The sequence below is a fragment of the Facklamia sp. P12932 genome, from assembly GCF_050409545.1.
Taxonomy (GTDB): domain Bacteria; phylum Bacillota; class Bacilli; order Lactobacillales; family Aerococcaceae; genus Facklamia.
The window spans coordinates 1-115,343 of sequence record NZ_JBNUPG010000003.1 but is presented as its reverse complement, the minus strand read 5'-3'; the positions used below and the strand labels follow the sequence as shown (position 1 = coordinate 115,343).

General features: G+C 38.4%; 100 protein-coding genes, 2 pseudogenes and 2 riboswitches (1 of these 104 running past the window's edge). Of the genes and pseudogenes, 14 read left to right on the top strand and 88 right to left on the bottom strand.

The genetic code is table 11. The annotated features are described in order from the left end of the window. From der to ACQV2P_RS01995, 41 genes are all read right to left on the bottom strand, one after another. Window positions 1-1,282 carry the 5' portion of a ribosome biogenesis GTPase Der gene (gene der, locus ACQV2P_RS02195; RefSeq protein ID WP_428873711.1) on the bottom strand. 32 nt of this gene lie to the left of the window's left edge, so 1,282 of the gene's 1,314 nt are visible here — the first part of the coding sequence; it begins with the start codon at window positions 1,280-1,282; the stop codon falls past the left edge of the window. A 98-nt stretch (window positions 1,283-1,380) separates the two neighbouring features. Further along, complete coding sequence (gene rpsA / locus ACQV2P_RS02190) at window positions 1,381-2,661, bottom strand: 30S ribosomal protein S1 (RefSeq protein ID WP_428874828.1); 1,281 nt, start codon at window positions 2,659-2,661, stop codon at window positions 1,381-1,383. A gap of 351 nt (window positions 2,662-3,012) precedes the next feature. Continuing rightward, window positions 3,013-3,678, bottom strand: coding sequence for a (d)CMP kinase (gene cmk / locus ACQV2P_RS02185; RefSeq protein WP_428873712.1), 666 nt, complete (start codon window positions 3,676-3,678; stop codon window positions 3,013-3,015). A 61-nt stretch (window positions 3,679-3,739) separates the two neighbouring features. Continuing rightward, window positions 3,740-4,342: a LysM peptidoglycan-binding domain-containing protein gene (locus ACQV2P_RS02180; protein ID WP_428894568.1), complete on the bottom strand. Its 603-nt coding sequence runs from the start codon at window positions 4,340-4,342 to the stop codon at window positions 3,740-3,742. 148 nt (window positions 4,343-4,490) lie between these two features. Continuing rightward, on the bottom strand, window positions 4,491-5,120 hold the full coding sequence (locus tag ACQV2P_RS02175) for an ECF transporter S component (protein ID WP_428874790.1): 630 nt from the start codon (window positions 5,118-5,120) through the stop codon (window positions 4,491-4,493). Window positions 5,121-5,224: 104 nt separating this feature from the next. Further along, window positions 5,225-5,346: riboswitch (FMN riboswitch) on the bottom strand. Window positions 5,347-5,393: 47 nt separating this feature from the next. Next, on the bottom strand, window positions 5,394-6,119 hold the full coding sequence (locus ACQV2P_RS02170) for a pseudouridine synthase (RefSeq protein ID WP_428894567.1): 726 nt from the start codon (window positions 6,117-6,119) through the stop codon (window positions 5,394-5,396). Between the two features lie 9 nt (window positions 6,120-6,128). Continuing rightward, entirely contained in the window at window positions 6,129-6,710 is a 582-nt protein-coding gene (scpB, locus tag ACQV2P_RS02165) for an SMC-Scp complex subunit ScpB (RefSeq protein WP_428873717.1), read from the bottom strand. Continuing rightward, window positions 6,703-7,467: a segregation and condensation protein A gene (locus ACQV2P_RS02160; protein ID WP_428881868.1), complete on the bottom strand. Its 765-nt coding sequence runs from the start codon at window positions 7,465-7,467 to the stop codon at window positions 6,703-6,705. The genes scpB and ACQV2P_RS02160 overlap by 8 nt, the downstream gene beginning before the upstream one ends. Next, window positions 7,467-7,898, bottom strand: coding sequence for a hypothetical protein (locus ACQV2P_RS02155; RefSeq protein WP_428873719.1), 432 nt, complete (start codon window positions 7,896-7,898; stop codon window positions 7,467-7,469). The genes ACQV2P_RS02160 and ACQV2P_RS02155 overlap by 1 nt, the downstream gene beginning before the upstream one ends. Window positions 7,899-7,984: 86 nt before the next feature. After that, the gene (locus ACQV2P_RS02150) at window positions 7,985-8,782 is read right to left on the bottom strand and encodes a purine-nucleoside phosphorylase (RefSeq protein ID WP_428874794.1); all 798 of its coding nucleotides are present in this window, start codon (window positions 8,780-8,782) and stop codon (window positions 7,985-7,987) included. 9 nt (window positions 8,783-8,791) lie between these two features. Further along, a complete protein-coding gene (gene deoB, locus ACQV2P_RS02145; RefSeq protein ID WP_428894566.1) occupies window positions 8,792-9,958 on the bottom strand; it encodes a phosphopentomutase in 1,167 nt (388 codons plus the stop codon). Window positions 9,959-9,980: 22 nt separating this feature from the next. Then, window positions 9,981-10,901 carry a site-specific tyrosine recombinase XerD gene (xerD, locus tag ACQV2P_RS02140; RefSeq protein ID WP_428873723.1) on the bottom strand — a complete coding sequence of 307 codons (921 nt, stop codon included), beginning with the start codon at window positions 10,899-10,901 and terminating at the stop codon, window positions 9,981-9,983. After that, a complete protein-coding gene (locus ACQV2P_RS02135; protein WP_428894565.1) occupies window positions 10,894-11,766 on the bottom strand; it encodes a CvfB family protein in 873 nt (290 codons plus the stop codon). Before ACQV2P_RS02135 ends, xerD begins: the two co-directional genes overlap by 8 nt. A 239-nt stretch (window positions 11,767-12,005) precedes the next feature. Next, entirely contained in the window at window positions 12,006-13,763 is a 1,758-nt protein-coding gene (gene pyk / locus ACQV2P_RS02130) for a pyruvate kinase (RefSeq protein WP_428881875.1), read from the bottom strand. A gap of 18 nt (window positions 13,764-13,781) precedes the next feature. Next, on the bottom strand, window positions 13,782-14,753 hold the full coding sequence (locus ACQV2P_RS02125) for an ATP-dependent 6-phosphofructokinase (protein WP_428873726.1): 972 nt from the start codon (window positions 14,751-14,753) through the stop codon (window positions 13,782-13,784). A gap of 91 nt (window positions 14,754-14,844) precedes the next feature. Continuing rightward, window positions 14,845-18,192: a DNA polymerase III subunit alpha gene (dnaE, locus tag ACQV2P_RS02120; RefSeq protein ID WP_428894564.1), complete on the bottom strand. Its 3,348-nt coding sequence runs from the start codon at window positions 18,190-18,192 to the stop codon at window positions 14,845-14,847. A 29-nt stretch (window positions 18,193-18,221) separates the two neighbouring features. Then, window positions 18,222-19,259 (bottom strand): tRNA preQ1(34) S-adenosylmethionine ribosyltransferase-isomerase QueA, encoded by a 1,038-nt coding sequence (gene queA, locus ACQV2P_RS02115; RefSeq protein ID WP_428873728.1) that lies wholly within the window; start codon window positions 19,257-19,259, stop codon window positions 18,222-18,224. A gap of 13 nt (window positions 19,260-19,272) precedes the next feature. Further along, complete coding sequence (gene ruvB / locus ACQV2P_RS02110) at window positions 19,273-20,277, bottom strand: Holliday junction branch migration DNA helicase RuvB (protein ID WP_428873729.1); 1,005 nt, start codon at window positions 20,275-20,277, stop codon at window positions 19,273-19,275. A 19-nt stretch (window positions 20,278-20,296) separates the two neighbouring features. Further along, window positions 20,297-20,884 (bottom strand): Holliday junction branch migration protein RuvA, encoded by a 588-nt coding sequence (gene ruvA, locus ACQV2P_RS02105; protein WP_428894149.1) that lies wholly within the window; start codon window positions 20,882-20,884, stop codon window positions 20,297-20,299. Window positions 20,885-20,887: 3 nt separating this feature from the next. Continuing rightward, window positions 20,888-21,325 carry a peptide-methionine (R)-S-oxide reductase MsrB gene (gene msrB, locus ACQV2P_RS02100; protein WP_428876364.1) on the bottom strand — a complete coding sequence of 146 codons (438 nt, stop codon included), beginning with the start codon at window positions 21,323-21,325 and terminating at the stop codon, window positions 20,888-20,890. After that, complete coding sequence (mutL, locus tag ACQV2P_RS02095) at window positions 21,318-23,201, bottom strand: DNA mismatch repair endonuclease MutL (protein WP_428894148.1); 1,884 nt, start codon at window positions 23,199-23,201, stop codon at window positions 21,318-21,320. Before mutL ends, msrB begins: the two co-directional genes overlap by 8 nt. Window positions 23,202-23,216: 15 nt before the next feature. Beyond that, window positions 23,217-25,781 carry a DNA mismatch repair protein MutS gene (mutS, locus tag ACQV2P_RS02090; protein ID WP_428876365.1) on the bottom strand — a complete coding sequence of 855 codons (2,565 nt, stop codon included), beginning with the start codon at window positions 25,779-25,781 and terminating at the stop codon, window positions 23,217-23,219. Window positions 25,782-26,019: 238 nt separating this feature from the next. After that, on the bottom strand, window positions 26,020-27,582 hold the full coding sequence (gene rny / locus ACQV2P_RS02085; RefSeq protein WP_428874802.1) for a ribonuclease Y: 1,563 nt from the start codon (window positions 27,580-27,582) through the stop codon (window positions 26,020-26,022). Window positions 27,583-27,832: 250 nt separating this feature from the next. Further along, on the bottom strand, window positions 27,833-28,894 hold the full coding sequence (gene recA / locus ACQV2P_RS02080; RefSeq protein WP_428874803.1) for a recombinase RecA: 1,062 nt from the start codon (window positions 28,892-28,894) through the stop codon (window positions 27,833-27,835). 44 nt (window positions 28,895-28,938) lie between these two features. Then, window positions 28,939-30,216, bottom strand: coding sequence for a competence/damage-inducible protein A (locus tag ACQV2P_RS02075; protein ID WP_428894563.1), 1,278 nt, complete (start codon window positions 30,214-30,216; stop codon window positions 28,939-28,941). Between the two features lie 95 nt (window positions 30,217-30,311). Continuing rightward, a complete protein-coding gene (gene pgsA / locus ACQV2P_RS02070; RefSeq protein ID WP_428873737.1) occupies window positions 30,312-30,893 on the bottom strand; it encodes a CDP-diacylglycerol--glycerol-3-phosphate 3-phosphatidyltransferase in 582 nt (193 codons plus the stop codon). A gap of 3 nt (window positions 30,894-30,896) precedes the next feature. Continuing rightward, window positions 30,897-31,898 (bottom strand): helix-turn-helix domain-containing protein, encoded by a 1,002-nt coding sequence (locus tag ACQV2P_RS02065; RefSeq protein ID WP_428894562.1) that lies wholly within the window; start codon window positions 31,896-31,898, stop codon window positions 30,897-30,899. 81 nt (window positions 31,899-31,979) lie between these two features. Next, window positions 31,980-33,005, bottom strand: coding sequence for a signal recognition particle-docking protein FtsY (gene ftsY / locus ACQV2P_RS02060; protein WP_428881882.1), 1,026 nt, complete (start codon window positions 33,003-33,005; stop codon window positions 31,980-31,982). 15 nt (window positions 33,006-33,020) lie between these two features. Next, a complete protein-coding gene (locus tag ACQV2P_RS02055; RefSeq protein ID WP_428873740.1) occupies window positions 33,021-33,830 on the bottom strand; it encodes a Cof-type HAD-IIB family hydrolase in 810 nt (269 codons plus the stop codon). Window positions 33,831-33,835: 5 nt separating this feature from the next. Then, window positions 33,836-37,402 carry a chromosome segregation protein SMC gene (gene smc / locus ACQV2P_RS02050; RefSeq protein WP_428894561.1) on the bottom strand — a complete coding sequence of 1,189 codons (3,567 nt, stop codon included), beginning with the start codon at window positions 37,400-37,402 and terminating at the stop codon, window positions 33,836-33,838. Window positions 37,403-37,406: 4 nt separating this feature from the next. Beyond that, window positions 37,407-38,102 carry a ribonuclease III gene (rnc, locus tag ACQV2P_RS02045; RefSeq protein WP_428894560.1) on the bottom strand — a complete coding sequence of 232 codons (696 nt, stop codon included), beginning with the start codon at window positions 38,100-38,102 and terminating at the stop codon, window positions 37,407-37,409. Between the two features lie 147 nt (window positions 38,103-38,249). Next, a complete protein-coding gene (locus ACQV2P_RS02040) occupies window positions 38,250-40,034 on the bottom strand; it encodes an oligopeptide ABC transporter substrate-binding protein (RefSeq protein WP_428874813.1) in 1,785 nt (594 codons plus the stop codon). A 382-nt stretch (window positions 40,035-40,416) separates the two neighbouring features. Further along, entirely contained in the window at window positions 40,417-41,340 is a 924-nt protein-coding gene (locus ACQV2P_RS02035; protein ID WP_428873744.1) for an ABC transporter permease, read from the bottom strand. Window positions 41,341-41,351: 11 nt separating this feature from the next. Beyond that, entirely contained in the window at window positions 41,352-42,314 is a 963-nt protein-coding gene (gene opp4B, locus ACQV2P_RS02030; RefSeq protein WP_428873745.1) for an oligopeptide ABC transporter permease, read from the bottom strand. Beyond that, window positions 42,315-43,277, bottom strand: a complete 963-nt coding sequence (locus ACQV2P_RS02025) for an ATP-binding cassette domain-containing protein (RefSeq protein WP_428873747.1) — start codon at window positions 43,275-43,277, stop codon at window positions 42,315-42,317. Next, window positions 43,277-44,287 (bottom strand): ABC transporter ATP-binding protein, encoded by a 1,011-nt coding sequence (locus ACQV2P_RS02020; RefSeq protein WP_428874815.1) that lies wholly within the window; start codon window positions 44,285-44,287, stop codon window positions 43,277-43,279. Before ACQV2P_RS02020 ends, ACQV2P_RS02025 begins: the two co-directional genes overlap by 1 nt. A 35-nt stretch (window positions 44,288-44,322) precedes the next feature. Next, window positions 44,323-44,565: an acyl carrier protein gene (gene acpP, locus ACQV2P_RS02015; protein ID WP_428874816.1), complete on the bottom strand. Its 243-nt coding sequence runs from the start codon at window positions 44,563-44,565 to the stop codon at window positions 44,323-44,325. Window positions 44,566-44,623: 58 nt separating this feature from the next. Beyond that, window positions 44,624-45,649 carry a phosphate acyltransferase PlsX gene (gene plsX, locus ACQV2P_RS02010; protein ID WP_428873768.1) on the bottom strand — a complete coding sequence of 342 codons (1,026 nt, stop codon included), beginning with the start codon at window positions 45,647-45,649 and terminating at the stop codon, window positions 44,624-44,626. A gap of 14 nt (window positions 45,650-45,663) precedes the next feature. Then, window positions 45,664-47,700: an ATP-dependent DNA helicase RecG gene (gene recG, locus ACQV2P_RS02005; RefSeq protein WP_428874817.1), complete on the bottom strand. Its 2,037-nt coding sequence runs from the start codon at window positions 47,698-47,700 to the stop codon at window positions 45,664-45,666. A 75-nt stretch (window positions 47,701-47,775) separates the two neighbouring features. Then, complete coding sequence (locus ACQV2P_RS02000) at window positions 47,776-49,443, bottom strand: DAK2 domain-containing protein (RefSeq protein ID WP_428873751.1); 1,668 nt, start codon at window positions 49,441-49,443, stop codon at window positions 47,776-47,778. A gap of 20 nt (window positions 49,444-49,463) precedes the next feature. Beyond that, window positions 49,464-49,820: an Asp23/Gls24 family envelope stress response protein gene (locus tag ACQV2P_RS01995; protein ID WP_428873752.1), complete on the bottom strand. Its 357-nt coding sequence runs from the start codon at window positions 49,818-49,820 to the stop codon at window positions 49,464-49,466. A 202-nt stretch (window positions 49,821-50,022) separates the two neighbouring features. Here ACQV2P_RS01995 and rpmB point away from each other — a divergent pair, with 202 nt between their 5' ends. After that, window positions 50,023-50,211, top strand: coding sequence for a 50S ribosomal protein L28 (gene rpmB / locus ACQV2P_RS01990; RefSeq protein WP_258436016.1), 189 nt, complete (start codon window positions 50,023-50,025; stop codon window positions 50,209-50,211). Between the two features lie 67 nt (window positions 50,212-50,278). Here rpmB and ACQV2P_RS01985 read toward each other — a convergent pair whose 3' ends face one another. From ACQV2P_RS01985 to gmk, 11 genes are all read right to left on the bottom strand, one after another. Beyond that, window positions 50,279-50,779, bottom strand: coding sequence for a hypothetical protein (locus ACQV2P_RS01985; RefSeq protein ID WP_428894559.1), 501 nt, complete (start codon window positions 50,777-50,779; stop codon window positions 50,279-50,281). A 131-nt stretch (window positions 50,780-50,910) separates the two neighbouring features. Further along, window positions 50,911-51,573: a thiamine diphosphokinase gene (locus tag ACQV2P_RS01980; RefSeq protein WP_428873754.1), complete on the bottom strand. Its 663-nt coding sequence runs from the start codon at window positions 51,571-51,573 to the stop codon at window positions 50,911-50,913. An 11-nt stretch (window positions 51,574-51,584) separates the two neighbouring features. Continuing rightward, on the bottom strand, window positions 51,585-52,229 hold the full coding sequence (gene rpe, locus ACQV2P_RS01975) for a ribulose-phosphate 3-epimerase (protein ID WP_428873755.1): 645 nt from the start codon (window positions 52,227-52,229) through the stop codon (window positions 51,585-51,587). Between the two features lie 12 nt (window positions 52,230-52,241). Next, window positions 52,242-53,162, bottom strand: a complete 921-nt coding sequence (rsgA, locus tag ACQV2P_RS01970) for a ribosome small subunit-dependent GTPase A (RefSeq protein WP_428876399.1) — start codon at window positions 53,160-53,162, stop codon at window positions 52,242-52,244. A 78-nt stretch (window positions 53,163-53,240) separates the two neighbouring features. Further along, on the bottom strand, window positions 53,241-55,220 hold the full coding sequence (pknB, locus tag ACQV2P_RS01965) for a Stk1 family PASTA domain-containing Ser/Thr kinase (RefSeq protein WP_428873757.1): 1,980 nt from the start codon (window positions 55,218-55,220) through the stop codon (window positions 53,241-53,243). Then, window positions 55,204-55,980, bottom strand: a complete 777-nt coding sequence (locus ACQV2P_RS01960) for a Stp1/IreP family PP2C-type Ser/Thr phosphatase (RefSeq protein ID WP_428873758.1) — start codon at window positions 55,978-55,980, stop codon at window positions 55,204-55,206. The genes pknB and ACQV2P_RS01960 overlap by 17 nt, the downstream gene beginning before the upstream one ends. An 8-nt stretch (window positions 55,981-55,988) precedes the next feature. Then, window positions 55,989-57,350 carry a 16S rRNA (cytosine(967)-C(5))-methyltransferase RsmB gene (gene rsmB / locus ACQV2P_RS01955; RefSeq protein WP_428894558.1) on the bottom strand — a complete coding sequence of 454 codons (1,362 nt, stop codon included), beginning with the start codon at window positions 57,348-57,350 and terminating at the stop codon, window positions 55,989-55,991. Between the two features lie 6 nt (window positions 57,351-57,356). After that, window positions 57,357-58,337, bottom strand: coding sequence for a methionyl-tRNA formyltransferase (fmt, locus tag ACQV2P_RS01950; RefSeq protein ID WP_428873760.1), 981 nt, complete (start codon window positions 58,335-58,337; stop codon window positions 57,357-57,359). A 14-nt stretch (window positions 58,338-58,351) separates the two neighbouring features. After that, window positions 58,352-60,766, bottom strand: a complete 2,415-nt coding sequence (gene priA, locus ACQV2P_RS01945) for a primosomal protein N' (RefSeq protein WP_428873761.1) — start codon at window positions 60,764-60,766, stop codon at window positions 58,352-58,354. A 75-nt stretch (window positions 60,767-60,841) separates the two neighbouring features. After that, window positions 60,842-61,036, bottom strand: coding sequence for a DNA-directed RNA polymerase subunit omega (gene rpoZ, locus ACQV2P_RS01940; RefSeq protein WP_428873762.1), 195 nt, complete (start codon window positions 61,034-61,036; stop codon window positions 60,842-60,844). Next, on the bottom strand, window positions 61,033-61,674 hold the full coding sequence (gene gmk, locus ACQV2P_RS01935) for a guanylate kinase (RefSeq protein WP_428873763.1): 642 nt from the start codon (window positions 61,672-61,674) through the stop codon (window positions 61,033-61,035). The genes rpoZ and gmk overlap by 4 nt, the downstream gene beginning before the upstream one ends. A gap of 190 nt (window positions 61,675-61,864) precedes the next feature. Here gmk and ACQV2P_RS01930 point away from each other — a divergent pair, with 190 nt between their 5' ends. Continuing rightward, the gene (locus tag ACQV2P_RS01930; RefSeq protein ID WP_428894557.1) at window positions 61,865-62,215 is read left to right on the top strand and encodes a hypothetical protein; all 351 of its coding nucleotides are present in this window, start codon (window positions 61,865-61,867) and stop codon (window positions 62,213-62,215) included. 95 nt (window positions 62,216-62,310) lie between these two features. Here ACQV2P_RS01930 and ACQV2P_RS01925 read toward each other — a convergent pair whose 3' ends face one another. The 10 genes and pseudogenes from ACQV2P_RS01925 to uvrB form a co-directional block, all read right to left on the bottom strand. Beyond that, a complete protein-coding gene (locus ACQV2P_RS01925; RefSeq protein WP_428874825.1) occupies window positions 62,311-62,910 on the bottom strand; it encodes an energy-coupled thiamine transporter ThiT in 600 nt (199 codons plus the stop codon). 2 nt (window positions 62,911-62,912) lie between these two features. Next, window positions 62,913-64,601, bottom strand: a complete 1,689-nt coding sequence (locus tag ACQV2P_RS01920; protein ID WP_428873766.1) for a ribonuclease J — start codon at window positions 64,599-64,601, stop codon at window positions 62,913-62,915. A gap of 228 nt (window positions 64,602-64,829) precedes the next feature. Further along, complete coding sequence (gene pnp / locus ACQV2P_RS01915) at window positions 64,830-66,935, bottom strand: polyribonucleotide nucleotidyltransferase (protein ID WP_428874121.1); 2,106 nt, start codon at window positions 66,933-66,935, stop codon at window positions 64,830-64,832. A gap of 161 nt (window positions 66,936-67,096) precedes the next feature. Then, the gene (gene rpsO / locus ACQV2P_RS01910) at window positions 67,097-67,366 is read right to left on the bottom strand and encodes a 30S ribosomal protein S15 (protein WP_428874122.1); all 270 of its coding nucleotides are present in this window, start codon (window positions 67,364-67,366) and stop codon (window positions 67,097-67,099) included. Window positions 67,367-67,497: 131 nt separating this feature from the next. Continuing rightward, window positions 67,498-68,031: an NUDIX hydrolase gene (locus tag ACQV2P_RS01905; protein ID WP_428874123.1), complete on the bottom strand. Its 534-nt coding sequence runs from the start codon at window positions 68,029-68,031 to the stop codon at window positions 67,498-67,500. Then, window positions 68,018-69,292 carry a bifunctional folylpolyglutamate synthase/dihydrofolate synthase gene (locus tag ACQV2P_RS01900; protein WP_428894556.1) on the bottom strand — a complete coding sequence of 425 codons (1,275 nt, stop codon included), beginning with the start codon at window positions 69,290-69,292 and terminating at the stop codon, window positions 68,018-68,020. The genes ACQV2P_RS01905 and ACQV2P_RS01900 overlap by 14 nt, the downstream gene beginning before the upstream one ends. Continuing rightward, window positions 69,289-70,360 (bottom strand): annotated as a pseudogene (gene folE / locus ACQV2P_RS01895) (GTP cyclohydrolase I FolE). Before folE ends, ACQV2P_RS01900 begins: the two are co-directional and overlap by 4 nt. Before the next feature lie 3 nt (window positions 70,361-70,363). Further along, window positions 70,364-70,714, bottom strand: a complete 351-nt coding sequence (gene folB / locus ACQV2P_RS01890; protein ID WP_428874125.1) for a dihydroneopterin aldolase — start codon at window positions 70,712-70,714, stop codon at window positions 70,364-70,366. Between the two features lie 8 nt (window positions 70,715-70,722). Then, on the bottom strand, window positions 70,723-71,715 hold the full coding sequence (folP, locus tag ACQV2P_RS01885; protein WP_428874126.1) for a dihydropteroate synthase: 993 nt from the start codon (window positions 71,713-71,715) through the stop codon (window positions 70,723-70,725). Between the two features lie 74 nt (window positions 71,716-71,789). Next, window positions 71,790-71,882: riboswitch (THF riboswitch) on the bottom strand. A 61-nt stretch (window positions 71,883-71,943) separates the two neighbouring features. Further along, window positions 71,944-73,941: an excinuclease ABC subunit UvrB gene (gene uvrB / locus ACQV2P_RS01880; protein ID WP_428874127.1), complete on the bottom strand. Its 1,998-nt coding sequence runs from the start codon at window positions 73,939-73,941 to the stop codon at window positions 71,944-71,946. Window positions 73,942-74,127: 186 nt separating this feature from the next. On the opposite strand from uvrB, the gene rpsT reads away from it, so the two are divergent. Next, window positions 74,128-74,388: a 30S ribosomal protein S20 gene (gene rpsT / locus ACQV2P_RS01875; RefSeq protein WP_428874128.1), complete on the top strand. Its 261-nt coding sequence runs from the start codon at window positions 74,128-74,130 to the stop codon at window positions 74,386-74,388. A 163-nt stretch (window positions 74,389-74,551) separates the two neighbouring features. On the opposite strand, the gene ACQV2P_RS01870 is transcribed toward rpsT, so the two are convergent. Both ACQV2P_RS01870 and holA read right to left on the bottom strand, forming a co-directional pair. After that, on the bottom strand, window positions 74,552-75,529 hold the full coding sequence (locus tag ACQV2P_RS01870) for a diaminopimelate dehydrogenase (protein WP_428874129.1): 978 nt from the start codon (window positions 75,527-75,529) through the stop codon (window positions 74,552-74,554). Between the two features lie 15 nt (window positions 75,530-75,544). After that, on the bottom strand, window positions 75,545-76,564 hold the full coding sequence (gene holA / locus ACQV2P_RS01865) for a DNA polymerase III subunit delta (protein ID WP_428894555.1): 1,020 nt from the start codon (window positions 76,562-76,564) through the stop codon (window positions 75,545-75,547). 130 nt (window positions 76,565-76,694) lie between these two features. Here holA and ACQV2P_RS01860 point away from each other — a divergent pair, with 130 nt between their 5' ends. Next, complete coding sequence (locus ACQV2P_RS01860) at window positions 76,695-77,426, top strand: gamma-glutamyl-gamma-aminobutyrate hydrolase family protein (RefSeq protein WP_428874132.1); 732 nt, start codon at window positions 76,695-76,697, stop codon at window positions 77,424-77,426. 50 nt (window positions 77,427-77,476) lie between these two features. On the opposite strand, the gene ACQV2P_RS01855 is transcribed toward ACQV2P_RS01860, so the two are convergent. Both ACQV2P_RS01855 and ACQV2P_RS01850 read right to left on the bottom strand, forming a co-directional pair. Beyond that, entirely contained in the window at window positions 77,477-78,688 is a 1,212-nt protein-coding gene (locus ACQV2P_RS01855) for an FtsW/RodA/SpoVE family cell cycle protein (RefSeq protein ID WP_428874133.1), read from the bottom strand. A 63-nt stretch (window positions 78,689-78,751) separates the two neighbouring features. After that, the gene (locus tag ACQV2P_RS01850; protein WP_428875498.1) at window positions 78,752-79,603 is read right to left on the bottom strand and encodes a YihY/virulence factor BrkB family protein; all 852 of its coding nucleotides are present in this window, start codon (window positions 79,601-79,603) and stop codon (window positions 78,752-78,754) included. 158 nt (window positions 79,604-79,761) lie between these two features. Here ACQV2P_RS01850 and ACQV2P_RS01845 point away from each other — a divergent pair, with 158 nt between their 5' ends. Continuing rightward, on the top strand, window positions 79,762-80,445 hold the full coding sequence (locus ACQV2P_RS01845) for a histidine phosphatase family protein (RefSeq protein WP_428874135.1): 684 nt from the start codon (window positions 79,762-79,764) through the stop codon (window positions 80,443-80,445). Between the two features lie 81 nt (window positions 80,446-80,526). On the opposite strand, the gene ACQV2P_RS01840 is transcribed toward ACQV2P_RS01845, so the two are convergent. Continuing rightward, on the bottom strand, window positions 80,527-82,272 hold the full coding sequence (locus ACQV2P_RS01840; protein WP_428874137.1) for an ABC transporter ATP-binding protein: 1,746 nt from the start codon (window positions 82,270-82,272) through the stop codon (window positions 80,527-80,529). Next, window positions 82,259-84,001 carry an ABC transporter ATP-binding protein gene (locus tag ACQV2P_RS01835; RefSeq protein ID WP_428881909.1) on the bottom strand — a complete coding sequence of 581 codons (1,743 nt, stop codon included), beginning with the start codon at window positions 83,999-84,001 and terminating at the stop codon, window positions 82,259-82,261. Before ACQV2P_RS01835 ends, ACQV2P_RS01840 begins: the two co-directional genes overlap by 14 nt. A 332-nt stretch (window positions 84,002-84,333) precedes the next feature. On the opposite strand from ACQV2P_RS01835, the gene ACQV2P_RS01830 reads away from it, so the two are divergent. Further along, window positions 84,334-85,287: an NAD(P)-dependent oxidoreductase gene (locus ACQV2P_RS01830; protein WP_428894554.1), complete on the top strand. Its 954-nt coding sequence runs from the start codon at window positions 84,334-84,336 to the stop codon at window positions 85,285-85,287. 70 nt (window positions 85,288-85,357) lie between these two features. Here ACQV2P_RS01830 and ACQV2P_RS01825 read toward each other — a convergent pair whose 3' ends face one another. Next, window positions 85,358-88,252 carry an insulinase family protein gene (locus ACQV2P_RS01825; RefSeq protein WP_428894553.1) on the bottom strand — a complete coding sequence of 965 codons (2,895 nt, stop codon included), beginning with the start codon at window positions 88,250-88,252 and terminating at the stop codon, window positions 85,358-85,360. Between the two features lie 122 nt (window positions 88,253-88,374). On the opposite strand from ACQV2P_RS01825, the gene ACQV2P_RS01820 reads away from it, so the two are divergent. Next, window positions 88,375-88,716, top strand: coding sequence for a phage holin family protein (locus tag ACQV2P_RS01820; RefSeq protein WP_428874141.1), 342 nt, complete (start codon window positions 88,375-88,377; stop codon window positions 88,714-88,716). Between the two features lie 73 nt (window positions 88,717-88,789). On the opposite strand, the gene pdxS is transcribed toward ACQV2P_RS01820, so the two are convergent. Further along, window positions 88,790-89,650 carry a pyridoxal 5'-phosphate synthase lyase subunit PdxS gene (gene pdxS / locus ACQV2P_RS01815; protein ID WP_428874142.1) on the bottom strand — a complete coding sequence of 287 codons (861 nt, stop codon included), beginning with the start codon at window positions 89,648-89,650 and terminating at the stop codon, window positions 88,790-88,792. Between the two features lie 84 nt (window positions 89,651-89,734). Between pdxS and ACQV2P_RS01810 the strand changes: the two genes are divergently transcribed. The 4 genes from ACQV2P_RS01810 to ACQV2P_RS01795 are packed head-to-tail and all read left to right on the top strand — an operon-like array spanning window position 89,735 to window position 95,108. Continuing rightward, window positions 89,735-91,102, top strand: a complete 1,368-nt coding sequence (locus tag ACQV2P_RS01810) for a PLP-dependent aminotransferase family protein (RefSeq protein ID WP_428894552.1) — start codon at window positions 89,735-89,737, stop codon at window positions 91,100-91,102. A gap of 59 nt (window positions 91,103-91,161) precedes the next feature. Further along, complete coding sequence (locus ACQV2P_RS01805; RefSeq protein ID WP_428874144.1) at window positions 91,162-91,620, top strand: MarR family winged helix-turn-helix transcriptional regulator; 459 nt, start codon at window positions 91,162-91,164, stop codon at window positions 91,618-91,620. Beyond that, window positions 91,613-93,376: an ABC transporter ATP-binding protein gene (locus tag ACQV2P_RS01800; protein ID WP_428881910.1), complete on the top strand. Its 1,764-nt coding sequence runs from the start codon at window positions 91,613-91,615 to the stop codon at window positions 93,374-93,376. Before ACQV2P_RS01805 ends, ACQV2P_RS01800 begins: the two co-directional genes overlap by 8 nt. Next, window positions 93,366-95,108 (top strand): ABC transporter ATP-binding protein, encoded by a 1,743-nt coding sequence (locus ACQV2P_RS01795; protein WP_428874146.1) that lies wholly within the window; start codon window positions 93,366-93,368, stop codon window positions 95,106-95,108. Before ACQV2P_RS01800 ends, ACQV2P_RS01795 begins: the two co-directional genes overlap by 11 nt. Window positions 95,109-95,638: 530 nt before the next feature. Here ACQV2P_RS01795 and ACQV2P_RS01790 read toward each other — a convergent pair. From ACQV2P_RS01790 to ACQV2P_RS01745, 10 genes are all read right to left on the bottom strand, one after another. After that, window positions 95,639-95,860, bottom strand: a complete 222-nt coding sequence (locus ACQV2P_RS01790; protein ID WP_428894551.1) for a hypothetical protein — start codon at window positions 95,858-95,860, stop codon at window positions 95,639-95,641. A gap of 741 nt (window positions 95,861-96,601) precedes the next feature. Beyond that, complete coding sequence (locus tag ACQV2P_RS01785; protein WP_428874150.1) at window positions 96,602-97,768, bottom strand: amidohydrolase; 1,167 nt, start codon at window positions 97,766-97,768, stop codon at window positions 96,602-96,604. A 52-nt stretch (window positions 97,769-97,820) separates the two neighbouring features. After that, window positions 97,821-98,537: a hypothetical protein gene (locus ACQV2P_RS01780; protein WP_428874151.1), complete on the bottom strand. Its 717-nt coding sequence runs from the start codon at window positions 98,535-98,537 to the stop codon at window positions 97,821-97,823. Between the two features lie 10 nt (window positions 98,538-98,547). Next, window positions 98,548-99,270, bottom strand: coding sequence for a DUF5058 family protein (locus tag ACQV2P_RS01775; protein WP_428874153.1), 723 nt, complete (start codon window positions 99,268-99,270; stop codon window positions 98,548-98,550). Between the two features lie 305 nt (window positions 99,271-99,575). Further along, a complete protein-coding gene (locus ACQV2P_RS01770; protein WP_428894550.1) occupies window positions 99,576-100,508 on the bottom strand; it encodes an NADP-dependent oxidoreductase in 933 nt (310 codons plus the stop codon). 328 nt (window positions 100,509-100,836) lie between these two features. Further along, entirely contained in the window at window positions 100,837-101,082 is a 246-nt protein-coding gene (locus ACQV2P_RS01765; protein ID WP_428881916.1) for a hypothetical protein, read from the bottom strand. 696 nt (window positions 101,083-101,778) lie between these two features. Further along, on the bottom strand, window positions 101,779-102,921 hold the full coding sequence (locus ACQV2P_RS01760; protein WP_428894549.1) for a glycerate kinase family protein: 1,143 nt from the start codon (window positions 102,919-102,921) through the stop codon (window positions 101,779-101,781). Window positions 102,922-102,982: 61 nt separating this feature from the next. Further along, the gene (locus ACQV2P_RS01755) at window positions 102,983-104,305 is read right to left on the bottom strand and encodes a 6-phospho-alpha-glucosidase (protein ID WP_428874158.1); all 1,323 of its coding nucleotides are present in this window, start codon (window positions 104,303-104,305) and stop codon (window positions 102,983-102,985) included. Continuing rightward, complete coding sequence (locus ACQV2P_RS01750; RefSeq protein ID WP_428894548.1) at window positions 104,292-105,947, bottom strand: PTS transporter subunit EIIC; 1,656 nt, start codon at window positions 105,945-105,947, stop codon at window positions 104,292-104,294. Before ACQV2P_RS01750 ends, ACQV2P_RS01755 begins: the two co-directional genes overlap by 14 nt. A gap of 203 nt (window positions 105,948-106,150) precedes the next feature. Then, window positions 106,151-106,885 carry a MurR/RpiR family transcriptional regulator gene (locus tag ACQV2P_RS01745; protein ID WP_428874160.1) on the bottom strand — a complete coding sequence of 245 codons (735 nt, stop codon included), beginning with the start codon at window positions 106,883-106,885 and terminating at the stop codon, window positions 106,151-106,153. 371 nt (window positions 106,886-107,256) lie between these two features. Between ACQV2P_RS01745 and ACQV2P_RS01740 the strand changes: the two genes are divergently transcribed. Next, on the top strand, window positions 107,257-107,877 hold the full coding sequence (locus ACQV2P_RS01740; protein ID WP_428874372.1) for a nitroreductase family protein: 621 nt from the start codon (window positions 107,257-107,259) through the stop codon (window positions 107,875-107,877). 176 nt (window positions 107,878-108,053) lie between these two features. Here the strand turns inward: ACQV2P_RS01740 and ACQV2P_RS01735 are convergent, their stop codons facing one another. The 8 genes from ACQV2P_RS01735 to ACQV2P_RS01700 all read right to left on the bottom strand — a co-directional run bounded on the left by ACQV2P_RS01735 (window position 108,054) and on the right by ACQV2P_RS01700 (window position 114,436). Beyond that, complete coding sequence (locus ACQV2P_RS01735; protein WP_428874373.1) at window positions 108,054-108,515, bottom strand: Dps family protein; 462 nt, start codon at window positions 108,513-108,515, stop codon at window positions 108,054-108,056. 429 nt (window positions 108,516-108,944) lie between these two features. Continuing rightward, entirely contained in the window at window positions 108,945-109,175 is a 231-nt protein-coding gene (locus ACQV2P_RS01730) for a PF20097 family protein (protein WP_428874374.1), read from the bottom strand. A 254-nt stretch (window positions 109,176-109,429) separates the two neighbouring features. After that, complete coding sequence (locus ACQV2P_RS01725; RefSeq protein ID WP_428894135.1) at window positions 109,430-111,145, bottom strand: ABC transporter permease; 1,716 nt, start codon at window positions 111,143-111,145, stop codon at window positions 109,430-109,432. Beyond that, entirely contained in the window at window positions 111,145-112,167 is a 1,023-nt protein-coding gene (locus tag ACQV2P_RS01720; protein WP_428894547.1) for an ABC transporter ATP-binding protein, read from the bottom strand. Before ACQV2P_RS01720 ends, ACQV2P_RS01725 begins: the two co-directional genes overlap by 1 nt. A 77-nt stretch (window positions 112,168-112,244) precedes the next feature. Continuing rightward, a complete protein-coding gene (locus ACQV2P_RS01715) occupies window positions 112,245-113,306 on the bottom strand; it encodes an extracellular solute-binding protein (RefSeq protein ID WP_428874378.1) in 1,062 nt (353 codons plus the stop codon). 297 nt (window positions 113,307-113,603) lie between these two features. Beyond that, window positions 113,604-113,918 (bottom strand): type II toxin-antitoxin system RelE/ParE family toxin, encoded by a 315-nt coding sequence (locus ACQV2P_RS01710; RefSeq protein WP_428893374.1) that lies wholly within the window; start codon window positions 113,916-113,918, stop codon window positions 113,604-113,606. Then, entirely contained in the window at window positions 113,915-114,214 is a 300-nt protein-coding gene (locus tag ACQV2P_RS01705; protein WP_428893375.1) for a type II toxin-antitoxin system RelB/DinJ family antitoxin, read from the bottom strand. Before ACQV2P_RS01705 ends, ACQV2P_RS01710 begins: the two co-directional genes overlap by 4 nt. Before the next feature lie 57 nt (window positions 114,215-114,271). After that, window positions 114,272-114,436 (bottom strand): hypothetical protein, encoded by a 165-nt coding sequence (locus ACQV2P_RS01700; RefSeq protein ID WP_428893376.1) that lies wholly within the window; start codon window positions 114,434-114,436, stop codon window positions 114,272-114,274. A gap of 308 nt (window positions 114,437-114,744) precedes the next feature. Between ACQV2P_RS01700 and ACQV2P_RS01695 the strand changes: the two are divergent. Next, a pseudogene (locus ACQV2P_RS01695) lies at window positions 114,745-115,144 on the top strand (transposase); the annotation flags it as partial. 6 nt (window positions 115,145-115,150) lie between these two features. After that, window positions 115,151-115,343: helix-turn-helix domain-containing protein (locus ACQV2P_RS01690; RefSeq protein ID WP_428894169.1), on the top strand; the 193-nt coding region annotated here is incomplete at its 3' end.

Here is a 115,343-nt window from a genome sequence, read left to right as displayed (position 1 = left end):
GTGTACCGTCAAAATAAAAGGAATCACGCATCCTGTTCTCTAAGAATCTTACATAAGAGAAGTGCATTAATTCTGTATCATTAACAAAGACGACAAAGGTTGGTGGATTGACAGCCACTTGAGTCATATAATAAATCTTAAGCCGACGTCCCTTATCAGTGGGTGTAGGGTTCATGGCAATCGCATCCATCAAAACGTCATTCAAGACCGAAGATTGAATGCGACGATAGCGGTTTTCATAGATTTCTTCCAAAATAGCCGGTAGTTTCTCTAAGCGTTGGCCCGTCTTGGCAGAAACGAAAAGAATGGGCGCAAAAGATAAGTATTGGAATTCATTCCGGATATCATCGGTAAATTTCTCAAATAATTTGTCGGTCTTATCGACTGCATCCCATTTATTGACTAAAATAACCATGCCCTTATTGGCTTCAAAAGCGTATCCTGCTACCCTCTTATCCTGTTCACGAATGCCAGTCTCTGCATCGATTACTAGACAGACAATGTCTGAACGGTCAATGGCTGATAAGGCTCGCATGACAGAATATTTTTCGGTATTTTCATAAACCTTGCCTCGCTTACGAATACCTGCTGTGTCGATTGCTGTAAAATGGCGTCCAGATTGACTAACAAAATCGGTATCGACTGCTTCACGGGTTGTTCCCTCAATATTGGATACAATCACACGTTCTTCTTGTAATAAGGCATTAACCAGGCTAGACTTGCCGACATTTGGCCGTCCAATAAAAGAAAAACGAATGCGTTCGCGATCATCTGCATCCGGACTATCGGCTGGAAAGTGAGATACTAATTGATCTAATAAATCCCCTGTTCCGGTTCCGTGCGAAGACGATATGGGATAGGGATCGCCATGACCTAAAGCATAAAATTCATAGACTTGCTGCCTTTGTTCTGGATTGTCCGCCTTATTGACTGCTAAAACCACCGGTTTATTGGTGCGGTGTAAATAATGGGCTATGGCTTCATCCGCATCGGTGACGCCTTCACGACTTGAGGTCATAAAAATAATAACGTCAGCTTCTTCCATTGCAATTTCAGCTTGATATTTAATTTTATGCATGAGGGGTTCATCACTCATATCAATACCCCCGGTATCAATCAGTCGAAATTCACGACCTAACCATGATCCTGTTGCATAAATTCGATCACGCGTCACCCCTTCATAATCGGCTACAATCGAAAGACGATCGCCAATTAAGCGATTAAATAAGGTGGACTTACCGACATTCGGTCGGCCCACAATAGCCACTACTGGTATTTCCATACTTTCACCTCCATAAATTAAAAACCAATTGTTTCTTCCATTAAGCTAATCAGCAAAATGGAAGAAACAATTGGAGTAAGTAATGTTATTAGAATCGATTACTCAGCATCGTCTTGTAAAGACTTGAATGCATCGCCTAACATGTCACCCAATGTGAAGCTTCCTTCATTGGCTGCATCATTAATTGAGTTAGTGTTTTGACGGGCTTGGTTAGAACGGTTAGCTGTTTGATTATTTGTATTACGGTTTCTTCTTGGACGACGTGGACGATCTGAATCATTTGATTCTTGACGTTCGCGACGAACTGGCTCTTCGTAACCTTCAGGCTTGTCTAATAAAGCTTTAATGGAAAGGGATAATCTTTGAGCTTCTGCATCTGTTGAAAGAACTTTCACTTCAACTTCTTGGCCTTCAGTTAAACGATCTTGAGGAGTTTCAATATGCTCATGAGCAATTTGAGAAATATGTACTAAACCTTCAACACCAGGGAATACTTCCACAAAGGCACCAAAGTTAGTTAAACGTTTAACAGTTCCTGTATGTACAGAACCTTCTGGTGCTTTTTCTTCAATATTTTCCCAAGGTCCTTCTAAGGTATCCTTGATTGAAAGTGAAATACGTCCTTCTTCCTTGTCGATTGACAAGATTTTTACTTCAATTGTTTCACCAACAGTTAATTTATCACTTGGATGTTTAACGTGTTCGTGAGCGATACGGCTGATGTGAACCAATCCATCAACGCCACCTAAATCGATGAAAGCACCGAAGTTAGTTAGACGAGCTACTTTACCTTCTACAATTGTATTTTCTTCTAATTCTTCCATGCGTTGAGCACGTTCAGCTTCACGTTTTTCACGTGCAATTTCTTTATGAGATAAGATTAAACGGTTGTCGTTTTCATCAATTTCAATAATCTTGAACTCTAATGTTTGACCCTTATAAGGTGAGAAGTCATCCACAAAGAAATCTTCTACCATTGAAGCTGGTACAAATCCTCTAACGCCAGCGTCAACTACTAAACCACCCTTAACAACATCTTTAACAGGTGCTTCAATTGTTTCGCCATTTTCTGATTTTTCTTTTAATTCTGCCCACACTTTTTTAGCATCGACACGTTTTTTAGATAATAAGAAGTTACCATTTTCTTTATCTTGGATTGGCTTGATAACTACTAATTCGATTTCATCACCAATTGCTACAACTTCAGTAGGATCTTCAACGCGTGTTGCAGCTAGTTCGTTAGCTGGGATAACCCCTTCTAATCCACCACTGTTTTTAATTGCTACACGTACTTGATTATTTTCATCAAAAGCTAAAACATCACCGTAAACGGTATCGCCACTTTTAATATCTAAGACACTATCTAAAGCATCTTCCATTGTTTCAATAGTTTCTGAACCATTGCTTTCTTCTACTTGAGTAGTCTCAACCTCTTCCGTTGCTTCTACTTCTTCATTTACTTCATTATTCTCAACAAACTCTGACATTCTACCCGTTCCTCCTAAGCGTTACCTATAAAAATTGTTACTTACATAGAGTCTACTAATAGACACTATGCAAGCACTCTAAGAAACATTATAACAAAAGAAAGGGATATCGTCTAGCGAATATTGCGAATAAGGCCGATATTATCAATATTTTTATTATTACTGACTTTTATTCATTTAAACGAGATCTGATTATCTAGTCTCATCAAAATAAAAAAAGGCTCATCAGCCTCCTTTTTAAAATTATTTTATAGAATCGATATAGTCACTTAATTTTTCAACTACTTGATCAATGGATAAGTCTGAAGTATCCATTTCAATAGCATCTTCTGCTTTTTGCAAAGGACTGTGTTGACGATTGCTATCGTAGTGGTCGCGTTTAATAATCTCAGCTTCAATCTCTTCTAGGGATTGGGTCTCCATGCCCTTAGTTAGATTTTCTTCATAGCGTCTTTGAGCTCTTACTAGACTGGAAGCTACAAGATAAAACTTAAGACTAGCATCTGGTAGAACTACCGTGCCAATATCTCGCCCGTCCATCACCACTGCTTCTTCACTAGCTATAGCTTGTTGCTGCTTGACTAAGGCTTGTCTGACCCTTAGATTAGCAGAAACCTTAGAAACATTTTGTGTCACTTCCACCGAACGAATTTCTTGACTGACATCATGCCCATTGATTAAAACTTTTTGTTGGTCACCATCCATTTCAAAAGAAATTTTGACTGCTTGTAAAATTTCTCCTAAACGATGGGGATCATTAATATTTATTTTATTTAGCAAACAAGCTAGAGTGATTGCGCGATACATAGCGCCAGTATCGATATATGTCAGTTGGTATTTTTTTGCGATAAGTTTAGCGACGGTTGACTTACCAGAAGCCGCTGGGCCATCGATTGCAATTGAAAACATTGGTTAATTCCTTTCTCATAAAAAGGCTGAGAATTAACTCAGCCTTAACTTTCTTATTCTATTATGGAATGACGATTTGTGAGCCTGGCATCAAAGTACCGTCAATTGTAGTTCCGTTGGCAGCAGCTAAGTCATAAACATCAACACCATAAGCTTGAGAGATTGACCACCATGATTCACCCGCACTTACGGTATGGTAAGTTGACGCTGCTTGTGGTTGAGCAGAAGTCTCAACTGGTGGTTGAGTCGGTACAGGCGCTTGAGTCGTAGTTGTTGCTTCGATTTCACGCGTAACAGCTTCAGTAGTTGTTGTCTTCTCTTCTTTGGTTGTCGTTGCTTCTTCAGTTGTGCTCTTACTTAGAACAACCTGTTCAGCCGTTTTACTTTCTAAAGGCTTATCACTCTTTTGTGAGTCGATATAAGCATACAATGCAAACGGGAAAATCAAAGTGAAAATTAAGAAGAATAGCAAAGCGTTTGATAAAACGGTTGCTTCCTGCTTCGGTTGATTTCTAGCCGAGCGTGAAAATTGACGATTCTTGAAATTTTCATCCTCACCAAACTTATTGTTCCATGGGGCAGTAAATTTTTTGCTTTTTGCTTTTTCATTTAAACCTTGATCCTTATCTTCAGGTTGATCAAAGCGTTCGTTATCCTTTGCCATCAAGCTTCCTCCTACACTAATCGATATTAAGATATCTATTCATAGCAACAAACCTAAAAAGGCTAGGTTAGCATATGAGTCCAATTTCTTATATTATAGCAAACTCTAAACTTGATGCAAACACAATTGACCTAAAAAAGTAAATTACTTATTGCTGTTGTAATATTCTAGTAGCAGAACGGTAACCTTTTCCTATGTAACCATCATAGAAGTTAATGCGGCGACCAAATATGGTCTTCATTGATTTAATGACAAAAATTTGACCGACAACCATGATTAAGCCCTTGATTAAATTGAATGGCACAATGACAGATAGGATATAAGTCATATAATCATCAATGGGAAAGTTCATGACTTTGACATAAATAGGTAAAGCCAGATAGTAATTAAAGCAAGCCATGGAGAGAGTTAAACTAAAGACAAGACTAAGAGAGATTAAAGAAAATTTAATAGCTTGCCCTTTTTCTTTTAAATACTTCAAAATGAAGTGGCTTGGTAAAAACATGGCTAAGGTCGCTGTCATACTCATTAACATCCCAATCGGAATACCAGCTTCCCCTCCCTTAAGGATATAATTAACCAAATCACGAATGAAGGCCACGGCAACTAGGCCTTGTGGTCCGTAAATTAACATACCAATTAAGGCCATAAGATCCGAAAAATCAACCTTAAGAAAAGGTGCAAATGGCAAGATTGGGAAGTCAAAAAAACGTAGAACGACTGCCCAAGCTCCTAAAATGGCTAAAAGTGTGACTTTCTGAACTTTTCGATTCTTCATAACGATTCTCCTTTTTTTTACGTCTTTAGGAGGGTCCATTGATAAAAAAACCATCCACTCAAACTGAGAGGATGGTAGCCTAAATAAGCATAAACTTATCAATATCTTATCTTCTACCATCCAGACTTTACTGTCGGTACTGGAATTACACCAGTTCAACCTAGCCACAGCTAAGTTCGCGGACTCTACCGCCGGTCGGGAATTTCACCCTGCCCCGAAGACGTTATTTAATTTAAATGAATTATAGCATTTATCTCGGATTTAAGCAAGCTCTTATTCACTATCTAAAGCCATCTTACTTAATTTATCCACTTCAAAGGCAGTTAGCTCTCGCCACATACCCGGTTTCAAATTATCTAAGCCAAGAAAAGCAAAAGATTCGCGCTTCAATTTGAAGACGGGATATCCAATGGCTTCAAACATTTTCTTAACTTGATGGTTCCAGCCTTCATGGATGGTTAATTGGACAACGGCTGTACGATTATCTTGATTGCTAGAAATGAGACGAGCTCTAGCTTTGGAGGTCTTTTGACCATCAATCATTACGCCCTTTTCTAATTGTCTTAATTCCTTAGCTGTAGGAATGCCACCCAATTTCGCAATATATGTCTTATCAATCTGATGCTTAGGATGCATCATCTGATTGGCAAAGTCACCATCATTGGTTAATAAGAGTAAGCCTGTCGTATCAAAGTCTAATCTGCCAATCGGATAGATACGTTCTTCAATACCATGGATTAAATCGGTAACCACCGAACGGCCCTTGTCATCAGCCACAGCTGAAATATAGTTTTTTGGCTTGTAAAGTAAGATATAGCGCGGTTCTTCCTTATAAATAGGCACCTCGTCTACTTCAATACGGTCATTGCTGGTGACTTTGGTTCCTAATTCACGAACCACTTGTCCATTTACTTTGACGCGACCTTCTTTAATCATGTCTTCACATTTGCGTCGACTGGCAACCCCTGCGTGAGCCATAACTTTTTGTAGTCTTTCCATAGTTCCTCCTTATTCTTCTTGATCAAATAAATTAATTTCCCATCTTTTTAATGAAAAAAGTTCTTCTGAAGCGGTTTGACTGTTGAGGGCTAAATCTTCAATAGGTGGTAGATCCTCTAAGGAAGATAGCGCAAAGTAATTGAGGAAGTAATCGGTGACTCCATAAAGTATGGGTCTACCAGGCGCTTCTAACTTACCTACCTCCTTAATGAGGTCTCGGCTGACTAATTTTTGTAGCATGGCTTGGGAAGAAACGCCCCGAATTTCATCAATGGTCATGCGTGTAATCGGTTGACGGTAAGCTACGATAGCCAAGGTCTCAATAGCCGGTCGACTTAACTTTTGTTGCAGTGGCGATTGAGCAAAATTTTCAATCAAGGGGTCTAAGTCTGCTTGGGTTACATACAAGAAGCGTTCGCCAAATTGGACCAAATCAATTGGCGATAGTGGATGGTCTTTTAAAGTTTGCTGGACTTCTTCAATCATAGGCTTAATTTCTGTTGGTGAGAGATTTAAAAGAGCGGCTAACTCATTCAAGGTCACGCCTTCTTCCCCGGCAACAAAAATAATGCCTGCTATTTTTCTAAGCATAACCTTCCTCCCTCAAACGCAGTTCAATGCTATCTAGATAACTTTCTTGTTGAAAAACGAGAACTTGCTTACGGACCATTTCTAAAACAGCAATAAATGTGGCAATAATTTCTGGTCGAGAGCCATTCGATAAAAGAGACGAAAAAGCAATGGATTGATTAGGCTTAATGGATTGAAATTGTTGCCGAATGAATTGCATTTTGTCCGTCACTGAAACTTGATCATGATGAACTTCTTTTTCTTTAGGTTGTCTTTGTTCTTGCGCTTGCAAAACGCTCTTCAAACTGGTTTGTAATTGCTCTAGCGAAAGCTCACCTTCTTCTAAGGGAATAAAAGCTATAAAGTTTGAAAGATCTGCCGCTGGTCTTGAATAGTGCTTACTACGATCCACTTGCATATCTTCTAAGGTGTCCGCTACTAGCTGAAATTGTTGATAAATGAGCAGTTGCTGAACCAGACCACTCCGCGGATCTTGGTCTTCTAAATCACCATCCAATTCATCCGGTTCAATGGGAATTAAGAGACGACTCTTGATCTCTAATAGAGTGGCCGCCATCACTAAATATTCTCCGACCTTATCGAGGTCTAATTCCTGCATCTGGTCAATATAAGCCAAATATTGGTCAGTAATTTCCGTCATGGGTATATCGTTAATATCGACTTCTAACTCTTTAATTAGGTGTAAAAGCAAATCAAACGGCCCTTGAAAGGCCGTTAATTTAAGGGTTAAGTCTTGATTGGTTCGATCCTCTTGCATTAATTGGCTTCCCCTTCACTATTTGCTTTTATCTGCTGACGATATTTCTCAGCAAACTGGGCAATCATATCTTGGGTTTCTGATTGAATGGAACCTGAGATTTGAATTTGTGGAAACATATCTTTAAGTTCTTTGAACAATTGATAATCCACGGACTCTCCTTCAAAGGAAGGAATAACCGATATAAGGTGAACGATTATTGTCGAAAGATTTTCTTGGGGATCCGTTTCAACTTTACGCTGCTCAATACCGATTAAACCAACGAAGTTGCTTGTTTCAGGATCTTTATATAAGTAAAGGTCGAAACCTTCTTGGTCGCGATATTTAGTTAAAATTTCGCCTGCTTGAGCCATTTGATCTTCACCTTCGCAAGTTAAACTTAAGAGTCCTAAGACAACTTTTTCATTCTTATGCGTTGAATGAACTAGCATTTTTTGCGACCTCCTATCTCTAATTAGATTTCCTTGAGATATTACCATGCAAAGACTGAAATTTCAACTTAAAGCTTTACAAAGTCCTATATTTGTTCAATCACTTGATAAATTAATTGCTTAAATCGTGGTTTCACTTCTCTAGAAACAGCCATCACTTCTTGGTGGTTAAGTGTCTCCTGCATACCGGCTGCATAGTTGGTAATACAAGACACTCCCAAGACTTCCAGCCCAGCATGTCTTGCTACAATAGCTTCGGGAACAGTAGACATTCCCACTGCATCGCCCCCCATCAAACGAATGGCTCTAATTTCAGCTGGGGTCTCATAAGAAGGACCGGTCATCCATGCATAAACTCCCTCTTGTAAACTAAAACCTAAACTTTTAGCTGTTTGATGTAGCAATTGAATGCCTCTTTTACTATAAGTTTGACTCATATCAACAAAGCGCGGACCTTGTGGATTGTTTTTACCAATCAAAGGATTTTCGCCTGTAAAATTAAGTTGATCCTTGATGACCATTAGATCTCCAGGTTTAAAACTATTATTAACCCCACCGGCTGCATTTGTAAGAATCAAACTTTCGACCCCTAATTCTTTAAAAATCCGAATCGGAAAGGTGATTGTTTCAAGGTCATAGCCTTCGTAATAGTGAAAACGTCCTTGTAATGCTATTACTTTTTGTCCAGCTAGGCTGCCATAGACCAATTGACCAGCATGACCTTCAACAGTTGATACTGGAAAACTTGGGATAGCTTCATAAGGGATTTTAACCGGATTTTTAATTTCATCTGCCAAATCTCCTAAACCAGAGCCTAGAATTAAACCAATTCGAGGGGCTACCATACCGTGGTCTTTTAAATATTCTAAGGTTTTTTGATACATAATCTTCTCCTATTTTAATTGTGCTAAAAACGACTGTCCTTGATCTGTCTGTTTAACACCAAAGTTATCAGAAATAGTGGCCGCGATATCAGCAAAGTGCTGCGCTTGTAGTTCACTTGCCGCTTTAAACTTTTTAGAATAGGCCAATAAAGGCACATATTCACGGGTATGATCGGTTCCCTTATAAGTCGGATCATTACCATGGTCGGCTGTGATTAATAACAAGTCCTCTTCATTCATGGCTTGAATTAGTTCAGGAATGCGGGCGTCGAAGTCTTCTAAGGCTTGACCATAGCCTTGAGGGTCACGACGGTGACCATATTTGGCATCGAAGTCCACTAAGTTGGTGAAGGATAGACCTTCAAAATCTTCCCCCATGACCTTGAGTAATTGATCGACACCGTCCATATTGGACTTAGTGCGAATCGCTTGAGTAATACCCGCTCCATTAAAGATGTCATTAATTTTGCCCACTGCAATGACCGATTTGCCGTCATCTTTTAAGAAATCAAGGGTCGTTTTGCCAAAGGGATCCAAGGCATAGTCATGACGATTGCTGGTTCTTTCGAAATTACCTATTTGACCGACATAAGGTCGGGCAATAATCCGACCAATCATGTAAGGATCTTCCAAAGTAATCTCACGGGCATATTCACAGACCTTGTAAAGTTCTTCTAAAGGAATGACTTCTTCGTGGGCAGCAATCTGTAAAACAGAATCGGCTGATGTATATACAATTAATGCCCCCGTTTCTAATTGCTCGGGTCCTAATTCTTTAATAATTTCGGTTCCAGAAGCCACCTTATTCCCAATTACCTTACGCTTAGCAAATTTTTCTAATTTTTCAATCAACTCTTGTGGGAAACCAGCTGGAAAGACTCTAAAGGGCTGGTCGATATAAAGACCCATCATTTCCCAGTGGCCAGTCATGGTGTCTTTACCAGCTGAACGTTCTTGTAATTTAGTCCAGTAGGCGGAAGCTTGATCGACGGCTTCTACCCCTTTGATGGTGTCAATTTTACCCAGACCCATTTGAGCCATATTTTTTAAGTTTAAATCAAAGTTTTCGGCAATGTGGCCTAAGGTGTGAACGTTAGAGTCTCCAAATTCTTCTGCATCGGGTGCTTGTCCAATTCCGACAGAGTCCATAACGATTAAGTGTATTCTTTTAAACATTTTATTTCCTCCTTTAATCGCATCAAGCGCGTGGAAAGTTCTTACGGTAAACTTCCTGTAAGCGGTGATGTGAAATATGTGTATATATTTGAGTGGTCGATATGTCTGCATGACCCAACAGTTCTTGAACCATGCGTAAATCGGCACCATTTTCTAACAAATGAGTGGCAAAAGAGTGCCTCAACATGTGTGGTGAAACTCTTTGATTGACTCCTGCTTGTTGAACATACTTATTAAGATTTTTCCAGATGCCTTGGCGGGTGAAGGCCTTTCCTCTTTCTGTTAAGAAGAGAATCTGGCCTGCTTGAGCAGTCTTTTTACTAGCAAAAACACCTCGGGCATCTTGTAAGTATTGATCAACCCAATAGATGGCTTCATCCCCTAAGGGAATGATTCTTTCCTTATTGCCCTTACCTAAAGTTTGAACAAAACCCAAGTCTAAGTGTAAGTCAGCTAACTGAAGCTGAGTTAATTCACTCACACGTAGGCCACAAGCATAAAGGACTTCTAAGATGGCTCGGTCTCTTAAACCGGTTAAAGTGGCTATATTCGGTGCTTGAATAATGGCTTCCACTTCTTCCATTGATAGAACTTTAGGTAGGCTTTTGGCTTGCTTGGGTCCTTGAACTAATTGCAAGGGGTTTTGCTGGATAACCCCTTCTTTTAACAAATAATGAAAAAACTGTTTCATAGCTGATAAAAGCCGTGAAGTAGAAGATGTGGCATAATTTTGCTGGTGTAAATGGGCTAAAAACCCTTGCATGTAGCTATAATCGATTTGGTCTAAGCTTTGTGTAGCATGGTCTTGATGGTAGTTTATAAATTTTTTTAAATCTCTTACATAGGCTTGGATTGTATTTTTTGATTTGACTTGATCAATTTGTAAATAGCGCTTAAAATCCGCTAAATAATTTTGTAACTGTTGATTGACCGCCTTATTCATTTTCTGACGTCACCAAGTAAATCCCCTGATTAGCCTCTTGACGAATTTGCTTATTCTTCATTAAGGAACCGACCGCGCGCTTAAATTGTCCCTTAGAAATACCAAATTCTCGCTTAATAGCTTCAGGATCAGACTTGTCGTGATAAGGTAAGAAATGATTGGGCGTCTTTTCTAATAGACGTATTAACATAGTCGCATCATCGCTAATGGCTTCATGGGCTCTTGGTTTTAAGGACAAGTTTAAAGACCCATCACTTTGTACCTTGACTACCCGTCCCTTGATTTTTTGACCCAAACGCGGGGGTAACATCCATTCGCTCTCATGTATAAAGCTGCGGAAGTTCTCTTTAGAAATTGCCAAAGCTCCTACTAATTTCAATTGAAAAATGGTTACTTCTAAATCTTGATTCATCAAACGGTCAGCTGCCTTGATAAATAATTCTTCCATCTGGTCAAATCTTGCTAATTCGCCCCAAAAACGGTTCTTATTATCCACAGTCATTGTCAAGTAGAGCTGGTCCCCTTTTTGAGGCCATTGACTTTTATCATCTGGTAAATTATCCAAAGAAACTACTAGGTCCTTTTGATAAAGACCAATATCCACAAACACACCCAAGTCTTTACGCACTTGAGTTACTGTGCCCCAATCATAGTGACCACTAGCTGCCTTAGGGATGTCTAATTGAATACGGGCCTCACGATTCATATCCTCATAAATAAGCCCTTTAATTTGGTCGCCTAAGTGATAACTTTGACCTTGGATTTGATCCTTGTCTAAGCGAAAGGTTGTCCCTTCCACTTGCGCAAAATAACTGTTTTCATTCTCGTCACTTATCTTACATTCGGTAATTCTTCCTAATTTCATCTTTCATTCTCCTATCTGATCAAACTCTCTTCAAGCTGATTGAGCTATCCTAAAGTAAAGACCGACTCTATCCTAAGCAAAAGACAATTAATTCTAGTCGCTTAGTCTTCTATTAACAATTTTAACACATTCTGTAAGCAAAGAGAAAAGATGGCAAGCAAAAAGACATTTCTTCAGCCCATCAATAAATAAGCCAAGAAATGTCTTAAAATAAGTGTCTTAGATAGAACTCTGCTATACTAGATGGATACCGTTGCTCCGCGATAGATAATTCCACGACGAGCATCCACAGTAATCAGTTCATTTTGTTTAATAGCTTCCATAGCACCTTCTACTGCTACTACTACCGGTATGCCTCTTTCTAAGCCAAGAATAGCGGCATGGGAAGTGATACCTCCGCTTTCACAGATAATAGCGCCCACCCTTTCTAAGGCTGGAGTGTAATCACGGTCGGTCTGGCTAGTGACTAATACAGTATCTTCTTTGACATAAGCGTTAGCCTCTTCAGCGGTATGAGCAATCACTGCCTTACCAATGAAGTTGCCACTGCCAACACCTTGTCCTTCAGCTAACTTGGTTCCAATTAATTGAATCTTCATAATGTTGGTCGTGCCTTTTTCACCAACCGGAACGCCCGCAGTAATGATAATCAAGTCGCCTTCTTTAGCAAAACCTTGCCTTACTGCCATGGCTGAAGCAGAATCTAACATCTCATCGGTTGAATCAGGCTTACCAATAACGAAAGGTTGAACCCCCCACACCAGTGTGAGTGAACGTTGTGCTTCTTCCTCAAAGGTAGCTGCTAAGATATTAGAAGACGGCCGGTATTTAGCAATCATGCGTGCCGTATAGCCAGAAGAGGTTGCTGCCACGATGGTTTGAATCCCCAGATTACGAGCAGTATGTCCCACCGCTTGACCAATAGCTTCAGTCAAGTCTGACTGATTGAATTTCTTCAAGGTAAAGGCATCCTGACCTAATAATTGTGATTCAGTCCGTTCACATATCTTAGCCATCATTTTCACAGCTTCTAAAGGATAATCCCCTGCCGCTGTTTCCCCAGAAAGCATGACAGCATCCGTTCCGTCAAAAATAGCATTGGCCACGTCTCCTGCTTCGGCTCGTGTAGGTCTAGGGTTTCTTTGCATAGAATCTAACATTTGTGTAGCTGTCACGACTGGAATACCTGCTCGATTACATTTCTTAATAATCATTTTTTGAATAAGGGGCACGTCTTCTGTTGGCACTTCGACCCCTAAATCTCCGCGGGCAACCATAATCCCATCCGATACTTCTATAATTTCATCAATATTATCGACACCCTGCCGGTTTTCAATTTTAGAGATAATCTTAATATTGGTCTTGTTTTCTTCTTCTAGAATAGCACGTATTTCCATCACATCATTTTGACGGCGCACAAAGGAGGCCGCTATAAAGTCAACATCTTGACGCGCGCCAAAACGAATATCTTGCTTGTCTTTTTCAGTGATACCCGCAATATTTAAAGAAATACCTGGTACATTAATACCCTTTTGTGATTTTAAGACACCTGAATTGACTACCACACAAGCAATTTCCTTGGCTTGATCATCAATGGCTTCAACTTCCAATTCAATTAAACCGTCATCGATTAGAATAAGCGAACCGATAGTCACATCATCAATTAAGCCTTCATAGGTGATAGAAAACTTATCAGCACTACCTAAAACCTCAGTCATCGCTATCCGGATTTTATGACCTTTTTCTAATAGAATGCCATTATGTTCCATCTTATGCGTTCTTATTTCAGGTCCCTTGGTATCTAATAAGATACCAGCTATAACACCGGCTTCTTGACGGGCCTCTTTAAATAAGTTGATATGGTTTAATTGCGATGCTTGATCACCGTGAGAAAAATTAAAACGGGCTACATTCATTCCTGCGTGAAGCAGATCGACCATTACTTTCTTTGATTGAGTTGCCGGCCCCATTGTGCCAACGATCTTTGTTTTCTTCATATTAACTCCTTTTCATGCTCAATAGCGATCCGTTAAGCTACGATTAATTTCGTACAAATCATCTCTTACTTTGTGCTTGGATTTGGTTAAGGTTTCAACGATGTCACAAACGGATAATTCTTCATTGGTAATGCCGACGAAAATACCCGATTGTCCGTGAAGAATTAAATCCACTGCCTTAGCACCCATTAATGTAGCAAAAACACGATCACGACCTGTTGGATTACCCCCTCTTTGAATGTGGGAGAGGTTAACCCCACGAACACTTTGATCAGGGGCTTCTTTTTTGTATTCTTTGATAAATTCTTCCACGCCCATGACACCTTCGGCTAATACGATTAAAGCATGGTCTTTCCCATGACTAAGAGCCGTATTGACTCTGCGAGCAATGTCACCGATAAAGAAATCTTCTTCAGGAATAACAATGGCATCGGCTCCCACAGCCACTCCGGCCCATATAGCAATATCCCCCGCGTTACGTCCCATCACTTCGACTACAAAGGTACGGTTATGTGAGGCCGCTGTGTCAGAAATTTTATCGATGGCTTCAATCGCTGCCGACATGGCAGAGTCAAACCCTATCGTATATTCGGTCCCTGGAATATCATTATCAATGGTTCCTGGAATACCAATAGCTGGAAAACCTAATTTAGTAAGAGCTAGAGCTCCTTGGAAGGAGCCATCTCCTCCAATAACAATTAAGCCTTCAATTCCTAGGGACTCCATTTGTTGAATGGCTTTCTTTTGTACTTCTAACTGTTTAAATTCAGGGTACCTGGCTGAATAAAGGATGGTTCCTCCTCTACGAATGGCATGAGTGAGGTCGTTGATCCCTATTTTCCTATATTCACCTTCCACTAAACCTTTAAAACCGTGTTGAACACCTACTACCTCAATTTGATGATGGAGGCCCTGTTCAACAACAGCTCGAATAGCGGCGTTCATTCCGGGAGCGTCACCTCCACTTGTTAGCACTGCTAAACGTCTCATAAGTCACCTCTTCTTATTCATTAACTCTCTTAATAATATTTTAACATGAATTAAAAAGCCTGTCCGTTGATATGATTATCAGTCAGATTCATTATTTAAAATAGACATTATTTTCTCCAAAAAGAGCTTTTAACTCATCCACCACCCGATCTGCCATAGAAATATTATATAGAGCCTCTAATTTCCAAGCATTGCGGTTGGCATCGACCATGATTATTTCTAAAGGACCTGGGTTTTCTACCGCTAAAGCTTTTAATTTTTCCACTAATTGCTGACTAGAAGCCCCGGCTAGTAATTTAATAAATACTTGACGAATCGGTGATGAATGGGATTGCTTTTCATCTTCTGGTAAGGGCAGTAATTTTTCCAAAACAATTTGTGGCTGACCTTGTCGATCTAGGCTTAGTTGGCCTTGCAAAGCCACCACTTGACCCTCTTTGAGCTGGTGGCCAAATCGTTGATAACTTTCAGGGAAACTAACCAGAGAAATATTTTGACTGCCATCATTGAGACGGTAAAAAGCCATCTGGTCTTTTTTCTTAGTTTCAATGACTTTCATGTGCTCGATATAGGCTAGAACTTTTACTTTTTTACCTTTAGGCATTTTTAAGGATTTTAAAGCTCCAATAGATAGAAAGCTTTGATCTCCTTCAATCAGTTTTAAAAACTCATCAATAGGATGGCCAGCTAATTGCAAGCCTAGTACTTCACGCTGACGCTTGAGTAAATGGGCTTTAGGCCACTCTCTGACCAAATTAATTTTAGGTTCAATCTCTTTTAATAAGTTAATATGATTGCCTGAAATCTTGCGAAATTGAATAAAATGTTCTAAGTTCTCGGTCAAGGTCGCTCGTGTGTAGCCAAAGGTGTCGAGTGCACCGGCATCTATTAGCGCTTGAATTAAATTGGTCTTTAGAAATTTAAGGGGCATCCGTGATAGAAAGTTTTGGAAATCGGTAAAAGGCCCAGCTAAATTGCGCTCATCTAAAATGACTTGACAAAAATCATGTCTGAGTCCATTGATAGCCATTAAACCAATTCGAATAGCCCCTTTTTCAATTTTAAAATTAGTATGTGAGCGATTGATATCCACCATTAAAAAGGGTCCTACCGTACGTTTGGCATCTAATAGGTATTCATCCAAACTTTGATGAATTGATCGCCCATGGTTTAAGAGGGCTGTAAAGAACTCTAATGGATAGTGAACCTTTAAATAAGCTAGTTGGTAGGCCAAAGTCGAATAAACAGCAGCGTGCGCCCGATTAAAACCATAATTGGCAAATTGATAAATATAATGGAAAACTTGCTGACTGGTTTGACTATCCAGTCCACGCTCTTGACAACCCTTTAGAAAAGCAACTTGTTGGTCTTTCATTAGGTCCATCTCTTTTTTACCCATGGCTCTTCTCAAGAGGTCGGCTTGCCCTAAACTAAAACCAGCCAACTTTTGGCAGATTTGCATAACTTGCTCTTGATAAACGATAATTCCGTAGGTTTTTTGTAAAATTCCTTCTAAAAGTGGATGGATATAATCAATTTTTTCCTTACCATGCTTGCGGTTGATAAAATGAGAAATTTGTTGCATAGGCCCCGGTCGGTATAAAGCATTGACTGCGATAATATCTTCAAAACTTTCCGGTTTTAATCTTCTTAAAACTTGGCGAATTCCTTCAGATTCAAACTGGAAGACTCCTTGGGTGTTAGCTTCTTGGAAAAGTCTTAAAGTGGCTGAATCCTCACGATCAATGGCATCGATGTCAATGGCTAAGCCTTGATTTTGCTTAATTAAGTTCAAAATAGTATCTAGGATTTGTAAGTTTTTCAAGCCCAGAAAGTCCATTTTTAACAAACCTACTCGTTCGACATCTTCCATATCAAATTGTGTAAGCTGTATTTGGCCTTCTCTTGTTGTAACGGGCACCCAGCGACTCAAATCTTGATCGGCAATCACAACTCCTGAAGCATGGGTAGAAGTATGTCGTGGCAAGCCCTCAATGGTGAGAGCAGTTTTAAAAATTTGTTCATTTAAAGAATCTTCAGCAATTAACTGTCTTAAAGCGCTAGACTTTTGATAAGCATCCTGCAAGCGGATGGACACTTCAGTTGGTATGGTCTTGGACCAGCGATCTTGCACCATTTTAGGATAGGACAAGACTCTGAGGGTGTCGCGTAGTGATTGCTTGGCCCCAAAACTACCGAAAGTCACCAATTGAGCTACCTGCTGGCTGCCATATTTTTGGGCGACATAACGAAGCACTTGGTCTCTTTTATCATCTGGAATATCGATATCAATATCGGGCATATTGTAGCGTTCAGGATTTAAAAAACGTTCAAAGAGTAAATCATATTCTATCGGGTCTATCTTAGTAATTCCTAATAGATAGGCTACTAAAGAGCCAGCAGCAGACCCTCGCCCTGGACCCGTTCGGATATTATATTCATAACAAAAGGCCATAATTTCCCAAACAATTAAGAAATAATCATTGAAACCCATTTGATCGATGGTAGTTAATTCATGGTCTAAGCGTTCTTGATAAATGGGCACTTGATCAACTTTTAACTCTGCTAGCTTGTTTTGACATAGGTGTTTTAAATAGTCTTTAGCAGCTATATTATTTGGTGTTTTAAATTTAGGTAGGAGCGACTGATTAATGGGCAGCTGCACTTGCATACGTTCTTCCAAAGCATGACTATTGGTGACTACCTGCTCCAGTCCCTTTTGTAAATACAAGTCTTCTAATTCATTACGGCCGTATAAATAATGAGACGTCCGATAGGTCATAATTGAAGGATCCAAGCTTTCACCGCGATCAATCGCTTGTAAAATCCTTATAGCAAAACCTTCTTCACTGGTGAGACTTTCGACTGCTTGGTTACAAACCATCTTTAATTGGTGGTTACGAGCAAATTGAGATAGCCATGAAACTTCTAATTCATTGAAGGGATAAATCGAAAGTCCTAGATAAAAATTGTCTTGCGGAAAAATATGAAGCCAAGACTGAAGAATCGCTTGTCCTGCTTCAAAATTCTCATGTAGAAGGGCTTGTTCTAATTCTCCCTTCTTGCCGGCAGTAATGATAACCAATGATTGGCTAGCTTCTTTCATCAGATGATCGATTTGCTGATAATCTGGATGGCTTTGGTTGATTAATTTAGAAAGTTGAATCAAAGCTAAATAGCCCTGGTAATTCAGGGCATAAAGAATTATAGGATAGCTTTGACTTTGGTCCAGGCGTCCCGGCAAGTTCAAGCTAAGCCCTATCATGGCATGAAGGTCTGCTTTTTGGCAGGCTAGGTAAAACTTAAGACTAGCATGTAAGACTCCTTGATCGGCTAAGCCAAGATGCGTGTAGCCTAGGGACTTAGCTTTAGCTACATATTGATTTAAATCAAGGGTGGATTGCAATAAAGAATAAGAGCTACGAACATTGAATAGCATTTGCTTTTCTCACCTTCCACTGTGTTTATTTAGAGAATGAACATCGCATCTCCAAAACTAAAGAAACGATATTTATGATCCACTGCGTGTTGATAGGCTTGTAAAATTTTATCGCGATCATAAAAGGCTGAAACCAACATAACTAAGGTTGATTGTGGTAAGTGGAAATTAGTAATTAAATGGTCAACTGCTTGAAATTTAAAACCTGGCGTGATGAAAATATCCGTCCAACCAGAAGCTGGCACAATTTGCCCTTGATGGTCACGTGCAATTGTTTCCAAGGTGCGCACAGAGGTTGTACCGACTGCTGTGATCTTGCCACCTCTTTTACGAATGTTTTGAATTTTTTCAGCCGATTCTGGGCTGATTTGATAATATTCAGCGTGCATTTGGTGTTGGTCAATCTTTTCTACAAAAACAGGTCGGAAGGTTCCCAAGCCAACATGCAGCACAATCGGAATAATCTCAATGCCTTTATTTATTGCCTCTTGCATTAGTTCTTGAGTAAAGTGCAAGCCAGCTGTTGGAGCAGCGGCCGAACCATTTTGCTTGGCATAGACCGTTTGATAGCGATCTGGATCATCCAATTTTTCCTTTATATAAGGAGGTAAAGGCATTTGACCTAGGGATTCTAACACTTCTAGGAAAACACCTTGATAAGAAAACTCAATAACTCTTCCTCCGTCTTCCTTATGTTCGATAATTGTTCCCACTAATTGGGCTTGGTCGCCAAAATGTAAGACGGTCCCTAAACGAGCTCTTTTACCTGGTTTAACTAGACATTCCCATTGGTCACCTTGGGTGTTTTTTAATAAAAGGACCTCAATATGTCCCCCGGTATCCGGTTTAACACCAAATAAACGCGCGGGAATAACTCTGGTTTCATTAATTACTAAGCCATCCCCAGGCTTTAAATAGTCAAGCATATGTTTAAAGTCTGTATCGATTGTTTGCTGACTTTGACGGTCTAAGACCAACATACGCGATGATGAGCGGTCCTTTAAGGGAGTTTGAGCAATCAATTCTTCTGGTAAATGATAATCAAAATCTTTAGTTGTATAAGTCATCGTTTTCTTCTTTCTATTTTTCTTTCAGGGGATAATTTAAATGGCGATATGTTAATTCGGTAACCATCCGTCCTCGAGGCGTACGCTTAATGAAGCCTTGTTGGACAAGATAAGGTTCATACATATCTTCCAGGGTCACGATATCTTCTCCAATATTGGCAGCAAGGGTGGCAATTCCAACCGGTCCTCCACCATAAAATTCAATCATCGTCTTTAAAAGTTTACGATCAAGCGGGTCTAAGCCTAAAGCATCAATTTGTAAGACTTTTAAAGCTTCTTTGGTATCCTTGATATGAATATTGCCATCGCCATGAACTTGTGCAAAATCACGCACCCGTCTTAACATACGGTTAACTATTCTTGGCGTGCCACGACTTCTTACGGCCAATTCTTTACTGGCTTGATCATCGATGTCGATTTGAAAGACTCTGGCAGACCGTTTAACGATTTTTTCTAAATCTTTGACCTCATAGTACTGCATGTGGGCCATAATGCCAAAGCGATCACGCAGGGGTTGAGTAAGCATCCCCGCCCGTGTGGTTGCTCCTATTAAAGTAAAGGGTGGCAATTCAAAATGAATGGGCTGGGAACTAGCTCCTTGTCCAATAACAATATCGACATAATAATCTTCCATGGCTGAGTAAAGTACTTCTTCAACAATGCGAGGTAAGCGGTGAATTTCATCAATAAAAAGAATATCGCCAGCATCCAGTTCATTAAGAATGGCTAATAAATCACCCGGTCGCTCAATAGCTGGGCCTGAAGTTGTTTGAATTTTAACGTCTAACTCATTGGCAATCACCATGGCAAGAGTGGTTTTACCTAAGCCAGGAGGCCCATAGAGTAAGACATGATCGAGCGCTTCTGATCGCTTCAAGGCTGCTTGAATATAGACATTCAATTCGTTTTTAACCTTCGATTGACCGATATAATCTTTTAATAATTGGGGTCTCAAAGTGGTAAGCTGTTGATCATCTTCACTCAAGCTTTCACTTGATACAAATCTTTCTTGATCCATATTGATTCCTTTCTCTTGCTTATTTTATTAAGAGCTTAAAGGCTAAACTCAAACCTTCTTGGGTTGATTGGATGGCTTCTTTTTCTATTTTTGGCATGATGCGCTCAATCTCACGCTTAGAATAGCCTAAACCATCTAAGGCTTGTTTTACTTCTTCTAAATAACTATTTTTAGCTGTTGGTGAGTCTTCACTTTCTTTCATTTGACTCAAATCAAGCTTACCTTGTAAGTCTAAAATCATTTGCTGGGCTGTTTTTTTACCCACCCCTGGGAACTTCATTAAATACTTGGCATCAGCCGATTCAATAGCTTGCACCAAGCCCACTTGATCATCTAACGCTAGAATGGATAGAGCCGACTTGGGGCCAATACCGGAAACCTTATTCAATTGTAAAAAGAGGTTCTTTTCAGCCTCGTCCATAAAACCATATAGGAGCATTGCATCTTCTCTGACTACTAATTCGATAAAGAGTGTGATGCTTTCTTGCATCTTTTCTTGCCAACGGAAAGGATTAGCACACCAGATTTGGTAACCTATACCATTAGCTTCTAGAATTAAGTAAGTGGGTTGAATCTGCTTAACTTGTCCTTGAATGTATTGATACATTAACTATTCCACCCATTTCTTATAATCGCTATAACCTGCTTGGTCCATCTCCTCATAAGGAATAAAGCGTAAAGCGGCTGAGTTAATACAGTATCTCAAGCCTCCTTTATCCTTTGGCCCATCATTAAAGACATGGCCCAAATGAGAATCCGCTTGCTTGGAGCGAACTTCCGTTCGAGGTCTGGATAATTTATGGTCTTCTAATTCTTGCAATTCAGTTCCCTTAACTGGTTGAGTAAAGGATGGCCAGCCACAGCCAGCATCAAACTTATCCTTACTCGAAAATAAGGGTTCTCCTGACACAATATCAACGTAAATGCCTTTTTGGTCAAACTGGTCATATTTACCGCTAAAAGGTCTTTCAGTACCTGCTTCTTGTGTCACATGGTATTGAATGGGGTCTAATTTTTTAATTTTATCTTGATAATCTTTTTTAGTCATTTTCTCTTCCTCCTAAATGATGATCTTGAATACGTTTAAACAGTTTTTCAATAGTGGTCGGATCGAATTCGATAAATACTGGACGACCATGGGGACAATGCAATGGATCTTGCAAATCGTTCATTTCAGCAAGTAGATGAATGGCCTCACTGTCTGCTAGGCGATGGTTGGCCTTAATAGCACCACGACAAGACTGCATGATAATGCTCGCTTCTTTCAATTGATTAACTGAAAGATCTTCTTGCCGGCTCAAACGGTCTAATAAGTCTGGCACTATCTGGTCCAATTCATCGGCTTCTAACCAGGTGGGATGACTTTGCATTTGATAGGATTTAGGACCAAAAGCTTGTAAGTGAATCCCTATTTCGGCCAAACGGTCGCTATATTCTTCTGCCATTTGCGCCGTTTTTAAATCAAAACTAAATAGCTTGGGCATCAAAAAATCCTGCTGCTGGTCAACATCCACTTGGTCAGCCATTAATTTTTCATAACGGACTCTCTCTTGGGCAGCGTGTTGATCAATTAAGTAGAAAGAAGAAGGACCTTCAGCAATTAAATAGGTGCCATGAATCTGACCTACATAGCGTAGCTGACTAAAATCAATCATCTTTGGTTTTTCTTGTTGATCCAATGCCTCTTTTTCTACTGCTTGAGAGCTTAATGCTTCCATCATCCCTTGAGTCTTTTCAGTTGGGAAGTCACTGACTTTTGTGTACTCATCCATTTTTATCTGGTTAGAATCAGGACGAGACAGCTCTATAGCTTGCTTATCTTCTGCTAGATGGGATGTTTGGCTGATCCAGTCTAATTGCCCCTTATTTTGTTGGTAGAAACGAGTAGGTCTAAATAGGCTGTCTCCTGCTTCAGGAATGGCGCGGTTTTGTAATAAGCTTGCTTGAACGGCTTGAGTTAATAGTTTAGCCAGTTCCGCTTCCTTACTTAAGCGAATAGTCTGTTTGGTAGGATGCACATTGACATCTACCAAGCGAGGATCCGTTGTTATTTGAATAAAACTCAAAGGAAAACGACCGATCATTAACTGCTTGCCATAAGCCTTGATCAACACATTATTAAGAAAAGGACTCTTGACTGTTCGACCATTGACCATCCAGTGAATATAATTGCGACTAGTTCGAGTCAAGGTGGGTGGTGAGATCAATCCTTCTAGGCCAAACTCTATGTCCGATTGCTTGAAGGCTAGCATTTCTCTTGCTTGCTGGGGTGAGTACAGTTGAGCAATGGTTTGCTTCAAATCCCCCTTACCGACCGTTTGTAGCAAACGATCTCCATCTGAAATTAAAGTAAAAGAAATACTTGGATAGGCTATAGCTAAATTCTGGATTACCTTAAGAATATGGCGCATTTCAGTTTGCAGACTGGCTAAATGCTTGAGTCGGGCTGGTGTATTATAAAAAATTGAATCCACTTGCACGGTAGTCCCATTACGGGGCGGGCAAGAACCTTGATTGATTATTTTTGAATTTTCAACTTCAATAAAATGACCACTTTGACTGGCTTGGTTTGCTTCATTCCAAGTCGACTCAATTCTGATTTTGGCTACTGAAGCTATAGAAGCTAGGGCCTCTCCTCTAAATCCTAAAGAAGTAATCTGAAAAAGGTCTGGTAGGGAATATATTTTACTGGTCGCATGAGCTAAAACGGATTGATGAAGATCTTCTTCCACCATTCCTTGACCATTATCAATCACTATAATTTGTTGAATACCCGCTTCTTTTACTTCCACTTGAATCTGATCTGCTTTGGCATCAATGGCGTTTTCACACAATTCTTTAACGACTGAAGCCGGTCTTTCAACCACTTCTCCGGCTGCAATCTGATTGGCTAGAGCGATATCCATTTGTTTAATAATTCCCATTGCGGTCTCCTTTCTTTATTTCAATTCTTGTTTTAATTGGGCTAAGAAATTTAAAGCATCTAGGGGGGTCATTTGATTAACATCTACTGCTTCAAGAGCCGTTTCAATCTTCGAAGAGCTTTCTTTAGTTTGCTCTTCTTCAGGGATTGGCAAGAGATCTATTGGATCAACTTGATGGTTGCGTAAATGCTTGGCATTAGCTTCTAACTCATCCAACACCACTTGACTTTGTCGCAAGACTGATTCCGGCAGGCCTGCTAAGCGTCCTACATGAATGCCGTAGGACTTATCCGCTGGTCCAGCTAAGATCTTATAGAGAAAGACTAAATGACCGGCTTCTTCCACTGCTCCAACATGAATGTTTTTTATTTGAGAAAGTGTTTGGTCAAGGTCCGTTAATTCATGATAATGGGTAGAGAAGATGGTAGCAGCCCCCACTTTTTGAGCAATATGGTAAAGAATCGCTTCCGCTAGGGCAATACCGTCGAAGGTGGCGGTTCCTCTACCAATCTCATCAAAGAGGATAAGACTGCGGTCTGTGGCGTTTTGTAAGGCATAATTGGTCTCTATCATTTCTACCATAAAGGTGGATTGCCCACTGGTTAAATCATCAGAAGATCCAATCCGAGTAAAGATTTGATCGACTAAGGGCAGTCTCGCCTCTTTAGCAGGGACAAAACAACCGATTTGATTAAGAATCACACTGTAGGCGATTTGACGCATATAAGTCGACTTGCCCGACATATTAGGTCCGGTTAATAGTAGAACAAATTGATCTTGGTCTAAGTCAAAGTCATTGGCGATAAACTTAGCGCGTCCGATTAACTTCTCCAAAACGGGATGACGACTTTCTTTTATTTCAAAATCTTTTCTTTGATCAGACAGATGAGCTTGGGTGAAGTTTTCTTCCTCACTTAATTCAGCAAAAGAACATAAAACATCTAGAGTGGCTACCGCTTGTGCCAATTCTTGCAGTTGGCTAGAATAGGTATTTAAACGATTGCGTAATTCAATAAAGAGATGGTACTCCAACTTTTCAGCCTTTTCCTGGGCCCCCAGAATGGTACTTTCTATTTGTTTAAGTTCGTCTGTAATATAGCGTTCATTGTTAGCTAACGTTTGCTTGCGGACATAAGTCGGATCGTCAAAGTCTTGTGCTTGCAGACGGCTCATCTCTAGGTAATAGCCAAAGACTTTATTATAGCCTACTTTCAGGGTTTTTAGGCCGGTTCTTTGACGTTCACGCTCTTGATAATCAATTAGCCAACTTTCACCATTATCTAAAGCATCACGATAACCATCCAACTGCTTATGATAGCGGTCTTTAATGATTCTACCTTCTGTTAATGAAATCGGTGGATTATCGACCAAAGCTTCATTAATAATAGCCAAAAGCTCATTAAATTCAGGCAAGGCTTGAAATTGATCCACTGAATCCATGCTTTCGTTCAATTGTTGGAGATACTGATTAAGAAGGGGTATTTGTTTTAAAGACTGGCGCAATTGGTCAACTTCTCTAGCATTGGCAGTCTGTAAAGATAGTTTTGTTACCAAGCGTTCAAGGTCATAGATATTTTTTAAAATATTGATTAATTCAAGGCGAAGAAAGTAATGATTAATTAAACCGGCTACCTTTTGATGGCGGCTAATTAAAGCTTGTTTTTGTAATAAGGGTTTATCCAACCACTGATGTAATAGTCTTCCTCCCATGGCCGTTTGCGTGCGGTCTATCAGCCACAATAAAGACCCTTTTCGCTTTTGAGTTCTTAAAGATTCGGTTAATTCTAATTGCACCTTAGTGTATTGATTCATCTGCAAGTAGGCAGATAAGGTATACTCTTCCACCTCTTTTAAATAATCAAAAGCATGCGGTTGAATCGATTGGAGATAAGCTGATAAGTATTTTAAAAGTTCTGTTTGAACAGGGCTTGCCTCTTTTAGCTTAAAGAAATTTTCTGTTAAAGCGGCAGGTGTAAAGGTTGATTTAAAAGCCGTAATCCTTTCTTGCAGTAGGCTCAGTTCTTCTTGGCTAAAACCTGATCTTCCTTCCTCATCGATAATCCACTCACTGGGTTTAACCGTTTGGATTTCACTGACAAATTGATTCCAATCTTCTGTTTGAGTCATCCGACTTTGACCCGTTGAAATATCCACATAAACCAAATGGTAAGTGTTTTTTGCTTTTAAAAAAGCGGCTAGGTAATTATTTTCTTTGTGTTTGAGTGCTTGGTCGACCAAAATGGTTCCTGGTGTAATGATTTGAACAACATCTCTTTTGACCATCCCTTTGGTGAGTCGTGGATCTTCTAATTGTTCACAAATAGCCACTTTATAGCCTTCTTGGATTAAACGACGGATATATTCGGTGGCTGAATGATAAGGAACCCCACACATGGGCACTGGATCTTGGGCTTTTTTATTACGGGAAGTCAGCGTGATTTCTAATACTCTTGCAGCAGTAATAGCATCTTCATAAAACATTTCATAAAAATCGCCTAAACGAAAAAACAAGATGGAATCTTGATGCTTGGCTTTAATGGATAGATATTGTTGCATCATAGGGGTTTCTTTACTTGACATGGCTACTCATCCTCTAGTTCATTTAATCGTTGATTGGTTTTGAATTGATATCATAATAATGACATAAGCCAAATAAGCTTTCTTTCTACTTGCTTGTTAATAATTAATTAATAACAATTTGAGATTTAAGCAAAGGTTCTCTTAGAAGTAAAGGTTTTGACTAGTTCTATTTTAGCAAAAGCTCTCATCATTATCATGATATAAAAAGCACAACTCCAAAAGGGGTTGTGCCTTGTCTTTATTTCGCATACTCTACGGCTCGTATTTCGCGTATAACCGTTACTTTAATATTTCCTGGATATTTCATTTCATTTTCAATGCGTTGTTTCACACTTCTTGCTAAAGCAGCCGCTTTAGCATCATTGATCTTGTCTGGAGCGACAATCACACGTACTTCTCGACCTGCTTGGATAGCATAGGATTGAGTAACGCCTTCATTTTCATTGGCGATTTCTTCCAATTGTTTCAAGCGACGAATGTAGTTTTCTAAGGATTCACTTCGTGCACCTGGTCTTGCAGCAGATAAGGCATCAGCCGCTGCGACTAGTTCTGAAATAACAGAAGTTGCTTTAGTATCGCCATGGTGAGAAGCAATTGCATTAATAACTACCTCATTTTCTTTATAACGATTAGCAATTTCTGCACCAATTTCAACGTGAGAACCTTCAATTTCTTGGTCTAATGCTTTACCAATATCATGAAGTAAGCCCGCTCTTTTGGCTAAGACTACATCTTCATTCAATTCACCGGCCATTACCCCTGCTAACTTTGCAACTTCAACAGAGTGTTTTAAGACATTTTGACCATAGGAAGTCCGGTAAGCTAAACGACCGATAATTTTAATTAGATCAGGATGAATAGCGTGAATACCAACATCAAAGACAGCTTCTTCACCGACTTCGCGGATGCGCTCATCCATTTCCTTACGTGCCCGCTCAACCATTTCTTCAATCCTAGCAGGATGAATTCGGCCATCTTGAATTAAATGTTCAAGAGCGAGCTTAGCAATTTCTCGACGAATTGGATCAAAGCCACTTAAAACGACTGTTTCAGGTGTATCATCTACAATTAAATCGATACCTGTTAGACTTTCTAAGGTGCGAATATTCCGTCCTTCTCGACCAATAATCCGACCCTTCATATCATCATTTGGCAAGTGCACAACCGATACAGAATTATCTGTGACTAGGTCTGTTGCCGAACGTTGAATAGCTTGAAGAATGATTTCTTTCGCATTACGGTCCGCTTCTTCTTTAGCTTTTTGATCAGCATCACGTATCATGACAGCCATTTCGTTAGAAAGTGTCTCTTCTGTCTCTTTAAGAATGATTTCTTTCGCATCATCTCTTGACATCATAGCAATTCTTTCTAATTCTTCTTGGCCTTTTAAGATAAGTTGTTCAATTTCACTTTCCTTTTCAACCAATTCATCTTTACGTTTTAAATAATCTGCTTCTTTATTTTCTAATAGAGATTCACGATTATCTAAAGTATTGCTTTTCTTATCCAGGTTTTCTTCTTTTTGAATTAAACGATTTTCAAATTTTGTCGCTTCTTGGCGACGATCTTTCAGCTCGTTTTCAATCTCATTACGGTATTTGATATTTTCTTCCTTCGCTTCAAAAAGCGCTTCGCGTTTTAAAGTTTGGGCTTGATTTATCGCATCATCAATAATTGCTTCGGCATTTGCTTTTGCACCCGCAATATTTTTTTCATCTGATTTTTGTTTAACGATATAACCAATAACAAAACCAGCAATTAAAGCAACGATAGCGAAGGCGAGTGGAATCAAATTTTCCATAAGAGTCACCTCCGTATCTATTTAGTTTTTTCATTAATTAATATGGTGTAAAAATTAATCGTGGCTTTCCACAACTTTTATAATACTTTTAATCGCAGCCATAGTCAAATAATTCAAAGGATCATTATGACTATTTAGCCTCATATTTTCTGACGCTTTTTTATAAAAAAGAAGACCCTCATTGGATTGAGGGGCCTTTTTAAGCTTTATAATTTGCGTTTTGCTAGTTTTAAAAAAATATCTCAAAAAATTATTTTTTAATTTCTTTAATTTTTTCTAGTGCTTCTTCATCGGCTTCTTCAGAAGTTACTGCCGAATGTCCACCAATTTGATAATGCTGTCTAACTTGTTGATCAATCTCTTCAAAGATGTGTGGGTTATCTTCTAAGAATTGTTTAGCACTTTCGCGTCCTTGACCAATTCTTTCTTCTTTATATGAATACCAAGAACCTGCCTTGTTAATAATATCCAAATCAGATGCCATGTCTACAAGCTCTCCAATTTGCGAAATACCGTAACCATAAACAATGTCGACCATGGCTTCTTTAAACGGTGGTGCCAGTTTATTTTTAACGACTTTAATCCGTGTCCGGTTACCATACACATCACCGCCTTGCTTAAGGCTTTCAGTTCTTCTGACTTCAAGACGAATAGAAGAATAAAACTTCAAGGCACGACCACCAGGGGTTACTTCTGGGTTACCAAACATTACACCCACCTTTTCACGAATCTGGTTAATAAAGAAAGCAATCGTATTGGTTTTATTAATTGAGCCGGACAATTTACGCATGGCTTGCGACATCAAACGCGCTTGCAAACCAATGTGCGAATCTCCCATCTCTCCTTCAATCTCAGCTCGTGGTACTAAGGCTGCTACAGAGTCAACCACTACAATATCGACTGCTCCTGATGAGACCAAGGCATCTGCTATTTCTAAAGCTTGTTCTCCTGTATCTGGTTGAGAGAGTAATAATTCGTTAATATCAACTCCTAATTTCTCAGCGTAAACAGGATCTAAAGCATGCTCAGCATCGATAAAGGCAGCCAAGCCCCCCTTCTTTTGGACAGATGCAATGGCATGTAGGGCAACAGTAGTCTTACCAGAAGATTCCGGTCCATAACATTCAATGACCCGTCCTCGTGGATAACCACCAATTCCAAGGGCCACATCTAGGGCGAGGGAGCCTGAAGGAACTGTATCAATTTCAACGCTTGTTCGATCACCCAAACGCATGATTGCACCTTTTCCATAACTTTTTTCTATATTCTTTAGCGCTTGATCTAAGGCTTTTTGTCTGTTGGCATCTACCATATTATTTCCTCCGTTCATCAAGGTAATCTTATCTTAACAATTATTTAGTCCAAACTCAAGTTTTTTGCGAACTTTTGTTCGACTACTCTCTTAATTAATTCATAACCATAATTAGTGGCCAAGTCCCGTACATAGTCGCGCCCTCGATTGGGAAGCATGAGTTTCTGCCATTCGGTCGGACGATTTTTACTTGCACAAGCCAGATAGACTTCTCCAGCTGGATGTCCTTGATCAGAGCCCGGACCTGCTACTCCGCTTAAAGCCAGAGCGAGGTCACTGCCACTTAATTTTAAGCATTGTTCGGCCATAGCACAAGCGCATTGCTCACTATAGACTGAATATTCTTCAATTATCATAGGATCAACCGATAACAAATCTACCTTGGTTTGCGCTTGATAGACCACAAAGCCACCCTTTATGACTGTTGAAGCACCTGGAACCTGAGTGAGGCGACTGAGCATTTTACCTCCTGTTAAACTCTCAGCACCAGAAAGAGTGAGATTCAGCTGCTTCAATCGATCAATCAAATAAGCTTCTATAGTATGTTCTCTTCCTTCACCTATGTAATAGTCTTTTAATTTAGCGATTATTTGCTGGGCTGTTTTATCTAATAATTGGTTATTGTCAGCTATTTTTTCTTGCTTTTGATTCAAGACTAGGCGAATATGTCTAGGCTTAGCATAAATCGCGATTTCCAGCTCTTTTGTTTTTTTAATAATTGGATCTAATATATGGGCCACTTGCGACTCGCCAATCCCATAAAAATTTAAATAGATGGATTTAATTGCTATGGTCTGGTCAATTTTTTCTTTAAAATAAGGTAAAACTTCTTTTTCAAGCATGGCCTTTAACTCACTAGGTGGGCCTGGTAAACATAGGTAATATTGATTAGCATCAGCAGCAAAATATAAGCTGCCACAGGCTAAGCCATCTTCTGTATGAAAACAATACCCCTCTTTAAAGGTTAAAGCTTGTTTATACTCTAAGGGTGAAAGTTGACGATTTTGTTTTTTAAAATAATCTTGAATGTATTGCCATTGTTGAAAATCAACAATTAATTCTTGACCAAGAAAGTGGGCTAAACTTTCTTTGGTTAAATCATCATGGGTCGGCCCTATCCCACCAGCTAAAACAATTAGTTCTGCTCTAGTCGCAGCGATTCTAATTGCTTCTTCAAGTCGCGTTGGATTGTCGTCTACCACTTGTTGGTTGAAAGACAAAATACCTATTGAAGCAAATGCTTGAGCTAGTAGTGCTGCGTTGGTATTAATGGTCTGTCCTTGAACCAATTCGGTCCCCACTGTGATAATTTCTAACTTCATTGCAGGCCCTCCATTTTATATATACCTATTAAAATTAAAAAAGGTGTTTTCTTTAAAAAAAAGCCATCAAAACGATGACTTTTAATGAAAATAATCTACTTAATATCGGTAAAAAGATGTCTCGCTTTATAAAAATATTCTACACCTGAATATACAGTAAAGAATAAAGCAACTCCCATTAAAAAATGTGCCAATGAGAAAGGCAACCATGTAAAGCCAGCATTATTCCAAAGAAAGAACAAAATGGCAAACATTTGACTGAAGGTTTTAACTTTTCCAGGCCAGGCCGCTGCCATTACTTTACCATTAGATTGAGCGAGTAGAACTCTTAAACCGGTCACTAATAACTCACGACTAATAATAATAATAACGATCCAAGCTGGGATGAATTGGTGTTCAACCAACAGGATAAGTGCTGCAATGACTAACAGCTTGTCTGCCATTGGATCCGCAAAGACACCAAAGGAAGTGACTAAATGTAATTTTCGCGCTAAGTAACCATCCAAATAGTCCGTAAAGGATGCTATGGCAAATACGAGCCCCCCAATAAAGTAAGGGGTAGCAAGAGTCGTTCCTAACAGTGTTAGATTGCCCCAATCCAAAGGTAAAGTTAAAAGACAAACAAAGATAGGGATTAAGAATATTCTAAAAACAGTTAAACGATTAGCAATGTTCATAATTTACTCTCCTGATGAATAATTGGGGTCTAATACCGCTGGACCTTCATAAGAAGTTTCTTCATTCTTTTCTCCCAGCTCATCAATGGCTAGCTCTTCAGTTGAAGAGGCAGTTTCATCTTTAACTTTAAAGATAATAACGCCAGGAACACTCGGATCAGGCTCAACTGTTTTACCGTTGACTATAAATTGAGCCCCTTCTGAATAACCTAATTCCATCCGCACAGTCTTGGTTGTATCATTGGCTTGATGTTCTAAAACTTCATCTTTAGAAATCGTTTGGTCAACTACCATACTTCCTTCTTCATAAATACCGACCCAAACAAAGGCATTTCCTTTGGCACCAAATTGATAATTTTCAATTGGACCTTCTAATTGGTAGGTTTTAATCTCGCCAGCTTGAGAGATTTCAGTAATTACTTCTTTTCCAACTAAAAGCTGGTTTTCCGCTAAGTCTTTTTTGTTATTAGCTTTTTCAGTCACCTCTGGCTCTTTTGTCGATCCATCGACTGGATTAGCCGACGGCTTAACAATTTCTAAGACATCAGCATTATTATTGGTTTGAGCGACTTGATTATCTTCCGTTGAAATCTGACGAATGGTATAAATTAAGATACCGATAATACAGATAATAATTGCTGATAGAATAGCCATGGGAATATAAGAGAGGATTTTCTCCATCCGATTCGATTCATCATTTAAATGACGGCTACGTAACCGACTTGGCATTTCAGCCTCTTCTTCTCTTATCGGACTGCTTTCATTGTTTTGCACTTCCAACTCACTAGCATATTCCTTTAAAAGAGTATCTCCATCTAAACCTACCATATCGGCATACTGTTTCACAAAGGCTCGGGCATAGAAGTTTCCCGGTAGTTCTTCCAGTTGTCCTTCTTCGATCGCTTGTAAATATTTTTTTTGAATTTTAGTCATTTGTTGCAGGGTATTAAGTGTATACCCTTTATTTACGCGTGCTTCACGTAATCTTGTTCCTAATTCACTCATAATTATGACCCCTTCTATCTCTATCATTCACATTATAGCACAGTTAAAAGCCTTGGGTCAGATAAAAGTCCCTAATTAAGTTTAGTTGGCTTCTTTCTCAAGTAAGTCACGAATAAGCGTATACATATATTTCTCAGCGTCAAAAGCTTGTAGGTCACTCGCTTGTTCACCCAAACCAATATATTTAACTGGAATATCTAATTCATGGCGAATAGAAAGAATGACGCCCCCCTTAGCTGTCCCATCTAATTTTGTTAAGACTAGTCCACTGATCTCGGTTGCTTCATTAAATTGTTTCGCTTGAATTAAGGCGTTTTGTCCGGTTGTTGCATCTAAAACCAAGAGAACTTCTTGTACGCCATTCGGATTTTCTCTTTCGATAATCCGTTTCATTTTAGCTAATTCAGCCATGAGATTTGCTTTAGTTTGTAAACGCCCTGCTGTATCAACTAAAAGGTAATCGTACTCTTCCGCATTGGCTTTTTTCACAGCGTCGAAAACTACAGAAGCAGGGTCTCCTTGGTCCGCTCCGGTCACTACTGGTATTCCTAAGCGCTCTCCCCAAACATTTAGTTGCTCAACTGCACCTGCTCTAAAAGTATCGGCAGCAGCCATTAAAACCTTATGTCCGGATTGTTTTAAATTATAAGCAATTTTACCGACAGAAGTCGTCTTGCCTACCCCGTTGACCCCCACAAATAAGACTACGGTTGGCCCGTTTGGATTTTCAATTAAATCAGGATTGACTGGTTGGTCTTTTTCATAAATTGCCACCATTTGTTCTAACATAACACGCTTAACATCTTGAGCTTTATGAACATTTTCAGCTTCTACTGCATCACGAATAGCATCCGTTAAAGCTAGAGTCATTTTGAAGCCAACATCGGCTGAAATTAAGATTTCTTCTAGATCATCGTAGAATTCATCATCTAATTCGCGCCAAGAAGTAAATAAATCCGTGATGCGGTCAGAAAAGGATTTACGTGTTTTTTCCATCCCCTTATCATACTTCTCAAAGACAATCTGTTCTTCTTGGTCTAAAACCTCTTCTTTTACAACCTTATCTTCACCTGTGAAAGCACGTTTGATGCGATCAAACAATCCCATATGACTTCCTCCATTCTATTGAATAAATTGATAAATTGCATGAGCGACACCCTCTTGATCATTGGATAAAGTAATGAAATCAGCCCTCTGCTTTAAAGTCTCTGCGCCGTTTCCCATCACCACTCCAAGACCAGCAAATTCAATCATGCGCTCATCATTCATCTGATCTCCTATTGCCATTATAGCAGAAGGTTGAATATTTAACTGATCAGACAACTTTTTTAAAGCATTTCCTTTATTGACTCCCGCTTTCATAATTTCTAATTGGAAAGGATGGGATCTTGATAGGGTATATTGACTGACAAGTTCTTTATTTAACAGTGGTATTTGCCGCGATAAATGGGCTTCATCAATCGTGACCACAAATTTCATAAAACGATGGGCTTCATCAAAATCATTAAAATCAATTTTGGTATGGGGGGCTGTAGAAACATTGCCCACATAAAAACTTTCATAACCTTTTGGGTAAGTTAAGGGTTCATAAACTAAATCCTGGTCTAGAACGTTTAAAGGTAAATTTAAAGTTGTTAACTCTCGATACCATGAGTGAAGATCTTGGCTGCTTAACTCTTCTTGTATTAAGACTTGCCCATCACTAATTCTTTGGACAAAGGCACCGTTATATAGAATTAAATAATCATCCTCACTTTTTAAGCCGATTTGATCGATTAAATGATGCATGGTTGAATAAGGTCTACCTGTACATATTACGACTTTAACGCCTCGCTCTTGAGCGTAATCAAGTGCTTCAAGGTTTTTAGCTGTAACTTCTTTGGAACTATTTAATAAGGTTCCATCTAAATCGATGGCTAGTAATTGAATCATTTTATCTACTCCTGATGGTCTAATGCTACAAAATCATTCATTTTCACCGCTGCTAGTTTAGAAATACCGGTTTGTTCCATAGTCACTCCATATAGAATGTCTGCATATTCCATGGTCCCTTTGCGGTGGGTAATGACAATAAATTGCGTTTCTTGGGTAAAGTTTTGAATGTATTCCCCATAACGGTAAACATTGGCATCATCTAAAGCTGCCTCCACTTCGTCTAGAACCACAAATGGAACGGTCTTTGTTTCCAAAATAGCAAATAATAAAGCAATGGCCGTTAAAGCTCTTTCGCCTCCTGATAAGAGGGCTAAGTTTTGCTTACGCTTACCGGGTGGTTGAGCAATAATATCGACACCGGTAGTTAATAAATCGGTCGGGTCGGTTAATTCTAACTTAGCCTTACCGCCAGCAAATAAACGAGTGAAGGTCTTTTGAAATTGATGGTTAATAGCTTGAAAGGCTTCTTTAAAGCGACTACCCACTTCTGAATCCATTTCATCAATGGTATTATTTAGCTGCTCCATAGCTGTTAACAGGTCATTTTCTTGCTCAAATAACAATTGATAACGTTCATCCACTTCTTGATAGTCTTGAATTGCTGCTAAGTTGATAGGTCCTAATTGATCAATTTCCTTACGCAACTTTTTAACCACTTCTTTTACCTGAGCAACAGATTCTACAGGCTGGGCTAATTGAGTAGCTGCTTCGAACGACAAGGCGTAGGTTTCATTAAGATAGAGTAAATCTTGATCCATCTGATCTTCATATCTTTCAATCTTGGCTTGGCATTTGGCCTCTGCTTGGTATTGATATTGAAGCTGATCTTCGCTATTTTTTAAGGCCTGCTGATGACTCCTTAAACTTTCATTTAAACTCTGGCGGTCTTGGCGTAGAACGCTTAAATCAGCGTTGACTTGGTCTAAATCGCCTTCTGCTTGGCTTAAATCCACTTTAAATTGACTGATTGAATTTTCTAAGTTTTGAACTTCATTCCAGTCACTTTCTTCTAACTGTTGACTGGAAGCAATTAATTCTTCTAAATTTTGTGCTTGCTTAATTTCATTTTGCAGGCTTTCTCTTTTTTGTTTGGTTTCCATTTCCAAAAGCGCTAAATTGGTTTTGCTTTCATTCAAGTCGGCTTGAAGTTGCCCAATCTTCATTTGTTTTTCCGATTGAGACAATTGCATGGATTGAATGGTTTGATGGACTTCTTCAATTTTAGCCTTTAGAGCTTGTAAGTCTTGCTCAGCTGCTTGAAAATCTTGGTGAGAAGTCTCAAAATCTTGAGTCATTTGCTTGAATTCATCGGTTAAAATCAATAGATGTTTATTTTTTTGATCTCGCTGTGACTGTATATTTTCAATTAAATTCAGCAATTTTTGGTGGTCTTGACTAAGTTGTTGGTAATCTGATAAAGCTTTTTGATAAGCCGTTTGAAATTGCGAAACCTTCTGATCACACCTTTCAAAAGTTGCCACTTGTTCTTTTTGACTCTTTTTTAGTTCTTTCAACTCTTTTTCAAGGCTTGCAATCTCTTGAGAGCGCCCCATTACAGATTGTGACTTATGCTTATTTTTTCCCCCTGTAACAGAGCCTCCAGGAAGGATCAAGTCGCCTTCAAGTGTTACGATTTTTAACTGTTGATGGCTAGCCTTAGCAAGTGACTGGGCATTTTCAAGTGTATCAACAATCACTGTAGACCCTAATAACTGCTGAATCACTCGCTGATTTTCTGCTTTATAAGAAACTCGTTCACTAGCAATCCCCACCACTCCTTGGTTTTGTTGGAGTAGCTCTTGGTGATGGGCCTTTAGGGTCCGAGCTTTCATATTACTTCTTGGTAAAAAGGTGGCTCGTCCGGCTCTTTTGTTTTTTAAAAGTGATATAGCTTGCTTAGCAGCTTGGTCGTTTTCTACAACAATATTTTGCAAACCAGCTCCTAAAGCAATGTCGATAGCAACTTGATCGTTTTTTTCAACTTCGATTAATTCGGCTACCGTTCCAATGATTCCTTGTAGTTGATCACGGTGGTTCATCACGACTCGGACTCCTTGGTAATAGCCGGCATATTCCACTTGCATTTGTAGCAAGCTTTGATACTTGGAGTGGAGCATTTGGATTTGGTGGTCTGCTTGGTAGATTACTTTCCTTAATTGATCACGATTGGCTTGGGCTTGATCCAATGCTTGGTGGGCCTTTTCCCCTTCAGTTTGAAGGCTTTCTAAGTCTGCTTTCACTTGTTTTATTTGATCGTGATAGCTAACTTCTTGGTCTTCAAGAGCTTGGATTTGAATTTGATTTTCCTTGATTTGGTCTTGATAGCTTTCCTTGCGTTGATCGAATTGTTGGCTAAATTTATCAAATTGTTGCAAGCGATTCTTTATAGCCGACTCTTGACGATAATAGTCAATCAATTCTCCCCTTAACTGATCTAACTCTTCATTCTTTAGCGCTTGAAAGTCATTAAGTTGTTGATTATATGCTTTTACTTCTTCTTTTGCTTTTCGAATACCTTCTTCTAATGAGTTTAAATTTTGATTAAGGACCTCTTGTTGTTTTTGGTGGTCAACCCATTGATTTTGGTAGCGATCTTGATTTAGTTTTCTTTCTTGACTGGATTGATTGGCATAAAGCGTTTTTTGCTGAAACACTTCAATTTGGCCCTTTAATCTCTCAATCAATTGGATAAGTTTTCGACTTTCCATCTCTTCTTGATCAATGCTTTGATTTATCAAGTCTAATTGGTTCTGTTTATCATCGATTGATTGCGAAAAAGATTTTTGATCATTCTTAACTCGGTCTAATTCAGCTTTTATTTGTTGGTAGTGGTCCTTGGCTTGTTGCCATTTAGCTTTAAAGTCTTGTATTTGAAAGGTATATAAGGATATTTCTTCTTCTTTCAATTGGGCCGCTTTCTCTTGGTAGGTCAAAGCCTTTTCTCTTTGTTCTTTAAGTGGCTGCAGTTGATTTTTTAATTCATGTAAAATATCCCTGACACGGTTCAAATGGTCTTGTGACCGCAGCAATTTTCTTTGAGCTTCTTGTTTGCGGTATTGATATTTTTGTACACCAGCTGCTTCTTCAAAAATTCCTCGTCTTTCTTCTGGTTTACTTAAAAAGATGGACTCGACTTTACCTTGGGAAATCATGGCGAAAGAATTTTTACCTAAGCCTGTATCCAACAGCAAATCAGTGATATCTTTTAAGCGAACATTTTTTTGATTGATAAAAAAATAACTCTCACCATTACGGTTATATTGACGCGTTATCGTAATCGTTTGGGGGTCCATATCAATATAACGATCCTCATTATTTAAAACCAAGGATACTTTAGCAATATTGACTGGCTTTCGATCGAGTGAACCATTAAAGATAACATCTTCCATCTTGTTACCACGCAAGGATTTAGCCGATTGTTCTCCTAAGACCCAACGAATGGCTTCAGATAAATTCGATTTACCTGAACCGTTGGGACCGACTATTGCTGTCATGCCCTGATCAAAATTAATGACTGTTTTATCAGCAAAAGATTTGAAACCAGTCATTTCGATTCTTTCTAAATACAAACAGCTACACTCCTTTTTGAAGATGGTGAATGGCTTTTTTAGCGGCCTTCATTTCTGCTTCTTTTTTACTTTTGCCACTGGCCTTAGCTATTAAGTCGTTTTCTAAATACAGCCCAATGGTAAAGGTTTGTGCATGAGAAGGTCCTTGGGTTGCTAGGAGACGGTATTCAATCTTAACTGTTCCCTTGACTTGAACCATTTCTTGGAACTTGGTCTTATAATCTTGCACGGTTAGTGTCAAAATTTCTTGATGGTGATCAAAGAGGACTCTACTCAGAAAGTTTTCAACCATATCCATACCAGTATCCAAATAAACTGCCCCCAAAAAGGCTTCAAATGTATCTGCTAAAATGGAATCTCTTTCTTTACCTCCCGACAATCTTTCCCCCTTACCTAATTGGATAAATTGAGGAAAGTCTACTTGTCTAGCTAAATAAGCCAAGCTTGGTTCCCTGACGAGCTGAGCTCGCATGCGTGAAAGTTCTCCTTCAGGCTTATGGGGGTATTGTCCATATAAAAATTGACTAACCAGAATCTCAAGCACAGCATCGCCTAAAAATTCTAATCGTTCATTGGACTGAATTAAGTTCTCACCTTGCTCATTAATATATGACCGATGGTAGAAAGCTTGCTGAATAATCTTCTGGTTAGTAACTTTAATTTTTAATTCTTTTTCGATGTGTTCTATTAACTGATGCATGGCTTCGACTCCTATCAAATATACACTGATTTTACCAAAAATCCCCTGATTACACAAAGTCATTCAGCAATACAAAAATGAAATACCGTATATAAATAAAAAGATCAAGCAAAGCTATGCTTGATCTTCATCTTTTAAAATTTTAAATTATTCAGCAATTGGACTTTCAGCAGTTAAGCCTACTTGTGTCCAATCAAGATTTGCTCCAATTTCAACATCCCAATTCGTCACACGCTTATTAACGGCTGTTAATTCATATCTCCAAAGCGTTGGAATAACAGGAAGCTCTTCATGCATAAATTCTTGCCAAGCGTAGAAGGCTTTTTGACGGTAGTCATCATCAAACGATTCGTCTGATTCAATATCCGCTAATAATTGGTTATGTTCTTCATTCACATAGCGACTGTAGTTGAATTGTGCTCGTTCACCAAATAATCCATTTGGATTTGGATCGCCACCAGTACCAAAAGCAGCTTGGAAAATATGTATTTCTGGATCATCCTTCTTAATACGTTCATAGAAAGAATTAAACTCTAGTAATTGTCCATCTAATAGCTCTACAGGAATACCGACTGCGTTCCATGCTTGTACATAGTACTGAGCCAATGGAGCAGCTGTTTCACCACCTGACATTGAAGCGAAGTTCAAGGTGAATTTCTCGCCATTAGGATCTTCCACTAGACCATCACCATCCACATCCTTAAAGCCAGCTTCTGCTAAAATTTCCTTAGCTTTTTCTGGATTGTATTCATAGGCCTTAACGTCAGGATTTAAGTATTCTACAAAGTTCGGTGTAATCATTGAGTCTGCAGCACGACGCAATCCTTGATAGAATTCACGGCCGACTGAATCATTATCCATGGCATAAGCCATCGCTTGACGAAGAGCTTTATTGGATGTAACTAATTCAGGATCAAATTCGTTTTTACCTTCTTCTTCATTCCATTTACCCATCTTGAAGCCAATGTATGTATAAGCATTCTGCTCATAACCAATGGTAGTAAAGTTCGTTGCATCTTTATAAGTATCATACTTATCAGTTGGTAAGGTTGCAATATCAAAATTACCAGCCTTTAATTCAGCAACAATTGAATTAGGGTTGATGACATTCATTGTCATTCCATCTAATTTAGGACGCCCCTTATAATAATTTTCATTTACAGTATAAGTGACTGCTTCACCTGGTGTCATTGATTCCACCTTAAAAGGTCCAAAGCCTACTGGTTTCTCACGTACAGGTGCAGAGTCTTCCATATCAGCTACTTCGATACCTTCAAAGACATGCTCAGGTTCGATATAAGAAGAAATTCCTCCACCAGCTTGAACCATTGAGTTCGGAAAAGCCTTATAAGTAACGGTTAGGGTATAATCATCGACACGTTCCAACCCAGAAATTTCCTCGGCTTCGCCGTTATGATACTCGTCCATTCCTACCACATTCTCAAAATCGCTACCATAACGAATGCCGGTATAATCAGGGTGTCCTACTACATAGTAAGGAAAAATAACGTCATCTATCGTAATCGGTTCGCCATCATCCCACTTAACTCCTTCTGGGATTGTGATAGTTACTTGTTTATTTTCAACATCCATTTCCACTTTGGCAAAACCGGAATCATCGATCTTGAAGTTATTGTCGTAGCCGTATAGGCCAGGGTTAAAGTAAGCAATTACGGTTGCATCTGGGTTTCCTGTGTAAAACATATTATTGAAGACACCTGCAAATGCGGTATCGGAAACAAAGGCTACCTTAAGTGTTCCACCCTCCATGACTTCACCTTCATGCTCTACAGAAGTCGAAATGTCCGGTGCGGGGGCTCCTTCTCCATCTGCTTCCTCAGCTTGGACCATAGGTAGGGAACTCAATACCAAGGAACCGATTGTCATTGTTGTCATAAACTGTATAAGATGTTTTTCTAATGATTTTCTCATACTAAGCCTCCTCTAAATGTGATAATCCTATCATATAGAAATTATATGATTAAATCAAGTCTTTTCTAATTTTTTTTTAATATTTTTATCTTTTTCTAATAAAAACAAGCTTTATTAGGGGTTTATTTATGAAAAGTTTCCAAAGCTCACTTGTCTTAAAGGTTTTTCATGAAAATGTCTTTTCATTATTTTAAAGCTTATGACCCAACTAGTAATTTCTAGCAGAAAAATCTTTTGATTTTTATTTAGCACTTACAAGATATAATAAAATTTCAAAACGAAAACTTTTCTGTAAGATTAAAATTTTCTCATAAAAAAAGAGCCCCACTTCTTACTCATCGCTTAACGCTAAAGTAAATAAAGGGTAAAGCTCTTAAAATTTTTATCCTCTTCTTTGTTTTGAATCTGCTACACGTTGGAAAGCTTGTCCGATATAGTTAATTGATAACATCATGATCAATACTAACAAGGCAGCTGGCAACCAAACCCACCATTTATTTTCAATAATATCTGGTGTTCTAGCGTAACCAATTAGCGTTCCTAAAGAAGGCGTTCCAACAGGCAAACCAAAGCCCAAGAAAGAAAGTCCTGTTTCTAAACCAATATTACCGGCAAAGGATAGGGTTAAGTTGGTGATCATTAGCGAAGAAAGATTCGGTAATAAGGAGCCGAGCATAATTTTCCAATCTCTAGTCCCCATGGTTTTTGATGCCTTGATATAATCCTTGGATGCTTCTGATAAAGAAGCCGTTCGAATCAAACGGGTCTGCCCCATCCAACCAAATAAAGATATAATCCAAATCAAAGTCCAAGGGTCGAAGCGTTTAACGATTGTTACGACCGCAATAATAATCATGATTCTCGGTAAAACGATTAAAAAGTCTACCACACGCATAATAAAATCATCCACTCGACCCCCATAATAACCGGCAATCAAACCAATAATCGTCCCAAAACCTGCTGTTAATATAGTGACAGCCCAAGCGATAATTAAGGAATTTTTTGTTCCTAGTAAAAGCTGTTCAAAAATGCCTTTTCCACCCTCATCGGTACCTAAAAGATAGCCTTTTTCTCCTGGCGGTGTAAAGCGGTCAAAAATGTTAACTATGCCTGCAGCATCGGAATCAATAAAGAATGCTGATAAGACAGCCGCTACGACAATAATTAATAAAAGAATTAATGATAAAACAGCAATTTTATCACGTGCAAACTCTCGACGAATAACTTCCCAACCCATCGGTGGAGTGGAAACTTGGTCTTGCAATAGTTCTTCATTTACTGTTACCTGTGTATTATTTTCAGCCATTATTCCACCTCCTATTTAATTCGAATTCTAGGGTCAACAAAAACCATAATGATGTCTGATAATAACGAACCTAAAAGGGTTGTAAATCCGTAGATCAATGTAATAGCTATCATTACAGAAAAATCACGTAAAGCGATTGATTCGACAAATAATTTTCCCATTCCTGGATAATTAAAGACTGTCTCAGTGAAGACAGATCCGCCTAACAAACCAGTGATGGTAAAGCCTAAAAAGGCAGCAATTGGTAGGATTGAATTCCGGAAGATGTGCTTGCGATAAACAACATTTTCTGGAACGCCTTTAGCCTTAGCTGTGCGAACATAATCTTCCGTTTTAGCATCAATGACTCCTGTTCTTAAGTATTGAATAGTAGAGGTTGTTGATAAAAGCGCCATTGTAATAGCTGGTAAAATAATGTGTTTAAATCTTGACAAAGCAAAATCAAGCGTTCCAGGCTCAAGACCCGGGTCTACTGTTCCAGTTGTAGGGAACCAGCCAAGAATATAACCAAATAACCAAATCATAAATAAACCCAATACGAAAGATGGAATAGCATAAGTTACAAAGGTGTATAAGTTAACGGTTTTATCAAAAACGGAATTTTGATAACGACCAGAAAACAGACCTAATGGTAAAGCGATTCCGTACGAAATGATCACTGTTAATAAAGATAATTGTAAGGTGGGCCAAACTCTTTGACCAATAATCTTTAGAGTCGGTTGACGGTGATGCCAAGACCGTCCCCAATCACCTTGAAAGATACCAGTAATCCAATCAACATAACGCTCTGGCCACGGTTTATCTAGTCCTAGTTGCTCCCGCATGGCTGCTATTTGAGCAGGGTCCACATTTGGATCTTGTAAACCCGTCAACGCATCCCCTGGCATCAAAGCAGCCAAAACAAAGACAATGATACTTAAAAGAAAAATTTGAGGAATCATTAAAATGACCCTTCTTAAAATCGTCTTCCACATTTATTTCACTTCCTCTCTTTGAGCAAAGCCGACTTCTTTTAAAGCCACTTGGTGGTGATCATTAATCTTCTTCAGATCATAGACCCGTCCACTTTCCTCAAAATATTGACTGGCATTTTCATGATATTCTTTCTCCACTCGGAGACGCTCTATATGGTGCTCTCTTCGATTGTTTGGATCAACATGCGGTATAGCTGATAAAAGCCTTTTAGTATATATGTGTTGAGGATTTTTATAAATTTCATAATTAGAGCCATATTCAGTAAATCTTCCACGATACATAATGGCCAATTCGTCAGACATGTGTTTCACCACGCCTAAATCATGCGAAATAAACAAGTAAGAAACATTAAATTCTTCTTGAATACGTTTCATAAAGTTTAAGACTTGAGCTTGAACCGATAAGTCTAAAGCTGAAACTGGTTCGTCAGCAATGACTAATTTAGGGTTCAGCGCAACAGCTCTAGCTACCCCGATTCTTTGTCTTTGTCCTCCTGAAAATTCATGCGGATACTTGACTAAAGCTTCTGAAGTCAAACCGACTATTTCTAAGAGTTCACTTGCTTTTCTCTTTTCTTCTTCAATCGTTAAATGGGTGAAATTACGCAAGGGCTCCGCCATAATATCTAAAATCCTCTTCTTCGGATTAAAAGAAGAATATGAATCTTGGAAGATCATCTGAACATTGCGCCGATAATTTGACCTGCGACTGGATGCAGCATTCGAAACGTCTTCCCCTTCATAGATAATTTTACCCTCGGTCAATTTTTCTAAACCGATAATAGCTTTCCCAATAGTTGATTTACCTGAGCCTGATTCACCCACCAGGCCATAAGTTTTTCCTGCCTCAAAACTTAAGTCCACACCATCCACTGCGTAGACATGGTCAGTGATACGGTTAAAGAAACCGGATCGAATTGGATAGTGAACCTTTAAGTTTTCAATTGTAAGAAATTCTGACATTAGTCCACCTCCTCAGTGAAATAAAAGTGTTCATGACAAGTACAACGTACCCAATGTTCTGGTTTTACTTCATGGAGAACTGGATGCTCTTCATGATGTTCTTCAGGAATCCAAGGAATGCGAGGAGCAAAACGACAACCTTTGCGTTCTAAACGGTTTAATGGAGGTACAACCCCATGTATTACATGTAGATCGCCCTTTTCATCAACTAAATCATTGGATTGCGGAATGGACTTTAAGAGTGAGCGGGTATAAGGATGTCTCGGATCATTGAAGAGTTCTTCGACACTTGCAACTTCAACAAATTGTCCTGCATACATAACTGCTACTCGATCAGCCGTCTCTGCAACTACTCCTAAATCGTGAGTAATCAAAATAATTCCTGATTCGGTTTCCTCTTGAATTTCATTCAAAAGATCCAAAATTTGTGCTTGAATAGTTACATCTAAAGCAGTTGTCGGCTCATCTGCAATAATTATTGGTGGTTTACAAGATAATGCAATGGCAATGATTACTCTCTGACGCATTCCACCTGATAATTCATGTGGATATTGCTTGGTCATTCTTTGAGGGTTTTCAATACCTACTTGGTCGAGTAATTCAAGTACGCGCTGAGTTCGTTGTTGTCCATCTAACTTGGTATGATAATACAAAGCTTCTTCAATCTGCTCACCTACTGTCATTAAAGGGTTTAATGACGCTAAAGGGTCTTGGAAGATCATGCCAATATCATTCCCGCGAATTTTGTCATAATCTGATTCATCATAATTAACGAGATTATCACCCTTGTAATTAATTTCCCCGGTAATTTTTGTATTCATGCGATTGTGTAAGCCTATGATTGAAGTGGCCAGGGTTGATTTTCCACAACCTGACTCCCCAACAATGGCTAACTTTTCATTACGCGCTAGGGTAAAAGAAACCCCATCGACAGCATCGAAATACTGGTCTTTAATGCGAAAACCAGTGTGCAAATCTTTCACTTCTAATAATATCTCTTTTGATTCCATTTGAGGCCTCCTTTATCAATGACTATGACATCCATTTATTTTTCTGATCGTAATTGGTCGATATAAGAAACGGCGTCCTTAATATCTGAGAGCTTTTCAATTTTTTCATCTTCGAATTCTATATCAAATTCTTCCTCAATCCCCATCACGAATTCCACCATATCTAAAGAATCGGCGCCTAGGTCTTCAAAGGTTAGATTTTCAGTTACTTGATCTTCAGTAAGATCAAAATGCTCTACTAATAAAGTTTTAACTTTTTCAAATGTTTCTGTCTTCAAATTTTCCACTCCTTAATTAAAAAGTTATACCACAATGCCGGTTATATTATAATAACGATTATTTTCTAATCTGTCTATCATTTTTGTCACTATTTTCAAAAAAAGTGCTTATTTCTTCGGAAAAACCTGATAAAACGATTTCACGAGCTTGTCGAATAGCATGATAAATGGCGATGTCATCTGCTGATCCATGCGCTTTAATTACTGGCTTTTTAACCCCTAAAAGGACTGCTCCTCCTTGCTTGCTATCATCAAAATTTTCAGCCATCTTTTTTAATGAGGGTTTAATGAGAAGGCCACCAATTTTATTGGTGATACTACTCTCACTTAGAGTTCGTTTGAGTAATTTGAAGATGGATTTTAGGCTTCCTTCCAATGTTTTTAGGATAGCATTACCGGTAAAGCCATCTGTCACCGCAATATCTACCTGCCCATTTAAAAGATCTTTGGCTTCAATATTGCCTACAAAATTTAAACCACTCGCTTGATTGAGGAGTTGGTAAGCTTGTTTACGTAATTCATCTCCCTTACCAGCCTCTGTTCCATTATTAACAAGCCCTACTCTTGCTTGCTCTATTTTTAAAACACTCTCAGCATAATAGCTAGCTAGTTGAGCATATTGTAAGAGGTGCTCTGCTTTTGATTCCGCATTGGCTCCGGCATCCATTAAAATTAAATGAGGAGATTTCTCATTAATGGTTGGGATGACCGGCATCAATCCCGGTCGATCGACACCTTTAATTCTACCAACCACCAATAAGCCGGTTGTTAATAAGGCGCCTGTATTCCCAGCCGAAAGCAGTACATCTGCTTTACCTTCTCTTACCGCCTTGGCAGCAACCACCATTGAAGCATCTTTCTTGCGACGAACAGCTTTTACCGGTTCATCTTCTCCTTTGATAACCTCAGTAGTCGGTATTCGGATTAAACGGTCATCAAACATATCTGGAAGATTTTTAAGGGCTTTCTCGTCGCCATAAAGATGAATTTCGATGTCCTTATAAGCATCTAAGGCTCTTAGAACTCCGTCAAATACGGCTTGTGGTGCATTGTCGCCACCCATTGCATCAATCGCTATTTTAATCATAAATTCCACTCCTAAATTTCTAATTTAATTAATTGGGTATACTTTTCAATTGTTTTTGTTTCTTTCTCAGTCACTATATCTGGTTGTCTCATTAAATGGTCGACTGCTTGATAAGCCGCTGTCATAATGGCTTCGTCTTGTAAGGGATGTCCATATGTAAATTGGGCAATTCCACTTTGATTTCGTCCTAGGACATCTCCCATGCCACGAATTTCCATATCCGCTTTTGATAGTTCAAAGCCATCTTGACTTTCGACCATCTTAATCAGACGTTCTTTTCCTTGTTGGGTCGTTGGGTTGGCAATTAAAAAGCAGTAAGAGGGTAATGGGCTTCGCCCTACCCGCCCTCTTAACTGATGGAGCTGGGCTAAACCAAAACGTTCGGCTGATTGAATGACCATGACCGTTGCATTCGGTACATCCACACCGACTTCAACCATAGTGGTTGCTACTAAAATTTGAATTGCTTGAGCCTTAAAAGCTTTCATCACTTCTTTTTGTTCTTCTTTACTCAATTGACCATGCAAACTATCGATTGTAACTCGTGGAAATTTTTCTCTTAAACGTTGACAAGTCTCTTGTACATTTTCAACTTGTTCCATAAATTCACTGGCTTCAATTAAAGGCAATACATAATAGATTTGATGACCCTTATCTAATTCTTTTTGCATACGGTCATAGACTGTGGCAATGTGCTTATCACTAACGGCTTGTGTCTTAATTTCAACCCTTCCACGCGGTAGACCTTCCATGGTTGAGACGCAAAGGTCGGCATAAAGGGTCTGAGCCAAACTTCTGGGTATGGGAGTTGCTGTCATTTGCAGGACATTGGCTTCTTGACCAGCCAGACCTTTTTCTAATAAGTTCTGTCTTTGGCCAACACCAAAGCGGTGTTGCTCATCTATAACGATATAGCCGAGTGATTTAAAATCTACTCCCTCTTGAATTAAAGCATGGGTACCGATAATCAATCGGATGCGTCCTGTTTTTAGACCTTGTAAAACAGCTTTTTTTTCTGAAACTTGCCTCTCAGAAGTTAATATTTCTGCATGAAAACCACTCTTTTCAAAATATTGATTAAAAGATTGATAATGCTGCTGAGCTAATATTTCTGTTGGAACCATCAAGGCTGTTTGATAACCTGCTTGCACACTAGCAATCATGGTCAAGAAGGCAACTAAGGTCTTACCGCTACCTACATCTCCTTGCAATAAACGGTTCATTGGATAAGGTGATAAAAGATCGCGGCAAATTTCATTAACCGCTTTTTTTTGTGAATCCGTTAATTCAAAAGGGATGCTTTGGATAATTTGTCGTAATTCTTCAACTTGATAGTGGATTTGAATACCCTTAGTTTTTAAGCGGTTAAATTTGGCGCTTTGTAAGCGCCATTGGTAAAGAAAGAACTCCTGGAAGATGATCTTTCGCTGGGCCTGTCTTTTCGCATTATCTTGCTTAGGAAAATGCATGGCCCAAAGTGCTTCCTTCAGATTTATTAAGTTAAATTGTTGATTTAAATAAGTCGGAATGATTTCTTCAATACTTTCTTGATAATCAACAAAGGCTTGCTTGATGGCTTTGACAATCTGGCCCTGACTCAGTCCCTTGCTAGTATGGTAAATGGGTGCATAGTCCTCACCTGCTGACGGATTAATTAATTTCATGGCCATTAGCGACTGGTTACTTTCTTGCCATTTACCATAGATAGCTCGCGTTTGACCTAATTCAATTTGTTTCTTTAAGTAGGGCTGGTTAAAAAAAGAGACGGTTATCACTTGATGGCCATCTACAGCCAATTTAAAACTTAAGCGACTTTTCTTTCTACCAAAATAGTTGACCACAGCTGGACTAACAACTTTTCCCATCAAGACAACTTTTTCCTGGTCAAGAATAGTTTCTAACTGGCGTGCTTGGATATCCTCAAAACGAAATGGAAAATGAAACATTAAATCCTTTACTGTTTCAATTCCTAATTGTTTAAATAAAAGACTGGTCTTGGGGCCAACACCTTTGAGCTGATCGATAGGATCTAACCAAGACTTTCCCATCTTCTTCCTCCTCTTTGAGCAAAAAAATAAATCACCACCTAGAAACTAAGTGGTGATCAGCTATTTTCTAACAATCTAATCCACCGTTACAAAATAATTGTAGACTGGTTGGTCTCCTTGAATAAGTTCAAATTCAATCTCAGAGTTAGTTTGTTCAAAATGGTCAGCAACTTCTTGGGCTAATGAATGATCACCCTCTTCGCCAATAATAACCGTTACTAACTCACTTGATTCATCCACCATTCGATTAACCAATTGGATCAGAGTTTCTTTTAAATCAGTGTGGGTTAAGATTATATCGCCATCTAAAATACCCATAAAATCGTTTTCTTTAATGGATAGGCCATTAATTTCTGTATCTCGAATAGCATGAGTAATTTGTCCAGAAGCAACGCTTAGCGCATACTCTTCCATAGCTAGTCTGTTCTCTTCAATGGCAACTGAAGGATCATACATCAACATGGCTGAGATTCCTTGGGTGATTGACTTTGTGCCCACAACTACCGTTGGTACTTCACTGACTTCAGCCGCTTGTTGAGCCGCCATAATAATATTCTTATTATTCGGTAACAAGATAATATTTTTGGCGTTAACTCGCTCGATTGCTTTAATGAAGTCTTCGGTAGAAGGATTCATTGTCTGACCTCCAGAAAGGACTTCCTTTACTCCAATAGAATGGAAGAGCTCTGTCAAGCCTTTACCTGAAGCTACAGCAATCACTGCGTAATCTTCTTGAGTTTGAGGGACAGCTTGTTGACGCAGCGTAGTCTCTTTGTCTTCTAAGTCTCTAACTTGCTCACGCATATTATCGACTTTAATTTTAATTAACTCACCAAATTCTTGACCCAATTGCATAATCTCGCCTGGATCTTCCGTATGGATGTGGACCTTAACAATTTCATCATCGGCAACAACCAGCAAAGAATCACCTTTTTTATCAAGCGTTTGTCTAAACTCTTCATAATCAAAAGCTTTCTTAACAGTCTGTCCTTGTCCAATTCTTACCATAATTTCGGTACAGAAACCATAGGTAATCTCATCCATAGACATTGGGTGTTCATTCATTTCTTCGAAGATTGCGTGGGCATGGTCATTAGATTGGTCTTCAACTTCATCGATAATGACTTCCCCTGAAAGATTGGCAAGGAAGCCTTCATAGATACATAAAAGCCCCTTACCACCCGAATCGACTACACCCACCTGTTTTAAAACTGGTAGTAATTCAGGTGTTCGATCCAATGATTCTTTTGCCTCTGCTACGATCGTGCGCATCACTTGTATGATGTCTTCTGTTTGCTTAGCTTCTTGTTCACCTTTTACAGCAGATTCTCTAGCAACAGTTAAAATAGTTCCTTCAACTGGCTTCATCACTGCCTTATAAGCTGATTCCACACCACCAATAAAAGCCTTAGCAAAGTCTTTGGCATTTAATTCTTCACAATCTTTAATTGCCATTGAGAAGCCACGGAAAACTTGTGACAAGATAACGCCTGAATTTCCTCGAGCCCCCATTAACAGTCCTTTGGCCACGGCATTTGCTAATTCTCCAACATGATGACTAGTAGAATTACGCATATTCTCAACACCTGATTGGAAAGTCATATTCATATTAGTTCCTGTATCTCCATCAGGCACGGGAAAGACATTTAACGAATTCACTAAGTCAACATTTTCAGCCAGGCGCTCGGCACCTGCTATAAACATCTGTTTAAAGTCAGATGCTTTGATTGTTTTCAGTTCCACACTTTACCTCCTAAACGATCCTAGTCGATAGTCACACCCTGGACATGGACATGAACAAAGTCCAATTCAAAGCCCAAGAGTTGCTCGACATTGTATTTAACAGCTTGTTGAATATTTTGACAAATCACAGAGATTTTTGTCCCGTAAGAAACGACAATATAGACATCTACTGAAATATTGTCTCCTTCTTGAGAAATTAAAACACCACGTGAATAGTTTTCTTTCTTAAGAATGTCTGTTAAATTATCACGGAAGAAATGTTTACTTACCATTCCTACAACTCCGTAGTTGTCAGTAACTGCTGCACCGACAATGGTTGCAATCACTTCATTTTCTAAGGATATCTCTCCATTTGGAGTTTGGATATTAATAGCCATAAAGTACCTCCTTTTTGTTATCCACCATAGTTTAGCATAAATTTTTTAGCTTAGCACCTATTTTAATAGTTTTAGTAACGAGATATTTAAGATTAGTAGTTAATTTCATCATAATTCACTTGCTTCAAAAGTCAAATTATGGTAAATTAATTTGGTATGAAATGTAACTTTTAAATTGTTACAAGGAAAAGGAGGCAGAACCATGGCTAAAGAATGTTATTTCACAGGGCGTAAAGCTGTATCTGGTAACAATCGCTCTCATGCAATGAATAAATCAAAACGTCGTTTTGGCGCTAACTTACAAAAAGTACGTGTTATGATCGATGGCAAACCTCAAAAAGTTTGGGTTTCAGCGCGAGCATTAAAATCAGGTAAAGTTGAACGTGCTTAATCAATACATTAAAACCTCCTAGCCAATCATCATCAAGATGAAGCGCTAGGAGGCTTTTTTGTTTTGTTTAATCTTTTTCTTTTAGCATAAATTGATTGCCCTCTTCATCCACCAAATTAGATTCTTCATTTAGTTCAAAGCTGAAAAGTTCTTTATCCGCAAAAAAAATGGTTAGTTTTTGATCTTTTATTCTGTAGGTTGGATTATGTACGATAATTTCAACTGCCATAGGAACTTCATCAGAAAAGCGCAGGTTAATATATTGTTGATTTTTTAAAGATTCTGCTGCTTCATCTGTTTTTACCATCATTAAACGCCCATCCTGATTAATGCTCTCGGTATATAATTGTAGTAATGCGTCCGAATAATCACCTTCCAAAGCTGCTTGTCCAAAGTAAGACCGGCCTAAAATTACTTTCAATAAGTCTTCTTCTATTTCGAACCCCATAATATTTGAGTTTTCTTCAGTCAAATAGCGTCCCTCAAAATCAACTATCTCCTCTTGAGCGGATATAGCTGGCGGTAGCATGAGTATCATAATCATTATTAAAGCAAAAAGCTTTTTCATCCCATCAACTTCCTTTCCTAATAAAAACTTGATTAAATAAACTTCGAATATCATTTATTAAGCAAATTTTAACACAATAATGAAAGTGCTTCAATTTTATATCCCTATCTTCTATTTTTAAACCCAACCCTTTATTTTCCTTTTTCCCAAATAACCATCAAGAGACCTTCAGTAAAAGAAAGATTTATTTTATGCTGATCGACATACTCATTAGACACCAAGGCTCGAGGAAAAGCATAATCTGTTAGACCTAGTTCATATTTGGCCTGCTTAATCTGCAGCTGCTTAACAGCCGTCATTGAAATAATGGATAAGTAGCGGCAATTGTTCAAGTCTTCTAGAAAGTAATTGCCTGGTTTAAAAAATCGCACCACTTGATCTTTTTCAATAAAGCTTAAACGGGGGATAATTGCAAAATAGCGTTCTTGAAAGACGAGCCAAAGGTTAGCAATTAAATGATCTAAACGTCCCTCTCCATTACCTATTGCGCCATATACTTCCACCGGACATCGACTGTCTTGTTTAAGAGCGAATTCAAGGCCCAACTCCATATCGGTATCATCTTTGGCAGCTGGATATTTTAAAACTGCTTGACTAGCCGCTTCAATCTTACTAAATTGGGTGGGAGTGACCGAGTCAAAGTCTCCAATTGCAACGTTCAATCGGTAGCCTGCCTTCACCAATTGGAGGGCCCCTTCGTCAACTCCAATGAGATAAGTCTGATCTGTCACCTCAGACAAATGGCTGAGGGCTGGATTAGGAGCCCCAGCACAGATAATAATCTTATCCACCATACTAATTGGCCTTAGGGTCTTAAGGAAGCGATAGCTGCAGCCAGATCCATTTGCTTAAAGATGTAGGAACCAGCTACTAAAACATCTGCACCAGCTGCTATACAACTTTTAGCTGTTTGATCATTGACCCCACCGTCTACTTCAATCTCATAGTGATAATGATCATTTTCTTGACGTAGTTTGGCTAGTTTTTCTACCTTCTTCATGGTTGATTCAATAAAAGCCTGACCACCAAAGCCTGGATTAACAGTCATCACCAAGACTAAATCCGCTAATTCCAATAAAGGATAAACCGCTTCGACTGGAGTTCCTGGATTAATAGCCACTCCCGCTTTTTTTCCTAAGGCTTTTATCTTTTGTAAGGCTGAATGAATATGTTGGGTCGCTTCCACATGTACGGTGATAATATCCGCTCCCGCATCAGCAACCATTTCCAAATACCGCTCCGGTTGATCCACCATCATGTGACAATCAAAAACCATATGGCTATGAGATCTTAATCCTTTAAAAATCATGGGACCAAATGAAATATTCGGTACAAAGCTGCCATCCATAATATCAATATGTAGATAATCTGCTCCACCCTTTTCAATGGTCTGGATATCTTCTAACAAGTGATTAAAATCAGCGCTCAACATTGAAGGTGCAATTTTCATGACTATTCTCCTTTAATAATAAATTTTTTTGTTTTCAATTTTTTCTAAAATCTGCAAATAATTTTGATAACGGCTGTTACTTATTATGCCACTTGCCACCAACTCTTTCACATGGCAATTAGGTTCGTTCTTATGGATACAAGATCTAAACCGACACTTTGCACCTGCTTGGTGAATTTCTGGGAAACAAGCGGCCAGTTCTTCTTTTTCTAAATGGTCGAAATCAATAGCTGAAAAACCGGGTGTATCGGCTAAGAGTCCTTGACCAAAACGATAAAGAGTAACTTCTCGAGTGGTATGCTTACCGCGGTTTAAATGGCTGGATATCTGGTTGGTCTTAATTTCAGCTTGAGGTAGCAGTTTGTTTAAAAGGGTCGATTTTCCCACTCCCGATTGACCGGTCATTACATATATTCCTTGTTGGAAAATGGTTTGAATAGCTTGCATCTTTTCATTGGATTGGTCAAAGAGAAAAACATCATAACCAATTACTTCATAGATTGCTCTGATTTCTGCTACTAAGTCATTGGCTGCATCCCGTCCCTGATGCTCGATTAAAAGGTCATATTTACTCAAGATAATAATGGGTTGGATGCGATGAGACTCCATCGAAACAAGGAAATAATCTAATAAATTATAGGAAAACTCAGGTTCAACTAAGGACATGACAATGAGAGCATAGTCGACATTAGCAACAGCCGGTCGAATCAAAAAGTTATCTCGTTCGAAGATCTCTTCTAATCTGCCCACTTGACTTTCATCTTGTTGATCCATGACAAATCGTACGCGATCTCCCACTAAGGGATTGGTCTTCAAGTGACGAAAGTTACCTCTTGCTTTTGTTACAAAAGATTCTCCTTGCGACCATACATAATAGAAGCCACTAACTGCTTGATAGATGATCCCTTCATGTGAGGTAATAAGCTGTTTCAAATAATTTCCTCCTTTGGTCAGTATTTATTCAGAAAAAAAGTTAAGAGTCAGTAATGCTGCTCTTAACTCTTCAAATTCTTAATTAGGATAAACGGCTGAGGACTGTGCGACAATTTCGCCGTCTCTTAAGACACGGTACTGTCCGGATCCTCCTTCGGGAATATAGAGGACGATTTGAATTTCACGCGATTCGGTGATTTCAATTTCACGCGCAACTTGAGTGATATTATTACGGTCATCTCCTATAAAAACTTGAATTTTATTCGGTAATGGCTTGCTTTGTTCGTAGTCATTTTCAGCATACTTAGGGACATAATCAAGGTATACCGTTTCTGTGGCAGTCGACACTTCTGCTTTTTCTTCACCTTGAGATACCGTCACCTTAATGGTGTCTCCTTGAGCAATGGGTGAGCCTGAAAGTGGGTCTTGATCAATGACAATCCCTTCAGGTAGATAATCATGATATTGATAAGCTTCTTCTACATAGAGACCATAAGTGTCTGCAAACTTATAGACCATATCAATTGATAAATTAGTAAAATCTTGCATGGTCGTTTGCTCAGAATAGGATCCGATTACTAAAATAATTGAACTTTCACCAGGAACGACTTCCGTACCCGGTGCAATACTCTGTTCTAAAATTTTACCTGCTTCTGACTGACTAGCTGCTAAATACCTTAAGTCAACTATAAAACCTGCATCAATTAGTTTACGACGGACCGGCTCATAGTTTTGATTGAGGTAATCACCGATTTTGACTCTCGGCTTGCCGTCAGAGAAGGTTAAATTAACTTTAGAGCCACGATTTATGCGGTCCCCTGATTGGGGATCACTTTCAATAATTTGGCCGCGCGGAATAAGATCATCCCAAACAACAGTACTTTCGCCTAGCATTAAATCATTCTCTTCTAGTAATTCAATGGCTTGTTTTTGGTCTAGGCCAGCCAATTCAGGAACGATTACACTGGCAACGAATAAGCGATAGGCGAAAAAGACAGCTAAAGATAGTAAGGACAATATCGTAGCAAAGAAGAGAATTTTAAAAATCTTGGACCCTAAATGGCTAGTCTTTTTATCTGGTAAATCAAAAGTTGGAAACTCCTCTTCATTTAAAGGCTCAGGCCCTTCGATTGTTTCCGTCAACACACGATCAGCGGCTGGAATGGGCTGAATGGATTTAAATTGTTCTGATTCATCCAACTGACTGCTAGGAATAAAGGGTTTTTCATCAATACGTCCGACACTAAGAGAAGAAGATAAGTCGTTAAACATCTCTTGAGCCGTACGATAACGATCCTTCGCTTGCTTAGCCGTCGCTTTTAAGACGACATTCTCTAAGCTCTGAGGAACATATTCTAAGCGCTCTCGAATAGTTGGAAAGGGTTCTTGAAAATGTTTAAGTGCAATCGAAACTGCGGATTCACCATCATGTGGGACAGAACCCGTGATTAGCTCATATAAAACTACACCCATGGCATAAATATCTGATTTAGTGGTTGCACTATTGCCCTTGGCTTGCTCGGGCGATAGGTAATGAACTGAGCCTAGCAAGGTGTTGGTTTGAGTAATCGAAGTATCTGATAAAGCCACAGCAATACCAAAGTCCGTAATCTTAACCACATTATTTGCAGTAATTAAAATGTTTTGTGGTTTTATATCGCGGTGAATAATACGATTTTTGTGAGCCACATCGATAGCCGCTACAATTTGTCCCATAATGGAAACAACTAGTTCTAGCGGGACAGGTGCATTCTTTTTGATAAAAGTTTTAAGGTCTTGACCTTTTACATATTCCATCACAATATATTGCTGTTTTTCATGTTCATCGACATCATAAACTTCTACAATATTGGGATGTAGCAGTTGACTGGCTGAAATGGCTTCTCTTTGGAAGCGACGAATCGCATCTTGATTATCCTGGAAGTCATAGCGTAACACCTTCACAGCTACGTCTCGATCCAAAATTAAATCATGAGCTAAAAAGACATTTGCCATGCCGCCTTGACCAATGACAGAAGTTAGGACATAACGATCGGATAGTTTATCCCCTATTTCCATGAATAATGTCACCTCCTTCGTCCTCCAAATTAAAATCGCTGGCTAGAATAATAGTAATATTATCGAGACCCCCAGCATTATTAGCCGCTGCGACTAGTTCATCACCTAAGCGGTCTAAATCTGTTTGATTATTAATTATTTGTTCAATTTCTTCATTTTTAAGCATGCCGTTTAAACCATCCGAGCAAAGCAAGAGAAGTTCCACTTTATCAAGAGAAATCTCTGAAAAAGCTGGTTCTAAAACCATTGGTGTTCCAATGGATTGGGTGACCACATTACGACGTGGGTGATCAATACTCTCTTCTACTGTTATTTCACCTGTACGAATTAACTCATTGACTAAAGAATGGTCTTCGGTTAATTGCTTTAATTGGCCCGCTCCGTATGCATAAGCCCGCGAATCACCGACATGACAAATAAGAATGGTCTGCTCGACAATTGTTGCAAGTACAATTGTCGTTCCCATTCCTTCATAATCTGGATTAAGGTCTGCTTGATTCAAAATGAAAGTATTCACTTGATTGGTCATTTGGGTCATCCAAGCATGCGCTTGGGTGATGGTCATAGGGTAATCAATTGTTTCGAATGCCCGACCAACAAACTCTGTCGTTTGTTGACTAGCAATATCTCCTGCCAAGTTGCCTCCCACGCCATCACATAGAATAAAAAGGATTTGTTGGTTTTGAGAATAAAAATAATCCGCATAATCCTGGTTAGAACTTCTCTTTCTCCCTATGTTTGAATGTATAGTGATTTTCATAACTCACCTCAATCTATTTTTTTAAGAAAACGACTGATAAAAAAGCCATCTGTTCCATGCTGTTGGGGCCAAATGCGAAGAAAGCCTTGGGAAGTTATTACATTATCTGTTAAAACTTCTTCAGCTAGGATGGACTCCACTTGCCACTCACTATTTTCCTTTAAGATTTCTTCAATTAATTGTTCATTTTCCTCATAAGTCAGGGTGCAAGTAGAATAGACTAAGCGACCACCTGGCTTGAGCAAAGAAAGCATATGATTAAATAATTGCTTTTGTAATTTAACCAGTTCTTGAATAGCGACAGGCGACTTCTGATATTTGATTTCAGGTTTACGACGCATCAAACCGATACCCGAACAGGGTGCATCTAAGTATATCACATCAAAAGCAGTTTGAGAAAGTGGTTGGAAGTCCAAGGCATCGGTTACTATTGAATCTATCTTATGACTTAAGCCTAACCGCTCGGCATGATCTTTTAAGATACTTAACTTATGCTTAGAAATATCTAAAGCTGTTAAGTGTCCGTCAGTTAGAAGTGAAGCAATATGGCTAGCTTTTCCTCCTGGAGCTGCACATGCATCCAAAACATTTTCAGAACCTGTCAATTTACCTAAAGGTGCAACCAGCATGGATGATTCATCCTGAATGGTAAACAAACCTTCCTGATAAGCTTGACTATTAAAGACATCCCCTGCTGTGATTCGAAAACCAAAAGGAGAAACTTGACTGCTAGTAACCGCCAACCCTTGCTCTTTTAATTGGTCCATGATATGTGATCGTTTGGCTGTTGGACCATTGATTCTAGCACTCAAATTAGGAACTTGATTCAAACTAGAAAGAAATGCTTTGAGCTGATGTTCTGGTAAGTGCTGGTCAAAGTATTTGACCAACCAAAGCGGAACGGAATGCTCAATCGATAGTCTCTCCAAGGGTTCTGTGATTACCGTCAATGACTGAGGCTCTTGGCGGAAAAAGTTACGTAAAATAGCATTAACTAATTTTCCAATGCCTTGGTGGCCGTTTACTTTGGCTATCTCGACTGCTTCATTTACAATAGCGTGCTGAGGCACGCGGTCTAAATAAACAGCTTGATAGATAGATAATCGCAATAGGCTGCGTACCCAATCTTCTATTTTACCTTTTACTAAATCCTGTAAATAGAAATCCAAGGTCAAGCGACGTTGGACACTACCGTAAACCACCTTAACCACTAAATTTTTATCTTGACTGCTTCGATTACTTGAAGCCAGATAATTATCTATCATGATATTAGAATATTGGTCTTGGTTATCAATTTGATCTAACAATCTCAGCATGTCCCAGCGGAGGTTGTTTTTCAATTTTGTTTGGCTTCTTTGTTTAATTTTCATTATTTATTAGTCCTTTTCACTGTCGAATATCTTACCAATTAAACTTTCTGCCGGTGTCCCTTTTAAGTATTCTTTAACCATCATCCTTTTTTTTCCAGCGGGTTGGTATTCACTAACTGCTAAGTAGGAATCTTGACCACATCGAACATAGAAGTGTTCTTCATCAGCAGCAACAATTTGGCCCGGAATTTCTTCTGTTAATATTCTTTCAATATTATCATCCAGTTCTTTTAAGGGTTGAGCTTGCCAGATTTTTACTCTTTGACCATCTAGTAGGGTATAGGTTGTTGGAAAAGGTCTAAAGGCGCGTATATGACGGTCAATGACACGCGCACTTTGCAACCAATTTAACTGCTCTTCATGCTTTTTGATGGTTGGAGAATATAGTACTTGGCTATATTCTTGTGGAGTCGCTTCATACTCCCCATTAAAAAATTTCGGCAAGAAATTCAATAATAATTCTTTACCAACGACAGCCAGTTTTTCAAACAGTATGCCCACATCATCCTTCTCAGAAATCGGTAAAACTGTTTGAATGAGAATATCCCCAGCATCCATTTCTTCAGTCATTTTCATAATTGTTACACCCGTCTCTTCTTCACCCCGCCAAATTGCATAATGAATTGGAGCCCCTCCACGATATTTAGGTAAGAGTGAAGCATGAACATTAATAGACCCTTGACTGGGTGCTTCTAATAAAGCAAGTGGTATTTTCTGTCCGTAAGCAGCCGTTATGATTAAATCGGCTTCTGTATTCAATAGAGTCTGATAGTCCTTTGAATCGGCTAACTTTTCCGGTTGAAAGACTGGAATATTAGCTTCTAAAGCTGTTTTTTTAACTGGAGGTAGTGTTAGAATACGTTTTCGACCAACTGGACGATCTGGTTGAGTCACTACTGCAATCACTTCATACTCTACTTGTTGAATTAATCCTTTCAGAATGGTTGCCGCAAAAGGAGGGGTTCCCATAAAAATTATTTTTTTCATTCAATAACCTCTTTCTAAATAAAATACTGGGGTTCATGGTCTATTTGAACAAAGACTCCCTTGGCCTGGCTTTCTTGACTAGCAAGAAGAATAGTTTGTAGCTGATCTTTAACTAAGTCTACTTCTTTATATTTTAAGAGCAAATGGAATTGATAATAATCATTGATTCTTTCAATTCCTCCTGTTGAGGGACCTAATATCATTAATTGGGTATTCACTTTGTCCATCAATTGATCCTTGAGTTGATAGATCATTTTTTGAGCCTTGCCTCGGTTTTTAGAAGACACCTTAATTAATGTTGTATAAAAATAAGGAGGATAATGGCTCATATGGCGTCTTCGCATTTCGTAATAAAAAAAATTGTCATAATCATGTTTTTTGGCTAGCTGAATCACATAATGGTTAGGATTATAGGTTTGAATGACCACTTCGCCTTTTAGCTTGCCTCGCCCTGTTCTTCCGGCTACTTGAGTCAGCAACTGAAAGGTTTTTTCAGCAGCTCTAAAGTCTGGTAAGTTCAAACCAGTGTCTGCATTAATAACACCAACCAGGGTTACCTGTTCATAGTCGAGACCTTTAGCAATCATCTGTGTTCCTAAAAGGATTGAACCTGCTTGACTGGCAAATGCTTTTAATAATTTTTTGTGAGCGCCCTTGCGTCGAGTGGTGTCATTATCCATACGGATAATGGGTGTTTGAGGAAAGCGTTGCTTTAAACTTTCGGCTACTTTTTGAGTGCCAATGCCTTGTTTTCTCAAATGCTTAGAACCACACTGAGGACAATTGGTTGGCAGTCCTACTTGGTAATCACAATAATGACATTTAAGCTTTTCTCCAGTCTTATGGTAAGTTAAAGAGATGTCACAATGTGGGCATTGAATGACATGACCACATTCACGGCATAAGACATAAGAGGCATAGCCTCTGCGATTTAAAAGCAAAACAACCTGTTCTTTAGACGCTAATTTTTCGGCAATTTTATCTTCTAAAAGTTGAGAAAGTTCCAGTGTTTCTTGATCCAATAAATGCTGAGTCATATCCACTATGGTTACGGGTGGTAAGGGTTGTTGATTAACACGTTGGTCCATTCTTAATAATTGATACTTACCAACTTCAGCCCGAGCACGTGATTCTAAAGAAGGTGTGGCTGAACCTAAAACTAAGGGACACTGATGGTATTTTGATCGCCATTTAGCAACTTCTCTTGCATGATAACGTGGATTGTCTCCTTGTTTATAGGTCGTTTCATGTTCTTCATCAATAATAATGATGCCGATATTTTTTAACGGAGCAAAAATAGAAGAACGCGCTCCGACGACCACTTTCGCTTCTTGCCGAATGATTCTGCGCCATTCATCATATTTTTCGGTCAATGATAAAGCTGAATGCAAAACGGCAACGCCTTTGCCAAAGCGACCAATCACCTGGTCTACCATTTGTGGTGTTAAGGCAATCTCTGGCACTAATAGAATCGCTGATTTACCAGCTTTAAGGGCTTCAGCTATTAATTGTAAATAGACTTCGGTTTTACCTGATCCGGTGACTCCTTGCAATAAAAAGGTTTGGGCTTCTTCAGCTGTCATGTGATTTTTTATAGTCTCAAATGCTGTTTGTTGCTGTGCTAATAAGGCTTTGGCTGAGGAAGGAGGTGCTTGATCTACTTGATAAGCAGGCCGATAAACTTCCCTTTCTTCCAGCGTCAACCACCCCTTTTTAATCATGGTATTAAGGGTGGCCTTAGAAACTTGAGCCAGCTTTGCTAATTGATCGAACTCTATGGCTTGAGTCCATTGATGGTCGATGAGGACTGATAAAACTTGACCTTGTTTATGACTGCGTTTATCTAAATGATCGAGTAAGTCTTGGTATTCTGCCTGTGAACGATTAGGCAAGATATACTTAAGGGTCTTATGCGTTTTTTTATCAATTAACTGATAAGATAATTGAATGATTTCTTCATCTAATAATGAACGAATTTGACTAGCTGTCAACCTTTCTTCCAACCATTGGCGCGTGACACCAAGCTGATTTAACTTTGCAGGTGAACAATCGAGCACTTCAGCTAATTTTTCAGACTGTTTAACTGTAACAACCGTTTGATACTTGACTCGTAAAATACTTGGCAACATGGCTTGTAGGACTGAAATCCTAAAAGCATAAAGTTGGTCGGCAAGCACTTGAGAAAGTTCAACTAGTTCCTGACTCAAAAAAGATTCGTAATCAATCAAGCGTCTAATCGCCTTTAATTCCCCTTGATAGTCACTATTATCTTTTAAATGAACAACAAAAGCCATTAGGTTACGATATCCAAAAGGAACTTCCACTCGCATACCAACCTTTATTAAAGCTTGCATTTCAGCACTTACTTTGTAATCAAAGCTATGATTGACTTGTGCAGTAGGTATATCAATGATAACTTCAGCGATCATTCGCTCACCTCCTATTAAAAAGCTACTATGAAATCATTAAAAATGATCTGCATAGTAGCCTTCTTATTCGCCCTCTTATTTTTTAATGGATAATACGCCCGCAACAACTTCTTCTAAAGCCTTGCCTACAGGTTTATCTGATTGATAGTCTTGTAATTGCATAATTTTATAATCTTCCATTTCTTTAGCGCGTTTACTTGCCAAAGTTATTAAAGAATACTTAGATGGTTCTTTTTTCAATAATTCGTCAATTGATGGATATAGCATCATGATTGCTTAGCCTCCTCTTCAAAATATGCATTAATATCGGCCTGGATCGAATGCATGACTCTTTCAACCCTTAGATGTTCACTTTTAATTATAGCATTAATTTCATCGACCGCCTCAGAAATTTCATCATTAACTACCACGTAATCATAGTGACGCATTAATTCAATTTCCTCTTTAGCTTTATTCATACGGCGAGCGATTACTTCTTGGGAATCCGTTCCACGATCGGTTAGACGGGACTCCAACTCATTCAGACTTGGAGGCGCTAAGAAAATGAAAATTCCCTCAGGAATCTTCTCTCTCACCTTACGGGCACCTTGAACTTCAATTTCAAGAAATACATCGCGTCCTTGCGCTAAATTTTCTTCAATAGATGCTAGCGGCGTCCCGTAGTAATTTCCAACATATTCCGCGTACTCTAACAAGGCTTCTTGGGAAATTAAGTCCTCAAATGATTCTCTACTCATAAAGAAGTAGTCTACCCCTTCTAATTCACCTGGTCGACGCTCTCGAGTAGTTGCTGAAACAGAATAAACATAGTCACAATTTGAATCTTCAAAAATCGCGCTGCGAACTGTTCCTTTTCCGACACCCGAAGGGCCTGATAAAACGATTAATAATCCCCTTTGTTTTAACATGACTTCCCTCCATTACTTCATGTTCTATATAGTACCACAATTCACTCTCTACATAAAGATAAGCTGAAAAATAAATAAAATACAGCCATTATGAAATGCGAAAATTTGTTCGTAAAAAGGTTGACAAAAAGAACCTTTGTTCGTATAATATAATTACAAACAAACGTTCGATATTAAAGGAGAGGTTTTTATGGAATTACCCATCAAAAGACAAAATAACTGGCTTGGCCGTGTAAGCCAATCCCTTTTTCAACCTTTCTTTCAACCCACTCCACTTATCAAAGAATCTATTGAAATGATGCCCCTTGCACAAGTTGAAAGAATCCTTCATCAAGCTTATATCAAGCAAGTTCCTTTAAACATACTCATTGAATATTATTTACCCGATCAAACAATGGATATGACCGAAATGGAAGCATATGTACTGGCTCCAATTGGTTCACAAAACAACGTTAGCCTGCAAGTAGGAGCCAATCACTTCCTTTTAAATTTGAATCAAATTATTAATGTGACTGCCATCACAGAAACTTTAATTGCTTAAGTCCATTAATCGATTAAAGATTTGATTAAAACAGCATCCTCCCCGCTGTTTTTTAAAAGCCCTCATCATTAAGATGGGGGCTTTAATTAATTTTGTTAATCATTTAATAAACTAGAAGTTTCTTTGCGTGAAAGATATTTACTGCGTTTGGGAATAATTGTTTGTGGCATAAATCGCGCAAGCAGCACTAGGACACTTGCTGATAGCAGCCAGGATAATAAAAGACCTAGCCAATGGTTAAGATTATTGAACTCAAATAAGACTTCTTCACCCAAGGCAAATGGCACAATCAGTTGGCGAATAGCAATAAATAATATTAAAGCTAAAAGACTGCCAGTGAAGATATTCAAATAAGTAGAAGAGTAACGTTTATTGTTCAAGGTCTTTTGTGTATATTTCGCAAATAAACCGGTTACTCCTACTGCTAAGATGGGAGCAATCCATTGAACGATTAAGACTAACCCATCATCTAATCCCCCGTTAAGCACTCCTTGGATAATTCCTACCAAAAGTCCGCTAATAATAGCTGATGGGGCGCCATGGCGCAATGCCAACCACATTAAAGGAATTAAGGCAATAATTAGCTCAAGCCCAAAAAAATTAATGGCTACTTCATCAGACACAAAAAACAAGATTAGGGATAGGACAAGAGCAATCACCATGTCCCAAAACTGTCTAATACTGCGTTTATTCATAATTATTTATCACCTTTTTTTACTTGATAATTTGAAGCTTCCATAATAATCGGTAGGATAACCGGACGACGTTTAGTCTCCTTATATAGATACTTACCAATTTTTTCACGCAGATCGCCCTTAAGATTATTCCAATCAAAATCATCTGAAACAATGTGTTTTTCTAAAACATCTAGCGTAATATCTGAACAAGCTTCAATTAAATCAATGGAAGTTTTCATAAAGACGAAACCACGCGAGGTAATTTGTGGGCCAACTAGAATTTTCTTCAAACGACGTGAAATAGTCGCGACTACAACGAAAATTCCGTCTTCACTTAAAATACGACGGTCTCTTAAAACCACATTCCCAATATCGCCTACGCCACTTCCATCGACTAAGACATCCCCTGCTGTCACCTGACCTGCTTGGATAACTTTTCCGTTTTCAAAGCTTAATACATCTCCAATAGATGGGATAATAATTTGATCTTCAGACATTCCCACTTGCAAGGCTAGATCACCGTGGGCTCTTAACATACGGTATTCCCCACTGACTGGAAGTAAAAAGTCCGGTTGAATAAAGTTTAACATTAATTTTAAATCATTGGGTGTAGCATGACCCGATGTCTTAAAGTGGTCTGTCACACTCATAACCCGAGCACCGGCTCTATAAATCATATCTTTGGTACGAGTCACACTCTTTTCCATTGAAACAGATGGAGTGGTTGCAATATAAACCGTATCATCTTCCTTTATGGTGACTGTTTTATGCTTACCTTGAGCCATGGCTTGGATAGTTTGAATCGGTTCGCCCACATCGCCAGTAGCCAGAATAACAATTTGATCCTCTTGATATTTATCGATATTTTTAAAATTACCAAAGACATCACGACTTGGAATAGAAATTTTATCTAACTTTAAAGCGACATCGACAATTTCGTAAAGGTCTTTGGTTGGGAAGAAAATGGTTCGTCTTGAATGGTGAGCTGCTTCTAAGACTTGCTGAATACGCATAATGTTCGAGCCAATCGTCCCTACTATCACTCTTCCTCGCGCATTGCGGAAGACTTCTGTTATTTCTTCTGTAATAACACGATCATTCACATTTTCCACTGGTGATTCTGCCTCAGCAGAGTCACTCAATAAGGCAAGAACCTTTTTCTTACCTAAGTCTGTCAACCGACCAAAATCAGTGCGGTAAGCTTGAGAAGCTGAAGGGTCAAAGCGGAAATCGCCTGTGAAGACAATCGCCCCATCTTTAGTATCTATCACGATTCCGACTGAATCTGGAATGGTGTGAGTGGTAGGGAAGAAAGAAACATTGACATCACCAAATTCAATTTCAGTTTCTGAATCAATCACATGGAAATTTTCAAGGCGGTCATCGTGTCCTTGTCTACGAGCAGAAATAGAAGCCAATTCAATCGTTAACTGGGTTCCAAAAACCGGGGCATCAATCTTATCTAATAAATAAGGTAAAGCACCTACTGCATCGGCATGCCCATGTGACAAGAAAATCCCCACTACACGCTCAGCATTTTCTTCTAAATAGGTGAAGTCTGGAATCACCATATCAATTCCTAATAAATCATCTTGTGGATACAATAGCCCACAATCTAGCACAAATATGGCTTGATCGACTTCGACCAAATACATATTCTTGCCTTCTTCGCGAACACCACCTAAGGGAATAACTTTAATCTCACTCATAATACACCTCTATTATTATTTTTTCATATTTTATTAAACGCTTAGCAGCTTGATCTCCATTAAGGGGTCAAATTCTGGCTTATCTCAGTTATTATAACATAGACCACCTTAAATTAAAATTTGAGCCTCTTTCCACCTCAACGACTACTGATTAAAGACTAATGAATTAGAATAAGCCCCCTTCATTTATAGGAGGGGGCTAAGACTTATTAAATTTATCGTTAATAATTATTCTGGCTTTTGCATTAACACTTTACGTGATAAATCAATCCGACCTTTTTCATCGATACTGGTTACTTTGACTGTTACAGTATCCCCAATATCAAAGACATCTTCGACCTTTTCAATGCGACGATGATCAATTTGAGAGATGTGAAGCAAACCTGATTTACCAGGTAGGACTTCCACAAAGCAACCATACTTCTCAATTCTAATAACTTTACCTTCGTATATTTTATTGACTTCCACATCTTCAACTAAGCTAAGCACAATCTCTTTTGCCTTTTTAATCATAGCTAAATCTGAAGAAGCAATGCTAACTTGTCCTTCTTGAGAAATATCCATCTTAACGCCAGTTTGGTCAATAATGGAGTTAATGGTGTCACCACCCTTACCAATAACCACCTTAATTTTTTCAGGATCAATTTGAACCATTTCAATCTTCGGTGCATAAGGACTTAATTCTGGTCGTGGTTGAGCTAATTCACGAGTGATATTATCTAGGATTTCGAGACGGGCTTTTTTAGCTTGGGCTAAAGCTTCTTCTAAAATGGCCTTAGTAATTCCTTTTATCTTAATATCCATTTGTAAGGCCGTAATGCCTTCGGCAGTCCCCGCCACTTTAAAGTCCATATCGCCTAAGTGGTCTTCTAAGCCTTGGATATCGGTTAGGACAGTGTAGTTATCACCGTCCATCACTAAGCCCATAGCAATTCCTGCCACCGGTGCTTTAATCGGAACACCGGCATCCATTAATGCCAGCGTACCGGCACAAATGGATGCTTGTGAAGAAGAACCGTTGGATTCTAATACTTCAGCCACTAAACGAATAACGTATGGGAATTCTTCTTCTGAAGGAATCACTTGGGTTAAAGCTTTCTCACCTAGCGCACCGTGACCAATTTCACGACGACCTGGTGAACCCACTCGTCCGGTTTCTCCTACTGAGAAGTTAGGGAAGTTATAATGATGCATGAAGCGTTTGCCTTCTTCTAATCCAAGACCATCAATAATTTGATGTTCGGATAAAGGAGCCAAGGTAGCTACTGATAAAGCTTGCGTTTGTCCACGGGTGAAGAGTCCTGAACCATGGGTACGTGGTAAAATGCCAGCCAAAGATTCCAAAGGACGAATTTCATCTATTTGACGACCATCTGGACGAATACGGTCATGGGTAATCAACCGACGAACGACTTCTTTTTCTAAGTCCTGCATAGCCGAAGAAACATCTTTCAGTTTCTCTTCTAAATCTTCTGCTTCGGCATACTTTTCACTAAAGAAAACTTCAGCTTCTTCACTCAATTGATTAACCGCTTCATCGCGGGCTTGTTTTTCCTGTGTTTTGACAGCTGTAACCATTTTTTCATTGTATAAGCTCTTGACTTGCTCAGTGATTTCTTGATCGATTTGAACTAATTCAAATTCAAATTTTTCTTTTCCAACTGCTTGGACAATCTCTTTTTGAAAGGCCACTAATTCTTGAATATTAGCGTGTCCAAACAATAAGGCTTCCAGCATATCCTCTTCTGATGCTTCCTTAGCAGAAGATTCTACCATGTTGATCGCGGTCGCAGTCCCTGCTACGGTTAAATCAATCTCAGAAACTTCTTTTTGGTCGGGTGTAGGGTTGATAACAAATTCACCATCGACACGTCCCACATCCACTCCGGCAATCGGTCCATCAAATGGTATATCTGAAATAGCCAATGCTAGCGAAGAACCAAACATAGCTGCCATCTCTGGTGAGCAATCTTGTTGAACTGAAAGGACTGTATTAGTAATTTGAATTTCATTCCGCACGCCTTCAGGAAACATTGGGCGGATTGGACGGTCAATTAAGCGGGCAGTCAGGGTCGCGTTATCAGAAGGTCTACCCTCACGTTTTAAGAAACCACCTGGCACCTTACCAACCGCATACATTTTTTCAATGTAGTGAACCGTTAAGGGGAAGAAATTCATCGGTGAAGGGGATTTGGAAGCGACAGCAGCAGTCAAAACGACTGTATCGCCATAACGTACTAAAACTGCTCCATTGGCTTGTTTAGCCATTTGTCCTACTTCAACAATTAAGGGACGGCCTCCCCAATTTGTTTCAAATACTTGTTTAGTTGTCATAACATAACTCCTTTTAAATTTTTAATCATTCGGAGTAGCACTAAACAAAAATCAACCGTTTAAAGTTTAAACGACTCATTTTTGTATAGTGTGAAACTCCGAACAAATCTACTAGTAATATAACAAAAAGGATGGCTAATTGCCATCCTTTAGTCGCAGGATTAACGACGTAATCCTAATCTTTTAATTAAATCACGGTAACGAGTAACGTCCTTGTTACGTAGGTAAGCAAGAAGGTTACGACGGTGACCAATTTTCTTCATTAATCCACGATAAGAGTGAAAATCTTTCTTATGTGTTTTAATATGGTCGTTTAAATTGTTGATGTCTTCTGTTAAGACAGCAACTTGAACCTCAACAGAACCGGTATCACCTTCGTGACGTGCGTATTCTTTCATGATTTCAGTTTTACGTTCTTGTGTTAATGCCATATTATTCACCTCTTTCTATTTTATTTCCACTAGCTAAGTAAAGCGTTGGTGATGCGCTAAACCGAGCGAGGGCATTGTTCTGAATTTTCATACAGAACAATGATTAATTATAGTTTAAAGCAGTCTCATAATCAAGGGGTTTTCTTAATTAATTGGAAATAGGGCTGAAATTCGTCTGGAGCTTGATCTTCTGCTAATAAGTGAACAGCCAATTCTGATTGAGCGCTTTGTTTAGTGGTCCCTTGGAAGTAGTACCTAAAATCCAGATGATAATGAGCCCCTTCGCCTTTTTGTGGGTTAGCGGGGATGGCAAATAGATTAAGGTCTACTAATTCGGACTGAGTAAGGGAGGTGAATTTTAAACCCGTTTCTTCGTATAGCTCACGCAAGGCTGTTGTTTGAGGGGTCTCCCCTATTTCCACGTGTCCTGCAGGTAATAAAGTTTTATGTAAATAAGGATGATGAATAAAAACTAAAGACTGATCTTGAAAAACCAAGGCTGATGCTGATAAGTGCAATGGACTTTTGCGGTCCAAGAGATTGCTTGCAGGATATTGATCCATTATTTCTTGGAGCCTTAAAAACTTCTTCTGATTAAAGAAGGGTGAGACTTTAATCAATTCTTGCGCATTATTCAAAAGCTCTGCTGCATTAATTTGTTGCAAACAAATCCCTCACTTTTTTTATCAGATGGAAAGAGCCCACAACAATAATAGGATCGTCTTGGTCTTCCATCAGTTGTTTTAAGCCTGCACGACTATCCGGATAAGAAATCACTGAGCTTCCTTTTTGTTCAAAAAGTTTTGCTAGCTCTTTGGTATCCATCGCTCGATCTGGAAAATCGGGCTGGGTCACATAAAAATCAGCAGTTAATTTTAATAATTCATCTAGAATAGCCGGTACATCTTTGTCTTTGAGAAAACCACACAAAATGCTCAACTTTTGACCAGCATATAATGATTGGATGCTAGAGATTAATTCTTGAATGGCATCTAAATTATGAGCAGCATCTAGGATAATGTCGGGAGTGCTTTGCACTTTTTCAAAACGTCCTACCATTCTTAAGTCTTTAAAAGCTTTTGTCATGTCAGTCTCTATAGGAGAAGGTTGTTCACTTTCCAACCATACTTGATACCATTTAAAGACGGTCTTTAAATTTTCATTTTGGAAAGTCCCTAATAAGGGCAAGTAGAGTTCAAAACTTTTTTGATTTAGTTCCACTTGAAAATAATGTGGACGCTTGTAAACAATCTTTTGGTCAGAGCTGTCATGGAAAGAACTTTTTTGCTCCGAGCTTATTTGTTTAAGACGCTCAACCACTCCGTTCTTTTGGTTCGGCGCCACAATGACTTGTTGATTTGAACGGATAATACCAGCTTTAGTCTCTACGATAGCTTGCAAAGAATCCCCCAGTAAATTTAAATGATCCATACCAATTTTAGTAAAGATGGCATATTCAGAGTGGCTAATTGCATTGGTCGCATCAAGGCCCCCACCTACACCACATTCTAAAACTAGATAATCACAGGCTAAATGGGCATAATAAAGGATCCCAATCAAAAAGGTGGTCTCAAATTGTGACAAATCTTTTTGTGGGTCTAAGCCTAACACAATCGCCGCTCGGTGAACTTCCGCCATGATACAGCTAAAATCTGACTGACTAATCATTTGGTCATTGACTTTAATACTTTCACATTCTGAATATAAATGAGGACTGGTAAATAGTCCTGTGCGATATCCATGAGCAAGTAATAAATGAGAAATCATATTAGCAGTTGACCCCTTACCATTAGTTCCCGCAATATGGATGATTTTAACGGTTTGGTCCGGTTGGCCCAATTGTTTCAACATGGCTTTTAAAACACTTAGACGGTCTCCTTCACCATAAAGAATAGATGGTAAATCATCGGTCAAACTGTTAATCATAAGGCGTTCACCTTAGGTAAAGACTGCAGAAATTCATTCCGCAACTGAACATCTTCATTAAAGGCGCCTAAATAATAATTGGTACGGGTAATGGAGTTGACTTTTTGGACCCCGCGCATTTCCACACACATATGACGGGCATCAACCACCACAGCTACTCCCTTAGCATGGGTAATCTCCATCAAAACCTCAGCGACTTCACGCGTAATATTTTCTTGCACATTTAACTTTCTTGCAGCATAGTTTACCAATCTTGGTATTTTTGACAGGCCAATAATTTGTCCATCTTGTGGAAGATAGCCTACATGAACATTCCCAAAGAAGGGTAACATATGATGTTCACACATAGAATAAAAAGGGATATTATTAACTGCCACCATTTGTTGATTAGGACTGGCATCGGTTGGGAACATTTTTCCTTCCGTAAATTCTTCTAAGCGAGTAGAAGCTGTAATTTCCTTTAGCGACTTGGCAACACGTTTAGGTGTTTCAATGAGCCCCTCACGATCTGGGTCTTCTCCGATTTCGATTAAAAGCTCACGAACTAATTCTTCTATACGATTCAAATTAATTTCTTTCATTTTCTACCACTCTTTCTATTCTTTGGTCTTGTGTCTTTTCTAAATGTTCAATGGCTTGATTAATTTGACAATAAGCATAAAAATTGGTGTCAATAATTTCTTTTAAAGGAATTAACACAAACAAACGGTTCATTATTTCGGGATGCGGTAAAGTTAGCTGAGGGTCTTCACTTTCTAGATGGCCAAAATATAAGATATCCATATCTAAAGTTCTAGGTCCCCAAACGATCAATCGCTTTCTTAGTAACTTGGCTTCTATTTCATGAAGGTAGTCCAATAAGTCATAAGGATCTAAGTCTGTTTCAATGGCGAGAGCTTGATTAATGAAGTCATCTTGCACGACTCCTCCTACTGGAGAAGTCTGATAATAGGCCGAGGCTTTTAAGACTTCAATTTGTGGATGAGTCGCTAACAGCTCTTGCCCCTTTCGCAGATTAGCCATCCGATCTCCTAAGTTAGATCCGACACTCAGATAAACAGTTGCCATCCTCTATCCCTCCAATTCAATTTCGGCAGAATCTAAAATACCATCGATGGGTAATTGTAATTTGCGAACATTGACTTTGACCTGACTAATTAGTTGTGGATTGGATTGTTTTATTAAATCTAAAAGGTCAAAAGCAACTGTTTCAATTAAGTCGACCCGTGTTTTTTTTATATATTCAGCAACTAGATCATAAAAATGCGCATAAGAGACTGTTTCATTTAAATCATCTCGCGTGAGACTGGCCTTCATGGTCACCGTCAGATCAACAGCGATATTTTGACCTAATTTCTTCTCTTCAGGAAAATAGCCAATATGCGAATAAAAACGCATGTTATTTAATTTTATCTTAAACATAACTCCTCCTATTTAAGTGGATAAGCAGCAAAATTTGTATCCTCTAAGCCATCAGATAAGCGCAAGTGGTTACCAATTAACGAAGCAATCCGGTGAGAGCTTCCCACATGAACCCTAAGCATTTCGATACCCATAAAAGCAGCGATAGCGGATAAGGCAGCAGAGCCTTCGTCTCTTTGTTTGAATCCTTCTTCGGTTTCAACATCTACATTAAAGCCAGCTTCTTGCAGGGTGTTTTGAATAAAGCGTTTACGAGAAACCCCTAAGAAGCAGGTAAAGCCTTTTTGGTGAATCCGATTGGCTTGATGGATTAATTGGTAGTTCTCACGTTTAGTTAAACCAAAGCCGATACCTGGGTCAAGTGCGATGCGGTCTTTTTTGATACCCGCTTCAGCCGCATACTTTAAAGACTTATCAAAATACTTATCCATCAATTCAACAGCGTCCATTTTGGCAAAAGCGTCCAATTCTGCTTTGCTAAAGACGCCTTCTGCTCCAAACTGTGGAAAGACCTTGGCGGAAGGATGGTCTGGACGGACAATTACTGGATTAGCCATCACAATGACACCAGCTTGAGTTGGTGCAATCACTGAGGCCATGCGCGGGTCACCTAAAAGTCCAGTAATATCGTTGATAATATCGGCTCCGGCTGCAAGCGCTGCTTGAGCGACCTCAGCTTTCCAAGTATCAACTGAGATTATTACATCAGATTGCGCTCTTAGGGCCTTGATAACTGGGACGACACGTTGGATTTCTTCTTCTACGGCCACATAAGTCGACCCCGGACGGGTAGATTCTCCTCCGATATCAATCATTTGACAACCTTGCTTAATCAATTCCATCGCTCGCTTACAGGCCACTTCTAGACCAAACCATTTTCCTCCATCTGAAAAAGAATCTGGGGTCACATTGACGATTCCACAGAGAATGGTCGGGTCGCCATGCTTAATCTCACGATGGTTAAAGCGAAAGACTGGCTGTTTTTTTGGATTTGCTTGCATGTTTTACTCTCCCCACTTAGATAGTTTGACTCAAAAAAGAGCACTCTTCAAAAGAGTGCCCTCCACAAGATGAAAACAGCGGAGGCGATTATCTATCGCGTGAGAATCACTTCGTCTTCTAGCGACATCCCATCTAGAAGCACTTTACGTAAATAACCTACTCTGTTTTTGAATTCCCTTATATTGTAAGGGAATACATTAAAAATTACAATGTTAGATTTTTATTACTTATTTTATCTTGAAATGCGCTTTCAACTCCATCATTAAATCACGCGTCTCGGCTGCTTTTTCAAAATTCATTTCTTTAGCATAAGCTTTCATCAACATGGTTAAACGCTCCAGCTCTTCCTCTCTTTGCATCCGAGATAGTTGTTTGAAATCTAGTAAGACATTTTCTTGACGATCTTCTGCTTCCACATCGTGAGTGATACGAATTAAGTCGCGAATATCTTTTTTGATAGTCGTCGGTGTGATGCCATGCTCTTTATTATAAGCTGTTTGAATTTGGCGTCGTCTTTCTGTCTCATCAATCGCTTTTTGCATAGAATTAGTGATGCGGTCTGCATACATAATTACGCGACCGTTTTGGTTTCGAGCGGCTCGACCAATTGTTTGTACCAAGGCACGTTCTGACCTTAAAAAGCCTTCCTTGTCCGCATCTAAAATCGTCACCAGTGATACCTCAGGGACATCTAGTCCCTCTCTTAATAAGTTAATCCCGATTAAGACATCAAAAACACCTAATCTGAGATCACGGATGATTTCCGTTCGCTCCAAAGTCACAATATCTGAATGCAGATATTTGACCTTAATATCCAATTCCCTTAGATAATCGGTTAAGTCTTCAGACATTTTTTTGGTTAAAGTCGTTACAAAGACACGTTCATTTCTTTCCACTCTTAAACTAATTTCGGAAACTAAATCATCAATTTGTCCCTTAATCGGTCGAACCTCTATAACAGGATCCAAAAGACCTGTTGGACGAATAATTTGTTCGACATATTCATGGTTGGTATGTTCTAATTCATAAGGGCCTGGTGTGGCTGAGATATAAATAATCTGATTAATATGGTCTTCAAACTCATTGAGTTTAAGTGGACGATTATCCACAGCTGAAGGTAGACGAAAGCCGTATTCAACCAACTGCTCCTTACGCGCCCGGTCACCATTATACATCCCACGAATCTGCGGCATGGTAATGTGGGATTCGTCAGCAACGATTAGAAAATCATCAGGAAAGAAATCTAATAGCGTATAAGGTGGCTCTCCTGGTGCACGCCCATCCAGATGGCGCGAATAGTTTTCAATGCCTGAACAATAGCCCATTTCCAATAACATTTCAATATCATAGTTAGTTCTTTGCTCTAGTCGCTGAGCTTCTAATAGTTTATTCTCAGAGCGTAAGACTTCTAATCTTTCCTCTAATTCTTGACGAATACTTTCAACTGCTCTTTGCGTTTGTTTTTGATTAGCTACGAAGTGGGTAGCCGGATAAATGGGATAGTGTTCGACATCCTTTTTGATTTCACCTGTTAAAACATCTACTTCACGGATACGGTCGATTTCATCACCGAAAAACTCAATCCGAATGACTTCTTTATCTCTTGAAGCTAAAAAGATTTCTAGGACATCGCCACGGGCTCTAAAGGTTCCACGTTGAAAATCAATATCATTGCGAACAAATTGCATGTCGACTAAACGAGCCATCACTTGGTCACGGGCAATTTCTTGACCTTGACGTAAAGAAAGTACATGCTCACGATACATGTCCGGATCAACTAAACCATAAATACACGACACTGAGGCGACTACTATCACATCGTCTCTTTCTAATAAAGAAGAAGAAGCCGAATGACGCAACTTATCAATTTCGTCATTGACACTGGATTCCTTTTCGATATAGGTATCAGAAGATGGCACATAGGCTTCTGGCTGATAATAATCATAGTAGGAGACAAAATATTCGACCGCATTATCAGGGAAAAATTCTAATAATTCGGAATATAATTGACCGGCTAGTGTTTTATTATGAGCTAGGACCAATGTTGGTTTATTGACTTCTTCGATTACCTTAGCCACCGTATATGTTTTACCCGTACCAGTAGCCCCAAGTAAAATCTGCTCTTTTTTTCCTGCTCTTAAACCAGCCGCTAACTCTTTAATTGCCTGGGGTTGGTCACCAGCTGGTTCATAAGGTGATACCACCCTAAATTTATTACTCTTCAAAAACTCGCCTCCATTTATGCTTTTGCTCTTAATAAATTACACAACTTTTGCTTGTCTCACAAGTTCAATGCTTATTAAATAATCTGACTTATTTTTATTGCAAGTTGACATTGTCTTCTGTATAATATTTCTTGTTGACTAAGTTTTCAGACTTAGACTAGATTTATTGAAAAGAGGTGACCATTCATGGCCAATACAGCATCAGCAAAAAAACGTACACGTCAAACTGAAAAAGTTTCTAGCCGTAAACGCACTCAAGTTTCTGCTTTAAGAACTGCAATGAAAAAAGTTCGCGTAGCAGTTGAAACGGGCGAAGGTGATGTTCAAGCATTATACCAAGCCGCAGTTAAAGCTATTGACTCTGCCGCAACTAAAGGCTTAATTCATCACAACAAAGCAGCACGTGATAAATCTCGTTTAGCTAAATTAATTGCATCTGCTAAATAATAATTGAGCTTCCATTGGGAGCTTTTTTGTTTTACTGATTAATCAGACCAAGCATCCTCGTTAATCCTTGTTTGATTAGGGGCCTAACAACAAGCCGATAAATCTTGTTACAGACCCTAATCGAAAGGTTTTAAGAAGGATGCTTTTTATGTTGAACTTCATTTTATAGATACTGATTAAGTAGTTCTTGTCGACTGTGCTTGCTTAAATAAGACACTGGAACATCTAATTGTGTTAAGGCTCCTGATTTTCCTTCACTAGCTAAACGGTAAACCGCTCTGGCATAGGCCAGCAGTAAATGGGCTTGATTAAATCGAGGGTGATTAAAACTTAAGCTCAAATCATAAGTAGTAAGCTCTTGATTGTCTGAAAGGGTCCGAATCAGCCGACCCGCTTTGGCTTCCTTTGAAAGCTTGGTCATCTGATCACTTGAAACAAAATTTATATTCCTTTCAACTTGAGAAAGATAATTAGGTAAGGCCTGTACTTGATCATGAATCCTGTCAGGATTCACTCCCTCTTCCAAAACTAGGTAAGCCACTCTTTCTTGATAGTCAGAAAAACGCAAATCAGCACCTTCCCCTTTTAAAATGGCTTGTATACTTTGAGGAGAGGCTTTGATATATACACTTGCTTGGGCTACTCCTTCTATGCCAGCAAGTGTTTCACTCATTTTTTGACTCCATTCATTTTCGATAAAACGATAATTAGTTGCTTGAGGCATCACAGCTTCTGCCAATAATTGATTGATTGTATAAATACCAGGATTCCACCCTACACCTATCACGGCTAATTTATGGTGAACCTGACTGATAGAATCGATCGATTTTAATAAAAGAGCTGGCTTAGCATAAAAATTATATGTATCCACTAAATTAAAATGAGCCGCATATTCCGTTAGATTATCAGGATTATCCTCAGTAGTACCCCTACAGACTAGCAAGACATCAATAGACTCTTTAAAGTTAAGTGCTTGTTCCATGGGATGAATAGGCAAAGACTGCAAGGCTTGTGGGAAGTCCTGCTTACTTTGCCGGCTAAAGATATGTTGGATAATTAAGTCTTGGTGTTGATCCATAACTTCCATAATAGCTTGACCCACTTGATCGAAACCTGCGATGGCTAAGCGAATTTTTTGCATAGGAACCTCCTTTAATTAAAGTTGCATGATTTTGGTCAGGATCAGATAGAAAGACGTATCCTTATTGCCCAAACCGGTTTTCATTTGGTAATCGGCTTGAATGAGTTGTAAATAAAGTTGACTAAGTTCTCCTATTTGCATGGGTCGACTGGCTTGAAGGGCTAATTTCACTCGATAAGGATGGACAGAGAGTGTTTGAGCTATTTCATCTTGCTTTATTCCTTGCATTTGTAAGAGTTTAACTTGTAAAAATAAGCGAAACTGCGAAACGATTAAGGCATGTAGTTGAATGGGATCGTGCTTCATTAATATTAAGTCTTGATAAATTTGAATCGAGCGATCAAGCTTGCGGGCTAGTATAGCATTGGTCAATTCAAAGACATCTGAAGCTAGGCTGCGTGTGACTAAAGAATTTACCACTTCCAGGGTAACCTTTTGACCACTTTGAGCAAATTGTTTCAACTTCTCCAATTCGGCCACTGCTTGACTCAATTGATAATCTACACGTTGTAACAAAGCCTTTTGAGCTTCTGTAGTCATCTCAAAATCAGCACTTTGAATATAACTTTGAATAAAGGACTGAACAGCCGCTTCTCCTAGAGGAGAAATATTAATATAAGTCGTCTCTTTCAGGAATGCCTTAGTTAATTTTCGCCTTTTATCCACTTGATCATGAGGGACGATAAAAAGAATACAAGTAGCGGGATTAGGATCCTTCAAATAATCCAACAAGCGCTTTGTTTGACCATCAGTCATTTTTTGTTGAGCTTGGCTGATTAGAAAATCTACTTGGTCCACTATAATGAGGCGTTGGTCGACAAAAAACGAATAACTTTCTGCTTCATCTAAAACAGTGTCAATGGATACTTCATTAGCATCAAAGCTAGAAAGGTCTAGTTCGCCAGCCAAATTTTCAATTTTTTGAGCCAGAGCTTGTCGAAAATTCTGTTGAAGATAGACTTCACTGCCTTGAAGACAGTAAACATTTTCAATCTTACCCTGAACTAAAGCCTGTTTTGCCTTTTGAAAGTCCATAATGCCCCTCCTCATCCTCTCTCATTAGTGTACCAAATATTTTATGCTTTGTATGCTATAAAGCCTTTTAACTTGCAGGCACTTTCTTGTATAATAGGAATATCATTATAGTCGCAGAAAGGAATTTATTATGCAACCAATCATCGCAATTACTGGTAGTATTACACCCATTCAAAACGACCCTCGATATGCAGCCTTCGATGCTACTTACACCCCTCACTTTTTTGTAGAAGCTATCATTGAAGCGGGAGGGATTCCACTCGTTCTACCCATCAATAACCAATATCCAATTGAAGCCATTATTGACCGTATAGACGGTCTGATCCTAACTGGTGGACAAGATGTGGATCCACGTTTTTATCAAGAAGAACCTCATTTAAAATTAGGATCTTTAAATATCGACCGTGACCACCATGAATTAAAATTAATTAAACATTTTATGCAAGCTGGCAAGCCAATCCTTGGTATCTGTCGTGGTATGCAATTAATTAATGTTCTTCAAGGTGGGAACCTCTATCAAGACCTCAGCTTGTATCCAGAATGGGCTATTCAACACGTGCAAAAATCAGAATTAAACCGTATGACCCACCGGGTTAAAATTGATCCCAATTCCCGTTTAAGTAATTGGATGGGAACTGGTGATTACGTCAACAGTCTTCACCATCAAGCCATTAAAGAGCTGGGTAAAGACTTAAAAGCCATTGCCTGGTCAGGTGACCATCTGGTTGAAGCCATTGAATCCACTGATCCAAATGTGGATATTTTAGCTGTCCAATGGCACCCTGAACTCACTTACAAACATCAAGAAAGCAGTCGAGCTATCTTTAAAGATTTGGTAGAACGGGCTAAAAATAAGCAGTAATTTTTAATTAATCAAACAAAAACGAATCCTGCATAGGATTCGTTTTTGTTTTAGTATTGCTTACGATCACCGTACATATAAGGGTCAGCTTCTGAGAACATATAGGATCGGTGATGGTAACGCATAGAGAGTATCAGACCCACTCCGACCATATTGGACAGTATGGCCGATCCCCCTTGAGAGATAAAGGGTAATGGTACTCCCGTAATTGGCAGTAAACCGATAGTCATGCCCACATTCTCTAGAACGTGGAAAAGAATCATGGTAATAACTCCTGCAGAAATATAAGTATAATACTCATTTTGAGTCTCAAAACAAGTTTGAACCATTTGATAAATCAAAACAAAATAAATCACCAGAATAATCGCCGCACCAAAAAAACCAAAATTTTCACCAATAGTCGTAAAAATAAAGTCTGATTCACGAACCGGAACTGGCACTTCGGAAATGCCAAAGCCCTTACCATAGAGTTGACCAGATCCAATCGCTAAGATCGATTGAACCAGTTGGTAAGATTCACCTCTGGTGTCTGAGAAGGGTTCTAACCAAGTAGTGATCCGGCCTAACTGATAAGGTTGGAAGCCGATTTTCAGTAAGGCATCTGGGAATAAGACGGCCAGTAAGATTAATCCCCCACCAACAATGAAAACAACTGAAAAAGCTGGAAATAAAATTTTCCATGAAACACCGGATAAAAGAATCAATCCAGCGATAATAGACAGCATGACCAAGTTAGTTCCCAAGTCATTTTGCATTTGCACTAATATTAATACAGGTGCGGAAGCCAATAAGAGTTTACCAATCAAGATAAAGTCGCTTTGAATCGTTCGATTAGTATTTTGATTATTGTGTTCGGTTACCAATCGTGACAGATAAACTATCAAGGCTGGTTTCATCAACTCTGAAGGTTGAAAAGATAAAGAACCTAATTTGAACCAGGATTTAGCTCCCGTCATGATTGCTGTTTGGCGATCATGGAAAAAAAGGACGAGCACCAGTAAAAACAGACCAATACCGTAAAAGTAAATGGATAATTTCCAATACTGTTCACTATCAAACTGCATAACGATAATAACGACCAGAGAACCTAAGGCGTACCACAAGGCTTGTTGTAAGGTCGGCCCGATTCCTTGGTTGGAAATCATTGCGGTAGTTGCATATACAACGGCTAAGCCCACTAAACATAACAACAAAACAGTTAAAACAATGCCATAATCAATTCGATTTTCTTGATAACTAGCAATTCTTCTATTTATTTGCATTAATATTTCTTCCTCCTTAAGGATAAGACTTAATCGATGGATTTGATAGATCGAATCATTTCATTAAAGTCTCTTATTAACTGCTTTAAAATCTAAAGTTAGAACATTTATAAAAGCGCCGATAAAAAATATGAGACAATTTAGATAAATCCAAAACATGATGACTAAAATTGCACCCAAGGCAGTGTTACTATTAAGTGATTGATTAAATTGAATAATGGTCCCAAATAATTTACCTAAAAGAGTAAACGTTAATACAGAGAATAAGGATCCTGGAATAGCTTTAGTATATTTTAATTGATGATGCGGTAAATAGGTATAAACAATCACTAGAAAAATAAAGAGGAAAAATAAAGACCCCCAACTTCCCCCTCTTAACCAAGTAAACAAAAAGCTCAAATCACTTCTTAAATACTGGTCAATCCAAGTCAGTAAATACTCACCGAAAGTAAAAATAAAGGTTGAAACTAAAATAACTAAGACGCTGACTAAGGTAAAAAGATAGGCAAATAAGCGTTGAATCAAAAAGTGTCTCTTACTCTTTACCCTATATATTTGATTGAGCACTCTTTGCAAGGCATTAAACACATTGGAAGCAGGCCATAAAGCTAAGACTAAACCAATTGGCACCCAGCTAGTAGAAGCTGTTTGATAGTACTGTTGAATCATTGGGATTAAGGACTTAGCCACTTGTCCAGGCAAAGAAGTTCTCAAAAAGACAATGACTTCTTCATAAGAATAAGGTAAGAGCACAATCAAGTTGGAAAAGGCTAAGAGAATAGGAACAACGGCTAAGAGAATAAAGTAAGAAACTTCCGCCGCGTATGAGCCAAAAGAAAGCCCATCAAGCTGCTTTTTTATTTTGACAACTAAGCTTTTGATTTGGTCTTTAGACTTGGTATTTAACAACCCCATTTAGGCTACTCTCCCTTCTTATAACTTCTATAGATTACCATAATCATTGAGTAATTGCACTTGAATGTCTAAGCAAAATCGATAAATTCAATCGGATTGCTTAGACAATAATTGGCAATAAGGTTATAATTAAAGAGAATAAAGAACGGAGGGAATTTATGTCTAACGGTGTTACTTTTTACTTTATGCGGCACGGTGAAACGATATTTAATCACAATGGTCAAGTGCAAGGTTGGTCCGATGCCCCCCTAACTGCTAAAGGAATTGAGCAAGCAAGAGCTTCTGGTCGTGGCATTGCAGATATCCATTTTGATGCGGTTTATTCCAGCGATTTACACAGAACGCAAGAAACTCTCCGCTATGTTCTGGATGAAAACCATCACAAAGACCACTACGAAATCCAATTAATGAAGGAATTACGGGAAGTCTTCTTTGGTTCATTTGAAGGTCAACCTGCTTCCAATCTGTATGATGCAGTGGATGAGCATTTATTGGCCGGTGGTATTGACGTAAAAAAAATGGATAAACCAATTGAAATGCCTAAATTTCTAAAGCTAGTAAAACATTTAGACCCTGAACATTGGGCTGAAAATTATGTTGAATTTTGGGATCGGATTGAATCAGGACTTTTAATTCTATTAAATAAGCATGCGGGAACTAATCAAAAAATATTGATTATGAGCCATGGCATGGCCATTAGCAATCTAATTCACGGTTTAGTGGCAGATTTCGAGAGTGGACAACCCCTATCTAATTGTTCCCTATCCATTGTTGAATATCGTGACGGACAATTTCGTTTAAACGCCTTTAATCAAACTGAGCATTTTATCTACGATAAATAAGTCAGCCATTTTATAAATTAATCCTAAACAATAAAAACACCGGGGCATTTACCCGGTGTTTTTTGCTTGAGAATTTAGAAACTAGGAAACCTTAGCCTGCATCCGATACATTTCGGCATACTGTCCATTTAAAGCCATCAATTCATGATGGTTGCCTTTTTCTTTGATTTCGCCATTATCCATCAAAATAATTTGATCGGCATGCTGAATAGTCGATAGGCGGTGCGCAATGATAAAAGTTGTCCGACCTTTTTGTAGCACTTTCATGGCTGCTTGAATGATCGTTTCAGTCTCAGTGTCAATATGTGAAGTTGCTTCGTCTAAAATTAAAATCTTAGGATCAGCAGCCAGGGTACGCGCAAAGGAAATTAACTGCCGTTCCCCTGAAGAAAGGGATTGACCTTTTTCAACCACTACTTCATCGATCCCCTTTTCTAATTTAGCCATCATTTCTTTGGCCCCAACTTGTTCGATAGCCTGCATGATCTTTTCTTGGCTGATCTCCGGATCATTCATAGAGATATTACTAGCAATGGTTCCTGAGAAGAGGTAGGGCTCTTGTAGGACGATGCCCATATCGGCTCGAACACTCTCACGCGAAAAGTCTTGAATATCCTGGCCGTCAATCAAAATCGTTCCATCTTGTGGATCATAGAAACGGAAAATTAAATTAATTATCGAAGATTTTCCTGAACCGGTATGACCGACTAAACCAATTGTCTGACCAGGTTCAACTTCAAAATTAATATTTTTTAAGACTTTTTGATCGCCTTTATAAGCAAAGTTCACATTTTGAAAGCTAACACGCCCCTCACCCATTTCAAAGACTGCTGCTTGATCTTTTTCACTGGGGTGATCCATCAAGGAAAAGACCCTAGAGCCTGAAACTAAAGATTGTTGCAACATAGTCATTAAACGCACAATTTGTGTAATCGGATCAAAAAGGCGCGATACATAATTAATTAACACATATAATTTACCGACAGAAATACCTAAGATGCCCTCTAAGTATTGAGTTCCTAAATAGGTCACTACCAATAAAATACCCATATTTTTTAATAAATCAGCCAAGGACCAAGAGAGTCTAGAATCAATCTTTTGGGATTGGAGTCTTGATTGATACCATTCTTCATTGGTTGCTTCAAATTCATCATTGAGCATTTCTTCTTGTCCAAAGGCTTGAACAATTGTTACCCCTTGAATAATCTCAGCCGTTTTGCTGTTTAATTCAGAGATACTTTCACGCCATTTAGTATTGACTGGCGCAATTTTACGCATATAAATAACTTGCCAAACGATAAAAAGTGGGATGAATAAAAGAAAGGCTAAACCAATTTTTAAATTGACGTAGAGTAAGGCGGCATAAATACCAATGACCGTCATTAAGTTAATCAACATACGGTTACAAAAGTTTTGATAAAAGGACTGACGCAAAACTTCCGTGTCATTGACAATTCGAGCCGCAATTTTTCCAGCCGGTTTATCATCAAAGTATGAAACCGGTAGGGTTTGCATATGCTGATGGGCTTGATCCCTCACCTTTTTACTCAACTGATTGGCCACAAAAGCCATTAAAATATATGCAGAGTAAGAAAGGACTGCCGAAGAAACCAAAATCAAGACATAGCGAATGAAGAAGCTAATTACCTTGCCTTGTTCAATGATTTGATTATTACTGACTTGATTGGCTGCATAATCAATTAAATCTTTAGCTAATAAAGGAGCATAAACAGAAAGGCCGACCGAAGCAATTAGGAAGAAAACACCTAATAAAAATTTCCATTTAGCATACTTCAAATAGGATAATAAACGTTTAAAAGTTTCCATTTTCGCCCTCCTCCATTAGTTGATTACGATACTGTTGGTAATACCAACCTTTAGTTTTTAATAGTTCTTCAGGTTTTCCTCTTTCAATGATGCGCCCATCTTCTAAGACTAAAACTAAGTCTGCATGCGAAACAGCTGAAAGACGATGGGTAATGATAATATTGGTTTTATCTTGACGTGCTGCTTGAATATTTTTAATGATAGCCGTTTCGGTTTTAGCATCTACTGCAGACAAGGAGTCATCCATAATTAAAAGCTCCGGCTTACGAATTAAAGCACGGGCAATCGCAATTCTTTGTTTTTGTCCACCTGAAATGGCTACCCCTTTTTCACCGATTAAGGTTTCTAAGCCCTTATTCATATGGGCCATATCCTTAGTAAAATCAGCTGCTTCAATGGCCTCGTTCAGCTCCGCTTCTGTCGCATCAGACTTTCCAAAAAGAATATTATCTTTGACTGAGCGAGAGAAAAGCACATGGTCTTGAGGAACATAACCAATCAAACTAGCTAATTGTTCAAAATGATAATCAGCAATCGGATGGCCGTTAATCTTTAAGGATTCAGGATCTTCAACAGGATACTGGCGTAAGAGTTGTCGCACTAAGGTCGACTTACCTGAACCGGTTTTGCCAACAATTCCTAAAGTTTGACCCGCCTTTAAAGAAAAATTGATGGCTTGAATAACTGGCTCTTGATCATCAGGATAGGCAAACTGAAAATCTTTGAAATCAATTTGTTCAATCTGACTAATCGATCGGTCGCCTTCTTTGCCAAAGAGATCATCAGCCTCTTCGATTTCTTGAATCTTACGGTGTGAAACTTGACCCTGTTGATAGATCGCAATCAAATCAGACATCCCCCAAATCACTTCATTAAACATACCGAGATAAATTTGGAAGGTAATCAATTGACCAATTGATAATTGGCCTTGGTTGACGTAGTATGCCCCTAAGGCTAGACCAATCCCTGTGGAAAGGCCAGAAAAGATACGAGCAGAAGGTCCAAAAAAACCAAATAAGAAGTTCATCACATTGGTTTGTTTGACAACATCTTTGGTTCTTTCTTGAAAACGCACCTGCTCTAAGTCTTTCTTTCCATAGGCACGGATTACGCGTACCCCATCAACTGTTTCAAGCACTTCGTTAGACAATTTAGCTACCGCATCGCGGCTGGCTTCATAGCGTTTATCGGCTTCTTGTCCTAGGAAATGAATGATCACCCCAAAAAGAATTAAAGGAATAATTGATATTAAAGTCAATTTCCAGGAAATAGTAATAAACATGACTAAAAGAATTGAAATCAGCCAAGATCCATCTGAAATGATAATTAGAAAACCATAAGCTAATGTTTCCCCCAAACGATCTATATCTGAAGTCATCCGCGTCATTAAATCACCCGAGCGGTAATTTTCATAAAAAGGTAATTTTAAATAAGTGAGTCGGCGAAATAATTTTTGACGGACTTGCTTGGTGAAAAGTGATGAACGACCAAAAAGAATCACCAACCAAGAAGCCTCTACGATATAATTTGATACAGCCGCTACTGAGAAAACGGCTAAATAAAAAATTAAAGTCTTTGAATCTAAAGATTTTTTGACAATGGCATCAATGAATAATTGAATAATATAATTGGGAACGATAGCTAATAAGCCTGATAAAATGGCTAGTAGGCCGCCAATGAAATAAGCCATTTTATGTTCCTTAATAAATTGATATAATGCTGCTAACATCTCTCTCCTTCTTCCTAGATCCTTTCATAATAAGTAAGCATAAAAGACACCTATTTAAGGTGCTCCTTAAATAGGTGTCTTTTTGCATAATGACAGACTCCTAGATCAATTAGCTAGTGAGTCTTCCTATTTATTATGAAAGGAGTTTTTGTGATAATTAAATGAAAGACAAATAAGTTCATAGTGTTCATTGTTTTAACTCCTTTCTAAATTAATGAATCTATTGTATACCTTTTCATATAATCTGTAAACACTGATTTCATTTTATTTGCAATTAATTGTCAATAGCGTATCGTATAATTAGAGTTACTATTTAATTAGGAGGTTTATTTATGAAAATTGTTGTTCTAGAAAACTTAAAAGTCCCCCAAGAACGGATTGAAGAACTGGCAAAACCTTTAATAGAAGCAGGCCATGAGTTTAAATATTACCCTGAAAAAACGACAGACCCAGACGAAATGATTAAACGCTGTCAGGGAGCAGATATAATAACTTTGGCAAACAATCCTTTTCCCGAAGAAGTCTTAGATCAATTAGACATGGTGAAATATATTAATGTCGCTTTTACCGGTGTCGATCACATCCCTTTAATTCAAGCCAAAGATAGAGATATTCTCGTTTCTAATGCAGCAGGCTATGCCAATACAGCCGTCGCTGAATTAGTCCTAGGGATGACGCTTAATTTATTCCGTCAACTCAAGGCTAGCGACCAAGAAGTAAGAATGACCGAAGACTTTCCTGGTATTCGGCAAGGCTCTGAAATTAAAGGCAAGACGGTAGGAATTATTGGAACTGGAAAAATTGGTAAAGAAACGGCTAAATTATTCAAGGCCTTTGGCGCTAACTTAATGGGATTCAATCGCAGTCGTGATCAGGAATTAATCAATATGGGAATGGATTACTCCTCCTTAGAAGAATTACTAGCTAAGAGTGATATCATCACTATCCACCTTCCACTTAACCGCGAAACCCAGCAATTCTTTGGAAAAGATCAATTACAAGCTATGAAAAAATCAGCCGTTTTGATTAATTGCGCTCGCGGTCCAATCATTGATAGTGATGCCCTAGCCCAAGCCTTAAAGGATGGAGAGATTGCTGGAGCCGGAATTGATGTCTTTGATAGCGAGGCACCTCTTCGTGAAGACCACCCGTTGCTAACCGCACCAAACATCCTACTGTCTCCTCATGTTGGTTACTTTACCCATGAAGCGATGGATTTAAGAGCTCAAATCGCTTTTGAAAACATCTATCGTTATCTTGAAAATCAACCACAAAACTTAGTTTAATACTCCTTATAAAAAAGCACCCTAAAAAATAGGATGCTTTTTCTCTTTCAATTTGAACCAGTTAAATAGCTTAGTATAATTCATAGATTACATCGAATAAGTCTTTATCTTTTTCAATTTTCGCCTTATTACCAATAACTGCTAAAGTGTAATCTTGAAGTGCGTTTTCTAATCCATCTGCTAAATCATTTAGTTGCTCATTCGTTACTGCAATCATCTCTTCTTTTAACTGACTAATCATTCGATAATCTAAGCCAGTTAAATGCAAGGTGAAGGCTTCTACTCCTTTTTCGTGTGCTGATTTAGGACGTTCTAATGGTGAAAGACTGCCAATGATATTCTTAAGTAGCTCGCTTTCTGAAAGCTCTAATTGGCGCACATAAGCAGGAATCGCTAAATAACTTTCTACTGATTGGCGGATATTAGGATCACGATAGGACATCATATATAAAGAACCTAACCGATCATGACCATAACCAGAACCGTAGGCTCCACCTTGTACACGAATGGTATTCCAAAGATAGCCTAAATTCAATTCATTGCTCAGGACCTTAGAAGCACCTGAATACTGTAGGTGGTCACTAGCATCAGCCGCAAGACCAACATAGTTGACATCTTGAGCGGTGACAAAGGCTTCATTTTGTTTCTTGCCACTTGGATAAGTTTGCAAAGGTCCTAAATCTTTTGATGGAAGCTGATTAAACGCTTTAAGCACCTTATTTTTAACCAAACTTGCTCGCTCTTGATTACCGGTATATAAAATGTTTAGACGGTTAAAGTTAAGAATTTTTTGATAGCTAGTCTTTAATTGGTCTAATAATCGATCGCCTTTTCCTTCTTTGAGTAAGTCACGGCATTCTTTTAAATAATTAAAGAAATCAATGCCTGAAGTCATTTGTTCTAATTTAAGAGCTGGCTTATACTGGCTCAGTGCGCGTTTAAGGGCTAAAACATGAGCCCCAAAGTTTATACGGTTTTCAAAACCGGCAATTAATTCTTGGATGATGCGTAAGATTTCTTGCTGATCTTCAATCAAGGTCGAAGTCATAATTTCTTGCATTAAGTCGATCAAATGATCGGATGAAGCTTCCAGTGCTTTTCCATTTAAGGCAAAATAGGTTTGAATACTACCGTCTAATTTGGGAACGATATCTACTGAGGCTAAGATGCCACCGGTGTGGGTATCCATTTGCTGTTGTAATTGATCAGAAGAATAGTTTTTTGTAGCAAGGCCTGACATCAACTTGGCTAATAATGAAAGGCGTGAGTATTCTTCGACTTCAAGATCACGAATATCCCAATAAAGCGATAAGTAATCAATGCCTGAGGTGAATTGGTCTGCATGATAAAACTTACCTTGACTCTTTTCAAGCGGATTAATTGTCAAAGGTAATTCTTCTGTTTCTGTTGTTAAGTCTTCCTTAGTTAACATAGGGATTTTAGCTAAATCTTCTGGTTTATCGACCGATACTTGACGTTCAATTAAGGCTTGAGTGGAAGCTACCAAATCTTCTACCTCTTGTTGTGAGAGTTGAGACTTGTATGCTTGTAGTTCTTGATCTTGCTTGGCTTCTTTTTGATCACTTAGTCCTGGACTTGCCTCAAGCGTGATTGCCACACGGTGGTTATTGTTTAACAATTTTTCTTCAATTAATTTTTCAAAGTAGCCCTCTTTGGCAAGCTTTCGCAATTCTGTTAACCTCTCAGAGAAGGAAAGAATGTCAAAAGGTGAAAAGTCGTACAACCAGGTTTGGTAAGCCGATAAGGTATAAAAAAGGCCGCGAGGACGTGATTCTGAAATGACTCTTTCTTTCAAACGGAAGCTAATTTTATTAATGGAAGCTTGAATAATTGCTGGATCAATTCCTTCATCAACCAATTTAGCTAAGGTTTCTTTAACAACCTTTTTAAAGTCCTCCATCTTATTAGCAGACGAGTACTTAGCTAGAATCATAAAAACTTCAGTATAACCAGGTAAATCATGACCTCCACTGATGTCGCCACCTATTTCCGCATCAAGGAGTGCTTTCTTCAAAGGAGACTGGTTATTACCGAATAAAATTTCTTCCAAAATTTCAAAGGCCATGGCTTCTAGTAATCTGTCAGCAGTCGAAACATGCCAAGCTAAACATAGATAGTCTTTGTCAGCTGGGTCATCTCCTTCAGTGATCGAATAGTGTTTATTAATTTCTTTTTGACTTGGCTCTTGGATATTAAATTTTAAATCTACAGCTGGTGTTTTGCCTTTTCCTGAAAAGTATTCTTCTAACCTCTCAAAAGCATGGTTAATATCTAAGTCACCATAAAGAACGGTTAATGAATTGCTTGGATGGTAATATTCTTGATGGTAGTCCACAAATTCTTTTTGGGTTAAATCTGTAATAGCTGATGGTAGACCACCTGATTCATATTGATAAATAGAGTCTGGATATAAGGATTGACTCATGGCATGATACATTTGATCATCCGGTGAAGCCATTGCCCCTTTCATTTCATTATAGACGACCCCTTTATAAATCAGCTCATCCTCAGCCTTTTCTAAATGATAATGCCAACCCTCTTGCGCTAAAATTTGCGGATTTTGACGGAAATTCGGTTCGAAAACGGCATCTAAATAAACGCTCATCAAGTTGCTAAAGTCTTGGTCATTCGTTGAAGCGACAGGATAAATGGTTTTATCGGCAAAAGTCATAGCGTTTACAAAGGTATTCATCGATCCTTTGATAATCTCTACGAAAGGTTCTTTAGACGGATATTTTTTAGACCCATTGAGAACTGAATGTTCGATAATATGCGTAATTCCATTGTCACTATATGGCGGTGTTTTAAAGCCAATGGTGAAAGATTTATTCTTATCTTCATTTTCGAGATATAGAACTTGAGCCCCCGTTTCTTCATGGACATATAAATGTCCCACCGAGTGAATATCTGGAATGTTTTGACTTTCTATTTTGTTAAATGTCATTATATGACCTCCTAATTAATTGTTTACTTTCTCATTATGGCATAATTGTAAGCCCTTTAAAAGAATTTAGAAGTATTTCGAAGCAATAATTTCTGCTATAATATTATAAAAGGAGTGATTGAATGAAAAATATTTTAACAACAACTTTAGTGGTTCTTGTTTTAAGTTACATAATCCCTGGGATTGTTGTCACTAGTTTATTGTCTGTCATTATTTTTTCTATTTTATTGGGATTAGTAAGTGGAACTCTAGGACGTTTATTAAAGTTTGCAGGCTGTGCCATTAATTTACTGACCTTTGGTTTCTTCAACCTTGCTATTAATGCTTTTATGATTCAATTAGTAGACAGTATGTTGGATGGTATTCAAGTTGAAAACTTCTGGTACGCAGCTTTACTGTCAATCGTTATTAGCCTCTTCTCTACTTTCAATCAGAACGAAGATATAAAACACAATAGAATCTAGTTCCATTTTAAAAACAAAAAGACAAGGTTTGCCATGGCAGACCTTGTCTTTTTTGAAGTATGTATCTTTTCGATTAGTTACCGCGATTAGCCATAATCACTTCGACTTCATCTGGGTTCAAGCCGACCATGGCTTCACCCAAATCTTCTGACACTTCGGCGATGACTTTAGGATCTTGATAATTTTCAACAGCTCGAACAATTGCTTTGGCTCTTTTTTCAGGGTTACCTGATTTGAAAATACCAGACCCAACAAAGACCCCTTGAGCACCTAATTGCATCATTAAAGCTGCATCGGCAGGAGTCGCTACCCCACCAGCAGAAAAGTTAACTACTGGCAATTCACCCGTTTCATGCACTTTTTTAAGTAAATCATAAGGTACCTTTAAGTCACGGGCTTCGACATATAGTTCATCTTCATCCATGGCTTGAATACGTTTAATGCCCGCTTGGATCGACCGCATATGGGTCACAGCTTGAACCACATCTCCTGTTCCCGCTTCTCCTTTGGTCCGAATCATGGAAGCTCCTTCTTGAATACGACGGAGAGCTTCGCCAATATTTCTAGCTCCACATACAAAAGGTATTTGGAAATTTGTCTTATTTATATGATGGTCATTATCAGCTGGTGATAAAACTTCAGATTCATCAATAAAATCAACGTCAATAGCTTGTAAGATTTGCGCTTCGACAAAATGACCAATACGCACTTTAGCCATAACCGGGATAGAAACAGCTTCTTGAATCGACTTGATTAAGGCTGGATCGGACATCCGGCTAACGCCACCTGCTTGACGAATATCTGCTGGAATACGTTCTAGAGCCATAACAGCCACTGCACCCGCCGCTTCAGCAATTTTAGCTTGCTCTGGATTCATAACATCCATAATCACGCCACCGACAAAAGTTTTTGGATCAATAATTTCTTTAGACATAAAATCATTCCCTTCTATAGCTATATGATAAAAGATTTTGGTACTATATAAAGTACCAAAACAAAAGAATGTGAGGGTACCAGATTGTTATACTTACAATTATATAATGAAATCAAACAAAGAATCCTACAAGGTCAATTAAATCCCGGTGAAAAGCTAGCTAGTAAAAGACAAATGGCTAAAGACCGTGGGGTCAGCCTTAATACTATAACAGCTAGTTTGGATCAGTTAGCCGCAGAAGGCTATATTGAAGCTATTCAGCGAAAGGGATATTTCGTTCTCAGCCAAAAGTTAAGTTTAAAAGAACCCAATCAATGGCAGCTAAGTGAAATAGAAACAGAAAGTCAGCCAGCTATTGATTGGCGTTACAAGGGAGTGGATCCTGAATTTCCAGTAGCCACTTGGAAAAAAATTACTATGGAGTGTCTCAATCAAGATGCAAGATATTTGACTGAAAAAGGCTCTAAACTCGGTGAACATCATTTACGTGAAACGATTGCTACCTACTTATGGAATGCCAAAGGAATTAAGGCTTCTCCTAGTCACATTATTATTGGCTCCTCAACTGAAAACTTACTTTTACTCTTAGTTAAATTGATTGGTAAGGCTAAAATCGGTGTTGAAGATCCTGGTTTTCATCGTTGGGGTGATTTTTTAAAAGCCAATCAAATTGAACAGATACCGATTGAATTAGATCAAGAAGGTGCAAATCCTAGTCCCACTGATAAAAAAGAAATGGACTTACTCTATGTTACCCCCTCTTACCAGTTTCCGACGGGCTCGATTATGACAATCGGACGCAAACAAGAACTATTAGAGTGGGCCAATCAAGACGATAAATGGATAATTGAAGATGAATATAATGGTGAATTTCGCTATCAAGGTAAGCCTATTCCCCCTTTAAAGGCGATCGACTCACATGACCATGTTATCTACTTACAGTCTTTTTCATCATTAATTAGTCCCGCTTTAAGAATATCTTTTATACTTTTACCAGACTCGCTCTTACAAAAATTTAAAGAATACCCTTATTATTTTTCTTGTCCCGTTCCACGATTGACCCAAAATGTCTTAGCACAATTCATGGCTGGTGGACATTTTACGCGTCATGTTAACCGCATGCGACGAAAATATGCTAAGAAAAGACAATTATTAGAAGAATGGGCTAAAAACTTCGATAATCTCAAAATTGTTGGTACAAACGCGGGGCTCCACCTATTATTGGAAATTCACGCTACTACTCTTAGTGAAAGTAAAATTGTTGAGATAGCAAAAAAAAACAGCATGGCTCTATCCCCTTTAGCAGACTATGAATTAAATAAAAAAAGAAGACCCGCTAGTTTAGTAGTTGGATATGCTAGAGCTGATTTTAATGAATTAGAAGCCGGAATGAAGCTTTTGGAGGAAATATTAAATCTTAAAAAGAGAGAGCTTTCAGATCATAATGATTGACATTGGAAAGGATTGCTTTAAAATAGTTCTCATGGTAACTAATATGAAAGGAGACTTCCATGCTCTATCATTTAAAACATACAATCCACCAGGCCGAACAACTTAAAATGCGTTATGCAAATGATTATGATATACAACATTTAGACGGTCCACAAGGACACACTATTATGTACCTATACTGCCATCAAGACTCAGACGTTTTTCAAAAGGATATTGAAGACCACTTAAACATTTCTAAATCTGTGGCCAGCCATTTAATTCAACGGATGAAACGTAATGGTTTTATTGAAACTTTTCCCTATGCGGAAGATAAACGTCATAAAGTCATACAATTAACAAAATTAGGTCTTGAAAAATCGAGTAAAATTGAAGCGTTTATTATCATGATCAAACAAACCCTTCTGAATGGAATCTCACAAGAAGAAATTAATTGCTTGCATAAAATTTTTCTACGAATAGACCAAAATATTATAAGGGCCAATAAATTATTGGATCAAAAGGAGGATACTCATGCTTAAAATATTTAAAAGACTAACCGCTAAACAAGTAGCCACGATGATAACTGCTATTATCTTAATCATTGCTAGCGTTTGGATTGAATTGCAAGTACCTGGCTATATGTCAGAAATTACACAAAGACTGCAAAATCCGGGAGTAGCTGTTTCAGATCTCTATCATCCAGGATCTAAGATGGTTGGTCTATCGATTATTGGTCTCGTCTTATCGCTGATAGTTGTCTTCCTATCAGCACGAGTGGCAGCTAGTTTTGCCTCGGGATTGAGACGTGACGTTTTTGATTCTGTTATGGATTACTCAACAAAAGAATTGCAAGATTTCTCCATTCCTAGCTTATTAACGCGAACAACCAATGACATCGTTCAAATTCAAGTCTTCTTGGCTATGGGCCTACAAATTATTGTTAGAGGACCGATGATGGCTATTTTAGCTGTTGGTAAAATTTCTACAAAAAATGTGGAATGGATGTGGGTAACCTTTACTGCTGTTGGCTTAATGTTAACAACCATTATTATCCTCTTATCCATCGTTTTACCTAGACAAAAGTTAGTCCAAAGCTTAACCGACCGCTTGAACCGTATCATGCGAGAAACCCTATCCGGTATGCGCGTAATTCGTGCTTATAATGCGGAAGACTATCAAACCGAAAAATTCTCAGACGCTAACCAAGAACTAACCGGTTTAAACTTAGTCATTTACCGAACAATGAGTTTTATGAACCCTCTAATGATGCTTGTTTCTAACGGTTTGACTTTAGGAGTTTATTGGGTAGGCGCCTATTTGATTGCAGCTGCTGCCTTTCAAGAAAAAATCGTTCTTTTTTCAGATATGATTGTCTTTTCATCTTATGCCATGCAAGTAGTGATTGGTTTTATGATGATGACTATGATCTTCATTATAACGCCTCGTACCATGGTTTCTGCTAAAAGAGTCGGTGAAGTACTAGATACTAAATCGAGTCTCATCTATCCAGAAAATGCCCCACAAGAAAAAGATAAAGGGTCGCTGGTATTCCAAGATGTTAGCTTTACTTATCCAGGTGCTTCTAAGCCTGTACTGGAGGATATATCCTTTGAAGCAAAAGCTGGTCAAACCCTCGCCTTTATCGGGTCAACTGGATCTGGTAAATCCACCTTGATCAACTTGATTCCACGTTTATTCGATACCACTGAAGGAGAAATTTTGATTAATGGCAATTCGATCAAAGACTATCCTCGTGAACGCCTAAACGAAATTATTGGCTATGTCCCCCAAAGGTCTGTCTTATTTTCAGGAAGCATTGAATCTAATATTGCTTTTGGCGATTCCAGCCAAAGCCCACTCAGTGAAGCCGAAATATGGGAGGCCATCGATATCGCCCAAGCAAAAGATTTCGTCACTGAAAAAGAAGAACAATTACAAAGTTATGTAGCTCAAGACGGTACCAACTTCTCAGGTGGGCAAAAGCAACGTTTAGCCATCGCCCGAGCTATCGGTCGAAAACCGCAAATTCTTATCTTTGATGATTCCTTCTCAGCCCTTGACTATCAAACCGATCGTAAATTGCGCCACATTCTAGCTGAAAAAACCAAAGAAATGACTAAAGTCATTGTCGGTCAAAGAATTTCAACCATCATGGATGCTGATTTGATTATGGTCATAGAAAAGGGACGAATTGTTGGTAAAGGAACCCACCAAGAATTATTAACATCCAACAAAATCTATCAAGAAATCGCTTATTCACAATTAAACAAGGAGGAACTTGACAATGGAAAATAAAGATAAAACTGTTACTTTAAGAACCTATAGCAAGGGCTTCCGTCTAATCTTTGCATTGGCTCTTCTTTTCTCAATAGCTGGTTCTTATATTTCAGTAATCGGACCGGATCGAATTCGCCAAATTACCGACTTAATTGCTCAAGGCATGATGAATGAAATGAATTTAGAAAAGATCAGTCAACAAGCCACTTATTTAGCTATGTTATTTGCTTTGGGGGCTGTTGCCAACTACGGTGCTTCCTTTATCATGGCAACTATCTCACAACGTTTAACGCAAAATTTGCGTGAAGGGATTGGTCACAAGGTCAACCGCATGCCTCTTAATTATTTTGACCAACATTCGCAAGGCGATACCCTGTCACGAGTGACCAATGACTTAGACACTTTAGGACAAACACTCAACCAAAGTATGTCTACCCTTGTTTCTGCTACCACTATGTTAATCGGAACACTTATTATGATGTTTCGCACAGATGTTACTTTGACCTTTGTTTCTATCGCAACCGTTGTAGTTGGTTTTGGAATCACTATTTTTCTAATGATAAAATCCAGAAGCTTTTTTAAGCAACAACAAAACCACTTAGCCGACATTAACGGCCATATAGAAGAAATGTATACTGGCCATGCTATTGTACGTTCATATAATGCCATCGAATTCGCCAAGGAAACCTTTCGGACGATTAATGAAGATTTAGAAAGCAGCATTTGGAAAGCCCAATTTCTCTCAGGTATTGCCATGCCTTTAATGATTTTTATTGGTAACTTTGGTTATGTATTGGTGTGTATCTTCGGTGCAGCCTTAGTAATCGAAGGTCAGATAACGATTGGAGTCATTGTCGCCTTTATGATGTATATTCGGATGTTCTCTCGGCCGATTCAACAGTTGGCTCAATCCAGCCAAGCTTTAGCTCAGGCTCGCGCTGCTATGGCTCGTGTGTTTGATTTTCTTAATGAAGCAGAATTAGAAGATGAAAACCATAAGACGCGTCAATTAGAAGACGTTAAGGGTTTAATTGAATTCGACCATGTTCATTTTGGCTACGATCCTGAAGAAATGATTATTCACGACTTCTCTGCCTATGCCAAGCCAGGCAAAAAGATTGCCATTGTTGGGCCAACCGGTGCGGGGAAAACCACAATTGTGAACTTATTAATGCGCTTTTATGAAATTGATAGGGGTGAGATTCGTCTAGACGGTAAAAATATCCAAAAAATGAAACGTAGTGAAATTCATGATTACTTCTCTATGGTTTTACAAGATACTTGGCTATTTGAAGGAAGCATTCGTGAAAACTTACTCTTTAATAAAAAAGATGTGGGAGAAGCTGAAATGATTGCGGCTTGTCAAGCTGTCGGCATTGACCATTTTATTAATACCCTCCCCCATACTTATGACACTATCCTAGATGAAAAAGTTACCCTATCAGTTGGGCAAAAACAATTACTAACCATTGCCCGTGCGCTCATTAAGGACGCGCCATTATTAATTCTAGATGAGGCAACATCTTCAGTAGATACACGAACAGAAGTGCTTATCCAAGAAGCCATGGATAAATTAACTGAGGGTCGAACTTCCTTTATCATTGCCCACCGCTTATCAACTATTCGTAATGCTGATTTAATCTTAGTCCTAAAAGATGGTAATATTATAGAACAAGGTAACCATGACCAATTAATTCAAGCACAAGGATTCTACGCCGACCTCTATAATAGTCAGTTTGAAGCTGCCTAATCTAAGTTTACTCACACAAAAGCTCGCCCTAGCAGGCGAGCTTTTTAGCTATTGGCTCACTTGTCGTCTAAATTCAAAGTGATAGTATTGATAGTGACAATGATAGTTCAAGACAGCCCCTACAGCAGCTGATAAGCTGAAATCGATAGAAAGCTAGATTCCAACTGCATGATGGTCAGGATGCTTTGAAGAAGGATCCAAAACCATCCTGCTCCACAATATTTTTATAATCTTTATTAAGAAATTCCCTCTTATTGTATCTTGTCTGTGTTTTAGCAAGACCCCAATTAAATTCGCTTTTTATTGATAGTTATTTTAAGTATTTAAAAAAACTTCAATAATTGAAGGCATAAGTTACTTATCTTTTAAGTTTATCTACTCGTATGTCTCATCGGTATATCATACACAATTAAAATTGATCAGACCTGTTCGTCTGTAGCAGCTGGATTTACCAAGTTGAAGCGGTAATCGCCTTCCAACCCTTTGGCAATTTCATTATAAGCAGCTTTTAGTTCTTTCTTCATCTTCTGCTATGCTGGCAAAACTTCTGGATGGCCTGCCCCTAATAAATTAATTGAAGCTTTGAAATCTTCATCTGTAAGAGTAATAGTAAAAGTTTTATCTCCTTCCTCAAAATCAGCCCTTAGAAAACCTTCATAATTATCTCTTAAAACGAGTAAGGCCGTCTGCTCCTTCAGCAAATTACTTAGATGTTGTTCGCTCTCTGCGCTAGTGATTAGCGTGGTTTCCAACTTTTCTAGCGAAGAAAATGCCTGTGTTTTCTGATTAATAGTCCTATCTTGTATAGTTATCATGTTCGTAAATATAGACAAAGAGATGAAGAACAAATGCTTAAAAGGATAACTAGCCCTAAAAGCATTTCCAACAGCCGGCTTAGTTTTTTGAAGTTTGAGTGTTTCTCATAGAAATAGCTCCTTTAATAAAACAATCAAAAAATTTGAAGCAGCGTAATTTTAGAAGAGAAGTGTAACATTTTTCTTCACGCTTTATTATCTGTTCAACAAAATCTTTCTATCGCACGTAAACTTGTGGAACATAAATTTTATATGCGAACAAGTCAGCTCCACCTGTAATTATACCGAATTACAATAAGCTTCAGCTAGCTCTTTATCATTAGGTTGAAGAAGGCCGGTTCGAGAAGCATCTATCAAGTGAAGAGAGTTAATTATTTAATGATAGTCATTGCGTTTATCAATTATGCGTTTATATTCAGTATCAATTGGAAGTCCCTTATAATCAAAATCTGTTAGCTTATAATCATTGTTTTGTAACATATGTGTATAGCCTAATTAATTAATAAAAAACCTAATCGTCAGTAAGTCTACTAACCATTAGGCTTATTAGAAAAAAGAGGCTCTATAATAAATAGGATGGAAGGAAGTGTTTTTTCTTCCATCCACCCTATTTGACATAGAGCCAAAAAAGATAAGTATCCTTAAATTAAAAACATACTTTCAGTAGTAGTCAAAAGACTATTCGCTTATATGTAAGAAATCCCATGCGAATTGCGCATGTAGGGCTGCACCAAACTTCAAATAGTCTTCATCAATATTGAATTTTTCATGGTGAGGGAAATAAATTGTATCTTTCTCTTCATTGCTATAACCCATCATTGCATAAGCTCCAGGTGCTTCTTGGAAGTAATATGGCATGTCTTCTGATCCCATCATGATTGGGCCGTGAACGTTCTTTCCAGGTCCAAAAACTTTTTCAGCTGCTTTAGCAGCAATTTCAGTGATTCTTTCATCATTATACAAACTAATTGTACTTTCTTCAATTTCAACATTGATTGAAATATCATAGATTTTTTCTAAGCCAGCAGCCAAATCTTTAATCTTATTATGAATAATTTTTCTTGTCTCTTCATGTAAATAACGCATAGAGATATCTAGTTTAGTATATTTAGAAATAACGTTTGCTTTAGTTCCTCCGTTAAATTTACCTACCGTTAGCACAATCGGAGACTGTGAATTCACAAATTTAGTGATCATTGCATTGAGTTGAGTCACAAACTCTGCAGCAGGTAAAATCGTATCTTTTGCTTTATGAGGCATGGATCCATGTCCAGAAACCCCTTCAAAGCTCACGTAGATTGTATCGCACCCTGCCATCCGATAACCAGATGTTATGTCATATGTTCCTACTTCGATAGGCATACCATGCATTCCAAAGACCGCATCGACACCCTCCATTCCTCCATCAGCTACAACCCTTCTTGCTCCTGTAAAGGTTTCTTCCGCTTCTTGAAATAATAAGCGAACTTCTCCTGGTAATTCTTCTTTAATATCTGTCAACATTTTTGCAGCACCTAATAGCATCGACATATGACCGTCATGCCCACAAGCGTGCATTTTTCCATCTTCTTTAGAAGAGTATTCAGCTCCCGATTGTTCTAGAATAGGCAAGGCATCAATATCCGAACGCAATGCAACCGTCTTACCGGGCTTCCCACCTTTAATATGGGCAACCAAAGAAGTTATACCAACCTTTTCATAAGGTATCCCTAACTCCTCCAAACGCTTCATAAGATACTTTTGAGTCTCAAACTCATGTTCACTTAATTCTGGATACTGATGTAAGTATCTTCTCGTTTCGATTATTTGAGTTTCTAATTCTTTGGCTTTCTCAATAAAGTTCATTATTTATCCTCCTTAAAATCTAACTAATTATTAAAATGTCAATTAAAATCTTTTATTCCTTATTGTTTGACTCTACATCATTTTTGGCCCTATACAAGGAATAAGCAATTCCTAATAAAGCGACTATACCTACATCAGCTGATGAAATTAATTTATATATACTTTCTGGTAAAAAATTTGGTGAGAATTTAATGAAAATCATAGTTGCTACAGCAATTAAGACTAAAACCATTAAATTATTTTTCTTAACCTTGGAACCTAACGTTATCATCATTGCTCCTAATACTCCTGGTAAGGCAAAATCAAAAGAAGCTAAGATGGTAGGTGGTAAGCTATTGATAATCGTTTGACCAGCTACCATGACAATGCCCAAGATGAAAAGATTTGTAAGTGTTGAAGAAATAATAGCAAATATCCCAGCTACTTCAGCCTGTTCAGATCCTGGTTTTAAATCAAGAGCGTCTTGTGTAGCAGCGATAACTGGCATACGCATATTCCCAATATTACCAGATAAAAATGACATATAAGTACCCGCTGGACCAAGAGTGGGGAAATAGGATATCGGCTCTACGAACCAAATAACTCCCACGAACCCAACAATCGAAATTAATCCAGAAATGATATCTGCAATGTCAGGATAATGACCTAATACAAAGGTTAAGTAGGAGGGAATCATTAAAGTTGAAATTAATGCAATTGCGATTGTTACCCTTCCCCAAAAATGTATGGACTTTTGAAAATTACTTGATAAATTTTTATTATTTTCCATTTTTCTCTCCTTAACTTAATATGCTTCCAACAATCATTGCAGCAATAACTGAAAAACCCATAGACCATTCCTTCAACCACTTTTTAGAACGATCTTTTTCAACGATTTTATTAATAGCAACAGTGGCTAAACCTCCGGCAATTAATGCCGCCATAGGAGCAATCGAAGAGTTTTCTTGTAAAATTCCCTTATTGATGACTTCTTTATAACCTAGGGTGAAAAAGATAATAAAAGGTGCAAAGACAGACATGTAAGCGATGGTTAAAGGGTTGGCTTTTTTCATTTTTTCTTGGATACCATCTATTCTTTTAGTAGCAAAGAAGACCACAACCAGCCATCCTGCTCCTCCTAAAGTCATAACCCAAGCAGCAGCAGATAACATCTTAGGCATAAACTCTGCTGTACCAGCAGTTCCCCCACTACCTATCTGAGCTGAAATAATTTCAAAAGCAGCCGATCCGATAATTCCTATTCTTGCGAAGGTAATTGGTCCTCCAATCCGAGAAATTAAGGCGATGGCTACCGCAAAAACAGCAAAAGCTGGACCAATCGTTCCTATAATTCCAATTTTAAATGATTTCTTTACCTCTTCATTACTTAATAAATTAGTGTTTTTAACGTGATTCTTTGCAAGACGATAAAAAATAAAGGATTGAATGATTACAGTTGATACAATAATAATCGCTAAAATCCACATCACCAAACTATTGGCAATTTGCATTGTTTCATTCATGTGTATTCTCCGTTTCTAATAAAATTTTAACTTTAAAGCGCTTTATAAAGTAAATAAAGTATAACATTTACACTTTTATAAAACAACAATAAATTACATGAAACGAAGTCCGGATAGTTGTGCAGAATCAACAAAACTCTGATTGATAGCGTTTGCTTTTGATAGTTTGCTAAGGTGTTTTGAATCAAAATTGCTATTTTTTATTTCAACGCTCATAAAATATTTATTTGCCATCAGCATCGCTCAAAAAACAGTGAGATGCCAACGTCAGCTGTACTTCTCCCATTTGAAGAAAGCTATTGGCCTTATTTAATGACAATCACTATTTTACCCTTAGCATGGTGGCTTTCACTGATTTTATGAGCCTCACTTAAGCCATGAGCCGTCAATGGGAATTCATGCCCGATATAAGGTTTAACTTGGCCCTTTTCAATTAACTCAGCTAGTTTGGCTAAGTGGTTTCCATTCGATTTGGCCGCAAGAGCTTCAACCGTAATGTTTCTTGCTTTAGCTTTTTCCTGGTCGGCTTGACCCACGGTAGAAACAATTCGTCCGCCGTCCTTTACGAGAGCCAAACTTTTAGCTAGTGTTTCGCCACCCAAGGTATCTAAGACTAAGTCTAAGTCTTTAGCCACCTCAGCAAAATCAGTGGTTTTATAATTAATGAAGCTATCAACGCCCAGCTTTTTAAGCATGTCTTCATTCTTACCACTGGCTGTTGAATAAACATATGCACCAAAACTTTTAGCGATTTGAATAGCAAAGCTGCCTACACCACCCGAACCGGCATGAATCAGCACGCGGTCACCTTCTTTAACTCGACCAAACTCCACCATGGCTTGCCAAGCAGTTAGACCCACCATTGGAACAGCGGCCGCTTCTTTAAATGTTATATTTTTTGGCTTATGGGCAACTAAACTCTCCTTAACCGCCACATACTCAGTGTAGGTTCCACTTTTTAAAGAGGAATTGGCAAAGACTTCATCCCCCACTTTGAATTGAGTAACATCTTTACCTATCTCCACCACTACTCCGGCAGCATCCAGTCCCAAAATAATGGGAAAGTCAAAAGAAATTACTTCAGCCATCTCACCTCTTCGCACCTTGGTATCAAAGCGGTTGATGGATGTGGCATGCAATTCAATTAAAACTTGATTGTCTTTAAGCTGCGGTTTAGGTAGATTGGCTTCTACAAATTGATCGGTATCGCCGTATTGATTGATAACAATGGCTTTCATATCAAACACTCCTTTTATTTTCTAGTACTGGAAAGATTCCATCTCTCTTTAGTAATAGTTTAGCACAGGACTGTTTGAACCCCCTAAAGGGATGCTTACAGACCATAAAAAATTGAGCATCTAGCGTTTAATCCTGTCCAGAATTTTGTGTAAAATAATGAAATCAATCTTAGAATTATATAAAACTTAATGTAAGATAAATAAATAGGGCTGAAGATAAAGTTGTCTTATCCTCAGCCCTATTTATTTAACTTTTAAACCACCAGACTTTTATTGTTTAAACCGTCGCATCAATCGTTCCAATTAAAGACTGCATTGATTTGAAGAATTAGGGTCTATTATATGCCTCAAAGGTCTGCACATTAATGATTTTATCATTTTCCGTAATCAATGTTGTGTGTTCATTTCTTATAATTTCAATGGCTTCTTCTTTCGAAATTTCTTGATTATGAATGGGAGTACCCATCCCTTCCCAATGGGTGAAACGAATAGGTTTAGTGGCTTGTTTGATTTGATTAATCACTTCTTCTTCTGAAACATTGGTCCCTAAATCTGTTGACGTATAATGAATCATTTGAACAACCTCCTTTTTAAGATAGTATATCACAGAGTGCAAACAAAACGTATAGTTAATGGTTTAAATTTTAATTATTTTGTGCCCTAACTGATCCTTGATATTGAATGACACTCTTTATTATTGACCGAACACTAACAATGGAGTTGGTTAACCTATTACTTATGATTTGAGTTGAAATCTTTATATTAGACAATACCTGCGTCCTATTAAGAAGACTCAAATTCTTGAGCCCCCCAACGGTCAAACATAGATTAAAAATCTGTTTTAAGATTATTTAACATTCAATTGCCCTAATAAGACGACCTTTATTTTTTAATAAGGTCTCCTTTTAGAATTTATGAAACAAATATGCAATAAAAGGAAGAAAAGCGAGTAAATTAATTATTATTAAAATAATACTGATACGCTTATTAATTGTTCTCTTGTAAGGATCTTTTTCTTTATACCATTGATAAATCGCAACCATCATTAAAACTAAAAGAAATATTAAGAAAACAACAAACAATTTTGTAGAAAGCATCCCATTCCCCCAGAAAAATATTTTTAACTGAGTTATTCGCATGCAATACACAATCATACTAAATTTCTAACGCTAATTAAGTATATAAAATTGTAAGAACGCTTTCAACTTTTTTAAAATAACCTTAAAAGAACATCCTTTTTGACAGTCTTTTTCTATTAAAACCTTTCATTTTATAAGCAAACCAGCTTATTTTTTTGAGCGAACTCAATCAGATTGATCGTCCTCTCCACAGCTTTGGTTAACAGTTGTTGACTCAATTCCATTGCTCGCTCCAATTCCATAGGGCGATCAACAATAGGTATTAAGGCGAATAAGTTTTCTTCAGGAAGGGCAACTTGTTGACTATCAATCTGTCCAGCAAATAACAAGACGGGTACCTGATACTTTTTAGCCAAGCGACTGATACCAATAGGTACTTTGCCACTGAGGGACTGATCATCGAATCTACCTTCACCAGTTATAATCAGATCGGCTTCTTTAATCAATGCGTCAAGGTTCCCTTTTTCAGCTAATAAGAAAAGCCCATTTCTAAATTTGGCTCCAAAAAAGGTCGATAAGGCAAAACCTATCCCTCCTGCTGCTCCGGCCCCTTCTAAATGTCGATAGTCTTTTTTTGTGGCCTCTAACAATAGGTCGGCGTAATTTTTCATCGAAGCATCATAAGTAGGAAGGTCTTTAGTAGCTAAGCCTTTTTGTGGCCCAAAGACATAGCTTGCTCCTTTAGGACCTATTAAGGGATTATTTACATCAGAGGCAAGTATTAAATCAACCTGCTTCATCCGTCGATCGATACCTGACGGATCCATACTTGCTACTCGATTCAACTCTACAGGTAAAATGGGCAACTCTTGCTGGTGGCTATCAAAAAATTTTAAGCCTAGCGCTTGAAGTAAGCCCATTCCTCCGTCAACGGTCGCACTACCACCTAAACCAAGAATAATCCTTTCAGCACCAAAATCAAGTGCTTGTATCAGTTGTTGACCTACCCCATAGCTAGTATGGCGCGTAGGGTCTAAGTTTTTAGGGTCGGCATGAATAATACCTGCTCCTTGTGCTACTTCTATAATGGCTAATTTTTCCTGCTCAATCCATCCCCATTTTCCATTAAATGCCTTACCATCAACACCCTTGATGGTTTGTGTAATATATTCCCCTTTTAATACCGATACAAAGGCATCCACTGTTCCCTCACCGCCGTCTGCAATTGGAAAGCAGGTGACTGAATGATTAGGTAAAGCATCTTTAACGCATAAATTGGCTTGTTCACTAGTCATTGATCCTTTAAAGGAATCGATTGCTGCTAATATCTTCATTAAACACCTTCTCCTTATTTAGAAAAACGACGTAAGCATAACTCTTACGTCGTATCCCTCTTTATTTTAAAGTCGGCCAATATTCTTTGTTGGCTTCAATCAAAGCATCCAAGACTTGACGCGCCTTTTTGGCATCGACAACCGTACGATTTAAAGTAAGTGCTTGTAAGGCCTTATCATAAGATTCTTCAAGGTAGGCTTCGACCGTTAATTGTTCAAAGGCGTGTTGCCCTTCGATCATGCCTTTATAGAATGTTCCTACTTTTCCTACTGCGTAAGGTCGTGGACCATTGACTCCTAGTGAAGCAGCGACCTCAATCATGCAATCATCCGGTAAGTTCGCAACAATTCCTTCGTTACGGACTATAACTACAAAAGTCTTCCTTAAATTGTTGGCAATCGAAGCAGCGACTTCAACAATCATGTCTCCGTGCGCATCATTATGCACGATATCTGAATCTTTTGCTGTGCCATTCTTAATAATACGACGACATTCAGTAAAGACTTTTTTCTCGCGCCCATTTCGCACCTCATCACTACGAGTCCAATTTGGATCTAGTTTAGCTAATTTAGCATCTGGATAGAGGTAATATTGTAAATAGGTGTTGGGTAGATAATCTGGGAAGTCTCGCAACATATCTTCCACCATTGCATAGGTATCCAACCATGATTGGTCACGCTGTTCAGCATCCACTGGTCGAAAGCCCCCATTAAGAATCATTTCTTTTAGTTCTGGTGCGCGATCCTTACCAAATTCATCGTAAAGATGGGTAAACCAACCAAAGTGATTAAGACCAAAATAAACCGGTTCAAATTTATCTGCATCGTAGTCTAAGAGCTTACCGAAAGAACGTAAGAGGTTGACGGGTTGATCACAAATATTTAGAATTTTATCCTCTTCTGGGAAGATTTTATCTAATGCTAGAGCTACAATTGCCGCTGGGTTTGTATAGTTAAGGATCCATGCATCCGGACTGTAATGGCGCACATCATTTACCATTTCTTCCATATCTCTAATTGATCGCATACCATAGGCAAATCCACCCGGCCCACACGTTTCTTGGCCAATGACACCGAGTTGAAGTGGAATTTTTTCATCGCGATCACGCATATCGTAGCCACCTGTCCGCATTTGACAGAAGACAAAATCCACATTTGAATACGCTTCTTTTTTATCTGTCGTATAGCTAAAGTCTACCTCTGGTGCTTCTTCTCTAAAGAGTATTTTGCCAAATTCCCCAATCACTGCTTGCCGTTTCTCATCAATATCATAAAGCACCAATTTGTTAATCGGAAACTTATCCAGATGTTTAGTCATTGCTTTTAAAATACCCGGTGTCCAAGTAGATCCGCCACCGACAACCACTATATTATTTTTTTTCATTTTCTGCGGTCTCCTTTTGTATTTTTTGATCTTTACGATTATAAATGTAATCGTCAACGATGTTACGCATTTGTGTAATTCTTCCGCCGTAAACCACATGGATGGTATGGTCATCTGGTTTGATAATACCATTGGGTTGGGTCCGGTTAAGTAAACTTTCATCAATTAACGAACTGTCTTTGACTTCCACACGTAAACGACTGATGCAATTATCAACATCAGTAATATTATCAACGCCTCCTAAGCCATTGACAATATTTTGCGCGGTTAAACGATTCGCTTCCGTAATATCTACCTCCGCATTACCGTCAACTTCTTCTTCAACAAAATCACTGGCTTGACGACCTAAGGTCATGATATTAAGTCGGGTGATAATATATTTGAAAGTGAAATAATAAACGGCGAAGAAGATGGGTCCGGCAATGAGATAAATATACCATTTCGTTTCAGCACCTTGCAGTACCCCAAAGACGAACCAATCGATGATTCCCCCTTGAACATTTCCGATAGCCACATCTAATAAGGCTGGAATTAAGAAGGCAATTCCTGCAAATATTGAATTCACTACCCACAAGATTGGTGAAATAAAGATAAATGAGAATTCAATCGGTTCGGTAATCCCAGTTAAAATCACCGCAGTGACACCTGGAATAAAGAATTTCAATAAACGGTCTCTTTTTTCTGGTAGAGCCATATGATACATCGCTAAAACAGCTGCCGGCATACCGAATACCATCTGCAAGATCTTACCTTGAGCGAGGAAGGCTGTTGCATCCGTTGAAAAAGGAAGACCGTTGTCTAATTGATAGAGATAAATTTGAAGGGCTCCGACCAGTGATTCACCATTGATATTTTCAATCCCACCCAAGGCGGTGAAACGGAAAGTCTGGTTGAGTACATGGTGCAACCCCGTTGGAATCATCAGTTTTTCGATCATTCCATATAAAAAGATTCCCAAAGAGCCCGTTTCGCTGATAAGTCCACCTAAAGCAATAATAAGTTGATTTACCAAAGGCCATACGATGGTTAACAAGGCACCGACTATCGCCATCACGATGGCTACGACAATTGGTACAAAACGTTTCCCACTATAGAAAGTAAGGGATTGATGTAATTCAGTGTTACGGTATTTATTATGTAAGAAGACACCCATCAAACCGGCAATAATACCACCGATAACATTGGTATTATATACAAAGAGGCCTAGCGTACGAGTAAATAAGGAATTCTGTACAGTGGCATCGACTTGAGACAAGCCCTCTGTTTCCATTAAATAATTAATTGACGTTGTGTCCGGAGTTAAGCCTTGAAGTTGTAATACATACGTCATCCCAATCAGCATAGCAATATATCCTACTGCCCCTGAATAAACGGCTACTTCCTTATCTCTTCTAACCATTCCTAATGGAATCGACATAGCAAATAAAATAGGTAAGTACCCAAATGGTAACGCGGATAACTTACGAATCATGCCAAAAATGTTTTGTAAAATCTCGTTCCCTAAAAAAGGCACGTAACGGATTATATTTTCGTTTTGTAAAGCAGCTGATAGCCCCAGAAAGATTGCCATGAATGAAAGCAAACTAATTGGGAATAACAGAGATTTGCCAAAACTTTGAAAATTCTTTCTAAAATTTTTCAATTGACAACATCCTCTCTTTTATAGTTTCTAGTGTTACCGGTCGTGTCTTGCAGTAGAAACCCTGTCTCTTTTCTACCTAATGATTCATTCTTCCTCCTCTCTTATATTCTTAATTTACTTCTTTTGTATTATAGCGCTTACATAAGACGGATGGCTCCAAGTGGACGGATAATTATCCACAAATGGCCACTTTGTTAAAAAGCTTATTTAACTAACTTCAAATAGTTTGATTTGAGGTAGTTAATTGTTTCATTGACCATTAAAATCATATGCACTTGCTGTTCCCTTGACAAACCGTCTAATAAATTCACTTGAACGTCATGATAAAAGCTTAATTTACTGGCCTTCATGACTGAAGAATCCTTTTTGGTTATCGCAAAGACCGTCATTTTTTTTGCTTTGGCTTTCTCAATAACTTGCAAGCAGCGCTGTGTTTCACCTGAAGATGAAAGTACTAATAGGCTATAATTGTGAAAATGCTCCAACATTTTGATTTCAGAAATAATCACCACCGGAATGCCTAAATAAATCAACTGCCTTGCCATGTAGCGTGCGGTGACCCCGGAAGCCCCTAGACCAAAGAGCATTAAGTGGTGGCGATGGGTATAGATAGCCCCTGCTAAATCAGCCAAACTTGCAAAGTCAATCAGATCCACAGCACTTTCAGTAGTGGTCAATCCTGAATGTGCTTTACGTTTTTGTAAATTGATGTCTGCTTGTACCGCATATTTAAGTTCACTGAACCCTTTAAAGCCTAACAACTTACACGTTCGGTTTATTGTCGCTTGTGAGGTATAAGTCTCTTGGGCAATTTTTAACACGGTTTGATTGGGAATTGATGCAAAATGATTCTCTAAATAATCCAGTACAACTTTTTCACTTTGACTTATTTTCTTAGCAAAATTCCTCTCTTGCAATTGGTTGATTACTTGGTACATAGATTTATGATCTCCTTTTTTGTATCTCATCAAGTTATAAGTGGTCTAAATGCATACCTATTGAGTATGTATACCCTTTCATTATAAAGGATTATATTCTTTCATACTAATTCAGTTTTACAAGAGTCACAACTAGATGTTTGTTGCAAAGGATTAAAAAGCAACTAAGAGACAGATGTCTGCCATCTCTTGATTAGATAGCAACAAATAACTCCAATCGATCAAAACTTTTAGTAACTTTAGAAAAAATTTGAAACTTATACTTGCTATTTGTTAAGAATAGTGTATACTTAAAAATAGAGATATACGAAAACTAAGCTTTGAGTGTATCTGATTAGAGTAATTACAAATTAGATTTAGGAGTGAAATAAATGGGATTATTTAGTAAAGAACCAAAAGAAAACTTTTTAGACATGATTGAGAAAAGACGCTCAATTTACGATTTGAAGGCTGCATCACCAATCAGTGACTCAGAAATTGAAAGTATCATTGCAGATGTAATTAAATTTACACCTTCAGCTTTCAACTCACAAAGTACACGTATCGTTTTACTATTAAACGATAACCACAAACAACTTTGGGATTTAACTACAGAGTCTTTAAAAGAGATGATGGGAGATGCTGATTTCACAGGAACACAACAAAAAATGGATATGTTCAAAAATGCATACGGAACCGTTCTCTTCTTCGAAGATAAGACAGTCGTTAAAGGTTTGCAAGAACAATTCCCTATCTTTGCTGATGGATTCCCTACTTGGGCTCAACATACTAATGCTATGCATCAATTTAATGTATGGACTGCTTTTGCTGAGAAACATTTAGGTGCTTCCTTACAACACTATAATGGTGTGATTGATGAAAAAGTTTATGAAACTTATGGCATTTCTAGAGACTGGGAATTAGTCGCTCAAATGCCATTTGGCGAAATCGGTTCACCAGCTGGCCCTAAAGAGTTCCAACCAGTAGAAGAGCGATTCATCGTTAAAAAATAAGTAAAACACTTTCATTAACATTTGAAAAGAAGTATTGTCCAAATGGATAATACTTCTTTTTTAAATCTTTTATTAAGCTTTAAATAGAAAAATACGCCAATACACTTAAACAATCTTCTTAAAAAGAATTCACTGAACAAAAAAACTCCCTCTTATAACGGAGGGAGATGTTATGACTATTTTTCATTAGCACTTTTATCTAAGTAAGCATTTAACATCCAAATTGTTTTTTCAGCCTCGGATTTTAAAGCAATGAGCATATCATTTGATGGAAAGTCTTCTGCTTCATCGGTTAAGTGAATACCTTCATCATACAAAGCAATTAATGTTCTATAATCGTTGACAATCGCTTCTACCATTTGATCTTGTGATAATGCTTGATCACTAGTACTTTCTTTAATAACAGAATGTTCAATAAATTCTGTTAAAGTGGCATATGGCTGACCACCAATAGCTAATAAACGTTCAGCAACCTCATCCATATCAGCTGTCACCTGATCATACAATTCTTCAAACTTTTCATGCAGTGTGAAAAAACGTGTTCCGCTTACATACCAATGAAATTGATGCAGCCGAGTATAGAAAACACCTTGTGTAGCAACCACTTTATTTAATAGATCAAACACCTTTTTCTCCATACGATTTCCTCCTATTTTTTGCTTTTAAAGCAAGGTTTTTCTCACCATTGCTTTATATCTTTAGCATAGCATGTTCCTCCTCAATAGTTAATTATTATGCTTATCTTCAACCATACTTAAAAATTAATCACTTCGGTTTCCCTTCATCCTTTTAATTAAAACAGCTATTATCCGACACTGATTAGCCAGCAACAAGAACTTTCTACCAAATGAATTAGTAAAAGAAAACACCTCTTGAAACGTTCCATTGAACAATTGCTCACTCGCGAACCCTGTTAGCGATGAATAAAAATCGATTCACGAAAGTACACGAATAAAATAACTAATAAGAAAGCAAGCGAATTTAACAAGAGGTCTTAAAACATTTTTCCCCTGATTAATAAAAAAAGACTTGAAAATTCAAGCCTTTCCAGCTATTTTAAGAGCTTATTATTTTTTACGTTGCGTTTTTAGATCGACGGTTAATAATTCACAGTTTTCACAAACAAAAGCCTCTGCTTTAGGGCGACTTAAGAAAGAACCATTACTCTTTAAAGCGAATCCTCCGCTAGCAAATATACCACCGACTAATTTTTTATCGTCGGGCTGCCACTTAATCGCATAGCGATCTCCTAATAAACTCCCTTTTAACATTTCGTTACCACATTGAGGACAATTCATACAATCATCTCCTTTAAAATTTAATGCACCGACTATCACAAACTTATCGGTTAGAGAAATTATAACCGTTTTACTTTTAACGGTTCAAGTGATGCAGTTTATGCCACTATGGAATAAGTTGTACCGCGTTTATTTCTCCACTCTCTTCACAAAGAAAGAATGGTTATTTTTATTTGTAAAGGGGCTTTCTTTTGAAGGTGGCGTTTTTATTTTATTTAATTTTTTTATTTTAATAACAGACGATTCCTTAGGGTTTATTTCCCTCTTCTTTCCTCAGCTAAGCGATTTCCCCGACCATATATGAAATACAACGCGAGTCCCTTTATCCCCATTAAAAAGACGGAATAAACCGCATTAATTGCTTGAGCGTCACTGTTAGTGTCTGCGTTCGCATTACGACGGATCACAATACCTAAAGTAGGCTGGGAGGGTTGATATAAAAAGACTGAGAGATCAAAATCATCGACTAGACGATTAAAATGAATGGCTATAAGTGCTAGGATAGTCGGTAGGATAACTGGTAACACAATCTTTCTAAAGGTGTACCCTGATGAAGCTCCTAATAGGACCGAAGCATCTTCTAATTGATTATCCAATCCATAATAAGCTGCCTTCAAATACCTCAAGGAATTAGGAAGGGAAACTACCATATAAGTTATGGGTAAAATCCACCAAGATCCGATTACTGAATGTCCTCCTAATAAAAAGGAAGGCCGATCATAAGCCATCAGATACCCCACTACCAACAGTATCCCTGGAATCAACCAAGGAATATAAAAGACGTATTCTAAAAGAGGCGTGAAAAATTTTAGTTGCCCACGGTGAAGCTTGCGAGCAACAATAGCCATTAGAAAAACGGCTGCCAGTGCAGCAATTAATGAATAAAGAATGGAGGTCACAATGGGTTGAAGGTTGTCACTCAGTGAAAAAACCTTGACATAATTATCTAAAGTTAACTGACCAAGTGAAAGATTAGCAGATCGTAGGGCTTGAGATTTTGAAAAAGAAGCGATGATTAAAGCCACGAGCGGTAAGGAATAAATTATCAATATAAGATAAGCTAGCACATGAATTACTGCATTCCAGATAGGCGACTGAATTTTTTGCTTTTGCAAGCGAGCTTGCGTCTTTGACAGAGATAAGTAACGCAGGCGGTGTTCGTTACGAGTCATACTATATAGTAAAAAAATTTGGGTGAAGCCTAGAAAGATCGATAGAATGGACGCTAAGTCCCTAGAAGCAGGCCGATTAGCAAAGGTTAAAATTAATGGACTAATCGTCTGAAACGTCTTCCCTCCTACCATAACTGGTGCCGAAAAAGCTGCCAAGCCTGTTTGGAAGGTCATAATAGTCAGCGTTATAATTACCGGCTTAAGTGTTGGTAAAACAACCGTTTTCAAAATATAACTAGGGCTTGATCCCATCAACTTGGCTGCTTCAATCAAGTTAAAATCAACCGATCGGATAGCGGACGATAAGAAAAGCATATAAATATGAGTGGTGCCGAAAGTCATTACAAAGAAAACAGCTCCAAATCCTTCAAACCAATAAGGATCTAAATTGGGCAAGACCTCCATTAATAACTTGGTCAAAAACCCATTCTTTCCATAAACAAGTAGATAGCCAAAGTTCATGACAATTCCACCCATTAACAGGGTGGTCATGTAGCCCATCTTCAAGAATCTTGCCCCGCTTATCTCAAAATAATCCGTGACTAGAACTAAAAACACGCCTAAGAAATTCACTGATACAGCCAAAGAAACAGCTAAAACAAAGGAATTTTTTATCGATTGCATGGCGCGTTTGGACGTTAACACTTTCTCAATTGAAGAAAAATCAAGGTTGCCACCCACTAGTAAACTATTGGTGAAAACAACACTAATTGGATAGATAATAAAGGTAATAACTAGCCAAATGATAAAAGTATAGAAGAATAGATGAGTCACCTTTTTATTAGATATTTTTGGCATTAGCTCTCACCTTTTTCATAGGATAAAATGCTTGCTGTATCTAAAGATAGGGTCACAGAATTGCCAGGCTGAAAGGTGTTCAATGTTTGGTTGAGCGTCATAAAACGAAGTGTTGACGGTCCCGCTTCAACTTCGTATAGAATAACATCTCCTTGAAAGATTTTATTCGTAAGGGTCGTCGTAAAACTTAAATTGTCAGAAGGATATCTGTTCACATGCAAGTTCTCTGGACGAATATAATGACGCTTCGATCGATCGAATTTGAAATCGCTTTGACGGTTCAGCCATTCTACTAAATTTTCTGAAAGAAAATTGACATCTCCGACAAAATTACAGACAAATTCTGTTTCTGACCGATTATAAATTTCACTTGGCGTTCCCACTTGCTGAATTTCCCCCTTATTAAAAACAGCTATTCGGTCTGATAATTCTAAAGCTTCGCGTTGATCGTGCGTAACATAAACAGCTGTAAGATTTGTACGCGCTTGGATAGCTTTCAGCTCCCCTCTCAACTGTTCGCGTAATTTTGCATCCAAATTGGATAAGGGTTCATCAAATAAAATTAAATCCGGTTCAGTAACTAACGTTCTTGCTATCGCCACACGCTGTTGCTGTCCACCTGATAACTGGGAAACATTTTTAATTAAAAGGGTGGTGTCGAGGTCGACTAATTGCGCTTGTTCGGCTACTCTTTGTTTAATTTCTTCACGATTCACCTTCGCTACTTTTAAACCATAAGCAATGTTATCAAAGACAGTCATCGTCGGAAATAAAGCGTAGGATTGAAACACCATGCCGATATTTCTTTTTTCAGCTGGTTGATAGCTTATGTCTTGTTCATTTAATAAAATTTTACCATGACTCGGTAATGTTAAGCCTGCAATGGCGCGAAGGGTGGTTGTTTTTCCACAACCGGAAGGACCCAATAAAGTAAAAAATTCTCCTTTATTTATTGATAAATTAACACCCTTGACCGCGGCAAAGTCTCCATAACGAATTTCGATTGATTCTAATTTAAGCATAAGCCCACTCCTTTATTGAATAAGAAAACAAAAAGCCTCAGCCTCGAAATGAGGATGAGGACTTGGCGAGAATGATCTTATGGCATATATTCCAGTTCTAATTTTTCTACCCAACTATCTACATTCTGACGGTAGAAATCCCAGTCAACATCCATACGGACCATTTTATCTAATAATGCTTTTAGGGGTTCGGAAAGCACTTCTTGGCCACCTTCCGTCACCGGTAAGAAGCCAAATTCTTCAGCAAAAACTTTTTGCACTTCATCAGAGCCGTACCAGTTTACGAAATCTTCAGCCGCTGAATAATCATACTCTTCTCCCTTATCTAAAATCCCGATTTGTTCAGTCATGGAAAAAATACCGTATGTTGGAACGATTGGCTCTAATGCTAAGCCATCGTACTCTTCTAAGGCAAGCGCAGTCCCTGAAATATGATAGTAGTTATAAGGGGTTGTGCCTTCTTGGAAAAGCACCCATTGGTCTTCCCCTTCACGTGCTTGGTAGCCATTATTGATATAAGCCGCAACTTTTTGCCACCCTTCTTCAGAAATTCCAAGTTCTCCTTCATCATCGCGGTATTGCATTAGCATGGAAAGAATAATTTTTTGGTTGGTTGAACCTGCTAAATCCGACGGAATACGGTACTTATTCTTCAACGCCTCTTCTTGGCCTAACGCTTCCAATGTTTTTACAGCATCTTCTTGGTTTATAAATTCAGGATTGTACATCCCAAAAATATACGCTTCAGCAAAAGGATAAAATTCACCCTTGCCGATGATAATTTCTTCGGGTACGTTTTCGGCCCAAACTGGTTCAAAAGCATGTAAATCAACTTGCTCTTGTACATTTAACCAGTTGGCTTCATCCATCCCAATAATCACATCCGCTTGTGGATCGTTTGCCTCAGCCAGTAGCCGATTGTAAGTATCTCCCCCCGGAGCGGTTACCATTTCCAAGTAAAAGCCTTCAGCTTCAGCTAATTCGACAAGCCGAGCCGTACGCGCATCGTCATAATAAGTATTGGAATAAATCGTTACTGTACGCTTTTCGTCTTGTGCCATTCCTTTAGCAAGTCCAGTGCTAGTAAAAACGGATGCAGACAAAACGGCCATTGATGCTATTAAAAATTTTTTATTCATTGATTAAGCCCCTCATTATTTTTTTCAAACTAAGATTACCAACCCACTCTATTAAAGTCAATTGTTGTGACAAAGTTACTCTCCTTTCAAAAGCTGATTCAAGTATTTATTATTAATTTAAACACTTACCAACGTTGATTGATTCATATCGTTAAAGATATTTACTTATTTTAATGCAGCCTGTAATTTGGTCGTATCTCCACCGATTTATACCGTTATTTTCTTTATTCTATTTGCCAATATATCATCTCCTTAATTTTAGGCATCAAAAAAGCACCTCCCTTTTTGATAGGTGCTTTATAAAATATCTTCGTAATTTCTTCTTGAATACAGAACACGGATTATTTCTACTAGCTTTTCTCCATTATTTACTCGGTAGAAAATAAGATAGTTTTTTACGGGACAAATTCTTATATTCTCTTTATCTAAGTCTTCATCTCTATACCTTCTAAATCTTTCAGGCATTTCATCAAGCCCTCTTATAGACTCTTCTATTTTCTTTATTAACCTTAATGCGGATAAATCAGAATTCAAGTTTGCAGAAATATACTCATATATTTCAATGATGTCTTTTTTGGCTCTAGATGATACTACAATAGTATATTTGCTCATAATTGATCGTAAATTGATTTAAAAGCCTCATCCACATTTTCATATTTCCCATCTTTTAAATCATTTATCCCTTCCATTAGCATCTTGTTTAATTCATCCCTTGAGATGTCAAAAATATCAACAAGTTTTACATCCGGTAATTTTACATCAAAAGGTAAGCCTTTATTAAGAATAATCTGCCTATAAAACATATCCACTGCATTTGATGGAGGTATGCCCAAGGTTTTCAGTATCTCCTCCGCCCTTTCTTTAATTTCCGGTTTCATCCTTATATTTAGGTTTGCTGACTTAGCCATAATTGACTCCTCCTTTTGCTTAATTATATCAAATACGTCAACACTATGTCTATACATTTAAAGTTTATCGAAGTCCTCCTGTGTAACTACTTGCTTATCTTTCCACTCATCGTTAGTTTTTTCTGTGTCCATATCAGTTATAAGTCCAATGGTGAGTAAATCTAAATCAAAAACAGAAAGACCACGTTCCACTGCTCTTAATAAAAATAAGGGGGTGGTCATTGGTCTTACTTTTTAGATATTTTTCCATCTTAATATATAATCCCCACAATTTTATTAGCTGGGATAGGATTTGATAAATAGAAAAAGTAGAAAAATTATCTAACCATTCCTCTGGACTGTCTTCTACCGTCTTATCCCCATGTCTTGCCATGACATAGGCTACATTCTCAAAGAGTTCTAAAGAACCTATATCAATATTAGAGTTATTCGGATAAAGTCCATATAATTGTGTAAAAGATAAAGAGCCATATAAAGCTCCTTTTACGGTACAATGTTTTTACTCCAAAACATATCCAAAAGGACTTTACATGACCCAAGTACATTTTACACTGAACAGCGAAGTGGTTCAAATTATTATTGATTATTCGGTAAAAGAGGAGGTATCTAAAAATAGTTTGACGACAGTATTTAATCAGTTAATGGAAAACCAACGAACAGAATATATTCAAGCCGATGAGTATGAACGTTTAAAAAGTCGTCAAAATCAAAAAACGGCTATTATGAGCGAGAGTTTACCACTTGTGTAGGAACACTTGATTTAAAAGTGTCCAGAACTCGCAATGGTGAATTTTCACCAACGGTATTTGAGCGTTATCAGCGAAATGAACAGGCTCTGCTCGCTTCCATGTTGGAGAGGTATGTCTCTGGTGTTTCTACACGTAAAGCTTCAAAATTGTTGAAGAACTCTGTGGAAACTCTGTCTCAAAATTCCACATGGCTCAAACATATGGTACCACATCCCCCAAAGGCAAACATCTATCTTATGAAGAACGTGTGAAGATTGAAGCGTATAAAACACAAGTCCCTCCTCCATCCAACCGTGCAATCGCTCGATTGCTCGGACGTTCACCACAGACCATTCATACAAAAGTGAAACGCGGGACAGTTACTCAGAAACGCAAACAAT

What these genes read in the sequence shown, in the direction of transcription:
- rpsA (WP_428874828.1), bottom strand. Translation starts at nt 2,661, where the DNA reads ATGGAAGATGCTTTAGATAGTGTCTTAGATATTAAAAGTGGCGATACC.
- cmk (WP_428873712.1), bottom strand. Translation starts at nt 3,678, where the DNA reads ATGTTTTCAATTGCAATCGATGGCCCAGCGGCTTCTGGTAAGTCAACC.
- ACQV2P_RS02180 (WP_428894568.1), bottom strand. Translation starts at nt 4,342, where the DNA reads ATGGCAAAGGATAACGAACGCTTTGATCAACCTGAAGATAAGGATCAA.
- ACQV2P_RS02175 (WP_428874790.1), bottom strand. Translation starts at nt 5,120, where the DNA reads ATGAAGAATCGAAAAGTTCAGAAAGTCACACTTTTAGCCATTTTAGGA.
- ACQV2P_RS02170 (WP_428894567.1), bottom strand. Translation starts at nt 6,119, where the DNA reads ATGGAAAGACTACAAAAAGTTATGGCTCACGCAGGGGTTGCCAGTCGA.
- scpB (WP_428873717.1), bottom strand. Translation starts at nt 6,710, where the DNA reads ATGCTTAGAAAAATAGCAGGCATTATTTTTGTTGCCGGGGAAGAAGGC.
- ACQV2P_RS02160 (WP_428881868.1), bottom strand. Translation starts at nt 7,467, where the DNA reads ATGCAAGAGGATCGAACCAATCAAGACTTAACCCTTAAATTAACGGCC.
- ACQV2P_RS02155 (WP_428873719.1), bottom strand. Translation starts at nt 7,898, where the DNA reads ATGCTAGTTCATTCAACGCATAAGAATGAAAAAGTTGTCTTAGGACTC.
- ACQV2P_RS02150 (WP_428874794.1), bottom strand. Translation starts at nt 8,782, where the DNA reads ATGTATCAAAAAACCTTAGAATATTTAAAAGACCACGGTATGGTAGCC.
- deoB (WP_428894566.1), bottom strand. Translation starts at nt 9,958, where the DNA reads ATGTTTAAAAGAATACACTTAATCGTTATGGACTCTGTCGGAATTGGA.
- xerD (WP_428873723.1), bottom strand. Translation starts at nt 10,901, where the DNA reads ATGAATAAGGCGGTCAATCAACAGTTACAAAATTATTTAGCGGATTTT.
- ACQV2P_RS02135 (WP_428894565.1), bottom strand. Translation starts at nt 11,766, where the DNA reads ATGAAATTAGGAAGAATTACCGAATGTAAGATAAGTGACGAGAATGAA.
- pyk (WP_428881875.1), bottom strand. Translation starts at nt 13,763, where the DNA reads ATGAAGAAAACAAAGATCGTTGGCACAATGGGGCCGGCAACTCAATCA.
- ACQV2P_RS02125 (WP_428873726.1), bottom strand. Translation starts at nt 14,753, where the DNA reads ATGAGACGTTTAGCAGTGCTAACAAGTGGAGGTGACGCTCCCGGAATG.
- dnaE (WP_428894564.1), bottom strand. Translation starts at nt 18,192, where the DNA reads ATGCTATTCAATGTTCGTAGCTCTTATTCTTTATTGCAATCCACCCTT.
- queA (WP_428873728.1), bottom strand. Translation starts at nt 19,259, where the DNA reads ATGACTTATACAACTAAAGATTTTGATTATCATTTACCAGAAGAATTG.
- ruvB (WP_428873729.1), bottom strand. Translation starts at nt 20,277, where the DNA reads ATGGATCAAGAAAGATTTGTATCAAGTGAAAGCTTGAGTGAAGATGAT.
- ruvA (WP_428894149.1), bottom strand. Translation starts at nt 20,884, where the DNA reads ATGTATCAATACATTCAAGGACAAGTTAAGCAGATTCAACCCACTTAC.
- msrB (WP_428876364.1), bottom strand. Translation starts at nt 21,325, where the DNA reads ATGACTAAAAAAGATTATCAAGATAAAATTAAAAAATTAGACCCCATT.
- mutL (WP_428894148.1), bottom strand. Translation starts at nt 23,201, where the DNA reads ATGGGAATTATTAAACAAATGGATATCGCTCTAGCCAATCAGATTGCA.
- mutS (WP_428876365.1), bottom strand. Translation starts at nt 25,781, where the DNA reads ATGTCAAGTAAAGAAACCCCTATGATGCAACAATATCTATCCATTAAA.
- rny (WP_428874802.1), bottom strand. Translation starts at nt 27,582, where the DNA reads ATGGAAAATTTGATTCCACTCGCCTTCGCTATCGTTGCTTTAATTGCT.
- recA (WP_428874803.1), bottom strand. Translation starts at nt 28,894, where the DNA reads ATGGTAGATGCCAACAGACAAAAAGCCTTAGATCAAGCGCTAAAGAAT.
- ACQV2P_RS02075 (WP_428894563.1), bottom strand. Translation starts at nt 30,216, where the DNA reads ATGAAGTTAGAAATTATCACAGTGGGGACCGAATTGGTTCAAGGACAG.
- pgsA (WP_428873737.1), bottom strand. Translation starts at nt 30,893, where the DNA reads ATGAACATTGCTAATCGTTTAACTGTTTTTAGAATATTCTTAATCCCT.
- ACQV2P_RS02065 (WP_428894562.1), bottom strand. Translation starts at nt 31,898, where the DNA reads ATGAGTGAATTAGGAACAAGATTACGTGAAGCACGCGTAAATAAAGGG.
- ftsY (WP_428881882.1), bottom strand. Translation starts at nt 33,005, where the DNA reads ATGGGATTGTTTGATCGCATCAAACGTGCTTTCACAGGTGAAGATAAG.
- ACQV2P_RS02055 (WP_428873740.1), bottom strand. Translation starts at nt 33,830, where the DNA reads ATGATTCAATTACTAGCCATCGATTTAGATGGAACCTTATTAAATAGT.
- rnc (WP_428894560.1), bottom strand. Translation starts at nt 38,102, where the DNA reads ATGCATCAGTTAATAGAACACATCGAAAAAGAATTAAAAATTAAAGTT.
- ACQV2P_RS02040 (WP_428874813.1), bottom strand. Translation starts at nt 40,034, where the DNA reads ATGAGAAAATCATTAGAAAAACATCTTATACAGTTTATGACAACAATG.
- ACQV2P_RS02035 (WP_428873744.1), bottom strand. Translation starts at nt 41,340, where the DNA reads ATGGCTGAAAATAATACACAGGTAACAGTAAATGAAGAACTATTGCAA.
- opp4B (WP_428873745.1), bottom strand. Translation starts at nt 42,314, where the DNA reads ATGTGGAAGACGATTTTAAGAAGGGTCATTTTAATGATTCCTCAAATT.
- ACQV2P_RS02025 (WP_428873747.1), bottom strand. Translation starts at nt 43,277, where the DNA reads ATGTCAGAATTTCTTACAATTGAAAACTTAAAGGTTCACTATCCAATT.
- ACQV2P_RS02020 (WP_428874815.1), bottom strand. Translation starts at nt 44,287, where the DNA reads ATGGAATCAAAAGAGATATTATTAGAAGTGAAAGATTTGCACACTGGT.
- recG (WP_428874817.1), bottom strand. Translation starts at nt 47,700, where the DNA reads ATGGGAAAGTCTTGGTTAGATCCTATCGATCAGCTCAAAGGTGTTGGC.
- ACQV2P_RS01995 (WP_428873752.1), bottom strand. Translation starts at nt 49,820, where the DNA reads ATGGCTATTAATATCCAAACTCCAAATGGAGAGATATCCTTAGAAAAT.
- rpmB (WP_258436016.1), top strand. Translation starts at nt 50,023, where the DNA reads ATGGCTAAAGAATGTTATTTCACAGGGCGTAAAGCTGTATCTGGTAAC.
- ACQV2P_RS01985 (WP_428894559.1), bottom strand. Translation starts at nt 50,779, where the DNA reads ATGAAAAAGCTTTTTGCTTTAATAATGATTATGATACTCATGCTACCG.
- ACQV2P_RS01980 (WP_428873754.1), bottom strand. Translation starts at nt 51,573, where the DNA reads ATGGTGGATAAGATTATTATCTGTGCTGGGGCTCCTAATCCAGCCCTC.
- rpe (WP_428873755.1), bottom strand. Translation starts at nt 52,229, where the DNA reads ATGAAAATTGCACCTTCAATGTTGAGCGCTGATTTTAATCACTTGTTA.
- pknB (WP_428873757.1), bottom strand. Translation starts at nt 55,220, where the DNA reads ATGGAAATAGGGGATAAACTATCCGATCGTTATGTCCTAACTTCTGTC.
- ACQV2P_RS01960 (WP_428873758.1), bottom strand. Translation starts at nt 55,980, where the DNA reads ATGAAAATCACTATACATTCAAACATAGGGAGAAAGAGAAGTTCTAAC.
- rsmB (WP_428894558.1), bottom strand. Translation starts at nt 57,350, where the DNA reads ATGAAAATTAAACAAAGAAGCCAAACAAAATTGAAAAACAACCTCCGC.
- fmt (WP_428873760.1), bottom strand. Translation starts at nt 58,337, where the DNA reads ATGAAAAAAATAATTTTTATGGGAACCCCTCCTTTTGCGGCAACCATT.
- priA (WP_428873761.1), bottom strand. Translation starts at nt 60,766, where the DNA reads ATGATCGCTGAAGTTATCATTGATATACCTACTGCACAAGTCAATCAT.
- rpoZ (WP_428873762.1), bottom strand. Translation starts at nt 61,036, where the DNA reads ATGATGCTATATCCATCAATTGACGAATTATTGAAAAAAGAACCATCT.
- gmk (WP_428873763.1), bottom strand. Translation starts at nt 61,674, where the DNA reads ATGTTAAAACAAAGGGGATTATTAATCGTTTTATCAGGCCCTTCGGGT.
- ACQV2P_RS01930 (WP_428894557.1), top strand. Translation starts at nt 61,865, where the DNA reads ATGGAATTACCCATCAAAAGACAAAATAACTGGCTTGGCCGTGTAAGC.
- ACQV2P_RS01925 (WP_428874825.1), bottom strand. Translation starts at nt 62,910, where the DNA reads ATGAATAAACGCAGTATTAGACAGTTTTGGGACATGGTGATTGCTCTT.
- ACQV2P_RS01920 (WP_428873766.1), bottom strand. Translation starts at nt 64,601, where the DNA reads ATGAGTGAGATTAAAGTTATTCCCTTAGGTGGTGTTCGCGAAGAAGGC.
- pnp (WP_428874121.1), bottom strand. Translation starts at nt 66,935, where the DNA reads ATGACAACTAAACAAGTATTTGAAACAAATTGGGGAGGCCGTCCCTTA.
- rpsO (WP_428874122.1), bottom strand. Translation starts at nt 67,366, where the DNA reads ATGGCATTAACACAAGAACGTAAAACTGAAATCATGAAAGAATACGCA.
- ACQV2P_RS01900 (WP_428894556.1), bottom strand. Translation starts at nt 69,292, where the DNA reads ATGATTAACAGTTTGACCGATGATTTACCATCTATTCTTTATGGTGAA.
- folB (WP_428874125.1), bottom strand. Translation starts at nt 70,714, where the DNA reads ATGTTTAAGATAAAATTAAATAACATGCGTTTTTATTCGCATATTGGC.
- folP (WP_428874126.1), bottom strand. Translation starts at nt 71,715, where the DNA reads ATGCAAGCAAATCCAAAAAAACAGCCAGTCTTTCGCTTTAACCATCGT.
- rpsT (WP_428874128.1), top strand. Translation starts at nt 74,128, where the DNA reads ATGGCCAATACAGCATCAGCAAAAAAACGTACACGTCAAACTGAAAAA.
- ACQV2P_RS01870 (WP_428874129.1), bottom strand. Translation starts at nt 75,529, where the DNA reads ATGCAAAAAATTCGCTTAGCCATCGCAGGTTTCGATCAAGTGGGTCAA.
- holA (WP_428894555.1), bottom strand. Translation starts at nt 76,564, where the DNA reads ATGGACTTTCAAAAGGCAAAACAGGCTTTAGTTCAGGGTAAGATTGAA.
- ACQV2P_RS01860 (WP_428874132.1), top strand. Translation starts at nt 76,695, where the DNA reads ATGCAACCAATCATCGCAATTACTGGTAGTATTACACCCATTCAAAAC.
- ACQV2P_RS01855 (WP_428874133.1), bottom strand. Translation starts at nt 78,688, where the DNA reads ATGCAAATAAATAGAAGAATTGCTAGTTATCAAGAAAATCGAATTGAT.
- ACQV2P_RS01850 (WP_428875498.1), bottom strand. Translation starts at nt 79,603, where the DNA reads ATGGGGTTGTTAAATACCAAGTCTAAAGACCAAATCAAAAGCTTAGTT.
- ACQV2P_RS01845 (WP_428874135.1), top strand. Translation starts at nt 79,762, where the DNA reads ATGTCTAACGGTGTTACTTTTTACTTTATGCGGCACGGTGAAACGATA.
- ACQV2P_RS01840 (WP_428874137.1), bottom strand. Translation starts at nt 82,272, where the DNA reads ATGGAAACTTTTAAACGTTTATTATCCTATTTGAAGTATGCTAAATGG.
- ACQV2P_RS01835 (WP_428881909.1), bottom strand. Translation starts at nt 84,001, where the DNA reads ATGTTAGCAGCATTATATCAATTTATTAAGGAACATAAAATGGCTTAT.
- ACQV2P_RS01830 (WP_428894554.1), top strand. Translation starts at nt 84,334, where the DNA reads ATGAAAATTGTTGTTCTAGAAAACTTAAAAGTCCCCCAAGAACGGATT.
- ACQV2P_RS01825 (WP_428894553.1), bottom strand. Translation starts at nt 88,252, where the DNA reads ATGACATTTAACAAAATAGAAAGTCAAAACATTCCAGATATTCACTCG.
- ACQV2P_RS01820 (WP_428874141.1), top strand. Translation starts at nt 88,375, where the DNA reads ATGAAAAATATTTTAACAACAACTTTAGTGGTTCTTGTTTTAAGTTAC.
- pdxS (WP_428874142.1), bottom strand. Translation starts at nt 89,650, where the DNA reads ATGTCTAAAGAAATTATTGATCCAAAAACTTTTGTCGGTGGCGTGATT.
- ACQV2P_RS01805 (WP_428874144.1), top strand. Translation starts at nt 91,162, where the DNA reads ATGCTCTATCATTTAAAACATACAATCCACCAGGCCGAACAACTTAAA.
- ACQV2P_RS01800 (WP_428881910.1), top strand. Translation starts at nt 91,613, where the DNA reads ATGCTTAAAATATTTAAAAGACTAACCGCTAAACAAGTAGCCACGATG.
- ACQV2P_RS01795 (WP_428874146.1), top strand. Translation starts at nt 93,366, where the DNA reads ATGGAAAATAAAGATAAAACTGTTACTTTAAGAACCTATAGCAAGGGC.
- ACQV2P_RS01785 (WP_428874150.1), bottom strand. Translation starts at nt 97,768, where the DNA reads ATGAACTTTATTGAGAAAGCCAAAGAATTAGAAACTCAAATAATCGAA.
- ACQV2P_RS01780 (WP_428874151.1), bottom strand. Translation starts at nt 98,537, where the DNA reads ATGGAAAATAATAAAAATTTATCAAGTAATTTTCAAAAGTCCATACAT.
- ACQV2P_RS01775 (WP_428874153.1), bottom strand. Translation starts at nt 99,270, where the DNA reads ATGAATGAAACAATGCAAATTGCCAATAGTTTGGTGATGTGGATTTTA.
- ACQV2P_RS01770 (WP_428894550.1), bottom strand. Translation starts at nt 100,508, where the DNA reads ATGAAAGCCATTGTTATCAATCAATACGGCGATACCGATCAATTTGTA.
- ACQV2P_RS01765 (WP_428881916.1), bottom strand. Translation starts at nt 101,082, where the DNA reads ATGATTCATTATACGTCAACAGATTTAGGGACCAATGTTTCAGAAGAA.
- ACQV2P_RS01760 (WP_428894549.1), bottom strand. Translation starts at nt 102,921, where the DNA reads ATGAAGATATTAGCAGCAATCGATTCCTTTAAAGGATCAATGACTAGT.
- ACQV2P_RS01755 (WP_428874158.1), bottom strand. Translation starts at nt 104,305, where the DNA reads ATGAAAAAAAATAATATAGTGGTTGTCGGTGGCGGATCTACTTGGACA.
- ACQV2P_RS01745 (WP_428874160.1), bottom strand. Translation starts at nt 106,885, where the DNA reads ATGTACCAAGTAATCAACCAATTGCAAGAGAGGAATTTTGCTAAGAAA.
- ACQV2P_RS01740 (WP_428874372.1), top strand. Translation starts at nt 107,257, where the DNA reads ATGGGATTATTTAGTAAAGAACCAAAAGAAAACTTTTTAGACATGATT.
- ACQV2P_RS01735 (WP_428874373.1), bottom strand. Translation starts at nt 108,515, where the DNA reads ATGGAGAAAAAGGTGTTTGATCTATTAAATAAAGTGGTTGCTACACAA.
- ACQV2P_RS01730 (WP_428874374.1), bottom strand. Translation starts at nt 109,175, where the DNA reads ATGAATTGTCCTCAATGTGGTAACGAAATGTTAAAAGGGAGTTTATTA.
- ACQV2P_RS01725 (WP_428894135.1), bottom strand. Translation starts at nt 111,145, where the DNA reads ATGCCAAAAATATCTAATAAAAAGGTGACTCATCTATTCTTCTATACT.
- ACQV2P_RS01720 (WP_428894547.1), bottom strand. Translation starts at nt 112,167, where the DNA reads ATGCTTAAATTAGAATCAATCGAAATTCGTTATGGAGACTTTGCCGCG.
- ACQV2P_RS01715 (WP_428874378.1), bottom strand. Translation starts at nt 113,306, where the DNA reads ATGAATAAAAAATTTTTAATAGCATCAATGGCCGTTTTGTCTGCATCC.
- ACQV2P_RS01710 (WP_428893374.1), bottom strand. Translation starts at nt 113,918, where the DNA reads ATGAGCAAATATACTATTGTAGTATCATCTAGAGCCAAAAAAGACATC.
- ACQV2P_RS01705 (WP_428893375.1), bottom strand. Translation starts at nt 114,214, where the DNA reads ATGGCTAAGTCAGCAAACCTAAATATAAGGATGAAACCGGAAATTAAA.
- ACQV2P_RS01700 (WP_428893376.1), bottom strand. Translation starts at nt 114,436, where the DNA reads ATGACCACCCCCTTATTTTTATTAAGAGCAGTGGAACGTGGTCTTTCT.